This is a genomic window from Paraburkholderia phenoliruptrix, from assembly GCF_902859825.1.
GTDB lineage: Bacteria > Pseudomonadota > Gammaproteobacteria > Burkholderiales > Burkholderiaceae > Paraburkholderia > Paraburkholderia phenoliruptrix.
In genome coordinates, this window is the sequence record NZ_CADIKB010000015.1 from 1 (window position 1) to 115343 (window position 115343).

At 65.3% G+C, this 115343-nt stretch carries 92 protein-coding genes and 1 riboswitch (1 of these 93 running past the window's edge); of the genes, 60 read left to right on the top strand and 32 right to left on the bottom strand.

Annotation, left to right across the window (positions count from 1 at the left end; translation table 11 throughout):
- The first annotated feature begins 236 nt into the window (after positions 1 to 236).
- The 3 genes from uvrA (at position 237) to rfbC (ending at position 8523) form a co-directional block, all read left to right on the top strand.
- Positions 237 to 6152: an excinuclease ABC subunit UvrA gene (uvrA, locus tag HV711_RS16700; RefSeq protein WP_035478708.1), complete on the top strand. Its 5916-nt coding sequence runs from the start codon at positions 237 to 239 to the stop codon at positions 6150 to 6152.
- A 723-nt stretch (positions 6153 to 6875) separates the two neighbouring features.
- A complete protein-coding gene (locus HV711_RS16705; protein WP_035478710.1) occupies positions 6876 to 7871 on the top strand; it encodes a GlxA family transcriptional regulator in 996 nt (331 codons plus the stop codon).
- A 100-nt stretch (positions 7872 to 7971) separates the two neighbouring features.
- Complete coding sequence (gene rfbC / locus HV711_RS16710) at positions 7972 to 8523, top strand: dTDP-4-dehydrorhamnose 3,5-epimerase (protein WP_013587919.1); 552 nt, start codon at positions 7972 to 7974, stop codon at positions 8521 to 8523.
- A gap of 15 nt (positions 8524 to 8538) precedes the next feature.
- Here the strand turns inward: rfbC and HV711_RS16715 are convergent, their stop codons facing one another.
- Entirely contained in the window at positions 8539 to 9429 is an 891-nt protein-coding gene (locus tag HV711_RS16715) for an EamA family transporter (RefSeq protein ID WP_013587920.1), read from the bottom strand.
- 112 nt (positions 9430 to 9541) lie between these two features.
- Here HV711_RS16715 and HV711_RS16720 point away from each other — a divergent pair, with 112 nt between their 5' ends.
- Positions 9542 to 10456 carry a LysR substrate-binding domain-containing protein gene (locus HV711_RS16720; protein ID WP_035478649.1) on the top strand — a complete coding sequence of 305 codons (915 nt, stop codon included), beginning with the start codon at positions 9542 to 9544 and terminating at the stop codon, positions 10454 to 10456.
- A gap of 227 nt (positions 10457 to 10683) precedes the next feature.
- Here HV711_RS16720 and HV711_RS16725 read toward each other — a convergent pair whose 3' ends face one another.
- Entirely contained in the window at positions 10684 to 10845 is a 162-nt protein-coding gene (locus HV711_RS16725; RefSeq protein WP_013587922.1) for a DUF1328 domain-containing protein, read from the bottom strand.
- Between the two features lie 798 nt (positions 10846 to 11643).
- Between HV711_RS16725 and wecB the strand changes: the two genes are divergently transcribed.
- The 5 genes from wecB (at position 11644) to HV711_RS16750 (ending at position 21253) form a co-directional block, all read left to right on the top strand.
- Complete coding sequence (gene wecB, locus HV711_RS16730; protein WP_035478652.1) at positions 11644 to 12873, top strand: non-hydrolyzing UDP-N-acetylglucosamine 2-epimerase; 1230 nt, start codon at positions 11644 to 11646, stop codon at positions 12871 to 12873.
- Positions 12874 to 13154: 281 nt separating this feature from the next.
- A complete protein-coding gene (locus HV711_RS16735; RefSeq protein WP_035478655.1) occupies positions 13155 to 15389 on the top strand; it encodes a cellulose biosynthesis cyclic di-GMP-binding regulatory protein BcsB in 2235 nt (744 codons plus the stop codon).
- Positions 15386 to 17551: a glycosyl transferase family protein gene (locus HV711_RS16740; RefSeq protein ID WP_035478657.1), complete on the top strand. Its 2166-nt coding sequence runs from the start codon at positions 15386 to 15388 to the stop codon at positions 17549 to 17551. Before HV711_RS16735 ends, HV711_RS16740 begins: the two co-directional genes overlap by 4 nt.
- Positions 17548 to 20235 (top strand): NfrA family protein, encoded by a 2688-nt coding sequence (locus tag HV711_RS16745; RefSeq protein WP_035478659.1) that lies wholly within the window; start codon positions 17548 to 17550, stop codon positions 20233 to 20235. The genes HV711_RS16740 and HV711_RS16745 overlap by 4 nt, the downstream gene beginning before the upstream one ends.
- Positions 20236 to 20269: 34 nt before the next feature.
- The gene (locus tag HV711_RS16750) at positions 20270 to 21253 is read left to right on the top strand and encodes an alpha-amylase family protein (protein ID WP_035478660.1); all 984 of its coding nucleotides are present in this window, start codon (positions 20270 to 20272) and stop codon (positions 21251 to 21253) included.
- Between the two features lie 18 nt (positions 21254 to 21271).
- Here HV711_RS16750 and HV711_RS16755 read toward each other — a convergent pair whose 3' ends face one another.
- Positions 21272 to 21892: a LysE/ArgO family amino acid transporter gene (locus tag HV711_RS16755; protein WP_015002292.1), complete on the bottom strand. Its 621-nt coding sequence runs from the start codon at positions 21890 to 21892 to the stop codon at positions 21272 to 21274.
- 97 nt (positions 21893 to 21989) lie between these two features.
- Here HV711_RS16755 and HV711_RS16760 point away from each other — a divergent pair, with 97 nt between their 5' ends.
- Positions 21990 to 22883 (top strand): LysR family transcriptional regulator ArgP, encoded by an 894-nt coding sequence (locus HV711_RS16760; RefSeq protein WP_035478661.1) that lies wholly within the window; start codon positions 21990 to 21992, stop codon positions 22881 to 22883.
- A gap of 45 nt (positions 22884 to 22928) precedes the next feature.
- On the opposite strand, the gene HV711_RS16765 is transcribed toward HV711_RS16760, so the two are convergent.
- Positions 22929 to 23879, bottom strand: a complete 951-nt coding sequence (locus HV711_RS16765) for a LysR substrate-binding domain-containing protein (RefSeq protein WP_035478662.1) — start codon at positions 23877 to 23879, stop codon at positions 22929 to 22931.
- A 139-nt stretch (positions 23880 to 24018) separates the two neighbouring features.
- On the opposite strand from HV711_RS16765, the gene HV711_RS16770 reads away from it, so the two are divergent.
- Both HV711_RS16770 and HV711_RS16775 read left to right on the top strand, forming a co-directional pair.
- Complete coding sequence (locus HV711_RS16770; RefSeq protein ID WP_035478663.1) at positions 24019 to 25191, top strand: M20 aminoacylase family protein; 1173 nt, start codon at positions 24019 to 24021, stop codon at positions 25189 to 25191.
- Between the two features lie 75 nt (positions 25192 to 25266).
- A complete protein-coding gene (locus HV711_RS16775) occupies positions 25267 to 26634 on the top strand; it encodes an MFS transporter (RefSeq protein ID WP_035478664.1) in 1368 nt (455 codons plus the stop codon).
- Between the two features lie 198 nt (positions 26635 to 26832).
- On the opposite strand, the gene HV711_RS16780 is transcribed toward HV711_RS16775, so the two are convergent.
- Both HV711_RS16780 and HV711_RS16785 read right to left on the bottom strand, forming a co-directional pair.
- Positions 26833 to 28089, bottom strand: a complete 1257-nt coding sequence (locus HV711_RS16780; RefSeq protein ID WP_013587933.1) for an MFS transporter — start codon at positions 28087 to 28089, stop codon at positions 26833 to 26835.
- The gene (locus HV711_RS16785) at positions 28086 to 29069 is read right to left on the bottom strand and encodes a PRC-barrel domain-containing protein (protein ID WP_013587934.1); all 984 of its coding nucleotides are present in this window, start codon (positions 29067 to 29069) and stop codon (positions 28086 to 28088) included. Before HV711_RS16785 ends, HV711_RS16780 begins: the two co-directional genes overlap by 4 nt.
- Positions 29070 to 29555: 486 nt before the next feature.
- On the opposite strand from HV711_RS16785, the gene HV711_RS16790 reads away from it, so the two are divergent.
- The gene (locus HV711_RS16790; protein ID WP_035478665.1) at positions 29556 to 30938 is read left to right on the top strand and encodes an NCS2 family permease; all 1383 of its coding nucleotides are present in this window, start codon (positions 29556 to 29558) and stop codon (positions 30936 to 30938) included.
- Positions 30939 to 30996: 58 nt separating this feature from the next.
- Here HV711_RS16790 and HV711_RS16795 read toward each other — a convergent pair whose 3' ends face one another.
- Complete coding sequence (locus tag HV711_RS16795) at positions 30997 to 31179, bottom strand: hypothetical protein (RefSeq protein WP_006051135.1); 183 nt, start codon at positions 31177 to 31179, stop codon at positions 30997 to 30999.
- 136 nt (positions 31180 to 31315) lie between these two features.
- Positions 31316 to 32245: an NAD-dependent epimerase/dehydratase family protein gene (locus tag HV711_RS16800; protein ID WP_035478666.1), complete on the bottom strand. Its 930-nt coding sequence runs from the start codon at positions 32243 to 32245 to the stop codon at positions 31316 to 31318.
- A gap of 105 nt (positions 32246 to 32350) precedes the next feature.
- Here HV711_RS16800 and HV711_RS16805 point away from each other — a divergent pair, with 105 nt between their 5' ends.
- The 8 genes from HV711_RS16805 to hutG all read left to right on the top strand — a co-directional run bounded on the left by HV711_RS16805 (position 32351) and on the right by hutG (position 41961).
- Positions 32351 to 33295, top strand: a complete 945-nt coding sequence (locus tag HV711_RS16805) for a LysR family transcriptional regulator (RefSeq protein ID WP_035478667.1) — start codon at positions 32351 to 32353, stop codon at positions 33293 to 33295.
- A gap of 319 nt (positions 33296 to 33614) precedes the next feature.
- Positions 33615 to 35138 carry a histidine ammonia-lyase gene (hutH, locus tag HV711_RS16810; RefSeq protein ID WP_013587938.1) on the top strand — a complete coding sequence of 508 codons (1524 nt, stop codon included), beginning with the start codon at positions 33615 to 33617 and terminating at the stop codon, positions 35136 to 35138.
- A gap of 21 nt (positions 35139 to 35159) precedes the next feature.
- A complete protein-coding gene (gene hutC / locus HV711_RS16815) occupies positions 35160 to 35855 on the top strand; it encodes a histidine utilization transcriptional repressor HutC (RefSeq protein ID WP_028361026.1) in 696 nt (231 codons plus the stop codon).
- Between the two features lie 98 nt (positions 35856 to 35953).
- Positions 35954 to 37642: a urocanate hydratase gene (gene hutU, locus HV711_RS16820; protein ID WP_035478668.1), complete on the top strand. Its 1689-nt coding sequence runs from the start codon at positions 35954 to 35956 to the stop codon at positions 37640 to 37642.
- Positions 37643 to 37644: 2 nt separating this feature from the next.
- Complete coding sequence (locus HV711_RS16825; protein ID WP_035478669.1) at positions 37645 to 38349, top strand: HutD/Ves family protein; 705 nt, start codon at positions 37645 to 37647, stop codon at positions 38347 to 38349.
- Between the two features lie 70 nt (positions 38350 to 38419).
- Positions 38420 to 39649 (top strand): imidazolonepropionase, encoded by a 1230-nt coding sequence (gene hutI / locus HV711_RS16830; protein ID WP_035478670.1) that lies wholly within the window; start codon positions 38420 to 38422, stop codon positions 39647 to 39649.
- Between the two features lie 33 nt (positions 39650 to 39682).
- The gene (locus tag HV711_RS16835) at positions 39683 to 41080 is read left to right on the top strand and encodes a formimidoylglutamate deiminase (RefSeq protein ID WP_035478671.1); all 1398 of its coding nucleotides are present in this window, start codon (positions 39683 to 39685) and stop codon (positions 41078 to 41080) included.
- A 68-nt stretch (positions 41081 to 41148) separates the two neighbouring features.
- On the top strand, positions 41149 to 41961 hold the full coding sequence (gene hutG, locus HV711_RS16840; protein WP_035478672.1) for an N-formylglutamate deformylase: 813 nt from the start codon (positions 41149 to 41151) through the stop codon (positions 41959 to 41961).
- A 193-nt stretch (positions 41962 to 42154) separates the two neighbouring features.
- Here the strand turns inward: hutG and HV711_RS16845 are convergent, their stop codons facing one another.
- Complete coding sequence (locus HV711_RS16845) at positions 42155 to 42292, bottom strand: hypothetical protein (protein ID WP_013587945.1); 138 nt, start codon at positions 42290 to 42292, stop codon at positions 42155 to 42157.
- Positions 42293 to 42616: 324 nt separating this feature from the next.
- Between HV711_RS16845 and HV711_RS16850 the strand changes: the two genes are divergently transcribed.
- On the top strand, positions 42617 to 43282 hold the full coding sequence (locus HV711_RS16850; protein ID WP_028361032.1) for a hypothetical protein: 666 nt from the start codon (positions 42617 to 42619) through the stop codon (positions 43280 to 43282).
- A 52-nt stretch (positions 43283 to 43334) separates the two neighbouring features.
- Positions 43335 to 45254: a DUF3857 domain-containing transglutaminase family protein gene (locus tag HV711_RS16855; RefSeq protein ID WP_035478673.1), complete on the top strand. Its 1920-nt coding sequence runs from the start codon at positions 43335 to 43337 to the stop codon at positions 45252 to 45254.
- Between the two features lie 75 nt (positions 45255 to 45329).
- On the opposite strand, the gene HV711_RS16860 is transcribed toward HV711_RS16855, so the two are convergent.
- From HV711_RS16860 to glgC, 5 genes are all read right to left on the bottom strand, one after another.
- The gene (locus HV711_RS16860) at positions 45330 to 46481 is read right to left on the bottom strand and encodes a branched-chain amino acid ABC transporter substrate-binding protein (protein WP_013587948.1); all 1152 of its coding nucleotides are present in this window, start codon (positions 46479 to 46481) and stop codon (positions 45330 to 45332) included.
- 476 nt (positions 46482 to 46957) lie between these two features.
- Positions 46958 to 47419: a hypothetical protein gene (locus HV711_RS16865; RefSeq protein ID WP_013339733.1), complete on the bottom strand. Its 462-nt coding sequence runs from the start codon at positions 47417 to 47419 to the stop codon at positions 46958 to 46960.
- Positions 47420 to 47578: 159 nt separating this feature from the next.
- Positions 47579 to 48445: a pyridoxal kinase PdxY gene (pdxY, locus tag HV711_RS16870; protein ID WP_013587949.1), complete on the bottom strand. Its 867-nt coding sequence runs from the start codon at positions 48443 to 48445 to the stop codon at positions 47579 to 47581.
- 217 nt (positions 48446 to 48662) lie between these two features.
- A complete protein-coding gene (gene glgA / locus HV711_RS16875) occupies positions 48663 to 50123 on the bottom strand; it encodes a glycogen synthase GlgA (protein ID WP_035478674.1) in 1461 nt (486 codons plus the stop codon).
- Positions 50124 to 50183: 60 nt separating this feature from the next.
- Positions 50184 to 51449, bottom strand: coding sequence for a glucose-1-phosphate adenylyltransferase (gene glgC / locus HV711_RS16880; RefSeq protein WP_013587951.1), 1266 nt, complete (start codon positions 51447 to 51449; stop codon positions 50184 to 50186).
- Between the two features lie 688 nt (positions 51450 to 52137).
- Here glgC and HV711_RS16885 point away from each other — a divergent pair.
- The gene (locus HV711_RS16885) at positions 52138 to 53307 is read left to right on the top strand and encodes an alpha/beta fold hydrolase (protein WP_035478715.1); all 1170 of its coding nucleotides are present in this window, start codon (positions 52138 to 52140) and stop codon (positions 53305 to 53307) included.
- A gap of 93 nt (positions 53308 to 53400) precedes the next feature.
- On the opposite strand, the gene HV711_RS16890 is transcribed toward HV711_RS16885, so the two are convergent.
- Positions 53401 to 54396 (bottom strand): LLM class flavin-dependent oxidoreductase, encoded by a 996-nt coding sequence (locus HV711_RS16890; protein WP_028361037.1) that lies wholly within the window; start codon positions 54394 to 54396, stop codon positions 53401 to 53403.
- Positions 54397 to 54825: 429 nt separating this feature from the next.
- Here HV711_RS16890 and HV711_RS16895 point away from each other — a divergent pair, with 429 nt between their 5' ends.
- From HV711_RS16895 to HV711_RS16970, 16 genes are all read left to right on the top strand, one after another.
- Positions 54826 to 55185, top strand: coding sequence for a cysteine dioxygenase family protein (locus tag HV711_RS16895; protein WP_238558547.1), 360 nt, complete (start codon positions 54826 to 54828; stop codon positions 55183 to 55185).
- Complete coding sequence (locus HV711_RS16900; protein WP_035478676.1) at positions 55182 to 56783, top strand: rhodanese-related sulfurtransferase; 1602 nt, start codon at positions 55182 to 55184, stop codon at positions 56781 to 56783. Before HV711_RS16895 ends, HV711_RS16900 begins: the two co-directional genes overlap by 4 nt.
- A 652-nt stretch (positions 56784 to 57435) precedes the next feature.
- Entirely contained in the window at positions 57436 to 57987 is a 552-nt protein-coding gene (gene bamE / locus HV711_RS16905; RefSeq protein ID WP_035478677.1) for an outer membrane protein assembly factor BamE domain-containing protein, read from the top strand.
- Positions 57988 to 58018: 31 nt separating this feature from the next.
- On the top strand, positions 58019 to 58972 hold the full coding sequence (locus tag HV711_RS16910) for a patatin-like phospholipase family protein (protein WP_013587957.1): 954 nt from the start codon (positions 58019 to 58021) through the stop codon (positions 58970 to 58972).
- A 340-nt stretch (positions 58973 to 59312) separates the two neighbouring features.
- Positions 59313 to 60002, top strand: coding sequence for an ABC transporter permease (locus tag HV711_RS16915; RefSeq protein WP_028361041.1), 690 nt, complete (start codon positions 59313 to 59315; stop codon positions 60000 to 60002).
- Between the two features lie 4 nt (positions 60003 to 60006).
- Positions 60007 to 60720, top strand: coding sequence for an ABC transporter permease (locus tag HV711_RS16920; protein WP_013587959.1), 714 nt, complete (start codon positions 60007 to 60009; stop codon positions 60718 to 60720).
- Positions 60721 to 60798: 78 nt separating this feature from the next.
- Positions 60799 to 61590 (top strand): ABC transporter ATP-binding protein, encoded by a 792-nt coding sequence (locus HV711_RS16925; protein ID WP_013587960.1) that lies wholly within the window; start codon positions 60799 to 60801, stop codon positions 61588 to 61590.
- A gap of 30 nt (positions 61591 to 61620) precedes the next feature.
- Entirely contained in the window at positions 61621 to 62670 is a 1050-nt protein-coding gene (locus HV711_RS16930; protein ID WP_013587961.1) for a GlxA family transcriptional regulator, read from the top strand.
- 130 nt (positions 62671 to 62800) lie between these two features.
- On the top strand, positions 62801 to 64036 hold the full coding sequence (locus tag HV711_RS16935; RefSeq protein ID WP_035478678.1) for an aspartate aminotransferase family protein: 1236 nt from the start codon (positions 62801 to 62803) through the stop codon (positions 64034 to 64036).
- Between the two features lie 92 nt (positions 64037 to 64128).
- Positions 64129 to 65196 carry an arginine/ornithine succinyltransferase subunit alpha gene (aruF, locus tag HV711_RS16940; protein WP_013587966.1) on the top strand — a complete coding sequence of 356 codons (1068 nt, stop codon included), beginning with the start codon at positions 64129 to 64131 and terminating at the stop codon, positions 65194 to 65196.
- On the top strand, positions 65193 to 66230 hold the full coding sequence (astA, locus tag HV711_RS16945) for an arginine N-succinyltransferase (RefSeq protein ID WP_035478679.1): 1038 nt from the start codon (positions 65193 to 65195) through the stop codon (positions 66228 to 66230). Before aruF ends, astA begins: the two co-directional genes overlap by 4 nt.
- A gap of 2 nt (positions 66231 to 66232) precedes the next feature.
- A complete protein-coding gene (astD, locus tag HV711_RS16950; protein WP_035478717.1) occupies positions 66233 to 67696 on the top strand; it encodes a succinylglutamate-semialdehyde dehydrogenase in 1464 nt (487 codons plus the stop codon).
- Between the two features lie 9 nt (positions 67697 to 67705).
- Complete coding sequence (astB, locus tag HV711_RS16955) at positions 67706 to 69046, top strand: N-succinylarginine dihydrolase (RefSeq protein ID WP_035478680.1); 1341 nt, start codon at positions 67706 to 67708, stop codon at positions 69044 to 69046.
- Entirely contained in the window at positions 69030 to 70082 is a 1053-nt protein-coding gene (gene astE / locus HV711_RS16960; RefSeq protein ID WP_035478681.1) for a succinylglutamate desuccinylase, read from the top strand. The genes astB and astE overlap by 17 nt, the downstream gene beginning before the upstream one ends.
- A 292-nt stretch (positions 70083 to 70374) precedes the next feature.
- The gene (locus HV711_RS16965) at positions 70375 to 71169 is read left to right on the top strand and encodes an ABC transporter substrate-binding protein (RefSeq protein WP_013587971.1); all 795 of its coding nucleotides are present in this window, start codon (positions 70375 to 70377) and stop codon (positions 71167 to 71169) included.
- Positions 71170 to 71454: 285 nt separating this feature from the next.
- Positions 71455 to 72831 carry an EAL and HDOD domain-containing protein gene (locus HV711_RS16970; RefSeq protein ID WP_035478682.1) on the top strand — a complete coding sequence of 459 codons (1377 nt, stop codon included), beginning with the start codon at positions 71455 to 71457 and terminating at the stop codon, positions 72829 to 72831.
- 149 nt (positions 72832 to 72980) lie between these two features.
- Here the strand turns inward: HV711_RS16970 and HV711_RS16975 are convergent, their stop codons facing one another.
- Complete coding sequence (locus HV711_RS16975) at positions 72981 to 74438, bottom strand: HDOD domain-containing protein (protein WP_013587973.1); 1458 nt, start codon at positions 74436 to 74438, stop codon at positions 72981 to 72983.
- Positions 74439 to 74528: 90 nt separating this feature from the next.
- Positions 74529 to 76343, bottom strand: a complete 1815-nt coding sequence (locus HV711_RS16980) for a putative bifunctional diguanylate cyclase/phosphodiesterase (RefSeq protein WP_028361047.1) — start codon at positions 76341 to 76343, stop codon at positions 74529 to 74531.
- A gap of 317 nt (positions 76344 to 76660) precedes the next feature.
- Here HV711_RS16980 and HV711_RS16985 point away from each other — a divergent pair, with 317 nt between their 5' ends.
- The 3 genes from HV711_RS16985 (at position 76661) to HV711_RS16995 (ending at position 79299) form a co-directional block, all read left to right on the top strand.
- Positions 76661 to 77998 (top strand): EAL and HDOD domain-containing protein, encoded by a 1338-nt coding sequence (locus HV711_RS16985; protein ID WP_013587975.1) that lies wholly within the window; start codon positions 76661 to 76663, stop codon positions 77996 to 77998.
- Positions 77999 to 78251: 253 nt separating this feature from the next.
- Positions 78252 to 78812 (top strand): peroxiredoxin, encoded by a 561-nt coding sequence (locus HV711_RS16990; protein WP_013587976.1) that lies wholly within the window; start codon positions 78252 to 78254, stop codon positions 78810 to 78812.
- Between the two features lie 22 nt (positions 78813 to 78834).
- Complete coding sequence (locus tag HV711_RS16995) at positions 78835 to 79299, top strand: hypothetical protein (protein WP_035478683.1); 465 nt, start codon at positions 78835 to 78837, stop codon at positions 79297 to 79299.
- A gap of 135 nt (positions 79300 to 79434) precedes the next feature.
- On the opposite strand, the gene HV711_RS17000 is transcribed toward HV711_RS16995, so the two are convergent.
- The 4 genes from HV711_RS17000 to HV711_RS17015 all read right to left on the bottom strand — a co-directional run bounded on the left by HV711_RS17000 (position 79435) and on the right by HV711_RS17015 (position 88602).
- Complete coding sequence (locus HV711_RS17000) at positions 79435 to 82764, bottom strand: efflux RND transporter permease subunit (RefSeq protein ID WP_035478684.1); 3330 nt, start codon at positions 82762 to 82764, stop codon at positions 79435 to 79437.
- A 4-nt stretch (positions 82765 to 82768) separates the two neighbouring features.
- The gene (locus tag HV711_RS17005; RefSeq protein ID WP_035478685.1) at positions 82769 to 85891 is read right to left on the bottom strand and encodes an MdtB/MuxB family multidrug efflux RND transporter permease subunit; all 3123 of its coding nucleotides are present in this window, start codon (positions 85889 to 85891) and stop codon (positions 82769 to 82771) included.
- An 18-nt stretch (positions 85892 to 85909) separates the two neighbouring features.
- Complete coding sequence (locus HV711_RS17010; RefSeq protein WP_035478724.1) at positions 85910 to 87382, bottom strand: MdtA/MuxA family multidrug efflux RND transporter periplasmic adaptor subunit; 1473 nt, start codon at positions 87380 to 87382, stop codon at positions 85910 to 85912.
- 383 nt (positions 87383 to 87765) lie between these two features.
- Positions 87766 to 88602: an IclR family transcriptional regulator gene (locus HV711_RS17015; protein ID WP_013587981.1), complete on the bottom strand. Its 837-nt coding sequence runs from the start codon at positions 88600 to 88602 to the stop codon at positions 87766 to 87768.
- Positions 88603 to 89477: 875 nt separating this feature from the next.
- Between HV711_RS17015 and HV711_RS17020 the strand changes: the two genes are divergently transcribed.
- Together HV711_RS17020 and HV711_RS17025 are read left to right on the top strand one after the other, a co-directional pair.
- Positions 89478 to 89675, top strand: coding sequence for a hypothetical protein (locus HV711_RS17020; protein ID WP_175145162.1), 198 nt, complete (start codon positions 89478 to 89480; stop codon positions 89673 to 89675).
- 86 nt (positions 89676 to 89761) lie between these two features.
- Positions 89762 to 91066 (top strand): MFS transporter, encoded by a 1305-nt coding sequence (locus HV711_RS17025; protein ID WP_035478687.1) that lies wholly within the window; start codon positions 89762 to 89764, stop codon positions 91064 to 91066.
- A gap of 150 nt (positions 91067 to 91216) precedes the next feature.
- On the opposite strand, the gene catC is transcribed toward HV711_RS17025, so the two are convergent.
- The 3 genes from catC to HV711_RS17040 all read right to left on the bottom strand — a co-directional run bounded on the left by catC (position 91217) and on the right by HV711_RS17040 (position 93723).
- Entirely contained in the window at positions 91217 to 91495 is a 279-nt protein-coding gene (gene catC / locus HV711_RS17030) for a muconolactone Delta-isomerase (protein WP_035478688.1), read from the bottom strand.
- A 73-nt stretch (positions 91496 to 91568) separates the two neighbouring features.
- Positions 91569 to 92696, bottom strand: a complete 1128-nt coding sequence (locus tag HV711_RS17035; RefSeq protein WP_035478689.1) for a muconate/chloromuconate family cycloisomerase — start codon at positions 92694 to 92696, stop codon at positions 91569 to 91571.
- 103 nt (positions 92697 to 92799) lie between these two features.
- The gene (locus HV711_RS17040; protein ID WP_035478690.1) at positions 92800 to 93723 is read right to left on the bottom strand and encodes a LysR family transcriptional regulator; all 924 of its coding nucleotides are present in this window, start codon (positions 93721 to 93723) and stop codon (positions 92800 to 92802) included.
- A gap of 176 nt (positions 93724 to 93899) precedes the next feature.
- Between HV711_RS17040 and catA the strand changes: the two genes are divergently transcribed.
- The 5 genes from catA to benD all read left to right on the top strand — a co-directional run bounded on the left by catA (position 93900) and on the right by benD (position 98620).
- Positions 93900 to 94835, top strand: coding sequence for a catechol 1,2-dioxygenase (gene catA, locus HV711_RS17045; protein WP_028361058.1), 936 nt, complete (start codon positions 93900 to 93902; stop codon positions 94833 to 94835).
- A 107-nt stretch (positions 94836 to 94942) separates the two neighbouring features.
- Positions 94943 to 96301 carry a Rieske 2Fe-2S domain-containing protein gene (locus tag HV711_RS17050; protein WP_035478691.1) on the top strand — a complete coding sequence of 453 codons (1359 nt, stop codon included), beginning with the start codon at positions 94943 to 94945 and terminating at the stop codon, positions 96299 to 96301.
- Positions 96298 to 96786: a benzoate 1,2-dioxygenase small subunit gene (gene benB, locus HV711_RS17055; protein WP_028361060.1), complete on the top strand. Its 489-nt coding sequence runs from the start codon at positions 96298 to 96300 to the stop codon at positions 96784 to 96786. Before HV711_RS17050 ends, benB begins: the two co-directional genes overlap by 4 nt.
- A 38-nt stretch (positions 96787 to 96824) precedes the next feature.
- Complete coding sequence (gene benC / locus HV711_RS17060; protein ID WP_028361061.1) at positions 96825 to 97847, top strand: benzoate 1,2-dioxygenase electron transfer component BenC; 1023 nt, start codon at positions 96825 to 96827, stop codon at positions 97845 to 97847.
- Complete coding sequence (gene benD, locus HV711_RS17065; protein WP_035478692.1) at positions 97844 to 98620, top strand: benzoate diol dehydrogenase BenD; 777 nt, start codon at positions 97844 to 97846, stop codon at positions 98618 to 98620. The genes benC and benD overlap by 4 nt, the downstream gene beginning before the upstream one ends.
- Before the next feature lie 140 nt (positions 98621 to 98760).
- On the opposite strand, the gene HV711_RS17070 is transcribed toward benD, so the two are convergent.
- Positions 98761 to 99213, bottom strand: coding sequence for a DUF3597 domain-containing protein (locus HV711_RS17070; RefSeq protein WP_015002352.1), 453 nt, complete (start codon positions 99211 to 99213; stop codon positions 98761 to 98763).
- Between the two features lie 238 nt (positions 99214 to 99451).
- Between HV711_RS17070 and HV711_RS17075 the strand changes: the two genes are divergently transcribed.
- A complete protein-coding gene (locus HV711_RS17075; protein ID WP_035478693.1) occupies positions 99452 to 99730 on the top strand; it encodes an ElaB/YgaM/YqjD family protein in 279 nt (92 codons plus the stop codon).
- A 121-nt stretch (positions 99731 to 99851) separates the two neighbouring features.
- Here HV711_RS17075 and HV711_RS17080 read toward each other — a convergent pair whose 3' ends face one another.
- The 3 genes from HV711_RS17080 to HV711_RS17090 all read right to left on the bottom strand — a co-directional run bounded on the left by HV711_RS17080 (position 99852) and on the right by HV711_RS17090 (position 102232).
- The gene (locus HV711_RS17080; RefSeq protein WP_013588021.1) at positions 99852 to 100325 is read right to left on the bottom strand and encodes a PRC-barrel domain-containing protein; all 474 of its coding nucleotides are present in this window, start codon (positions 100323 to 100325) and stop codon (positions 99852 to 99854) included.
- Between the two features lie 69 nt (positions 100326 to 100394).
- Positions 100395 to 100775 carry a fluoride efflux transporter CrcB gene (gene crcB, locus HV711_RS17085; protein ID WP_035478694.1) on the bottom strand — a complete coding sequence of 127 codons (381 nt, stop codon included), beginning with the start codon at positions 100773 to 100775 and terminating at the stop codon, positions 100395 to 100397.
- A 74-nt stretch (positions 100776 to 100849) separates the two neighbouring features.
- Positions 100850 to 100953: riboswitch (Fluoride riboswitch) on the bottom strand.
- A 76-nt stretch (positions 100954 to 101029) separates the two neighbouring features.
- A complete protein-coding gene (locus HV711_RS17090; RefSeq protein WP_013588023.1) occupies positions 101030 to 102232 on the bottom strand; it encodes an ammonium transporter in 1203 nt (400 codons plus the stop codon).
- 424 nt (positions 102233 to 102656) lie between these two features.
- On the opposite strand from HV711_RS17090, the gene HV711_RS17095 reads away from it, so the two are divergent.
- Positions 102657 to 104384 carry a sensor histidine kinase gene (locus tag HV711_RS17095; protein WP_035478695.1) on the top strand — a complete coding sequence of 576 codons (1728 nt, stop codon included), beginning with the start codon at positions 102657 to 102659 and terminating at the stop codon, positions 104382 to 104384.
- Between the two features lie 155 nt (positions 104385 to 104539).
- Here HV711_RS17095 and HV711_RS17100 read toward each other — a convergent pair whose 3' ends face one another.
- Positions 104540 to 104866, bottom strand: a complete 327-nt coding sequence (locus HV711_RS17100; protein ID WP_035478696.1) for a hypothetical protein — start codon at positions 104864 to 104866, stop codon at positions 104540 to 104542.
- Positions 104867 to 104994: 128 nt separating this feature from the next.
- Entirely contained in the window at positions 104995 to 105576 is a 582-nt protein-coding gene (locus HV711_RS17105; protein WP_013588026.1) for a DJ-1/PfpI family protein, read from the bottom strand.
- A 229-nt stretch (positions 105577 to 105805) separates the two neighbouring features.
- Between HV711_RS17105 and HV711_RS17110 the strand changes: the two genes are divergently transcribed.
- The 4 genes from HV711_RS17110 (at position 105806) to HV711_RS17125 (ending at position 110449) form a co-directional block, all read left to right on the top strand.
- Positions 105806 to 106282 (top strand): BCAL1086 family glycoprotein, encoded by a 477-nt coding sequence (locus HV711_RS17110; RefSeq protein WP_035478727.1) that lies wholly within the window; start codon positions 105806 to 105808, stop codon positions 106280 to 106282.
- 117 nt (positions 106283 to 106399) lie between these two features.
- Positions 106400 to 106855 carry an Rrf2 family transcriptional regulator gene (locus HV711_RS17115; RefSeq protein WP_035478697.1) on the top strand — a complete coding sequence of 152 codons (456 nt, stop codon included), beginning with the start codon at positions 106400 to 106402 and terminating at the stop codon, positions 106853 to 106855.
- Positions 106856 to 107027: 172 nt separating this feature from the next.
- Complete coding sequence (locus HV711_RS17120; protein WP_013588029.1) at positions 107028 to 107675, top strand: NAD(P)-dependent oxidoreductase; 648 nt, start codon at positions 107028 to 107030, stop codon at positions 107673 to 107675.
- 122 nt (positions 107676 to 107797) lie between these two features.
- Positions 107798 to 110449 (top strand): mechanosensitive ion channel family protein, encoded by a 2652-nt coding sequence (locus HV711_RS17125; protein WP_028361067.1) that lies wholly within the window; start codon positions 107798 to 107800, stop codon positions 110447 to 110449.
- Between the two features lie 111 nt (positions 110450 to 110560).
- Here the strand turns inward: HV711_RS17125 and HV711_RS17130 are convergent, their stop codons facing one another.
- A complete protein-coding gene (locus HV711_RS17130; protein WP_175145164.1) occupies positions 110561 to 111229 on the bottom strand; it encodes a cysteine dioxygenase family protein in 669 nt (222 codons plus the stop codon).
- A 130-nt stretch (positions 111230 to 111359) separates the two neighbouring features.
- On the opposite strand from HV711_RS17130, the gene HV711_RS17135 reads away from it, so the two are divergent.
- The 4 genes from HV711_RS17135 (at position 111360) to HV711_RS17150 (ending at position 113776) form a co-directional block, all read left to right on the top strand.
- A complete protein-coding gene (locus tag HV711_RS17135) occupies positions 111360 to 111827 on the top strand; it encodes an Lrp/AsnC family transcriptional regulator (protein ID WP_013588032.1) in 468 nt (155 codons plus the stop codon).
- Positions 111828 to 111966: 139 nt separating this feature from the next.
- The gene (locus tag HV711_RS17140) at positions 111967 to 112611 is read left to right on the top strand and encodes a DUF1326 domain-containing protein (protein WP_035478698.1); all 645 of its coding nucleotides are present in this window, start codon (positions 111967 to 111969) and stop codon (positions 112609 to 112611) included.
- A gap of 5 nt (positions 112612 to 112616) precedes the next feature.
- Positions 112617 to 113414, top strand: a complete 798-nt coding sequence (locus HV711_RS17145; protein WP_035478732.1) for a DUF2182 domain-containing protein — start codon at positions 112617 to 112619, stop codon at positions 113412 to 113414.
- A gap of 134 nt (positions 113415 to 113548) precedes the next feature.
- Positions 113549 to 113776, top strand: coding sequence for a hypothetical protein (locus HV711_RS17150; protein WP_013588035.1), 228 nt, complete (start codon positions 113549 to 113551; stop codon positions 113774 to 113776).
- 126 nt (positions 113777 to 113902) lie between these two features.
- Here HV711_RS17150 and HV711_RS17155 read toward each other — a convergent pair whose 3' ends face one another.
- Positions 113903 to 115343 carry the 3' portion of an FUSC family membrane protein gene (locus HV711_RS17155; protein WP_035478699.1) on the bottom strand. 1157 nt of this gene lie beyond the right edge of the window, so 1441 of the gene's 2598 nt are visible here — the last part of the coding sequence; the start codon falls outside the window, past its right edge; it ends in the stop codon at positions 113903 to 113905.

The window sequence follows — 115343 nt, forward strand, 5'->3', positions numbered from 1 at the left end:
GCAGGCCGTAGTGGCCGAACCCGTCACGTATCGCCAGATCGCGCAACGTCCGCCAAAGGTCAAAGCTTCACCATAATGTGAAATTGTGGAGCTAAATGGATAGCCCTTATAGATATACAGTATAGTGTTCAACTGCACGCGGGCCGTGGCGTCCAAGCCGCCGCTCCGTTTCACCGAACTTGCGCGGTCGCGAGGCGTCCGTGAGAGGTGGCCCACTCATTCAGACGGTCGAAAAATTGTCAGCCAACGGCATTATCAAGATTCGCGGCGCTCGCCAGCACAACCTGAAGAACGTCGATCTCGACGTGAAAACCGGCGAAATGACGGTCGTGACCGGTCCGTCCGGTTCCGGCAAGTCGAGCCTTGTTTTCGACACGCTGTACGCAGAAGGGCAGCGGCGCTACGTCGAGACCTTTAGCGCGTACGCGCGGCAGTTTCTGGACCGCATGGACCGGCCGCAGGTCGACCGGGTGGACGGCGTGCCGCCCGCTATCGCGATCGACCAGACCAATCCGGTGCGCAGTTCGCGCTCCACCGTCGGCACCATGACGGAGCTCAACGATCACCTGAAGCTGCTCTACGCGCGCGCGGCCGAGCTGTTCGACCGCAAGACGGCGCGCCTCGTGCGGCACGACACGCCCGAGACGATCTACGCGGAGTTGCTCGAGCGCACCGCCGCGGGCGATCCGCGGCTCGTCGTCACGTTCCCGGTGGAGTTGCCCGAGTCCGCATCCGAACAGGAAGTCGAGCAATGGCTGTCGGCAAGCGGCTACACCCGTGTGCAGGCGCAGCGCGAGGTGGATTCGCCAACCGGCAAGCGCAAGCTGCTCGACGTGGTCGCCGACCGCTTCCGGGTGCGCCAGGCCGACAAGCAGCGGGTGATCGAGGCGGTCGAGGCGTCGCTCAAACGCGGCGGCGGGCGTGTCAACATCTACGTGCTGCCGGCTGCGGATGCACCGCTTGCGCCGCAAGCGCAGCAGCCGGAGCCGGAAATCTGGCGCTTCTCGACGGGGCTGCATAGCCCGGAGAGCGACTTGCGCTATGCCGATCCGCAGCCGGCGCTGTTCTCGTTCAACTCGGCCTACGGCGCGTGCGACGTGTGTCGCGGCTTCGGCCGCGTGATCGGCGTCGATCTCGGCCTCGTCATTCCGGACGCGCGCAAGACGCTGCGCGACGGCGCGATCAAACCGATGCAAACGCCCGCGTGGAAGGAGTGTCAGGACGATCTGATGCGTTACGCGGCAAAGGCCGACATCCGCCGCGGCACGCCGTGGGGCGAACTGACGGATGCGGAGCGCGACTGGGTGATCAACGGTTCGCCGGACTGGAACGGCAAGTGGCAAAGCCAGTGGTATGGCGTCAAGCGCTTCTTCGAGTATCTCGAATCGAAAGCGTACAAGATGCATATCCGCGTGCTGCTGTCCAAATACCGCAGCTACACGCCATGCGAAACCTGCGCGGGCGCGCGGCTGAAAACCGAATCGCTGCTGTGGCGGCTCGGCAGCAAGGCGAATGCGGACGAAGTCCTGCCGCCCGCCGCGCGCTTCATGCCGCGCGGCGTCGAATGGAACCGCGCGCAGCTCGAGGCGCTGCCGGGCCTGACCGTGCATGACCTGATGCTGATGCCGATCGAGCGCATTCGCCGCTTCTTCGACGACATCACGTTGCCGAGCGCGTTGCTCGACGACGCGCTGAAGCTGCTGCTCGCCGAAGTGCGCACGCGCCTCAAGTATTTGTGCGACGTCGGGCTCGGTTACCTGACGCTCGACCGCCAAAGCCGCACGCTGTCGGGCGGCGAAGTGCAGCGCATCAATCTGACCACCGCGCTCGGCACCTCGCTCACGAAAACGCTCTTCGTGCTGGACGAGCCGAGCATCGGCCTGCATCCGCGCGATCTGAACCGGATCGTCGAGGCCATGCATCGTCTGCGCGACGCGGGCAATACGCTCGTGGTGGTGGAGCACGACCCCTCCGTCATGCTGGCTGCGGACCGGCTCATCGACATGGGGCCGGGCCCGGGCGAGCGGGGCGGCTCGATCATCTTCGACGGTGCACCGGAGTCCATCCGCGCGTCGGGCACGCTGACCGGCGACTATCTGGGCGGCCGCCGCCATGTCGCGGATGCCGCGCACTGGTCGCGGCGCCTCGTGGATGCGAGCACGCCGCGCATCGTGCTGGAAGGCGCGACCGAGCACAATCTGCGCGACGTCACAGTGGAGATTCCGCTGGAGCGGCTCGTCTGTGTGACAGGTGTGTCGGGCTCGGGCAAGTCCACGCTGCTGCAAGACGTGCTGTACCCGGCCATGGCGCGGCATTTCGGCCTCGCCACCGAAGCGCCGGGCGCGTTCCGCAGTTTGACGGGCGCGGACCAGGTCACGGACGTGGTGTTCGTCGACCAGTCGCCGATCGGCAAGACCGCGCGGTCGAACCCGGCCAGCTACGTGGGTGCGTTCGACGAAATCCGCAAGCTCTTCGCGAAGGCGCCGCTCGCGCAACAACGCGGCTACGGGCCAGGCATGTTCAGCTTCAACTCGGGCGACGGCCGTTGTCCGACTTGCGGCGGCTCCGGGTTCGAACACATTGAAATGCAGTTTCTGAGCGACGTGTACCTGCGCTGTCCGGATTGCGACGGGCGCCGTTATCGCGCGGAACTGCTCGAAGTGAAGATCGAGCGCGGCGCGCCGGCGCGCGCGTTGAGCATCGCGGACGTGCTGGAGCTGACGGTCAGCGAGGCTGCCGCCTACTTTGCCAACGACGCTGACGTCTTGCGCGTGCTGCAGCCTATCGTCGACGTCGGGCTGGAATACGTGAAGCTCGGTCAGCCGGTGCCCACGCTTTCCGGCGGCGAAGCGCAGCGCCTCAAGCTCGCGGGCTTTCTCGCCGAATCGGCGCAGGCGCGCAGCGGGCGCGGCGCGAAGCAGGCTGTCGCCAAACGGCTCTTCATGTTCGACGAGCCCACCACCGGACTGCATTTCGACGACATCGCGAAGCTGATGCAGGCGTTCGGCAAGCTGCTGGCAAGCGGCCATTCGCTGATCGTGATCGAACACAACCTCGACGTGATCCGTGCGGCCGACTGGATCATCGACCTCGGGCCCGAAGGCGGCGACGGCGGCGGCCGCGTGCTGTGCGCCGGCACGCCGGAGGAGGTCAAGGCCTGTCCGGAATCGCACACCGGCGAGGCGCTGCTGCAGTACGACCGCGCAATGAACGCGGTGGCGGAACCGGCGAACGCGGCTTCGCCGGGCATCCCGCTGCAGAAGGCGCTGAGCGCGGCACGGGCGCGGCGTGCGATCGAGGGCGAGGACGTGGTGCGCATCGTCAATGCGCGCGAGCACAACCTGAAAGCGCTGGACGTCGATATTCCGCACGGCAAGTTCAACGTCATCACCGGCGTGTCGGGTTCGGGCAAGTCCACGCTCGCGTTCGACATTCTTTTCCACGAAGGGCAGCGCCGCTATCTCGAATCGCTGAATGCTTACGCACGCTCCATCGTGCAGCCGGTCGGGCGCCCGGAAGTCGACGCCGTGTACGGCATTCCGCCGACCGTCGCGATCGAGCAGCGGCTGTCGCGCGGCGGTCGCAAGAGTACCGTCGCGACTACTTCCGAGGTATGGCATTTCCTGCGCCTGCTCTATGTGAAGCTCGGTTTGCAGCATTGCATTCATGACGACACGCCGGTCACGTCGCAAAGCGTCGAGTCGATCGCGGCGCAGTTGCTGCGCGACCATAAGGGGCAGCACGTCGGTTTCCTCGCGCCGCTCGTCGTCAACCGCAAGGGCGTCTACACCGACCTTGCGAAGTGGGCGAAAGCGCGCGGCAATACGCATTTGCGGGTGGACGGCGAGTTTGTGCCGGTCGACCCGTGGCCGAAGCTCGACCGCTTCCGCGAGCACACCCTTGAATTACCGGTGGCCGACCTGATCGTCTCGGCGGACAACGAAGCGCAACTGCGCGAGGCGCTCGACCAGACGCTGGAAATCGGCAAGGGCGTGATGCATCTGCTTGCGCCGCTCGACGGTTTGCATGATGCGATGAACGGCGGCCTGCCCACCGCGAAGCTCGGCGCCGTGAAGGTGCTGTCCACGAAACGAGCGTGTCCGGTGTGCGGCACGAGCTATCCCGAGCTCGACCCGCGCATGTTCTCCTATAACAGCAAGCACGGCTGGTGCACCACCTGCGTCGGCACGGGGCTCGCGCTCACGCGGGAGCAGCGCGCCGCCTATGACGACACGATTGTCGTCGACGACAATCGCGGTCGCGAACAGAGCTTGCCTTCAGAGGAGCAGGAACCCGAAGGTCTGGTGGACGAACCGTGTCCGGATTGCTCGGGCACGCGTCTGAATCCGACCGCGCGAGCGGTCACGTTCGACGCGCAGGCCATTACCGACGTGGCGCAATGGACCGTGTCGGACACGCGTGCGTGGATCGACAGTTTGCACATGACCGGCCGCGACGCCGAAATTGCGCGCGACGTGGTCAGCGAAATCGGCAGCCGTTTGCAGTTCCTCGAAGAAGTCGGGCTCGGCTATCTGAGCCTCGACCGCGCGGCGCCCAGCCTGTCGGGCGGCGAGGCGCAGCGCATCCGGCTGGCCGCGCAATTGGGCAGCAACCTGCAAGGCGTCTGCTATGTGCTGGACGAGCCGACCATCGGCCTGCATCCGCGCGACAACCAGATCCTGCTGAACGCGCTGCGCAAGCTGGGCGACAAGGGCAACACGCTCGTGGTGGTCGAGCACGACGAAGACACGATCCGGCGGGCCGATCACATCATCGACATCGGGCCGGGTGCCGGCAAGCGCGGCGGCACGTTGATCGCGCAAGGCAGTGTGGCCGATCTGTCGGCGCAGCCGGAGTCGTTGACCGGGCAGTTTCTCGCCGCGCCGATCGTGCATCCGCTGCAGCCGCGCCGCAAGGTCGTCCCGCCGGGCAAGCGCACGGCGGCGGTGCCGGAGAACTGGCTGACCGTGCACGGCGGCAAGCTGCACAATCTGCGCAACGTGACGGTCGGCATTCCGCTGTCTCGGCTCGTCGCGGTGACGGGCGTCAGCGGCTCCGGCAAGTCCACGCTCGCGCGCGACGTGCTGATGGCGAATCTGCTCGACGCGGTGGGGCGCTCGGTGTTGTCGTCTCCGGCCACGCGGCGCGCACGCGCGGCGGCGGCCGAAGAAAAGCCGGCCGTGAACCGCCGTGCCAGTGTGCTCGCGCGCAGTGCGCCGCGTGCGCCGCTGAACGTCACGCATGTCTGGCAAGGCTGTGATTCGATCACGGGCTGGGAAAGCATCGACCGTGTGCTCGAAGTCGATCAAACACCGATCGGCAAGACGCCGCGCTCGTGTCCCGCAACGTACATCGGCGTATGGGACGCCATTCGCAAGCTCTTCGCCGGCACGCTGGAGGCGCGGGCGCGCGGCTACACCGCGTCGCGCTTTTCGTTCAATACGGGCGAAGGCCGGTGCCCGGCGTGTGAAGGGCAGGGCGTGCGCACTATCGGCATGAGCTTTTTGCCGGACGTGAAAGTGCCGTGCGACGTGTGCCATGGGCAGCGCTTCAATCCCGAGACGCTTGCGGTGACCTGGCGCGGCAAGAATATCGGCGACGTGTTGACCATGGAAATCGACGAGGCCGTCGAGTTCTTCGCGCCTATTTCCAACATCGCCCACCCGCTGCAGTTGATGAAAGACGTGGGGCTCGGCTACCTCACGCTCGGCCAGCCGTCGCCGACGCTGTCGGGCGGCGAGGCGCAGCGCATCAAGCTCGTCACCGAACTCAGCAAGGTCCGCGACGACATCACGCGGCGCGGTCAGAAAGCGCCGCACACGTTGTATGTACTGGATGAGCCGACGGTCGGCCTGCATATGGCGGACGTGGCGAGGTTGATTCGCGTGCTGCACCGTCTGACGGATGGGGGACACAGTGTCGTCGTGATCGAGCACGATCTCGATGTGATCGCCGAGGCCGACTGGATCATCGACCTGGGGCCGGAAGGCGGAGTGGGCGGGGGCACGATCGTCGCCGCCACGGACCCGGAGGGCATTGTCAGCGTCCCCGAAAGCCACACGGGCGTTGCCCTTAAACCGGTGCTCGCACGCACCGGGAAGGGCGAAGCCGGCCGCGTGCGTGACGAGCCGGGCGAAGGCACTCACGGTTAGCACCCCACTTTACGAGTGTAAAGGAAGGCAGGCCCGCATCCCGATCCGGGACGCGGGCCTGCAGCTGCTTGGGCTCACACGAACGCTTTGCGTCTCGCGGGAATCGTCAGACCCATCCCGAAAGCTCGCTGTAGGTTCAACCGGTTTCAAGTCGGACGAATGCCGTTTTGATGTTTCAGAACTGAAACATTTTCGATTCGCAAAACAAGTCGATATAAATTGATAATTCCGCCATTTGAATCTGTGAGGCCCCATTGGCAATAAGCATGCGGGCGATTCAGGATTCACGAATAACAAATTCAATTAAAAGGGACAACGTCGCGGGTCCGGTTGTTCAGCTTTGAAACATTTCTGAACATCTCCGAATCAGCAGCAGAAGTGCCGCAATGCATATCGCATTGTGAACCGCCCGCCCGCCGAGGAGGCGCGCAGCCGCCCCGGACTTGGGTCTCACGGCGCCGGTTCGGGGAAGCGGTATGTTTTTCCGCCGCATATCCACTCACCGCTATTTATTACTTGCATCAAATGAGAATACTTTTCGTCGTACCTTTAATCACATGCTATTTCGATTGTTTTCAAATTTACTAATGCGATTCATTCGGCTAACATCGCTGATAATCCATGAAGCGGCGTTTGCCGATGTCAAATTGCGATTATCAGTTCGCTGATATCGTCGGACAACGCGCGTCCTCGTCCAACCAAGTAGACATTTTGAGGAAGACCATGTCCCACATTCACGTCGACTCCGCGAGGGTTACCTGGTTACATGCGCCGAGTGTCAACGTCCGCACCGCGGCGCGCCGAATTGGTGTGCTGCTGTTCGACGGCTTCTGGCTGCTAGGCCCGGGCACGGTTGTCGAGATGTTCCAGACCGCCAACGAACTGGCCGGCAAACGGCCCGGCGAAGAACCGCCCTATGAGGTGCAGTTCCTGTCGCTCGACGGCGGCAGCGTGCCCAGTTCATCGGCTGCGCGCATCTGGACCGATCGCATCGACACGCGCTTCGGAACAGGCTTCGACGTTCTGTTTATCGCCGGCGGACACGGCGCGCACCAGGCGGCCCACGACCAGCGGCTGCTCGGCTGGCTGCGCTCGGTGCAGGCGCGTACGCGCGCAATCGAAACCATCGGCGAAGGGCGGCTCGTGCTGGAGGCCGCCAATCCCGGCGATCCCGAGGCGCTGCAGATCGGCCGCTATGGCCATGGCGCGGCGGACGCCATTCTGAGTGCGTCCAACGACCGCAACGACTGCGCGCGCAGCGCGCTGATGTTCATCAAGCGCGATCTCGGCGCCGAACTCGCGCGCAGCGTCGCGGAGCGCGTGATGCCGGGCATGGCCGCAACGTGGGTGCCGCTGCCCGCTGAGGGCGGGACGTTGAGCGTCGCCGAGAAGATTCGCGCGGCGGCGCGCTGGATGGAAGCGAACTGCGACCGGCCGGTCTCCGTTGCGGACGCGGCTCAGGTCGCCGCCATGAGCGAGCGCAATTTCCTGCGGCGCTTCAAGCATGAAATGCACGTCACGCCGTCCGACTATCTGCTGCAGGTGCGGCTGCGCATTGCGTGCAACTTCCTGACCGAGACCGAACTGCCGGTCGACAAGATCGCGCGGCGCAGCGGCACCGGCAACGGCGACCGTCTCGCGAAGATTTTCCGCAAGCGCATGGCCTTGTCGCCCACCGAGTACCGCGCCCGCAGCCGGCTTGCCTCGTCGGAGCTCTGACACGCACCCGCGCCTGCCAGGCAGGCGCGCGTCATGACCGCCACTCGCGCGCCGCGGTGGCATCGGTCTTTGTCGGGCAGCTTCTTACGGGCACAGTGGCATGGGCAACCAGGTGTTGGCAACGGCACTACCGGAAGTGAAACTCATCGAGCCCGAGGTGTTTGGCGACGAATCCGGTTTCTGTTACGAGAGCTTCAGCGCGGACGAGTTTGTGGACGACGTCGCACGCGGATTCGACTTCGTGCAGGACCGGCATCTGCGCGCGGTGCATGGCGTGCTGCGCGGCCTGCATTACCAGGTGCAGCGCCCGCAAGGCCGCCTCCTGCAGGTCGTGGTCGGCGAGATCTTCGACGTCGCCGTGGACGTGCGGCTCAATTCGCCGAACTTCGGCAAATGGTGCGGCGCTTATCTGAGCGCCGGCAATCATCGGCAGGTGTGGGTGCCGCCAGGCTTCGCGCATGGCTTCGTGGTGCTGTCCGACGTGGCCGAATGCCTGTGGAAGGCCACCGAATACTGGTTTCCGGAGCTCGAACGCTGCATCGTGTGGAACGATCCGGACATCGGCATTGAATGGCCGATTGACTTCCAGCCGATTGTCGGCGCGAAGGATGCCGCCGGGCGGCGGCTGTACGAAGCGGAGAACATGCCGTAGAGGGCTGGGGCCGGCCTAACGCGCCGCCACCACCGAGCCGACACTCGCGGCGACCACGAACAACGTGCCCGCGATCTGCAACATGCCCATCGGCTGATGCAGCACGATGAAGCCGGCCACTGCCCCAATGGCCGGCTCGACACTCATCAGGATACCGAACGATCCAGCCGGCATATGGCGCAGCGCCACCATTTCCAGCGCGTAGGGCAGGAGCGGAACCAGGATCGCGAGCCCCGCCGTGGCAGCGAGTTGGCCGGCCGCGACATGCAGTCCGCTTTCCGCGAGACCGAAGGGCGTGGCAACGAGCGCCGCCGCAATGAGCGAGACCGACAGACCCTCCAGACCGGCAAACAGCTTGCCGGTCTTTTTCATCAACACGATGTAGCTGCCCCAGCCGCAGGCCGCCGCGCATGCCAGCAAGACGCCGAGGGGCTCGCCGACCCAGCCGGCGTGATCGCGCGACAGCAGCACGACGCCGGCGATCGCGAGCGCCGGCCATAGCAGCGCACGGGCGCGGCGCACCGCAAGCGTGGCGACTGTCAGCGGACCGAGAAAGTCGATGGCCACCGCCAACCCGAGCGGAATGCGCTGCAGCGCCGCGAAAAAACATAACGTCATGCCGGCCATCGCGGCGCCCAGCGCACCCGCGGCCAGCCAGTGCGCACGCGAGTAGCTGCGAAAGCGCGGGCGCACCAGCACGGCGAGCACGAGCGCGGCCCAGCAAAGACGCAGCCATGTAGTGCTGAGCGAACCGTACACGGCCATTGTCGGTGCGGAAAGGGCGGCGCCGAACTGCACGCTCGACATGGACAACAGGCACAGCAACGCCGCGCCCGCGGCGGCGCTGGCCGGCTTCGCCACGGCATGAGTCGGGTCGGCTGCGCACTTGATCGTCGTGTCCTGCATGGTGCCTCGTTGTAGAGCGGTGAAATGCAGCGGTGAAAGCGTCCACCTATCTTATCGGCTCCCTCGCTACTAAGATAAGTTGATATTTCTTATGGCGACTTCAGGAATCGTGATGACCCGTGACCTCGACAGCAGTCTGCTTCGCACCTTCGTCACCGTGGCCGAGACGGGAGCGGTAGGCGTGGCCGCGAGTCGCCTTGCGCGCACCCAGGCGGCCGTGAGTATGCAGTTGCGCCGTCTCGAGGAGGATCTCGGCCAGCGCCTGCTCGACCGTTCGCCGCGCGGCGTGCAACTGACGGAAGCGGGTCATCTGCTGCTGCCGTATGCGCACGCGATCCTCGGTGCGGGCGCCGATGCACGCCGCGCGCTCTGCGCGGGGCAGGTGTCGGGCACGGTGCGGCTCGGCATGCTCGAGGACATCGCCGTGGGTCGTCTGCCGCGCGCGTTGCGGCGCTTCTCCATTGCCTATCCGCGTGTCGCGCTCGAAATCGTCGTGGACAGCAGCACGGCATTGTCGAAACGACTCGCGGACGGCGGTCTGGATGTGGCGGTCGCCGATCCCGCGCTCGTCGCCGGCACGCCGCTCTTTACATGGACACAGCCGCTCTTCTGGGTCGGCGCGCGCGGCTATGTGCGCGAAGCGGAGGCCGCATTACCCGTCGTTGCGTTCGGCGGACCGTGCCTGTGGCAGCAGCATGTGCTCACGGTGCTGCGCCGCGCGGGCATCGGCTGGCGGATCGTCTGTACGAGCACGAGCTTGCCGGCGGTGCAGTCGGCGGTGGAAGCGGGGTTGGGTGTATCGGTCTTGCTCGAAGGCAATATTCGTTCGGAGTCCATGAAGATTCTCGGCCGCGCCGAGGGCTTGCCCGATGCACCCGCCGCGGACTTCGGCCTCTTCATGCGCGAGGTCGCCGGCGCCCAGGCGGCTGCCGTGCAGACGTTACAAGGCTTTCTCTGCGAGGAACTGCATATTGGCTTGCCTTCGCACACGCACGGTAGCGAGGCGCGTGTGGAATCGGAGCAATGACGGCGAGGGGACGGGTGGACGGTGACAGCGTCGAGCGATGCCGAACAGCGCTGCGGTGTTGCGTTCGAGCATGACGGCACCAGGTCTGACGCGCCGCACATGCTGCGTTGCGGGAAGCCCGCCGCGCGAGCGGCAACTATTGCAATACACCGTGGCAGCTATTGCAACAGGTCGCTCGCACGCGCGCCGGGGCGGGTATTCCTCCGCTTATACGGTCGATGCGGTCGTCAACGCCGCATCACGCCCATCAGCAAGGTGACGAGGAAGATCACCACGAAGATGAAGAACAGCACCTTCGCGATCTCGGACGCGCCGGCGGCGATGCCGCCGAAGCCGAATACCGCGGCGATGATGGCGATGACGAAAAAGATTGCTGCGTATCGAAGCATGAGGCCTCCCACCGATGAATTGCTGGATTGACGTTAAACGGCGACTCGCGGGCGGCACCGCGTGGCTTTCCGCGAGCGATGTGCCGGCGAGCGAAGTCGAGCAATAGCTGTGCCCATGCGCGGCGCGGGCGGGCGGAGGTGTGACCGGCTAGCAGCGAACCGGGAGATCGCCTTGGACTGTCGTTTGACCGCAACAACGCGCCGCGCCGCGCGCCGCGCTTGCTGAGGCGCATCGCGCAGGCGGAACGCGTGTCGAGGAGCGCGGCGCCTCATCCACGACGCAATGAAAGCCAACGCCTTTTCACCGACGGCAACGTTTGCGCATGCCAATAAACGCGTGGATTAAAACATTTCGCGTGCAACCCAATAATCGCTGCGCTGCGACGACACGCCGGCTCCGCAATTAAACGGTTAATTAAGCTTTAACAGAATTTGACGAAGATTAAAGCATTTCGCATTTTTGAACAGCCAAAATCGCCGCTCGGCGTCAAAAGCGGTGTAAAAAAATCGGCGAGTGTGCTTGCCAAGTGCTTCCCAAAGGCGCCAGAATGCGCGCTAGACGGATGCTTCGAGTGCTTGGTCGTCGCAATGAAATTCAGGCGCAAACCGGGCAAAAATGCCGAATTGCGCGCAAATGATGTTTGCGATAGGCGCAATACGGGTGATGCGCGGGGCGAAAAAGACTATTCGTTTGAATCAACAATAAATAGAAGTATCAGGGTGCGCGCATTGCAATGTTTCGTCATGCCGCAACCTGCGGGGCGTCACGCATAAAATCAATACGGGCCGGGGGTGGCTATGTCAACGAAAGTATTGTCGATTTTCGGCACGCGGCCGGAAGCCATAAAAATGGCGCCGCTCATCAAGCAGATGGAGGCCGATGCGGGAATCGACTCCGTGGTGTGCGTCACGGGCCAGCATCAGCAGATGCTCGACCAGGTGCTCGAGCTTTTCGCCATCGAGCCGGATCATAATCTCGCGGTCATGACCGCGAACCAGACGCTGAACGGCCTCGCGTCGCGTCTGATTGCCTCGCTCGACGAGGTGCTCGCGAGCGTCCAACCCGATCGCGTGCTCGTGCACGGCGACACGACCACGGCATCCGCAGCGGCGCTCGCCGCGTTTCACCGCCGCATTCCGATCGGCCACGTCGAAGCAGGCCTGCGCACGCGCGATCTCGCGCAGCCGTGGCCGGAAGAAATGAGCCGCCGCATCGTCGACGTGATGAGCGATCTGCTGTTCGCGCCGACGCCGAGTTCGAAGGAACGGCTCGCGGAGGAGACGTTGCAGGGCCGCGTCGTCGTCACCGGCAATACCGTGATCGATGCGCTGAATCTGACGGCGGCGCGGATCGACAGCGACGCGGCCTTGCGCGCGTCGCTCGATGCACGTCTGCCGTTTATCGACGGCACGCGGCCCATGCTGCTCGTCACCGGCCACCGTCGCGAGAGTTTCGGCACGGGCTTCGCGAACATCTGCGCGGCGCTCGGCGATCTCGCCGACCTCGGCACCGTGCAGATCATCTATCCGGTTCATCTGAACCCCAACGTGCGCGGCCCGGTGCAGGCATCGCTCGGCGCGCGGCGCAACGTCCATCTGATCGATCCGCTCGACTATCTCGGCTTTGTGCGCCTGATGCAGCGTGCGTCGCTGATCCTTACCGATTCGGGCGGCGTGCAGGAAGAAGCGCCCGCACTCGGCAAGCCGGTGCTCGTCATGCGCGACGTGACCGAGCGTCCGGAAGCAGTCGCTGCGGGGACGGTGCGCCTCGTCGGCACGCAGCGCGAGGCGATTGTGCGCGCCGTCAGTGCACTCGTGGACGACCCGCGCGAGCGCGAACGTTTCGCACATCGTATGAATCCGTATGGTGACGGCGAGGCGTCCCGGCGCATCGTGGCCGCGCTGACCGGGCGCCCGTTCGACGAGTTCGCGCCCGCCGCGGCGGACGTTTCGCCTGCGAGCTCGACGGCCGGTGCGATGGCTGATGCGGCGGCCCAGCGCCTCCCCGCGACCGAGTACGCGAAGTAAAGAAGCGCGAGCGCGCAGGCGGTCTTTGCCAAGGAACGCAAACACGGCAGGCAAATGACGCACGCAAACACAGGTCGTGGTTTCAGAGAAGCCGCGCGCGTGCCGATATCACGGACAGGACGACTGACGAAACGGGGCACGCCCCGCGGCGGCCGTCGAAGTCCGGCAGATTGCGCCGCCCACGGCGGACCGCGGCAGCTTGCCGCCTTACCGCGCGCTCATTCAACCATGCCGGGCAACGCCCGCTTTGCCGCCCGCAGGCCCATCCAGATCAAGACAACATGATGCTCACTACGCTACGAATCCAGGCCCGCGAGGGCCGCCCAACCCGCCGCGCCGGCCTCCCGGGCTCGCGGTTGACCGCGTGCGCCGCGCTGCTATTCGCCTTCAGCGCCCACGCCCAGCAACCCGCCGACATCGCCGGCAGCTTTGCGCAGTTCGGCCATGGCCGTCTGGCAAGCCGCAGCATCTCGCTCGCCGAACTCGGCATGCGCGAGCCGCTCGTGCTGCACGCCCCGGATGCCCGCCAGGAACTGTATCTGCCGGTGCCGGCCGGCGTGCCGCTCACGGACGCCAGTTTGCAGATCGACGGCAGCTATCTGCGCGGCAACGGCGGGCGCACCACGATGCTCGTTTCGCTCGACGGCTCGCCCGTGCTCTCGCGCAGCCCGGCGCAGGAGCAGGGCGACGGCTCCGCGACGCTCGGCGTGGACGGCGCTCCACGGCCGAGCGGCTTCGTGCGCGTCGGTCTCGACTGGTCGTCGCTGATCAACGACAACATCTGCGCGGACCAGACCGCGATCGGCAACGTCTGGCGCATCGCGCCGACCTCGCGCCTCACCTATCGCTACGATCCCGAAGCGATTGTCGATCTGCGCGGCGCGTGGAGCGCCTTGCCGCACAAGCCGGTCGTGATGCTTAGCGCACGCAGCGTCGCCGCGCCCGCGTTCAACGCCGGCTGGCGCGTCGAGGCGCTGCTGCAGCGCGACGGCCGCACGCCCGCCACGCGCGCGTGGCCCGCCGCCGGCGACACGGTGGATCTGTCGAACGTCGACGTGCCGGCGCCGCTGCGCGCGATTCCCGCTTTCGCCGCGCTTGCCGCGGGCGGCTCGCACAAGCTCGCGAACCCCGCCGAAGCCGGCGCGCTAGTCGCGCTCGCGCCCGGCGCCGCCTTTGCACCCGACGTCATCGTCGCCGACGACGCGCTGCGCGCGAGCCTGAAGACCTCGCTCGACGCCTTGCGCGAACAGGTGGCCGGCGTCTCGCCCGCGGCGGCCGAGGCCTTCGACGCCTGGCGCGCGCGCGCCGTCGATCCGGTGGCGCAGCCGCTCGCCGCCGGCGAAGTGCGCGTCGCGCATGTGGGCGGGCAGACGGCCATCGTGGTCGGCGACAACGACGGCGTCGCGGTGCTCGCGCATACCTGGCGTCCCATCGACGTGGCGAGCCGCCTCGTCGTCCATCAGATCGACAATGCGCCGGATACGCGCGGCGACCAGATCGCGCTGTCGCTGCTCGGCGGCGAGCCGCGCACGCTCGACGTGCAGGTGCGCGCGAGCTGGGACGCGAGCTTCGACCTCGGCGCGGCCTCGGGCAACGGCAAACTGCCGGATGCCGTCGTGCTCGACGTGGCTGCGGCGCCCACGCTCGACAACTCCGGGCAGACCGCCTCGGTGTATTTCAACGATGTGCTGATCGGCTCGCAGCTGCTCAACGCGAACGGCAAGCTGCAGCGCATCACCGCGCACGTGCCGCGCTTCGCGCTTGCGCCGCGCAACCAGGTGCGCGTCGAATTCCAACGCCAGCCGGAAGGCGGCTGCCGCGCACGCGATCAGGGCCATCCGATCGCGGTTCTGCCGAGCAGTCATTTGCGTCTTGCCGACGCCTCCCTCGGCGACGATTTCACCGGCATGGTCGCGCGCTTTGCGTCGCAAGCGGAAGTCATCGTGCCCACCGCCTATCTCGGCAACGCGACCGAGGCGCTGCCGCGCATCGCGCGTCTCGCGAATGCGAGCGGCATTGCGCCGACGCGCGCGGGCTTCAGCGTCGCGCGTGACGGCGATGCGGTGAAGCCACAAGGCGCGTTTCTCGCCGCGGACGTCGCGCTCGCCGACGAAAAGAGCATTGCGCGTCTGGCGAAGGACCGCCTGTCGTTCACCGATCCGTCGGGCAAGATGCTCGCGGACCTGTCGGGCCTGAACCGCGTCGGCGTGATCGAGGTCGTGAGTTCGGGCGGCGTGCAGGGGGTCTCCTATCGCACGGTGGGCGACACGCCGGCGGTGTTGCCCGCTTCGCTGCAGCTCTCGCGCGGCGACGTCGCGATTGTCGACGGCAGCGGCACGCTGCGCCAGTTCGATACGCGTCACCCGGGGCAGGTGGTCGACGCGAGCGACATCGACGGGCCGTGGATCATGCAAAGCTGGGTGCGCTGGGGCGTGCCGGCCGCGCTGATCGGCCTGCTGCTCGTGCTGCTGCTGATCGCCAATATCGCGCGCCGCAGGAACCGGGACAAGTTGTGAGCATCGCGTTGATCAAATGGTATGCGGGCTACGCGTTAGCCCACTACTACCACGGGCTCGAATACGTCGCCGCGCTGGTCGCGTTCCTGATCGTGCTCTCGAGTATCGACGATCTGTTCATCGATCTCTGGTACTGGAGCCGCATGCTGTACCGCCGCCTGACGGTGGAGCGCACCTATAAGCCGCTGACCGCCGCGCAGCTCTACGAGCGCGAAGAGCAGCCGCTCGCGATCATGGTGCCGGCGTGGCACGAGTACGACGTGGTGGCGGCGATGATCGAAGATCTCGTGCGTGTGATGGATTACCGCAACTATGTGGTGTTCGTCGGCACCTACCAGAACGATCCGCAGACCATCGCCGAAGTGGAGCGCATGCGCCGCCGCTACAAGCAGCTGCGCCGCGTGGAAGTGCCGCACGACGGACCGACCTGCAAGGCCGATTGCCTGAACTGGGTGATTCAGGCGATCTTCGCTCACGAGCGGGAGGCGGGCATCGAGTTCGCGGGCGTGGTGCTGCACGACAGCGAGGACGTGCTGCACCCGGTCGAATTGCGCTTTTTCAATTACCTGCTGCCGCGCAAGGACATGATCCAGTTGCCGGTCGCGTCGCTCGAACGCAACTGGTTCGAGCTCGTGGCCGGCACTTACATGGACGAGTTCGCCGAGTGGCACGCCAAAGACCTCGTGGTGCGCGAGAGTCTGGTGGGCTCGGTGCCGTCGGCGGGCGTGGGCACGTGTTTCTCGCGGCGCGCGCTGCTGTCGCTGATCGCCGAGACCGACAATCAGCCGTTTAACACCGAGAGTCTCACCGAAGACTACGACGTGGGCGCGCGTCTCGCGAAAATGGGCATGCAGTCCATTTTCGCGCGCTTTCCCGTGCAGTTCGCGACCCGCCGCAAGGCCTGGTTCGGCTTCGGCGCCGAACGCGACATTACCGTGACGATGCCTTTGTGCGTGCGCGAATTTTTCCCCGATACGTTTCGCACGGCTTATCGTCAGCGCGCGCGCTGGACGCTCGGCATCGGCTTGCAAGGGTGGAAACAGACGGGCTGGACCGGTTCCCTCGCGAATCGCTATCTGCTGTTTCGCGACCGCAAGGGTGTCGTGACCGCGTTCGTCGGCATCATTGCGTATGCGCTCGTGGTGCAATTCCTGCTGTTCGCGGGCGCGAGTCTCCTCGGCCTCATGCCCGAACTGATCGCCTCGCCTTTCGCCGACTCGCCGTGGCTGCGTGCGCTCCTGTGGGCCAACGCAGTGGCGCTCGTATTGCGCGTCGTGCAGCGCATCTACTTCGTTACGCGTCTGTACGGGTGGGAGCACGGCGTGTTGTCCGTGCCGCGGATGGTGGTCGGCAACTTCATCAATTTCATGGCCGTCGCGCGCGCGTGGAAAATGTTCATCGTGCACCTCGCGACGGGCAAGCGTCTCGCGTGGGACAAGACCATGCACGACTTTCCGTCGGCGGAGGGGTTCAACAATCGTCGTCAGCGTCTCGGCGAACTGCTGCTGTCGTGGCAGGCCATCGATCCCGACAGGCTCGAAGCCGCGCTCGGCGAGAGTCATGCGCGCGAGGCGCCGCTTGGCCGCGTGCTGATGGCCAAGGGCTGGCTCGACGAGGAAACGCTCGCCGAAGCGATTGCGTTCCAGACCGATCTGCCGCGCGGCCGGCTCGACCTCGAGCGCCTTCGCGACGACGCCGCGTGTTTGCCGCTCGAGACGATCGTGCGGCACCGGGTGCTGCCGCAAATCGACGCCGCGCAGGGCCGCACGATTCTTCTGACGGCGAGTCCGCTTGCCGACGAGGTGATCGCCGAGCTGAGCGCGCTAATCGACGGGCCGGTGGCCGAGCAGATCGTGCGCGAGGGCGAAATTGCGGCGGGCTTGCGTGCGCTGCGCGGCGTGGATATTTCTGCGCCGGCGGAGGCGGGCGCGAGCGCTGGCTACGCGACCGCGCGCAGCGTGCCGCTGATCGGCGATCTGCTGATCGAACACGGGCATGTGCGCCGCGAGGACTTCGAAGCCGCGCTGCAGCACTATCGCCCGGACCGGCATGGCCGCATCGGCGACTATATGGTGGCGCGCGAGGTGATCTCGCTTGCCGCGCTCGACAACGTAATCCAGGAACAGCGCCGCCTGCAGGCCGCGTTGGCGGCGACAGAATGATCGACACGATTCTCAGGCGGCGCATCGACGCGCCGCGCACGGACGCGGCTCCGGTTTCGCCGCGTTTTCGGGGGCTTTTTGCAGCGACGCGCGATGTGGGCGACGCAACGCATGCGGAGCATGCGGACTATGCGGACGAATGCCGGCTTCGCAACGGTGCAACCCCATTCGTGCTGCGCGCGATTGCGGCAGTCGCGGTGGCGGGCGCGTTAGGCGTGGTGCCGACTGCCCACGCGCAGAGCGGGGCGACGTCCGCGCAGAACCCGCTGCCGCTGAGCGGCGCGGCTTACCGTGTCGCGCAGGAGGCGTACGCCGCGTACGCTCGGGGCGATTATGCGGGCGCCGTCGCGCGAACGCGCGAGGCCATTCGCCAGCGGCCCGACGTGGTGTCGCTGCGCGTGCTGCTCGCCAATTCGCTCGCCGCGCAGCGTCGTTATGGCGAGGCGAGCCATTCGCTCGGGGACGCCATCGCGCAACTCGGTCCGGACTCCGCGTTGACCTCGCGACGCAAGCAGATCGACGCGTTGAGCGCATCGACGCGCGCGGTGGCGCGCGGCGGCCGTCAGCAGGCGGGCGATCCGAATGCGTTGAGCGGCGCGGCGCTGATCGCCGCCCAGCAGGCCTACAAGGCGTATGCGGCGAAAGATTTCGCGGCGACCGTGAAGTATGCAAACGACGCGCTCGCGCTGCGCCCCGATCTGCTGCGCCTGCGTCTGCTGCTCATCGACGCGGCGAGCGCGTCCGGCGACGATGCCGGCGCGTGGGCCGCCGACCTCGACGCGGTGAAGCGTTTCGGCGATAACGACGAACTGCGCTTGCGGCGTGGTTTCATCGGCAGCCGGCTCGCGCCGAAGTCCGCAGCGGCCTCATATGAAGCGCGCCAGCAGGGCGACTTCGCGCGCGCCGCGGCGCTCGCGCGCGACGCGGTCTCCTATGCGCCGGAGCGCATCGGCTACCGGCTGCAATTGATCGACGCGCTCTTCGCCGCGAACGACCTGCCGGCCGTCCAGGCTGCTGCAAGCGCGGCCAGTGCCGCCAGTGTGGGCCGCGTCGCCGGCGTCGGTCACCCCGCCGATGACGCGTCGCTCATGCCGCTCACGTTGCGCGGCTATGCACTCGCCGCCCAGGGGCGCATGGCGGAGGCGGACGCGGACTTCGCCCGCGTGTTGCAGGCGAACCCCGCGAGCGAGCGGGACCAGCGCGTGGCGCGCACGATCATCGCCGACGTGCGGATCGCCGCCGGCGAGCCGCAGCGCGCGCTCGACGTGCTTGCCCCGTTATCCGCCAAAGGCGACGACACGGACGCCGCCATCGCGCTACGGCGCGCGCGGGCGCGGGCGGCGCTGACGCATCCGGTCGCGAGTTCGCTCGATCCGCTGCGCCGGCCGATCATCGAATGTCTGCTCGACGAATACGGCTCGAGCTGCTATGTGCATCCGGCGGACCCGGGGTTTGCCGCGGCGCGCGCTGCGCAGAAGGCATCGGCGGCGAAGGATCAGGCGGCCGCGCTGCGCGATGCGCGCGAAGCGGTGCAAGCCGCGCCGGACGATCCGCAGCATCGCGTGGAACTGATCAATACGCTGGTGGCCGCAGGCGACACGCGCGAGGCCGACGATCAGGCGCGCTACATGGTCGATGCGGGCATGCTCGACGCGCTGCCGGACATGCCGGCGGCCTACAGCGCGCAACGCGCGGGCAACGGCCGCGTGGCCTACGAGCGCTTCAGCATGGCCGACAAGGCCGGCGCATTGCCGCCAGGCGCGGCCGCGGATGCCGGTTATGCGGCGATGCATGCGCATCGCAACCGCGAGGCCGCGCAGTATTTCGAGCGGGCCATCGACGCGAGTGCGGCAACCGTGCCGGATAGCGAAAGCGTGGCCACGCCGACAGCGAGCGCCACGCCCACCCCGACGCCTGCCCAACTGAACGACCTGCGCAGCGCGCACGCCGACGTCACACGGAACTGGGGCTTTAACGCGTCGCTCAATTATCGCGGCGCGGGCATGCAGCCCGGCTATGCATCGTCGCCGACGCCAGGCACATCGAACAATTGGCAGGGCGGCGTGGAAGCCTACTGGCGGCCGTTCGGCAGCCTCGGCGAGCGGATGTTCGAGGTCTATGCGCGCGGCTACGAGAGCTTCGGCGTGAAGAACGGCGGCGCCACCGGCGTCGATACCTTAGAGGCGACCCTCGGCGCGCGCGCGAAACCGTTCACGCAGATCGACGCGATCGTCGCGTTCGAGCGCATCATTCCGATCGGCTCACGCGTGAATCCCGACTGGCTCGCTCGCCTCGCGTATTCCGGCGGCTTCGGCACCGAGCGTCGCGTGGACGTGCCGGCATGGTGGACCGCGCGCCTCTACGCGGAGACGGGCGCCTATCTGAACGCGGGCTCCGTGTATGCCACCACCAACCTGCAGCTGGGCCGCACCTTCCGCATGGACAGCTATAGTCCGAAATGGACGGTGTTCCCGTATCTGGTGGTGGGGGCGGACTACGATTCGAGCATCGACCACAGCATTCCGCTCGGTGCGGGCGTCGGCATCTCGACGCGCTACTGGTTCCGCGACAGTCAGTACGATGCGCCGCGCTCGTTTGTCGATCTGTCGGTACAGTACCGGCTGAAAATCACCGGCGACGATCGCGCTCGCGGCGTTTTCTTCGGCGCTGTGTTTGCGTATTGAGCCGGCGCGGCTATGTTTCGATGTACCGAGGGTCATGTCGAAGGCTGACGACAAAGCGATGTCCGATTCCCCGGATGACCGCGCGCAGGCGGCGCGGCCGGGCGCGCCGCGCTTTCTGCGCTCGGCGCGCCGTCGCACGCTGCTCGCCGCGGGCGCGTTGAGCGCACTGCTCGGCGGCTGTGCAACCCGCCCTGCCGGCGATGACGGCCTCGCGCAAGGCATCGTGTGGCAACCCGACGCCGGTCACCTCGACCCGCGCGGCGATTGGGAGCGCCTCGGCATTAGCGATCTGCTGGTGCAGTGGACAGCGGTGGACGGTACGGCTTATCTGCCGGGCGTGAATGCAGCGGCGCGTTCCGGCTCTTCGGCTCCCGCGGTGCCCGATGGCCTCGACACCGCGCGCCGTTTGCCCGACTGGACACGCATTGCCAACGAGCCGTGGGCGCGCAACGTGATCGTCGGTCTTGCCGGCCGTTTCGACGAGACGTCGGCGCGCGCCCAGGCGGCACAGCTGATCGCGCAATCGCAAAGGCTCGCCGCCGCACGGCCGCCGGTTCGCGTGGCGGGCTATTACTTTCCGGTCGAAGTCGATCCGACCTGGCAAGGCGCGGCGGCGCTCGGGCCTTTGCTCGACCGGCTGCCGCGGCCTTTGTGGATCAGCGTCTACGATAATTCGAATATCGGCGGGGAGGCGCTTGCCGCGTGGCTCGACGGCTGGCTGCCGCATGACGTGGGCGTGTTTTTCCAGGACGGCTGCGGCCTGTATACGCGTGGTCCGGCTGCCGCCCGCGCGTATGCCGACGCGCTGGCTGCGCGGCTCGGTGCGCGTCGCGTGAGAATCATCGCCGAAGCGTTTCGCCCTGCCGCGGGCGCCGCGTTTCGCCCGGCGAGCGCCGCGGAGCTTGCGCCGCAGTTGCAGGCGTACCGCGGCCATCGCGTCTATCTGTTCGACGGTCCGCACTATGTGTCCGCTCAGCTCGTGCAGGAATTGCTGACGCTTGCGCGGTCGCCGAGTTAGTGCCAAGGCGCAGGCGCTTCACCGCAACTGCGTCACCGCCAGCAACAACACCATGCTGCCGATCGCGCCGTCCAGCACGCGCCATGCGCCGGCGCGGCGAAACAGCGGCGCGAGCGCACGCGCGCCGTAGCCGAGGCCGATAAACCAGACACAGCTCACGGCCATCGCGCCGACGGCGAACGCGACGCGCGCGCCGTCCGGCTCGCGCGCTCCCGCCGTGCCGACCAGCAAAAACGTGTCCAGATACACATGCGGATTGAGCCACGTAAAGGCGAGCGTCATGAGAATGATCGGCATCGCGCGTTGGGCGGCTGGGGCCGCGGCGTTCGAGCCGGCGTCCATCACGGCGTGACCGGGCCGCACCGCCCGCCGCAGCGCGTTGATGCCGAACCACGCGAGGTAGGCGAGCCCGACATACAGCATCACGTGCACGAAGACCGGGTAGCGCTCCACCAGCACCGACGCGCCGCCCACGCCCGCGCTGATCAGAATGCAGTCCGACAGCGCGCACAACGCCACGATCTTGCCGACGTGCGAGCGCATGATGCCTTGCCGTAAAACGAAGGCGTTCTGTGCGCCGATGGTCACGATGAGCGACGCGCATAACGCCGCACCGTGAGAAAAAGCCAGCCAGTTCATAGTCGATCCAGTAGACGGGAGAAGCGAACCTCGCTAGTCTGCGGATCTCGGGTGTATAAGAGAAGCTAATTTATCTAACGCCGATTAAGGAACGCTAATGCTGGACTATGCGTTGCTCGACGCGCTCGCGGCCGTCGTGCGCCACGGTTCGTTCGACCGCGCGGCGAGCGAACTGAACGTCACGCCGTCGGCGGTCTCGCAGCGCGTCAAGCTGCTCGAGGAGCGGGTGGGCAGCGTGCTCGTCAAGCGCGGCCAGCCGTGTGTCGCGACCAACTCGGGCGCGTTGCTGTGCCGTCATACCGAACGCGTGAGACTGCTCGAAGCCGAGCTGACCGGCCGCGTGCCCGCCTTGCCGGGCGGTCTCGTGAAAGCGTGGCCGACACTGCGGGTGGCGGTCAACGACGACAGCGTGGGCACGTGGTTCATCGACGCCGTGGCGCCGTTTTGCGCGGAGCGTCAAATGCTGCTCGACCTTGTGATCGACGATCAGGACCACACCGCCGAGCGGATTCGCGACGGCAGCGTGCAGGGCGCGGTGACGACCCAGGCCGAGCCGGTGCAAGGCTGCCGCTCCACGCGGCTTGGACGCATGCGTTACCTCGCGGTCTGTTCGCCGGCGTTTCTCGCGCGTCATTTCGCGGACGGCGTCACGCGCGACAGTCTGCGCCGCGCGCCGTGCATGGACTTCAATCCGAAGGACCAGTTGCAAAAGCGCTTCATGCGCCGCATCACGCGGGCGGACGTGGACCCGCCGCTGCACTGGATTCCGCACGTCGCCGGATTCCTGCGTGCCTGCGTGACGGGGCTCGGCTGGGGCATGTGCCCCGAGCGCATGATCGTCTCGCACCTCGCGAGCGGCGAACTCGTGCCGATGGCGCCGGGCAAGCCTATCGACGTCGATCTGTACTGGCAGAGCTGGCGTCTGTCGATTGGCTGGCTCGACGATTTCGGCGCGGTGTTGCGCGAGCGCGCGGCTGAGTTTCTCGATTAGGTTCGCGCGTCCGGCCCGGAAATTGCGCGGGCTGATGACGCGCGGCTAGAGCAGCAGCTCGATGGAGTGAAAGAGGCGCCGCTGCTCCGGGTCCTGCGAGCGCGCGCCTTCGTCGATCACTTCGCGCAGGCAGTCCAGAAAACAGGTGGCGGCCGGACTCGCGGGCGCCCCGCGGCGCGCGGTGATGCTGACGATGGTTTCGTCGACCGTTTCGCGCAGCGGCAGCGCCCACAGGTTTTCTTTCGCGAGCGTCACCTCGACGAGCGGCCACGGAAAGATGCTCAGCATGTCGGTATGCGCGAGCAAGCCGAGCACGACTGCGAGCGAGTGCGCAAGATGAATGGTGTCCGGCACGCGCATGCCGCGCTTGCGAAACAGGTTGTCCGAGATCGACTCGCGGCTTGCCGGGTCCCAGTTCAGCACCCACTCGGCGTCTTCGAGTTCGAGCAGCGTGCGGCAACCGGCTTTCGGATGATCGCGCCGGGCGACCACCGCCGAGTGCGTCGAAAAAAGCGGCGTGTTGTGAAACTCTGAGGCCGGCGACGCGGGCGGCGGACGGCCGATCGAAAAATCGAGGCTGCCGTCGCGCAGGCGCGGCTGCACGACCGCGAGCAGGCCTTCGAAAAACTCCAGCTGCACTTCCGGCATGCGTCGGCGAAAGCGCTGCACGGCGGCCGGCAGGAACGTGAGCGCGACCCACGGCGTGACGCCGATCGACAGCTTGCCCGCCGCCGCGCCGCGCATCGCCTCGATTTCCGCCTCCGCGCGCTGCAGTTGTCCCAGCACGACGCGCGCGTGCACGACGAGCGTGCGGCCGAACTCCGTGAAAGCGGCGCCGCTCGCGCTGCGCACGACGAGCGGCGCGTGCAGATCCGCCTCCAGTTCGCGCATGGCCTTGGTGACGGCAGCGGGCGAAAGCCCGAGCGTGCGCGCGGCGGCCCGGATACTACCGGTATCCGCAATCGCCGCCAAGGTGCTGAGCTGATGGAGTTTCATTCGAGGGTTTTCACGTAAGGTGGCAACCAGCAGTTGCTGCCGTGACGATTCTACGCCTGCCTCTCAAAAAAACGCGTGGCTATGCTGGATCAATGCACTCATGTGCATTGATATGTGCATTGATAAAAGGAGACGGATTGTGAACACCATGGTCATTCCCGCAGGCATCGCCGAACTCGAAGACGAGATGATCGCGCTGCGGCGCCGCATCCACGCGCATCCGGAGCTCGCCTACGAGGAGCACGCCACCGGCGATCTGGTCGCCGAACGCCTGCAGGAGTGGGGCTACGGCGTGCATCGCGGGCTGGGCCAGACCGGCGTGGTCGGTCAGTTGAAAGTCGGCAGCGGCACGCGGCGCCTCGGCTTGCGCGCCGACATGGATGCGCTGCCGATCCACGAAACGACCGGGCTGCCGTACGCGAGCAAGGTGCCCGGCAAGATGCACGCCTGCGGTCACGACGGCCACACGGCCATGCTGCTCGCCGCCGCGCAGCACCTGGCGCGCGAGAAGTGCTTCGACGGCACGCTGAATCTCATTTTCCAGCCAGCCGAAGAGGGCCTCGCGGGCGCGCGCAAAATGCTCGAAGACGGGCTCTTCGAGCAATTCCCCTGCGACGCGGTGTTCGCAATGCACAACATGCCGGGCTTCCCGAGCGGCAAGTTCGGATTCCTGCCGGGTTCGTTCATGGCTTCGTCGGATACGGTGATCATTACCGTGACCGGGCGCGGCGGTCACGGCGCGGTGCCTCATAAGGCGGTCGACCCGGTCGTGGTCTGCGCGCAGATCGTGCTCGCCTTGCAATCCATCGTGTCGCGCAATATCGCGCCGCTCGACATGGCGATCATCACCGTCGGCGCCATTCATGCCGGCGACGCGCCGAACGTCATTCCCGAAACCGCCGAAATGCGCCTGTCGGTGCGCGCGCTCAGGCCCGAGGTCCGCGACCATCTGCAGGAACGCATCACGGCGGTCGCGTACGGACAGGCGGCCGTGTACGGCGCGCGGGCGAAGGTGGACTATCAGCGCCGCTATCCGGTGCTCGTCAACGACGTGGAGATGACCCATCTCGCGCGGCAGGTCGCGCTCGACTGGCTGGGCGAAGAGGGCGTCATCCGGGACATGCAGCCGCTCACCGGCAGCGAAGACTTCGCCTTCCTGCTCGAACGCTGCCCGGGCAGCTACCTGATCATCGGCAATGGTGACGGCGAGGGTGGCTGCATGGTCCACAACCCGGGCTACGACTTCAACGACGCGTGTCTCGCGACCGGCGCGGCGTACTGGGTGAGGCTCGCACAGACATTCCTTGTCTGACGCGACGGCTCGCAGCCCGCACAAGCCGCACAACGGACGGGCAGCACGGACACCAGAAAGACCATGGAGACACGGATGAACTATTCAGCCGCACCGCAACCCGCCGCGCACAACGCGTCGAGCGACGACGAGATCCGCCTCGCGCAGGCCGTGCGCCCTGCGCCACGCGCGGGCCACGCGAAGGCGATTGCCGCCATCACGCTCGGCAACGGCCTCGAGTTTTTCGACTTCACCATTTACAGCTTTTTCGCGACCATCATCGGCAAGCTGTATTTTCCCGTTGAAGGCCAACTCGCGCAGTTGATGCTGGCCGTCGGCACGTTCGGCGTGGGCTTCATCATGCGCCCGGTGGGCGGCGTCGTGCTGGGTGCATACGCCGACCGCGCCGGCCGCAAGGCGGCGATGAGCCTCACGCTGTGGCTCATGACGCTCGGCTCGGCGATCATCGCGATCGCGCCCACGTATGCCGCGATCGGCGTGGCGGCGCCGTTGCTCGTGATCGTCGCGCGCCTCATTCAGGGTTTCGCGTTGGGCGGAGAAGTCGGCGCGTCCACTTCGCTGCTGATGGAGTACGGCAGCGACAAGACGCGCGGCTTCTACGGCAGCTGGCAGTTCGTGAGCCAGGGCCTGAACACGGTGTGCGGTTCGCTGCTGGGCGTGGCGCTCGCCGCGGCGCTGTCGACCGCGGCGCTCGAAAGCTGGGGCTGGCGCGTGCCTTTCGTGATCGGCATGGCGATGGGGCCGATCGGCATCTATATCCGGCGTCATCTGAATGAGACGCTGCCCGGCGTCGAGGACGGCAGCACGCCCGCGAGCGCTCACGCCGAGACCACGCTGCCCGTGCGCAAGCTCTTTCGCGACCATGCGCGCGTGATCACCACCGGCGTCGTCACGACCATCGGCGGAACCGCGGCGAACTACATCGTGCTGTTCTATCTGTCCACCTACGCGATCCGCATTCTGCATCTGCCGATGTCGTCGGCGCTGTGGGCGGCATGGACCGCAGCCGCCGTGACGGTGGTGTGTTCGCCGTTCGCGGGGGCGCTGTCGGACCGCGTCGGGCGTAAGCGCGTGCTGTGGGTCTCGCGCGTGTTGCTGATCGCGGCCGTCTATCCGGCCTTCATGATGATCAACGCAGTGCCGACCGTGCCCGTGCTGCTCGCCGTGGTCGCCGGGCTCGCGGTGCTGGTCGCGTTCACGGCGGTGCCCAATATCGTCATGCTGCCGGAGCTCTTTCCGCGCCAGATTCGCGCGACGGGGATGTCGATTGTCTACTGCCTCGGCGTGTCGATTTTCGGCGGATTCGCGCAGTTTTTCGCGACCTGGCTGATCCGGATTTCCGGCAGCAACCTGGCGCCGGCGTGGTATCTGATCGGCTGCGGACTGGTGTCGTTGCTGCCGCTGCCGTTCATGCGGGAGACGGCAGGGCGCGCGATCGACTGAGGTGCTGTTGGTCAGCGCCGAGGCGGGCTGGGTCGGCCGGGGCGCCGGTGCGGCAGGCGCAAGGGTGTCATGCCTGGCTGCGCCGCAGTGCTTGCGCGGCGGTACTTCGGCGGCGATGCTTCGGCGGCGGTACTTCGGCGGCGGCAATTTTGCGGGGGTAATTCCGAGGCGGCCGTCGGCATGCCCCGACGCCAGTCCCTATCTCGCCGCCGGTTTCCCTTCACCCGCCACCGCTTCGCCGTTCTCTTCCGCGGCGGCGTCGCGCGTCTCGGGCATCGCCGCCCATACCAGCAGGACAGCCAGCGCGCCGGCGGCAGCAAGTCCGAAAAACGCCACGGCGTTGCCGAAGTGATCGGCGATGAAACCCGCCGCCGTCGTGCTCAAGGTCGCGCCAATGCCCGCCGCGAGCCCGAAGAGGCCGATGCACAGGTTGTAGCGTCCTTTGCCGCCCGCCACGTCGGCGGCGACGAGCGGCAGCATCACGCCGAACACGGCCGCGCTCAGGCCGTCGAGCACCTGCACGGGCACGAGCAGATAAGGGCTGCTGATGCCGGCAAAGAGCAGCGCGCGGACCGGCAGCGCGGAAAAGCCGAGCAGCAGGATCGGCCGGCGCCCCCACCGTTCGGCGGATCGCCCGACCCACGGCGACATCATCGCCACGATAGCCTGCGGCACGATGATGCACGCCGCGATCACGAGCTGCACGTTGTCGCCCATGCCGGCGGTCACTTCGCCCGCGGCGAGATTGAGCATCGCCGCATTCGACAGATGGAACAGCACGATGCACGCGGCGAACAGCAGCATGCGCCTGTCGCGCAGCAATTCGCGCAGGCTCTCGCGCCGCTCGGTCTGCTCCGGCGTCGGCGCGGCTTTCGGCAGCTGGATGGTGTCGGTGCGCTGGATCATCGAAAGCGCGATCAGCGCGGGCACCGCGAGCCCGGCGGTCAGCCAGAACACGGCGCGCGGCGAATAGTATTCGCCGAACACGCCCATGAGCCCGGCCGCGACCGCGCTGCCAATCGACGCCCAGCGCGCGTTGCGCCCGAGCCGGTCGCCGAGATTGGCGCGCCCGACAAGCGCGAACGAGATCGCCGCGAGCGCCGGTGTCAGCATGCAGCTGGCGAAGCCGTGGAACACCTCGGCCGCGATCACCGGCAGCACCGTTGGACTCGCGGCGAGCAGCACCGCGCTCAGAATGATCGCGAAGATCGCCCATGCGGCCGCGCCTTTCTTGTTGCGCAACGCATCCACGGCGGCGCCGCCCGGCACCTGGCTCACCATCGCGCTGATCGTGCCGACCGAGAGCGCCATGCCGATCTCGCCCTGGGTCCATTTGTGCGACGCCAGATACGACGCGATGAACGGACCGAAGCCCGTTTGCACGTTGGCCACGAAGAAGTTCAGCCAGTCGAGCGCGCGCAGGCTTCGCGCGGTAACGAGAGTGCGGCCCGTCATCGGACCGCCCGTGCGTTGGAACCCGCCGCGGATGTCGCCGCGGCCGCGGGCGCCGCAGAAGCGGCGGCGGAGGCAGGCGCCGGTGCAGCCGCCTGCGCGGGCGACACGGCGCGAATCGGCTTGTCGCTCGCGTAGGGCGGCGCCGCATTGATCTGCGCATCGCTCAGATCGATTTGCGGATGCAGTTCCTTGTCTTTCGCGACGAAGCGCAGCGCCGACCAGTTCGCGGCAATCGTGCGCCGCTCGGTGCTGACCATCCCGTTCACGTCGAGCACCACGGCCTGTGGCTGCGAGCTCGCGTCGATCAGCACGTCGATTACCCGGCCGACCTTCGCGCCGTTCGCACGCTCGACGGTCGCGTCGATCACCGGCAATTGCATCGCGGCATTCGACCTGGCGGGATTCACCGGCACCGCCGACGGGTTCAGCGTGATCGGCGCGGCCTTCGCCGCCGGCGTGAAGCGGAACGCGTTCCACGCGAAGTTGACCTTGCGGTCGCCGACACCCAGGAAGCCTTGCAGATTCACGACGACTTCGCGCGGCTTGCCGCTCGCGTCCGCGATCATGTCGACCGCCCGTCCGACGACCTTGCCGTCGGGCTTTTGCACCTGGCTGTCGAGCAGCGTATGGGCGTCGTTGCGCTCGATGGTGCGCACGAGGATCAGCGGCGGCGGAGGCGGCGGCGGAGGCGGCGGCGCCACGACGGGCGGCGGCGGCTCGACCTTGTGCGGCCTGACGACCGGCTTCTTCGGCTTCTTCGGCTGCTCCGGCTCGGCGGCTTCCGTCTCGACCGGCTCGGGCGCCGAAGCGGCCACCGGCGCGCTCGCGGCTTCGACCGGCATCACCGTGGCCTCGACGATCGGCGCCTGCTGCGTGCCCCAGAGCAGGCTGCTGCAGCCGGACAGCGCGACGAGCGCCAGCAGCGCGAACGCGGCGAGAAGGGTTTGACGCCAGGCAGGAAGCGAAAAGCCGCCACTCATCAGGGGAACTCCATGGACCGGGGCGGCCGGCAAAGGGCCGCGGTTGGACAGTACGGCCAAGAGTTTAACCCGCGACGCCGGACGGTCCCGTTTTGGGGGCCGTTTTGAACCGGCGCGGCAAGCACGCTTCGTGCCCCGCCGCGTGCGCGTTCGCGCTTCCCGAAGCTGCGGGCAAGCTCTCAAAACGCTTTCAGCCGGCGGTCGCGGTTCGCGCTCGACGCGTAGGTGTAAACGCGCGGATCGCGGACGCGCGTCGCCGTCGCTTAAACGATATAAGCGTCGGGACATGCCCGGCATGCCATTCATGCGATGGGAGATATATCTGGGTTGGCCTACATTTCGAGACACAAAAACGAGACAAAAAAACACAAAGCGGGTCAACCAGCGCGCCCCCACGCGCACCCCATTAAATCAACGCAACGAGACGAACCTGATGACGGCCACTCTGACGGCCGTTTCAGCATGCTGATAAAGGAGGCACTCATCATGATGGAACCCCACGCCCAGCCGCTTTCCGAAGCCGGCGCCGAATCATTCGACACCAAGGGCTTTCTGGACCGCTACTTCGAAATTTCCGCGCGGGGCAGTTCGCAGCGCCAGGAAATCGTCGCGGGCATTACGACTTTTCTTGCGATGGTCTATTCGGTGTTCGTTGTGCCCGGCATGTTCGGCAAGGCGGGCTTCGACACCAGCGCGGTGTTCGTCGCCGTGTGCCTCACGACCGCGTTCGGCTCGCTGCTGATGGGCGTGTGGGCGCGCCTGCCGATCGCCATCGGCTGCGCCATTTCGCTGACCGCGTTTACCGCATTCGGACTCGTGCTCGGCAAAGGCCTGCATCCGACGGTCGCGCTCGGCGCCGTGTTCCTGATGGGCGTCGTGTTCACCGCGATTTCGGTGACGGGCGTGCGCTCGTGGATTCTGCGCAATCTGCCGACGGGCATCGCGCACGGCACGGGCATCGGCATCGGTCTTTTCCTGCTGCTGATCGCCGCCAATGACGTCGGCCTCGTCGTCAAGAATCCGGGCGCCGGTTTGCCGGTCGCGCTCGGCCGTATCACCGCATTGCCGGCGCTGATGTCGGTGGCGGGGCTCGCGGCGATTTTCGGGCTGGTGCGCCGCCGCGTGCCGGGCTCGATCCTGATCGTGATCGTCGCGATTTCGGCCATCGCGCTGCTCGTCGATCCGGCCGTGTCGTTTCATGGCGTGTTCGCGGTGCCGTCGCTGAGTGCGCCGGGGCACGAGTCGCTGATCGGCGCGATGGACATCAAAGGCGCACTGTCGATGGCGGTGCTGCCGAGCGTGCTCGCGCTTGTCATGACGGCCGTGTTCGACGCTACCGGCACGATCCGCGCCGTGGCCGGCCAGGCGGGCCAGCTCGACGAAAACGGCCGCATCATCAATGGCGGCCGCGCGCTCACGGCGGATTCGGTCAGCTCGATTTTCTCGGGACTGCTCGGCGGCGCGCCGGCTGCGGCCTATATCGAATCGACGGTCGGCGTCGCGGCCGGCGCGAAGACCGGCATGGCGGCGGCGGTGGTCGGGCTGCTGTTTCTCGGCGTGATGTTTTTCTCGCCGCTCGCCGGCCTCGTGCCTTCGTACGCGACGGCGCCCGCGCTGATGTATGTGGGACTCCTGATGCTGTCCAACGTGAGCAAGCTCCATATGGACGACATAGTCGACGCGATGTCGGGCCTGATGTGCGCGGTCTTTATCGTACTGACGGCGAACATCGTGACCGGCATCATGCTCGGCTTCGCGACGCTCGTGATCGGCCGCGTGGTGAGCGGCGAATATCGCAAGCTCAATGTGGGCACGGTGGCGATTGCGATCGTGCTGGTCGGTTTCTATCTGGGCGGCTGGGCGATCTGATCAGCCAGGGACGCAGGGCGCGCGGACCGCGGGTCACGACGCGGCCCGCGCGCCGCACTTACAGCGCCATGTCGAAGGCGGGCTTCAGGAACAGTTCGATCGCCATCACGGCGAGGCTCATCAGCGCCGCCGACAGCGTCAAGGTGCCGTATTCGTCGTAGCGCGCATCGTAAAGGCACGCCACGACGAACAGAATCGCGAGCAGGTTGGTCAGCCAGTCGAAGTTCAGCGCCAAAGTCATCGATCAAATCCGGGCTCGTGAGCGGCTCGAATGTCGAACCGCGGGGCTCAGCGGGCCCGCGAAGACTGCGCGGAGCCGCTGAGCGCGATTCTATCGAGCCGAGCTTACGGATGAGCAACGCCGGCGCTTACACAGATTACGCCGCGGGCCCGGCCTGCGTGGCCTCGCCGGCCATCATGTCCTGCTCGATCCACTCGATCACCGACGTGCGCTTCGGCTGCCAGCCGAGCAGTGTGCGCGCGCGCTTGCCGCGCACGCGGCTGTTCGAGCCGAGGCCGTACGAGGCCATTTCGTAGCCCCATTCTTTTTTCGCTTCCTCGAGCGGCCAGTCTTGCGGCTCGCCGAGCTTCATGGCGCGCGCAATCGCAGCGCTCATGTCGCGGAACGACGCCTCGCCGCTCTCGACGAAGTAGAAGGTGCCCGCCGGGCTCTTGTCGAGCGCGAGCCGGTAGAGTTCGGCGACGTCGTCGATATGCACGTTCGACCACGTGTTGCTGCCGCTGCCGACATGGCGCACCACGCCGCTCTTTTGCGCCTGGCGCACGAGTCGCGGCAGCTGCACGCTTGCGCTGCCCGCCACCGCGCCGTGGCCGTAGATCAGCGTGTTGCACAGCACCGCCGAGCGGATACCGCGCTGCGCCGCCTCCAGCACCTGGCGGTCGATCGCGACGCGCGCGGCCTTGTCGGCGGTCGGCTCGGGCAACGCGTCTTCGTGGTAGATGCGCGCCTCGGCCGCTTCGCCGCCCGACGCATCGCCGACGATGCTCGAGCCGCTGGTATGCAGGAACGGTTTGCCGGAGCCCGCGAGTCCTTCGATCAAGGCGCTCACCGCGCCTTCGTGATCGCTGCTGGCGGCATTGATGACCGCGTCGGCGGCTTGCGCTTCGGCGATCAGCAGTGCCCGGTCGTCGAGCGTGCCGATCACCGGCTCGATGCCGAGCCGCTTCAGTTCTGCGCTGTGTTCGGGTTGGCGGATGAGACCGCGCACCTGATGACCCGCGCGCACGAGATGCGCCGCGACCGAGCCGCCGATAAACCCGCTTGCGCCTGTAATGAAAACCTTCAAGACGTTCTCCTCAATGGAAACACGATGACAGGCACGCAGTATCCGCCGCCGCGATTCTCGCAAAAAGCGTGTTAGTCTCAAATCAATCTTGACGTGCAATCAACAATGAAAACTTCCACCGACGAATTGCTGGTGTTCGTCAGCGTGATCGACAGCGGCTCGATCACGGCGGCGGCCGAGAAGCTCGGGCAGACCGTTTCCGGCGTGAGCCGGGCGCTTACGCGCCTCGAAAAGAAGCTGGACACCGCGCTCGTGCGGCGCACCACGCGCCGTTTGCAACTGACGGAGGAGGGCGAAGGCTTCCTGCAGCGGGCCCGCGCCATTCTCGACGCGATGGAAGAAGCCGAGGAATCCGTCGCACGCAAGCGCCGCCGGCCGTCGGGGCGGCTGCGCGTCGACGCGGCGTCGCCGTTCATGCTTCACTGCATCGCGCCGCATATGACGGCATTTTCCGAGCTGTATCCGGAGATTCGTCTCGAGCTGACGAGCAACGAGCGCATCGTCGATCTGCTCGAGCAGAAGGTGGATATCGCGATCCGGATTGGCGCGTTGCAGGACTCCACGCTGCATGCGCGCGCGCTCGGCAGCAGCCGGCTGCGCGTGGTCGCGAGCCCCGCGTATCTGGCCGCGCACGGCGAGCCGAAAGCCGTCGATGCACTGCGCGAGCATCGGCTGATCGGCTTTACCGCGCCCGAGCATCTGAACCGCTGGCCGCTGCGGGAGCGCGGCGCGCGCAGCAGCGCAAGCTCCGGCCGCCTGGGCCGCGACGGCCGTGACGGCGGCAAGCCCGAACCCTTGAAGATCGAGCCGTCGATCACCGCATCGAGCGGCGAGACCTTGCGCCAGCTGGCGCTCTCCGGCTGGGGTATCGCGTGTCTTGCCGATTTCATGATCGCCGCCGACATCCGCGACGGACGGCTCGTGCCGATCCTCGGCCATGCGCTTTTCGACGAGCGTCAGCCGGTCGCGGCGGTGTACTACCAGAGCGCGTCGCTCGCCGGGCGCGTGCAGTGTTTCCTGGACTTCATCGCGTCGCGCGTGCAGTTGTAGCGGCGCGTCGCACGCCGAAGGCGGATGGGAAGCCCGCGGCTCGGACGCGCTTGCGGGCTTCTTGCATGACGGACCGCATTTTTGTCCGCACAGCAGCGCGAATTTCGTAGGTGTATATACAAGTTTGGCTGCACCGAGCCCGCTGCCGCCGCATCGAGTCCTGGTACGACACGTTGCCGGCGCCGTATCGGATTCGCACGAAGGGCGCGCAATCAGGGCCTTAGTGGAAAGCCCTGGGGTCTGGACCATTAAAAACAAGTTGTATATACAACGCCGCGCCGCTAGACTTCATTGAAATTGTATAGACAGGACAACAACCATGATGACTCTGAAGCCCGGCCACCTGACCCTCCCGCAACTGCGCCAGATCGCGCGTGGCCATGTGCCGCTGCAACTCGATCCCGCGAGCCACGCCGCCATTGACGCCTGCGCGAAAGCCGTCGCGGACATCGCCGCGAAAGGCGAGCCGGCCTACGGCATCAACACGGGCTTCGGGCGTCTTGCCAGCACGCACATTCCGCACGATCAGCTCGAACTGCTGCAACGCAATCTGGTGTTGTCGCACGCAGTGGGCGTGGGCGAGCCGATGTCGCGCCCGGTCGTGCGTCTGTTGATCGCGCTCAAGCTGTCGAGTCTCGGCCGCGGCCATTCGGGTATTCGCCGCGAAGTCATGGAGGCGCTCATCACGCTGTATAACGCCGACGTGCTGCCGGTGATCCCCGTCAAGGGTTCGGTCGGCGCTTCCGGCGACCTCGCGCCGCTCGCGCATATGTCCGCGGTGCTGCTCGGTGTCGGCGAAGTGTTCGCGAAGGGCGAGCGCCTGCCGGCCACCGAAGGCCTCGCGCTCGTCGGCCTGAAGCCGCTCACGCTGCAGGCGAAGGAGGGCCTCGCGCTGCTCAACGGCACGCAGGCGTCCACGGCGCTCGCGCTCTACAACATGTTCGCGATCGAAGACCTGTACCGCACGGCGCTCGTGGCGGGCGCATTGTCGGTGGATGCGGCGGCCGGTTCGGTCAAGCCGTTCGACGCGCGCATTCACGAACTGCGCGGCCATCAAGGCCAGATCGACGCCGCGGCGGCTTATCGTTCGCTGCTGCAAGGCTCGGGCATCAACGTGTCGCATGCCGATTGCGACAAGGTGCAGGACCCGTACAGCCTGCGCTGCCAGCCGCAAGTCATGGGCGCGTGTCTCGACCAGATGCGTCAAGCCGCGCAGCTGCTGCTCGTCGAAGCCAACGCCGTTTCCGACAATCCGCTGATTTTCCCGGACACCGGCGAAGTGCTGTCGGGCGGCAATTTCCACGCGGAGCCGGTGGCGTTCGCCGCGGACAATCTCGCGCTCGCGGCCGCGGAAATCGGCGCGCTGGCCGAGCGCCGCATTGCGTTGCTGATCGACGCCACGCTGTCGGGCTTGCCGCCGTTCCTCGTGCGCGACGGCGGCGTGAACTCCGGCTTCATGATCGCTCACGTGACCGCTGCCGCGCTCGCGTCCGAAAACAAGACGCTCGCCCATCCGGCTTCGGTCGATTCGCTGCCTACCTCGGCCAACCAGGAAGACCATGTTTCGATGGCCACGTTTGCCGCGCGCAAGCTCGGCGACATCGCGGAGAACACGGCGAATATCCTCTCCATCGAACTGCTCGCGGCTGCGCAGGGCGTCGATCTGCGCGCGCCGCACAAGACGAGCCCGAGCTTGCAGAAAGTGATGGACGTGGTGCGCCGCGACGTCGCGCATTACGAGCTCGATCATTACTTCGCGCCGGACATCGCGGCGGTGACGCGTCTCGTGCAGGACGGCACGATCGCGAAGCTGAGCCCGTTCTCCTTCGTGTCCGAACAGTAAGCGCACAGCGAGCGGCAGCCCATGAACGCACCGGCCTACCAGGGCATCAAGGACTTCATTCTCGCGCGCATTCATGCAGGCGAATGGGCGGAGGGCGACCAGGTGCCGTCCGAAAACGAGCTTGCACGCGAATTCAACGTCGCGCGCATGACGGTCAACCGCGCGCTGCGCGAGTTGACCTCGGAGCAGGTGCTCACGCGGGTGCAAGGCTCGGGCACGTTCGTCGCGCGTCCCAAGTACGAGTCCACGCTGGTGGCGATCCGCAGTATTTCCGACGAGATCGTCGCGCGCGGTCATCGCTATCAGGCGAAGGTGCTGCACATCGGCGCGAGTATCGCGGACGCGGCTCTCGCCGAGGAAATGCAGGTGAGCGCGGGCAGCCCGGTGTTCCATTCGCGCGTGCTGCATTTCGAAAACGACGAGCCTGTGCAGCTCGAAGAACGCTGGGTCAATCCGGCTGTCGCGCCCGAGTATGCGTTGCAGGACTTCACGAACACCACGCCGAATCAGTACCTCGTGCGCGTGGCGCCGTTGCAGCGCGTCGAGTACCGCATCGAGGCATTGGCGGCGGACGGCGACACCCGCGAGCTGCTGACCATGGATGAACGGGAGCCCTGTCTCGTGCTGCACCGGCGCACGTGGTCGCAAAGCCAGGTCGCGTCGATCGCGAATCTGTGGCATCCGGGCAGCCGCTACCGTTTCACTGGACACTTCTGATTCCGCTCCTGATTCAGCAATTTAGCCAACCGTTTTCGCCAACGTTTTTTCGTCAATCTCCGACTATTCCGATCATCTCAGGCATTCCGAGGGCCACCATGAACAACCCGAAACACATCGACCCGCGTCTCGATCCCACTCGCACCATCCGCGCGCCGCGCGGCGCAGAGAAGACCTGCAAGACCTGGATCGCGGAGGCCGCTTACCGGATGATCCAGAATAATCTGGACCCCGAAGTAGCCGAGCATCCGCATGCGCTGGTGGTGTATGGCGGTATCGGCCGCGCGGCGCGCAACTGGGACTGCTTCGATCAGATCCTCGCGTCGCTGAAAGACCTCAACGAAGACGAAACGCTGCTGATCCAGTCGGGCAAGCCGGTCGGCGTGTTCCGCACGCATGCTGATGCGCCGCGCGTGCTGCTTGCGAATTCGAACCTGGTGCCGCATTGGGCGACGTGGGAGCATTTCCACGAACTCGACCGCAAGGGCCTGATGATGTACGGGCAGATGACAGCGGGCAGCTGGATCTACATCGGTAGCCAGGGCATTGTGCAGGGCACGTACGAAACCTTCTTCTCCGTCGCGAATCAGCATTTCAACGGCGATCCCAACGGCCGCTGGATCCTGACGGGCGGCCTCGGCGGCATGGGCGGCGCGCAGCCGCTCGCGGCCACCATGGCCGGCTTCTCGATGATCGCGGTGGAATGCGACGAGACGCGCATCGACTTCCGCCTGAAAACGCGCTACGTCGACAAAAAGGCGAAGACGCTCGACGAGGCGCTCGCCATGCTCGACGAAGCGAAGCAGGCGGGCAAGGCGATGTCGGTCGGTCTGCTCGGCAATGCGGCCGACGTGTTCGCCGAATGCGTGGCGCGCGGCATCACGCCGGACTGCGTGACCGATCAGACGAGCGCGCACGATCCGATCCACGGTTACTTGCCGCAGGGCTGGACACTCGAAGACTGGCGCGAGCGTCAGAAAACGGCGCCGGAGTCGATCGTCGTACCGGCCAAGCAGTCCATGGCGAAGCAGGTGCAGGCCATGTTGACGCTGCAGCAGCGCGGCGCGGCCACGCTCGACTACGGCAACAACATTCGTCAGATGGCGCTGGAAATGGGCGTCGAGAACGCCTTCGACTTCCCGGGCTTCGTGCCCGCGTATATCCGTCCGCTGTTCTGCGAGGGCAAGGGGCCGTTCCGCTGGGTCGCGCTGTCGGGCGATCCTGAGGACATCTACAAGACGGACGCGAAGGTCAAGGAACTGATTCCCGACGATCCGCATCTGCACAACTGGCTCGACATGGCGCGCGAGCGTATCGCGTTCCAGGGCTTGCCTGCGCGCATCTGCTGGGTCGGCGTGAAGGATCGCTACCGCCTCGGCCAGGCGTTTAACGACATGGTGAAGAACGGCGAGCTGAAGGCACCCATCGTGATCGGCCGCGATCACCTCGACACCGGCTCGGTCGCGAGCCCGAATCGCGAAACGGAATCGATGAAGGACGGCTCGGACGCGGTGAGCGACTGGCCGCTGCTCAATGCACTGCTGAATACGGCGGGCGGCGCGTCGTGGGTGTCGCTGCATCACGGCGGCGGCGTCGGCATGGGCTTCAGCCAGCATTCGGGCGTCGTGATCGTCGCCGACGGCACCGATGCCGCGAAGGAACGCCTCGGCCGCGTGTTGTTCAACGATCCGGCAACCGGCGTGATGCGTCACGCGGATGCAGGCTACGAACTCGCGCAGCAAACCGCGCGCGAAGCGGGCCTCAAGCTGCCGATGCTGGGCCGTTGAGCATGACGCTGGCGAGCGGCATGGTGGCCGGCGCGAGCGCCTGTGCGAGCAGCGTCACGTTGATTCGGGCGGCCGAACTGGTGGCGTCGCCGTGGAAGAACGGCGGCGGCGTCACGCGCGAAGTCGCGGCGCATCCCGCGCACGCGGGGCTCGATGCGTTCGTCTGGCGCGTGAGCGTGGCGGACGTGGCGCAAGCAGGACCGTTTTCCCGCTTTGCAGGAATCGATCGCACGCTTGTGCTGCTGTCCGGCGCGGGCATGCTGCTCGACGAAGCACAGGGCGACAATGCAGTGAAGACGCATGCACTGACGCGCCCGCTCGACATTGCGCGCTTTGCCGGCGAGGCGTGCATCGACGCGCGGCTCGTCGACGGTCCGACGCGCGACTTCAATCTGATGGTGCGCCGCGGGGCGGCGCGAGGCGAGCTCGAAGTATGGCGCCAAACGCAGCAGGTGCAGCAAGCGCGGCAGAGCACGCAACCGCAACGTGGGCGCACGCTCAGCGCCGACGTCGCGCTGCTGTATTGCGCGAGCGGCGCGCTGACCGTCACATTGGGCGACGCACGAGCGAACGCACAGGCCGACGCACAGCGGCATCATCTGCTAACAGGCGACACGCTGCGCATCGACGCGCCGAACGCGCTGTCGTGCACGATCGAGGGCGAGGGCGCCTTGCTGGCCATTCGCCTGCGCTACACGCCGGAATGACGGCGAGGCGCACGCGCGCAGGAACATCCACAGTACGCAACGCGCAGCGAGAAGCTGCAAAGAGCAAGCGATGAAGCAAACTGTCTGGCATCACCTGAAGCTGTGCCCGAAGGGCGATCCCGACCATACGTTGCCCGACGCCGCGATCGCGGTCGAAGACGGCAAGATCGCGTGGCTCGGCGCAGCCGCCGAACTGCCTGCCCGTTTTGCCGCGTGGCCGCGCGAAGATTTGCACGGCGCGTGGGTCACGCCGGGCCTGGTGGATTGCCATACGCATCTGGTGTACGGCGGGCAGCGCGCCGATGAATTCGCGCAGCGCCTCGCGGGCGTGAGCTATGAAGAGATTGCGCGCCAAGGCGGCGGCATCGTCTCGACAGTGCGCGCGACGCGTGCCGCAAGCGAAGAAGCCTTGTTCAGCCAATCGGCCGCGCGCCTCGCGCCGGTGCTCGCGGAAGGCGTCACTGCCGTCGAAATCAAGTCGGGCTACGGCCTCGACCTCGACAGCGAGCGCAAGATGCTGCGCGTCGCGCGTCAGTTGGGCGAGCGCTGTCCGGTGACGGTCTATACGACGTTTCTCGGCGCGCACGCGTTGCCGCCCGAATTCGCGGGCCGCGCCGACGCCTATATCGACGAAGTCTGCAATACCATGCTGCCTGCCCTCGTGGATGAGGGGCTCGTCGACGCCGTGGACGTATTCTGCGAGCGCATCGGCTTTTCGCTCGAACAGAGCGAGCGCGTGTTCAACGCCGCCGCGCGCTACAAGCTGCCCGTCAAGATGCACGCGGAGCAGTTGTCCAACGGCGGCGGCACCGCGCTTGCCGCGCGGCATCGCGCGCTGTCGGCGGATCACCTCGAGTTTCTCGACGAAGCCGGCGTCGCCGCGATGAAAGAAGCCGGCACGGTCGCCGTGTTGCTGCCCGGCGCTTACTACTTCATTCGCGAGACGCAACTGCCGCCGCTGGAGCTGCTGCGTCGTTACGAGGTGCCGATCGCCATCTCGACCGACAGCAATCCGGGCACGTCGCCCGCCACCTCGCTGCTCTTGATGATGAACATGGCGACCACGCTGTTTCGCATGACCGTGCCGGAAGTGCTGCAGGGCGTGACGTCGCACGCGGCGCGCGCACTCGGCCAGGCAAACCGGCACGGTGTGCTCGAAGTGGGCCGCGCTGCCGACTTCGCGGTGTGGTCGGTCGACTCGCTCGCCGAACTCGCTTACTGGATGGGGCGTCCGTTGTGCACGCGGGTGGTACGCGCGGGCGAGACGGTCGGGGGCTGCAACGTCAACGTCGCCCATTGATACGCACAGCGAACTGAAGCCAGGACCTGAGAGATGACTCAACAAAAACAGTCGCTATTCGCCGACCACGCGTATCTGCCGGACGGCTGGCGCCGCAATGTGCTGCTGGAGTGGGGCGCCGACGGCACATTGACGACCGTCACCCCCGATACGCATGAAGCGCCGCGAGGCGCGCAAAAGGCCGCAGGTCCGATATTGCCTGGCATGCCGAATCTTCATTCGCACGCGTTCCAGCGCGCGATGGCGGGCTTGACCGAATACCGGGCGGCTTCCAGTACGGGCGCCACGGACAACTTCTGGAGCTGGCGCGATCTGATGTATCGCTTTGCCGCGTGCATCACGCCTGAAGGATTGGCGAGCGTCGCGCAATGGCTGTACATCGAGATGCTGAAAGCGGGCTATACGTCCGTGTGCGAATTCCACTACGTGCATCACGCGCCTGACGGCAATCGCTACGCGAACCAGGCGGAACTCGCGCAACGCGTGGTGGATGCGGCGTCGGCGGCCGGCATCGGCATGACGATACTGCCCGTGCTGTATCAGTACAGCGGGTTCGGCGCGCGTGCGCCGCGCGAGGACCAGCGCCGCTTTATCAACACGCCGGAAGGCCTGCTCGAACTGCTCGCCACGTTGCGCGCGGCGCGGCCGGAAAACGCGGCTTTGCGCTATGGCGTCGCGCCGCATTCGCTGCGCGCGGTGTCGGAGGATTCGCTGCGCGCATTGCTCGGCGGCCTCGATGGCAGCGCGCCGGTTCACATCCATATCGCCGAGCAGACCGCCGAAGTCGATGCGTGTATCGAGACCGAGGGGGCGCGTCCGGTGCAATGGCTGCTGGATCGTTTCGACGTCGACGGAAGATGGTGTCTCGTGCATGCCACGCATGTCGATGCGAACGAGACGCTTGCGCTCGCGAAGACCGGGGCGGTTGCGGGCCTCTGCCTGACCACGGAGGCCAACCTGGGCGATGGCATTTTCCCTGCGCATGACTACCTGAATGCCCATGGGCGCATCGGCGTGGGCTCGGATAGCCATATCGGCGTCGACTGGCGCGCCGAGTTGCGCCTGCTCGAATATGGGCAACGTCTGACGCGCCGGCAGCGCAACGTGCTGGCGTCCGCACAGACGCCTTACGTGGCCGATCGTCTGTACGAAGCGGCGCTCGACGGCGGCGCTCGGGCAACCGGTCGCCCGGCCGGCGCGTTGCAGGCCGGCCATCGCGCGGACTGGTTGGTGCTCGACGCCGATCACACGAGCATTGCTGGGCACGCGCCGCATGCATGGCTTTCCGGCGTCGTATTCTGCGAGCATGGTGAGACGCCGATTCGCGACGTGTATGCAGGCGGCGAGAAGGTGGTGGAGAATCGCCGGCATCGCGACGAGGAGGGCGCTTACGCGCGTTATCGCGCAGCGCTCGCCGAACTGCTCAAATGACATGAAGCTTGCGCGTCGCGTAGCCGCGTGCCCGCGTCGCTGCAAGCTTCTTTCGATCCAGGACTGACATGACTGCTCCGACTATACCGCCGGTTTTCACGCTGCATCGCGGAAGCCTGCCGATGCTGATCTCGATCCCGCATCTCGGTACGCGGATTCCCGCGGATATCGCTGCGACCATGACACCGGTTGCGCAGCGCACTGACGACTGCGACTGGCACCTCGACCGGCTCTACGCATTTGCGAAGCGCATGGGCGCGTCGATTCTCGCGCCGGCTTATGCGCGCTACGTGATCGATCTGAACCGTCCGCCCGACGGTGCCAATCTCTATCCAGGTCAGGACACCACGGGCTTGCTGCCGGTCGATACGTTCGACAAGGAACCCTTGTACCGCGAAGGTTATTTGCCCGACGACGCCGAAGTGGCCCGCCGCCGCGCCGCTTACTGGACGCCGTATCACGACGCGCTCGCGAGCGAGATCGCCGCGCTCAAAGCGAAGCACGGCAAGGTGCTGCTGTGGGAAGCGCATTCCATCCGCTCGCGCGTGCCGCGTTTTTTCGAAGGGCGCTTGCCCGACTTCAACTTCGGCACGTCGAACGGCGCGAGCGCGGTGGCGGGTTTGGCCGAGGAATTGGCGGCGGTGGTCGAGCGGCACGGCGGCTATTCGGCTGTGGCCAACGGGCGTTTCAAGGGCGGCTACATCACACGGCACTATGGTGAGCCCTCGCAACGCGTGCATGCGGTGCAACTGGAGTTGTCGCAGATCACGTATATGCAGGAACAGTTGCCCTATGCCTACGATGAAGCGCTAGCCGCGAAAATCGAGCCTTTGCTCAAGCAACTCGTCGCCACCGCGTTGGAGCGCGTCAAGGCTTCGTGAGTGCCGCGCTAACGGATAAGCGCGCCCTCACAAGGAGGGCGGTCGCCGCGCGTTCGCATTGTGCGTAGGCCGCTATAACGGCAAGCCCGCAACGAAAAAGCCTCGCTAGAAGCGAGGCTTTTTTATGCGCGCGAGGCTTTGCGCCAGCGTCGGCCGCCGATACGCAGTGCGTCGACTTGACGAACAGCGTCGATCAACGGCAGTGACGTTCCCAGTGATGATGCACGCGCACCTTCTTGCACACCGGATGATGGTGATGAGCGGCTTGCGCGGGAGCGATTGCGCTGAAAGCAGCGGCGGCAGCGGCAATGGCCAGGACGATCTTCTTCATTACAAAACCCTTAATCAGTGTTGTGGAACTCCAGGTGCAGCACGACGTATGCCGCACGGCACGCAAGCATGCCACATCGACGCGCAGCGCGGAGGAACGCCGCTGCCGCGCCAATGTCCATTGCGTGGGCGCGTCGCGCGCAAACGCCGTGTGGACCGGGCTGCGGCCACGCGTGCCAATATAGAGGCAGCGATGCCGCGCGCCGCGCGCCGCGCCGCTTGCAAGCGAGGCCGTGCAGCGGCTACCCTTTCAGAACGATGACGCTCGCCGCCGCGTCGTCTGTATATCGGGCACGGTGGAAGACTCAGGATGGAAGATCCGGCGATGGAAGATTCCGACGAATTGCTGCTCCCTGTCTGGCGCGCGAACCTGGTGCTGCTCACGCGCGAGGTGGGCGCGGCGACTCGCCTCGCACGCATGATGACGTTCTCGGCGAGCTATCTGAAGCTGATGTTGTCCGGCCAGCGCGAATTCAGCGAGGAATTCGTGCGCGGCATCGAAGCGGTGACCGGTCTGCCGAATGGCTGGATGAACACGCCCCATACCGAAGACGAGATTCCGGCCAACGCGCGCGTCGCGATCGACAACGAAGAGCCGCTCGCGCGCTTTCGCGGCACCGCGCATCCGGTGAGAAAAAAGACCGTGCTGCGGCCGCCCGAGCCGATCTTTGGTCAGAGCTCGCCCGCGAGGCGGCCGGAAGACGAAATGCTCGACGCCGAAGCGCATCGGCGCCAGGCGTATTTTCGCAAGGTACGCGAGCTTGCGGTCCAGGAAGTGCGGCGATTCGAGCGGCATCTCGCGCATGCGCCGGTCGAACTCGCGTCGTTGCGCGCGAAAGTGGAGGACGTCATCGCGGCGGCCGATCTCGACGATCCGATAGGCGCCGATCTGGCCGGGCGGCTCGAGCAGATCGAAAAGCATCGTCACTTGCTGCTGCGGCATGTGGAGCGCCTGCAGGCCTTGCTTGCGCAACTCGGCGAGAGCGAGTGATGAGCGGCCCCGTCGGCGGTGTATTCGCGGGACCACGCCGGAAGGCGTGTTCATGACGCGTTGCATGAAGTACGTGCGAATCGCGGCCGCGCTCGTTCTGGGCGCGGCAACGGCTGGCGCCTCAGCGGACGATGCGGCCTCGGGCTCATCCGCTGACGACCGCGCGCCATACGCCACCGAGCGCGACGTTCATCTCTTCACGATCCAGAAAGACGGTTCCGTGGAGGAGCACGACGACAGCGTGCTGCGTGCGAACACGACGAGCGGCGTCGACGACATCGCGCAACGGTACGTGTGGTTCAACAAGGATATCGAGCACGTGCAGCTGGTCGCCGCGGAAACGATCGACCCCGACGGCGCGACGCACCGCGTCGGTCCCGAAGCGATCCGCGACATTCAGGAGCCGCGCTCGGCGGGCGCGCCGAGCTTTCAGGACGGCGTGTTGCGCACGGTGATCTTTCCGGGCGTCGAGCCGGGGTCGCGCGTGCATCTGGCGTTTCGGAAAACGCGCGCCAATCCCCTGCAGGCGGGCACTTTCGCTTACCTCGTGGAGCCAACTCGCGAGCCCGTCGACGATCAACGCCTGATCTTCGATCTTCCCGCCGACGTGCCGCTTTATGCCGACGCGCGCGGCTATGCGGCACTGCCGCCGGTCACGGCGAATGGCCGCACGCGTTACGAATTCCGCTACACGCACGGGCCGTATGCGCGGCTCGAAGCGGGCGCCGTCGGCTACGCGAACTGGGGCGATCGTCTGATGGTGTCGACCGTGCCCGACTTCGCGACTTTCGCCGCGCGTTATCGCGGGCCCGCGACCGACGCTACCTTCGGCGATCCGGCGATCGTGCGGCTCGCGCAGTCGCTCACCGCGCGCGCCGCCGATCCGCGTGACAAGGCGCGCATTCTGTATGACTGGATGCGCATGAATATCCGCTATGTGGCGCTGTTCCTCGGCGAGACCGCGGCGATTCCGCACAAGGCGGCCGACATCCTGCGCAATCGTTATGGCGACTGCAAGGATCACGTCGCACTGTACAGCGCGTTGCTCGCGGCCGTGGGCATTCGCAGCGAGGCCGTGCTGCTTAACCTCGGTCCCTACTACAGCCTGCCCGATGTGCCCGGCTACGGCGCGAGCGCAATCAATCACGCAATTGTCTGGATTCCTGATTTATCGCTCTATGCGGACACGACCGCGGGCGGCGTCGGCTTCGGCTATCTGCCGGCCGCCGTGATGGACCGGCCGGTGCTGCTGGTCGGCGCAGGCGTGCTGTCGCGCACGCCTGCCACGCAAATGCGCGAACGGACGGCGCGCGTGCAGATCGACGTCGATGAAAACGGCATGGCGAACTATGCCTATCGCGTGGAAGACGCGGGTTTTACCGCCGAGATCGAGCGCAATATCTTTCGACGCGCGTCGCGCCAGCGCACGCAGCAGATCGCCGGCAATCGTCTGTTGCAAACGGGCCTGCATGGGAGCGCGCAATTGCAGACCGGCGACGTCGCGGCAACCGACGGACCGTTCGCGACATCGATGCAGGGCAAGGTGGAACACTTCATCTGGACGGACGGCACGAGCGCCGTGCCGACGCTGACGAGCTTCTCTGGCGGCATGGGCTCGCAGGTGCAGGCGTGGCTCGCGGAACCGGTGCGGACGCAGCCGTGGGCGTGCATCGGCGGGAACTTCGACGAGACGCTGGAAATCACGCTGCCGCGTTTTGCGCGGATCACCGACATCCCCGCCGATACCGACGTGCAGAACCGCTTCGTCACGTTCTCGTCGCGCTATGTATTCGACCCGGCGGCGCGTGTGCTCCAGATCCGGCGCCGGCTTCGTGCCGCCTTCGGCCACCAGATGTGCTCCGCAGAGGAGTTCGCGGCGATGAAGGACAGCCTTGTGCGGATCGAGCGAGACCTGGACGCGCCAATCGTCGTCAAGGCCGCGCGGCCGCACGAGGCCGCAGGCGCGAATTAGCCGCGCTCAGCTGTGATGCCCCGTGGCCACCTGAGTGGCCCTTCAGTGCCCCATCAAACCACAATCAGGCCACGCTCAGGTCCCGCTCTTCGTCACGACGGGCACCCACGCACCGTTCTTCACCTGATAAAGCGTCGATGCGCCGCTTTTCAGCGCGCCGGTGCTGTCGAACGAAATCTTGCCGGTCACGCCTTCGAAGTCGATCGATTTGAGCACGGGGCGGTAGTCGTTGGGCGAGGTCGATTTGGCTTGCTGCATGGCCTTGATCGCGGCCCATGCGCCGTCGTAACCGAACGGCGCATACGACAGGATCTCGCCGCCGAAGCGCTTCTTGAACTTCGCCGAGAAGTCCTTGCCGCCCGGCAGTTGCGCGAGCGGACGGCCGTATTCCCAGGCCATCACGCCTTCGGCTGCGTCGCCGGCCAGCTTGATGAACTCGGGATCTTCGACGCCGCCGCCGCCCACCAGTTGCGCCGTCACGCCGAGCTGCTTCATGCGCCGCGCGAAGCCGGCCGCCTGCGTGTCGAGCCCGCCGAAGAAGATCAGGTCTGCGTTCGCCGCCTTGATCCGGGTGATCTGCGTGCTGAAGTCGACCGCGTGGTTGTCGGTGTACTCGCGCGCGACGATCGTGCCGCCGTGCGCTTTCACGGCCTTCTCGAATTCGTCGGCCTCGCCCTGGCCGAAGGCGGTGCGGTCGTCGATGATCGCGATGCGCTTTGCCTTCGTCACCTGCACCGCGTAGACGCCCGCGTTGCCGGCGTTTTGCGCGTCGGTGGAAATCACCATGAAGGTGTTGGCGAAGCCGCGGCCGGTGATGATCGGGTTGGTCGCCGCGGGGTCGATCACGGGAATGCCGGCCTGCTCGTAGACCTGCGAGGCAGGAATCGTCGTGCCCGAGTTGAAATGGCCGACCACTACGGAGACGCCCGAGTCCACCAGTTTCTGCGCGACCTGGACGCCGACGCGCGGGTCCGCCTGATCGTCCTGCGAGACGATCTGGAATTGCGCGAGCTTGTCGCCGATTCTGATCTTCTGCGCGTTGGCTTCCTCGATGGCAAGCCGCACGCCGTTTTCCAGGTCCTTGCCGTAGCCGGCGTTGGCGCCTGTCATCGGCGCGGCGAAGCCGATCCTGACCGGCAGGTCGTCGGCGAAACTGGAGAGCGGCGCGACGGCGAACGCGGCGCCAACGAACAGAGCAAGCGGTTTGAGCGTGTTGCGGTGACTCATGGTCTCTCCTTACTTCGACAGTTCAAATGATGAAAGCAGCAAGGTGATGACGCGGTCGGGCGCTCGACAGGCAAGCGCGTTCGCGCGGGCACGAAGGCTCGCAATCGACGCTGCCGGAGCGACTGCCCTGTGATGCGCACGCCGGTCATGTGGCGCGAATATAGGAAGCCAATATCGGGTCGTCTTGGCAGTTCGCGGCGCCTCTCGTGAGCATTTCGGCATAGGCGCCGCGCGGGGGTGCAGGCGTTGTGCCGTTTCCTCGCGGGCGAATGCGGATCGGCGCACATGCGCTTCACAGGCGGCTAAGCTAGGCGTTGCAAAGAGGGGGCTGGAGCCGGTGCGGGAGACACGGCGAGGAGAGAGGCGCGGACACGATGCCCGCGTATTTCGGGAGTCTTCGGCGCCTTAGCAAGGAACGCGAAACCACGCGCGAGGCCATGCCTGCGCGCGGAGCCAGCCAACGAGGCAGAGAGGTTTTAGCGCTCGCCTTGTTGACGCAGCACTTCTTCGCGCAGACGCAGCAGCGGCGCCTTCGTTTCCTCGTCGGCCCAGGTGTCGAGATCGTCGATCGCGCGCTGGCAGCCGTCGAGCACGAGATCGAGGTCCACCGGCACGCCGTTGTTCAGCGCGAATTCGATGGTTTCGGCAAACTGCTGGCACTCGTCCTCGCCGTACGAAATGTCGAGGTTGTCCGCGATCACTTCGGCGATGTTGCTGCGTGCCTTGTCGTCGGGCGTCACCATGTCGATGATGCCGCGCGCGACCGCCGGCGAGTAGTACAACGCGATATCGAGCCATTGCGCGGGATCGAAGTCCGGCTGGTCGAACTGGTTCTCGAAGAACTCGATGGCTTCCTGTTCGTGCACTTCGTCGGCGTCGACGCTCATGCACAACTGCTCAAAATACTCTTCCCGCTCGCTGCGGATATAACCGTCCATCGATGCCTCGTCTGCTGAATGCCGGATGCCTGGGAAAGTGGCCGCGCGAGGCGCCTGCCTTGCGCGCGGCACGCATTATAGGACGGCCGCGCGGCCCGCGAGGTTCCGGGCGGCGCAACGGCGGCGACGGACCGCGTCGGATCGTGCCGGATCGTGCCGCTAGGCCGTCTCGGCCACCCACGCGTCGAACCATTCGCGCGGTTGGGCGATTTCGTTTTGCGCGGCCACCAGTTCCAGTTCGTAGCGCCCGGCTTGCCAGGTCGTCTTGACGACCGCGTTGACGGCGGCGAGCGTGTGCTCGAAGGCGGCGCGGATCGTATCGCCGAGCAGCGTGCGCGCGACGAACACCGCGCTCGTCAGATCGCCCACGCCGACCGGCTGGCGCGCGAACGGATAGAGCGGGCGCTGCCCCATCCACGCCTCGCGTTCGGTCACGACCAGCATGTTGAAGCGGTCCGCGGGACTGTTGCGATCCAGCAGATGTTTGACCAGCACGAGCTTCGGTCCGCGCGCGATGATCTCGCGGCAGGCGGTGACCGCTTCCTCCAGCGTCTCGATTTCGCGGCCCACGAGCCGCTGCAACTCGGTGTGATTCGGCGCCATCGCGTCGGCCATTTCCGGCATGGTGTTGACGAGAAACTCCTGGATGCCGGGTTCCGGCTTGCAACTGCTCGCGGCGCCCATCACCGGATCGCAGAAATACCAGGCGCGCGGGTTGGCGGCCTTCACGGCCTTGACGATTTCGAGCACCGACTGTGCGTGCTCCGGCGTGCCGAGGTAGCCGGACAGCACGGCGTCGCAGCGGGGCAGCATGCCGATTGCGCCGATGCCTTCGGCGAGCTCTTCCATCTGCGCGGCGTCGATCGCCGTGCCGGTCCAGTGGCCGTACTGCGTGTGATTCGAGAACTGCACCGTGTTCAACGGCCACACGTTCACGCCAAGCCGACGCATCGGGAACACCGCCGCGCTATTGCCCGCGTGCCCGAAAACGACATGTGACTGAATGCTCAGAACGTTCTTCGTCATGGTATGGCTCGCGCAGGCGGACGTGCGCGACAGGTGAAAACGGGAGGGATGCGCGGCGAGGGCGCCTCGGCATGAGCCGGCCACCTCGCGCGCAAGGCTGCTTCACACGTTGCAAGAACAATGCACGGTCTGCATCGTCAGGAAACAATACATGAGTTTGCCGCAAGGCAGGTGATCCGTCCCCGCGCTGTTGCGCCGAACCATCACCTGCGAGGGCTCAGACGAGCTCGCGATAGAGCGCCAGATAGCGCTCCGCCGACGCGCCCCAGCCGAAGTCCTGGCGCATCGCGCGCCGTTGCGCCGCTTTCCATTCGGTGCGCCGGTCCTGCAGCGCGAAGGCGCGGCGGATGGCGGCCGTCAGGCTGCGCGGCGTGAAATCGTCGAACACGAATCCGGTGGCGAGATCCTCGGCGAGATTTTCAAGCGATGCATCCACCACGGTGTCCGCGAGTCCGCCCACGCAATGCACGAGCGGGAGCGACCCGTAGGCAAGCGCGTACAGCTGCGTGAGGCCGCACGGCTCGAAGCGGGAAGGCACGGCCACCACGTCGCTGCCCGCGATGATGGTATGCGCGAGCTGTTCGTCGAAGCCGAGTTCCACCGCCACCGACTCCGGATGCGTCTGCGCGACCCGCTTCAGGCCGTTTTCCAGCGCCGGGTCGCCGGTGCCGAACACGACGAGCTGGCCACCGCGTTTGACGATCTCCGGCACCGTTTCGAGCAGCAGGTCGAGGCCTTTCTGCTCGGTCAGGCGGCTCACCACGCCGAACAGCAGCGCATCGCTTTTCTGCGCGAGACCAAAGCGTTTTTGCAAGGCCTCCTTGCACGCGAGCTTGCCGGCGAGGCGCGTCGCGGTGTAGCGATGCTCGAGGAGCGCGTCGTTCGCGGGGCTCCAGACCGTGTAGTCGACGCCATTCAGAATGCCGCTCAGGTCGTGGGCGCGGCTGCGCAACAGCCCGTCCAGGCCGCCGCCTTGCGCAAGCGTCTGGATTTCGCGGGCGTAAGTCGGGCTCACGGTCGTGATGCGGTCGCTGTAGTAGAGCCCCGCCTTCAGGAACGACAGTTGTCCGTAGAATTCGACGCCCTGCATGCTGAAGAAATCGTCCGGCAGGCCGAGCTGGCCGAACTGCTGCGCGGGAAACACACCCTGATATGCGAGGTTGTGCACCGTAAAGACGCTGCGCGCGGGCGCGCGGCCCTGCTGCCGTTCGGCCGCCTTCAGATAGGCGGCGGCGAGCCCGGCGTGCCAGTCGTGCGCGTGGACGATCTGCGGCGACCATGCCGGATCGAGCTGCTGCGCGAGTTGCGCGGCGACCCAGCCGAGCAGCGCGAAGCGCTGCGCATTGTCGCCATAGGGCACGAGTTCGTCGTTCAGATACGGGTTGCCCGGCCGGTCGTATAGCGTGGCCGCGCGAATCGTGTAGACGACGAGTCCGTTCGACGGCAGCGTGCCCTGTTCCAGCGTGACGCCCGGCGCATCGAAGCGGCGGCCCAGCTGCGCGACGGGGCGCACGTCGTGCAAACCGGCGGCGACGGCCGGAAAGCCTGGCAACAGCACGCGAACGTCGGCGCCGCGCTCGACGAGCGCGGCCGGCAGCGCGCCCGCGACGTCGGCGAGACCGCCCGTTTTCAGGAGGGGATACAGCTCGCTGGCGACGTGGAGGGCGCGAATCGTCATAGGCTCGGTCTCGTTCCTTGAATGCTGTCGACGGTGCAGGCTCGCGGGCGGCGCGCGCGATTACTTCACGTCCTGCCGCAGCGACTCGGGCGTGACGAGCACGACGCCGTCGTCGGTGCGGTAAAAACGCTCGGCGTCGCGCACCGGATCTTCGCCGATCACCGTTCCGTCGGGAATCGCACAACCCCGGTCCACGACCACTTTCTGCAGGCGGCAACTCGCGCCGACGGTGACCTGCGGCAGCAAGACTGCCTCATTGATGTTACAGAACGAACTCACCTTGACGTTCGACGACAACACCGAGCGCGAAATCTGCGAGCCCGAGATCACGCAGCCGCCGCATACGATCAGATTGTTGCCGGAGCCTTGCAGGCCCTTCATGTCGCGCACGAACTTGGCGGGCGGCAACTGCTCCTGGTAAGTCCAGATGGGCCAGCTGCGGTCGTACAGGTCGAGCGTCGGAATGGTCGAGGCGAGGTCGAGATTGGCGGCCCAATAGGCGTCGATGGTGCCGACGTCGCGCCAGTACGGCTCGACGTTCGGATCCGACGACACGCACGACATGCTGAACGGATGCGCGATCGCCGTGCCTTGCGTCACGACGCGCGGCAGGATGTCCTTGCCGAAGTCGTGGTCGGTATCCACGCTGGAGATGTTTTCCTCGAGCAGCGAATACAGGTAGTCGGCGTTGAATACGTAAATGCCCATGCTCGCGAGGGCGGTGTCCGGGCGGCCCGGGATCGACGGCGGGTCGGCCGGCTTTTCGACGAAGCCGGTAACGCGGCGGTTTTCGTCCACGGCCATCACGCCGAACGCGACCGCGTCCATGCGCGGCACCTCGATGCAGCCGACCGTGCAATCCGCGCCGTTCTCGGCGTGGTCCGCGATCATGCGCGTGTAATCCATCTTGTAGATGTGATCGCCCGCCAGCACGACCACGTATTTCGGCCGGATCGAACGGATGATGTCGAGGTTCTGGAACACCGCGTCGGCCGTGCCGCGATACCAGTGCGCGCCTTCCACGCGCTGCTGTGCGGGCCACAGGTCGATGAATTCGCCGAACTCGCCGCGCAGGAACCCCCAGCCGCGCTGCAGATGGCGCAGCAGCGAGTGCGCCTTGTATTGGGTCACGACGGCAATGCGGCGGATGCCCGAGTTCAGACAATTGGACAGCGCGAAGTCGATGATCCGGAATTTGCCGCCGAAATGGACCGCCGGTTTGACGCGCTTGTTGGTGAGCGGCCCGAGCCGCGTGCCGCGGCCGCCGGCGAGCACGATGGCGAGGGTGGTGCGTTGCAGATCGTTCAGCCGTGCCGGAGTATGCATGTTCGTCTCCTGTCGACCGCCGTTAGCGCTTCAGCGCTTACGGCGGTCCCATACAGTTTTATCGTGGTCGGCCGGCGTCGGCGTTTTCGTGGCGCCTGCGCCGGTTACATGTACCTTGTCCGTGGTGCCTGCAATGGATGCTGCTTTACTTTCCCCGATGCTGCCGGTCGCCAGCTTCTGCATTGATTGAACCTGCGGGCCCGCTGCGCTGGCGAGCCCGTCCCGTAGTTCTAGCACTGAATCGGTTCGCGCGGGCGACGTTTGTTGGCCACAAGCCGTCTGTGCACTCAACTGCGAACGATCGGCCCTCTCGCGCCGGCCCTCCGTGCGCCACGACACAGAGCGGGCGAGCTTCGGCGCGCAATATGCGTGCCACCGGGCGCGCGTGCGGGTGAGTGGCCATACGGCGCGTGGCCGTGGTGGTGCCTTCTTTGGCGCGCCGCGTGCATCGCACGGCGCACGGCGGCCGTTTTGGCGTCTGGTTGGGGCGCTGCTTTCGCGGCTGCTTTCGACACCTTCGCCGCCGCTGTGGTCGCTTTCGCGGCTTTGCACGCGTCGCTGCGTGCTCGCGGCGGGCGTCGTAGAATCGGTTGCGACCTGGCGGCGGGCCGACACCCGCGTGCGGCGGGTTTTCGATGTGCGCATGCCGCTGCCCATCCGCATCCTTTCCCCGACTCTTTTGCAGACAATGCCCATCAGCTTTCGCCGTCTTTCATCGCTAGTCACGCTTAGTGTGGCCGCGTTGTTTACGCTGCCCAACGCGCTTGCCGCTTCGCCCGAAGCGCCGGAAGCGGGCTCGGGCTCGCCGGCTCAACCGGCGGTCGCCGTGTCAAGCGCGGCCGCCAGCGGCACAGCCGAGGCCGCCGCGCCGGCCGCCACCAACGCCAACGCCAACGCCAACGCCAACGCCGGCCCGGCCTACGGCGCAGAATTGCAGGGCTTCACCTATCCCGCGCCGGTTGGCCAATACCCGTTCACATCGCAAGGCGTTGCGCTGCACATGGCCTATATGGACATCAAACCGGCGCACCCGAACGGCCGTACGGCAGTGCTTCTGCACGGCAAGAATTTTTGCGCGGCGACGTGGCAGGGGACCATCCAGCGGCTCAGCGAAGCGGGGTATCGCGTGATCGCGCCGGACCAGATCGGCTTTTGCAAGTCGAGCAAGCCCGAGCACTATCAGTACAGTTTTCAGCAACTGGCGCGTAATACGCATGCGCTGCTCGAGTCGCTCGGCGTGAAGGAGGCGACCATCATCGGCCATTCGACCGGCGGCATGCTCGCCGTGCGTTACGCGCTGATGTATCCGCGCGACACGCAGCAGCTGGTGCTCGTCAATCCGATCGGGCTCGAGGACTGGAAGGCGAAGGGCGTGCCGTCGCTGTCGGTGGACGACTGGTATCGGCGCGAATTGAAGACGAGCGCCGACGGCATTCGCCGCTACGAGCAGTCGACCTATTACGCCGGCCAATGGCGCGCGGACTACGAACCGTGGGTGCAGATGCTCGCGGGCCTGTACCGGGGGCCGGGCAAGCAGATCGTCGCGTGGAATTCCGCGCTGCTTTACGACATGATCTATACGCAGCCGGTCGTCTATGAGTTCGGCCAGCTGAGCATGCCCACGCTGCTCCTGATCGGCCAGAAGGACACCACCGCAATCGGCAAGGATGCCGCCTCACCGGAGGTGCGCGCGAAGATCGGCCACTATCCGGAGCTGGGCAGGGCCGCGGCGAAAGCGATCCCGCATGCGACGCTCGTCGAATTCGCCGATCTCGGTCATGCACCGCAAATGCAGGACCCCGAAGCGTTTCACAAGGCGCTGCTCGACGGACTGGCGGCCGTGGGGGCAAATCGCTGAGTTCGCCAAACGTGAAGGGAAGGGGCTCACGCAGCCCCCATCCGATGGGCGGAAGAAGGGCGACGGCATGCGCTGCTTTTTGCGAGCGGTGCTTTACTGCGCGCCCGCGAGTTCCTCGCGAATTTCCGCCCCGATTTCAAACGAGCGCAGCCGCGCCTCGTGGTCGTAGATTTGTGCGGTCAGCATCAACTCGTCGGCGCCCGTCTGCGCGATGATCGACTTCAAGCCCTCGCGTACCGCATCGCGATCGCCGATCGCCGTGCAAGCGAGCGAATGCGCGACCGAATTCAGCTCCGCTTCTGAAGCGGCCAACTGCTCCACCGGCGGCTGCAACTGCCCGGGTGTGCCGCGTCGCAAGTTGATGAACTGCTGCTGAAGCGATGTGAAAAGGCGTCGCGCCTCCTCGTTGGTTTCGGCTGCGAAGAGGTTCACGCCGACCATCGCATAGGGCTTATCGAGCGTCTCCGAAGGACGGAATTGCGAGCGATATACCTGCAACGCCGTCAACAGGTAGTCCGGCGCGAAATGCGATGCGAACGCAAACGGCAAGCCGAGCGCCGCCGCAAGCTGCGCGCTGAAGAGCGACGAACCGAGCAGCCAGAGCGGCACATGGAGGCCCGCGCCGGGCACGGCACGAATGCGCTGGCCCGCGACCGGAGCGGCGAAATAACGCTGCAATTCGACGACGTCGTCGGGGAACGAGTCCGCGCTGTTCTGCAGATCGCGGCGCAGCGCGCGAGCCGTGGTTTGATCCGTGCCCGGCGCGCGTCCGAGCCCCAGGTCGATACGGCCGGGATAAAGCGATTCGAGCGTGCCGAACTGTTCGGCGATCACGAGCGGCGCATGATTGGGCAGCATGACGCCGCCGGAACCGACGCGGATCGTCTTCGTGCCGCCCGCCACATAGCCGATCACGACCGAGGTCGCCGCGCTCGCAATGCCCGTCATGTTGTGATGCTCGGCGAGCCAGAAGCGCCGGTAATTCCAGCGTTCCGCGTGCTGCGCGAGATCGAGCGTGTTCCTGAAGGCATCCGCTGGCGTGGCGCCCGCGATGACGGGCGAGAGGTCGAGGACCGAAAAGGGGATCATTGCTGTTCGCTTGCTGTTTCTGGCGCTTTCACGCGATGGGGCATTCTCGCAAAGCTCCCGGCTTTCTGCTGGCGACGCCGACATGTCCACGTTTGCGGCAAGGTTTATGCGGGATTGGCGTGCAGGATGGACAGCGGGAGCCACACCGTTCCATGCAAGTTCGATATAGATATGGCTGATCGATATTTAACAGGCGCATGTTGCACTGCTACCGTGAGCGCCTCTGCCGCACGGTGCCTCTCGCGGAGCCGGCACTTGAGCACCCTTTCCGAGGCTGCACCGTTGTGGACCGCTGTGGCGTAAGCACGCCCGCTGACAGTGCACGAGGCGTCGCGCGCGCCGATTTTTCGAAAGTACCTGTCGCACGCGGACTCGCGGCAGCGCTTTCCGATTGTGAGCCTCGTATGGGGACGAGATCCGGCGACGCCGGTGCACGACCACCTGGTGTGGGCCTTGATCGGCGTGCCACGTGGCGCGGAAATTGCGCAGCGTTACCGTGTCGCGGCCGGTGGCGAAGTCGTCGAAGCGGGCGCTCGGAAGCGCCTCGTCGCCGGTGCCGTGGATGCCGTGTCGCCGCGCGTCGGCGATATTCATCGCGCGGGCAATGCCGCGGGCAATGCATTTGGTGACCGTACGTCGATCAGCATTCACGTGTACGGTGGAAGTATCGGCGCGCCCGGCCGTTCGGTGTATCCGGGCAGCGCCGGCCGCAAACAGTTTGTGTCCGGCTGCCCGAACGACGTGCTGCCGAACATCTGGAATGTGTCGAAGGAGTCCCCGATCTCATGACTTTCGTGAAAGATTTTCGTACCCGGTCTTATGCAGACGTGCGCCGCGCACTGCTCGAACGCGAGGAAATCGCGTTCGTCGATGTTCGCGAGGAAGACCCGCACGCGCGCAGTCATCCGCTTTTTGCCGCGAATCTGCCGCTTTCGCGGCTCGAACTGGACGCGCCGGTGCGCCTGCCGCGCCGCGACGTGCCGATCGTCGTGCTCGACGACGGCGAGGGGCTCGCGCAGCGCGCCGCCGAGCGCTTCGAGAGCCTCGGCTATACCGACGTCGCCTTGCTCGAAGGCGGCTTGCAAGGCTGGCGCAAGGCCGGCGGCGAGTTGTTCCAGGACGTCAATGTGCCGAGCAAGGCGTTCGGCGAACTGGTGGAAAGCGTGCGCCATACGCCGTCGCTGCCGGCGCAGCAGGTGCAGGCGCTGCTCGATCGCGAAGAGAACGTGGTCGTGCTCGACGCGCGCCGTTTCGACGAATATCAGACCATGAACATTCCCGGCAGCATCAGCGTGCCGGGCGCGGAACTGGTGCTGCGCGCGCGTGAGCTCGCGCCCGACCCGGCGACGCGGATCATTGTCAATTGCGCGGGACGCACGCGCAGCATCATCGGCGCGCAGTCGCTGATCAATGCAGGCGTGCCGAACCCGGTTGCCGCGCTGCGCAACGGCACCATCGGCTGGACGCTCGCGGGGCAGCCGCTCGCGCACGGCAGCTCGCGCCGGCCGGACCCGGTTGTCGACGACGCGCTGCGTCTTGTCGCCGCCGACGGCGCGCGCTCCGTCGCCGACCGTGCCAAAGTGGGCCGCACATCGCGCGACGAAGCGCGCCGCTGGGCCGACGAAGCGGTGCGCACCGTCTATCGCTTCGACGTGCGCACGCCGGAGGAATACGAAGCGGGCCACGTGCCGGGCTTTCGCTCCGCGCCCGGCGGTCAGCTCGTGCAGGAAACGGAGATGTTCGCGCCGGTGCGCGGCGCGCGCGTGATCCTCGCGGACAGCGACGGCGTGCGCGCGAACATGACGGCGTCGTGGCTCGCGCAAATGAACATCGAGGTGTACGTGGTGGACGGCTTGACTGCCGCCGACTTCGCGGAAAAAGGCGCGGCGCCCGCGGCGCGCTTTGCGCCGCAGCCACCCGACGCGGATGAAATCTCGTCGGCCGAGCTGGCCGCGCTGCTTCAATCGCCGGGCACGGTGGTACTCGATTTCACGAGCAGCGCGAACTATGTGAAGCGCCACATTCCCGGCGCGTGGTTCGCGATCCGCAGCCAGTTAGAGACGGCGTTGCATAAGCTGCCTGACGCGCGACGCTATGTGCTCACGTGCGGCAGCAGCCTGCTCGCGCGCTTTGCCGCGCCCGAAGTGGCGGTGCTCACAGGCAAGCCCGTGCAGGTGCTGACAGGCGGCACGGCGGCGTGGGTCGAAGCGGGGCTGCCGGTGGAAAGCGGCGAGACGCGGCTGGCGTCGCCGCGCATCGACCGGTACCACCGTCCTTATGAAGGCACGGACAACGCGCGCGAGGCGATGAACGCGTACCTCGAGTGGGAATACGGACTGGTTGCGCAGCTCGCTCGCGACGGCACGCATGGATTCCATGTAATCTGACGGCGGTTGCCGTTGGAGTTGCAGGCCGCGACACATTCCCGCTGAAGTTGCACGGACTCGCGCTGATTTTCACTGCACTGCACGGCGCGCGGCGAAATCCTCTGCCAATTCGGTGTAAACGCGCTCTCGTCTAAAGCCGCCGATCCCGTTAGATTAACGTCACTTGGAAGGCTTAATGAGGGGACCAGGGCGACCGGACAAGCAGCGGTTCGTCATTTCCAGCGATGGCATGAGGTGAGCGGCCAAGGTCGTTCATCGCCGCGCCGGAACGGGACCGCTGCGCGTCGTCCCGCCTGCAGGCCGCCCGGCCTGTCAAACTTCTTCCGGCGTACTGACCGTACCTGCCGTTAGCGCGGCTTGAATGCCGCCTCGCATGGCGACGCTTTGCACAGCGTCGCCTTTTTGCTTTCTGTTGCGTCTGTTGCTGTTTGCAATAAATCCGGCGCAGAGCGCGTCAGCCTCGAAAAAACCCTTTATATGCGGCTTTTTCTGCCCGCACGGCCCGTATCACCGCGATGTGTCAGGCGGCGCTTGCGCTCGCGGTTTTCGCCTCGCGCGGTTATCCTGTAGCGCGCCCCCAGGCAAGTTCTGTGGGGAATCACTACACAACCGATGCAGGCATTCGCGCCCGCATCGCTACAGGAAATTCGCTGTGAGCCTGAGACTGCCTATTGTCGCCATGCTGGTCGCGTGCATCGCGCTCACCGCGTGCGACGACCAACAGAGCGAGCGCGCCGTGCAAAAAATCAAGGACCTGTTCAACGCCGTGAAGCCCGACGCACTGCTGCTCAAGAACATGACGCCCGGCGTCACGACCGAAGCGCAGATCCGCGAGCAGATGGGCAAGCCCGAAACCGAACGTACCTATACCGACGGTTCCAAACGCTTCGAATATCCACGTGGTCCGCAAGGTTTGAATACGTACATGGTAAATATTGACCGTGACGGTAAACTGCAATCCATCACGCAGGTGTTGACCGCAGCGAATTTCGGCAAGATCCGCATCGGCATGACGGAAGACGAGGTGCGGCGGCTGCTCGGCAAACCGGGCGAGGTCGCGGTCTTTCCGCTCAAGCCGGAGACGGTGTGGAGCTGGAAGTGGCGCGAAGGCGGTGTGACGGAAGAAGGCATTTTCAACGTGCACTTCGACCAGAATCACCAGGTGTACACAACGTCGCGTTCGGATGTCGTGCGCGGGCGCTAGAAGCAACGAAAAACAGAAAGACGGGGGCATCATGATACGTCGACGTCGATACAGCCGTATCGGGCTGGTGTTGGGAGGCGGCGCGGCACGTGGCTGGGCGCATATCGGCGCGATTCGCGCGCTGCACGACGCGGGCATCAAGCCCGACGTGGTCTGCGGGACCTCGATCGGCGCGCTGGTCGGCGCCGTCTATGCGAACGGCGATCTCGACTGGCTGGAAGAGTGGGTGTCGCGGCTCACGTGGCAGACAGTCGTGCGCCTGCTCGATCTGCGCCTGTCGGGCGGCTTGCTCGGCGGGCGCAAGGTGATCCAGCTGTTCGCCGACAAATTCAACGGCCGGTCCATCGCGCAGCTGAACATGCCGTTCGCGGCGGTGGCCACCGAACTCGACACGGGCCGCGAAAGCTGGCTGCAGGACGGCAGCGTCGTCGACGCCGTGCGCGCGTCGATTGCGATTCCCGGCATTTTCACGCCGGTGTGGCACAACGGCGTATGGCTCGTCGACGGCGGCCTGAGCAATCCGGTGCCGGTGTCGGTCGCGCGCGGCATGCGGGCGGACTGCGTGATCGCGGTGGATCTGAACAACGACATTCTTAACGGACGCGATTTCGGCGGCGCGGTGGTGGACACGCCCGCCCTCGATCCGAGCGCGCCGACGCCCGTTTCGCTGCGCCGTAACGGCAAGCCGTGGCCGCGCTGGCTCGCGCCGGCCGAGGAGCGCGTCACTGACGACGTACGCGTGCCGCCCGCGCCCAGCGCCCGCGTGCCCTCCATGTTGAGTTCGATCGCGCAAAGCATCGACATCATGCAGGTGCGGATCACGCGTAGCCGCCTTGCGGGCGAGCCCGCGGACATCCTGATCCAGCCGCGCCTTGGCGGCATGGGCATTTTCGACTTTCATCGCGCGGCGCCGGCCATCGAGGAAGGGCGCGCCGCGGTCGAACACATGCTGCCCGCCATTCGCGCGCGGCTCGGCATGGAGTAGCCGCAACGGCGCGCCGGGCCTCGGTCCGGCTGCGCTTCTCGCGCGCCGCTTCACGTTGCGCGAAGCGCGCGCCGTCTATCGAAAAAGCGACCTCAAACTTGCGAAATCGCTGCCGGGCATGCCCGGCGCGCCTGGTATGGCTTGGCGGGAGGCCCCGCAACATCAGGCGCTGCAGGCTGGACCGCGCCTCACGAGTCGCTTGTTGCAACGCAGCAAACTTCGCGCCCGCCTTTGAGAATTTAATTTTCGCTTGCGAGACTCCGCGCCATGCCTGATGAGCCGGGGTGGCATGAGCCGGCTGCATCCGGGCACCCTCAAACGAACCTGGATGGAGACACGCGTGGTGCTATACGGCTTTGGTCCGGTGTTGCTGGCCGGCACGATCCAGACCGTCGAGCTGTCGGTCCTGTCGCTCGCGGCCGCCGTGCTGCTCGGGCTGGCGGGCGCGGCGGCGAAACTGTCCCTTAACCGGCCGTTGCGCGCGCTCGCCACCGGCTACACGACCTTGATCCGCTCGGTGCCTGACCTCGTGCTGATGCTGCTGCTGTTCTACAGCATCCAGATCGCGGTCAATAATCTGACCGACGCGCTCGATCTGCCGCAGTTCGACATCGACCCGTTCGTGGCCGGCGTGCTGACGCTCGGCTTCATTTACGGCGCCTATTTCACCGAGACGTTCCGCGGCGCATTCCTCGCCGTGCCGCGCGGCCAGCTCGAAGCGGGCAGCGCCTACGGCATGAGCGGCGCGCGCGTGTTCGCGCGCATTCTGTTTCCGCAGATGATGCGTTTCGCGCTGCCCGGCATCGGCAACAACTGGCAGGTGCTCGTGAAAGCGACGGCGCTCGTGTCGATCATCGGTCTCGCGGATGTCGTCAAGGCCGCGCAGGACGCGGGCAAAAGCACCTTCAACATGTTCTTCTTCATCCTGATCGCGGCGCTCATTTATCTCGCGCTGACGACCGTTTCGAATCTTGCGCTGATCTGGCTGGAACGCCGCTATTCGATCGGCGTGCGGCACGCGGAGCTTTAAGACCATGATCGAGATTCTCAACGAATTCTGGCGCGCGTTTCTCTACTGGGACGGCCAACGCATGTCCGGACTCGCGGTGACGCTGTGGCTGCTGGTCGCCTCCGTCGGCATCGGTTTCTGTCTTGCGATTCCGCTCGCGGTGGCGCGCGTGTCGAAAAAGCGCTGGCTCTCGACGCCGGTGCGTCTTTATACGTATGTGTTTCGCGGCACGCCGCTGTACGTGCAACTGCTGCTGATCTATACCGGCATGTACAGCCTCGAATTCGTGCGCTCGCACCAACTGCTGGACGCGTTTTTCCGCAGCGGCTTTCACTGCGCGATTCTCGCGTTCGCGCTGAACACCTGCGCGTACACCACCGAGATCTTCGCGGGCGCCATCCGCTCCACGTCGCATGGGGAAGTGGAAGCGGCGCGTGCCTACGGCATGAGCTGGTTCACGATGTACCGCCGCATTGTGATACCGTCCGCGCTGCGCCGCGCGTTGCCGTTGTACAGTAACGAAGTGATCCTGATGCTGCATGCCACCACGGTCGCGTTCACGGCCACGGTGCCGGATATCCTGAAGGTGGCGCGCGACGCGAATTCGGCCACCTATCAGTCGTTCGACGCATTCGGCCTCGCGGCGCTGATTTACCTTGTGGTGTCGTTTGCACTCGTCGCGCTGTTCCGCCGCGCAGAGCGTCACTGGCTTGGTTATCTGGCGGTGCGCACGCACTGAGCGCGCCCGTGTTCGCAGCAGGCGGCGCACAAACGCGCGCCGTCGCACGTTGATCCGTATTTTGAAAGGGAGAGCATCTTGCTCCATACCACGCAAACCCAGGCTTGCAAGCTCGCCGTGCAGGACATCCACAAGCGCTATGGCGATAACGAAGTGCTCAAGGGCGTGTCGCTGAATGCGAACAAGGGCGACGTGATCAGCATCATCGGCGCGAGCGGCTCGGGCAAGAGCACCTTCCTGCGCTGCATCAATTTTCTGGAGCGGCCGAACGCGGGGCAGATCGTCGTCGACGGCGAAGCGGTCAAGACGAAGACGGACCGCGGCGGCAATCTCGAAGTCGCCGATCACAAGCAGTTGCAGCGCATTCGCACGAAGCTCGCGATGGTGTTTCAGCACTTCAATTTGTGGGCGCATATGAATGTGCTCGAGAACGTCGTCGAGGCGCCGATTCACGTGCTCGGTGTGCCGCGCCGCGAAGCGGAAGACCGGGCGCGCGAATATCTGGAGAAGGTGGGCCTCGCGCCGCGCGTCGAAAAGCAGTATCCGTCGCATCTGTCGGGCGGGCAGCAGCAGCGTGTGGCGATTGCCCGCGCCCTCGCGATGAACCCGGATGTGATGCTGTTCGACGAACCGACTTCCGCGCTCGACCCGGAACTCGTCGGCGAAGTGCTGAAAGTCATGCAGAAGCTCGCGGAAGAAGGGCGCACCATGATCGTCGTCACGCATGAAATGGGTTTTGCGCGCAACGTGTCGAACCATGTGATGTTCCTGCATCAGGGCCGCACGGAAGAAGAGGGCCTGCCCGCGGAGGTATTGAGCGCACCGCGCAGCGAGCGGCTCAAGCAGTTCCTCTCCGGCAGCCTCAAATAACGCGCCGCGCGCAGCGTCCTACGTCAACCGATGGCCCGCACGTCCAGTCCCGCCCGCACCACGCAGGTCGCAATCGTCGCATTGCCGCCTGTGTCGATGTCGGGCGTCGGGCCGATTGTCGACGCGCTGAATCTGGCCAATGAAATCGACGGCCGCGCGCTGTACCGCGTGCAGGTCTGCTCGTGGGACGGCCGAGCGGTGCCGCTCGCGGGCGGCGCGCAATGGCCTGCCGATGCCGCGTTCGGTGACGCGATTGCATGCGACTGGCTGATTGTCGTCACCGAACGGTTTCAGCAATTTGCCGACTACCGGCTCTTTCTCGCGAGCCTCGCGCGGGTCGGGCAACGCACGCCGCTCGTCACCGGCATCCACCACGGCGTGTGGTGGCTTGCGATGGCGGGGCAATTGTCCGGCTATCGCGTGAGCGTCAACTGGGAGACGTATCAGCAGTTCGCCGAGCAGTTCGAGCGCTCCATCGTCACCCAGCAGATTTTCGAAATCGACCGCGATCGCGCGACCTGCGCGGGCGGTCAGGCCACCGTCGACTTCATGCTCGCGATGATCGGCCGCGAGCACGGCCCGGAACTCGCGGACCGTATCGCGGACACGCTCGGCGTGGGCGTATTGCGCGCCGGCGAGGAGCGTCAACGCATTCCGTTCGTGACCGCGCCGGGCGAGCGCCATCCGCGGCTGAACGATGCATTGCTGCTGATGGAAGCGAATATCGAAGACCCGCTCACGACGGACGAAATCGCGGGTCTCGTCGGCGTCTCGCGGCGGCAACTGGAGCGCCTGTTTCGCCAGTATCTCGGCTCCATGCCGTCCAAATACTATCTGGGCCTGCGGCTTTCCAAAGCGCGCACGCAATTGCAGCGCACGAGCAAGTCGGTCGTGCAGATCAGCCTCGCTTGCGGGTTTTCGTCGGCAGCGCATTTCTCGAATGCCTACCGCGAGCGCTTCGGGGTGACGCCGCGCGAGGATCGCCGCAACTGGATCGACCGCCAGACCGGCGCAAGCGGCGCGGCGGCGAGCGAGCCGCGCGCGGGCGCGTTGATCGAACGGCCGGATTTCGCGGATTGAATTGCGCGACACGTCGCCGTTGTGCGCGTGACGATGGAACCCCACAGAAAACGTCGCCTATGCGCAAGACGCCGCGCGCACGGTTTCCTACACTACGTGTATTACCTCTCACCTGTAACGAGGATTTGCCATGAACGACCTGACAGTGACACGCAAAACCTTCGACGAAGTCATGGTGCCGGTGTTCGCGCCCGCCGCCTTCGTGCCGGACCGCGGTCTCGGCTCACGCGTCTGGGATACGCAAGGCCGCGACTATATCGACTTCGCCGGCGGCATCGCCGTCACCGCGCTCGGTCATGCGCATCCCGAACTGCTGAAAGTTTTGCACGAGCAGGGCGGCAAACTGTGGCACATCGGCAATGGCTACACGAACGAGCCGGTGCTGCGTCTGGCCAAACGCCTGGAAGATCTCACGTTCGCCGACCGCGCGTTCTTTGCGAACTCCGGTGCCGAAGCGAACGAAGCCGCGCTCAAACTCGCGCGCCGCGTCGCGTTCGATCGCCATGGCGCCGACAAATTCGAAATCGTCTCCTTCACGCAGTCGTTTCATGGCCGCACGTTCTTCACCGTCAGCGTGGGCGGCCAGTCGAAGTATTCGGAAGGCTTCGGGCCGGTGCCGCAAGGCATCGTTCATTTGCCGTACAACGACATCGAGGCCGCGAAACAGGCCATCGGCGCGAAAACCTGCGCGGTCATCGTCGAGCCGATCCAGGGCGAGGGCGGTGTGATTCCGGCCGATCCGGCGTTCCTCAAGGCGCTGCGCGAAGCGTGCGACCAGCACGACGCGCTGCTCATTTTCGACGAAGTCCAAACAGGCGTGGGCCGTAGCGGCTACTTCTACGCGTACCAGGACACCGGCGTCACGCCCGACATTCTCACCACCGCCAAGGCGCTCGGCAACGGCTTCCCGATCGGCGCCATGTTGACCACGAACGAACTGGCCGCGCATTTCAAGGTCGGTGTGCACGGCACGACCTACGGCGGCAATCCGCTCGGCTCGGCCATCGCGGAGAAGGTGGTCGAACTCGTCAGCGATCCGAAGCTTCTGGAAGGCGTGCGCACCCGCAGCGACGTGCTGAAAGGCCACCTGGCGAAGCTCAATGAACGCTTCGGCCTCTTCAAGGAAGTGCGCGGCAAGGGCTTGCTGATCGGCGCCGAACTGACGGACGCTTACAAGGGGCGCGTAAAAGATTTCGTCACGGCCGCGGGTCAGCACGGCGTGATCATGCTGATGGCGGGACCGGACGTGCTGCGCTTCGTGCCGTCGCTGATCATGCCGCTCGACGACATGAACGAGGGCTTCGAGCGGCTCGCCAAAGCCATCGCCGAAGTGATCGGCGCAAAGGCCGAAGCGACGTCGAAATAAGGGGCCCCCGAAACCGGCGGTGCGCGCAAGGCACATCACCGCACCGCACCGACTCTGGGTCCACCCATGCGTCACATTCAACAGGAACGATGATGCTCTTCGTACGCCCCGGCCGCCTCGCCGATCTCGATGCGCTCGAACATATGGCGCGCACCGCCCAGCCGGTGCTGCATTCACTACCGCACGACCGGCGCGCGCTCGAAGCACGCGTCGCGCTGTCGGAAGACTCGTTTCGCGCGGACGTCGATTTTCCGGGCGAGGAGTTCTATCTGTTCGTGCTTGAAGACAGCGAGACCGGCAAGCTGATGGGCACGGCGAGCATCGTCGCGGCGGCGGGCTACTCGGATCCGTTCTACGCGTTTCGCAACGACGCGCTGATTCATGCGTCGCGCGAACTGCACGTGAACCGCAAGATTCACGCGCTCACCATGTCGCACGAACTGACCGGCAAGAGCCGGCTCGCGGGCTACTACATCGACCCGTCGCTGCGCGGCGACGCCGCCGCGCACCTGCTGTCGCGCGCGCGGATGATGTACATCGCCGCGAATCGCAAGCGCTTTACGCCAGAGGTGTTTTCGCTGCTGCTCGGCGTGACCGACGACAAGGGCGTGTCGCCATTCTGGGAAGCGGTGGGGCGCAAGTTCTTCGGGCGCGATTTCGCCGACATCGAAATCGAGTCGGGCGGGCGCAGCAGAACGTTCATCGCCGAAGTCATGCCCACCTATCCGATCTATGTGCCCTTGCTGCCCGAGGCGGCGCAGCGCGTGCTCGGCGAGCCGGATGCGAACGCGTTGCTCGCGTATGAGATCCATCTCGAAGAAGGCTTCGAGACCGACCGCTTCATCGACATTTTCGACGCCGGCCCAGTGCTCACCGCGCAGGTGGACCGCAGTGCCTGCGTGACGCGCAACGAAACGCGCGTCGTGCGCGAGAGTGCGGCGCCCGCGAGCGGCTCGGCTTTTCTGATCGCGCACAACGGCGCGGACGGTGAGTTCCGCTGCGTGCTCGGCGATCTGCCGGCCGGTAAGAACGAAGGCGCGCCGCTCGCGCAGGCGGCACGTGCCGCGCTCGGCGTGCAGGACGGCGACGCGGTGCGTTGCGTGCCGCTGCATGAGCCGCAAGGCGACGCGCAGAACCAACAAACGGGAGACGCGCAATGATCGTCGTTCGCGTTGTGCAACGAGGCGATGTCGACGCTTTGATGCGGCTCGCGCAGGAAACCGGCCCCGGGCTCACCACCTTCAAGCCGGATCGCGAGGCACTCGCCGCGCGCGTCGAGCGGGCGCGCCGCACGATGGAAGACAAAGCCGCGCCGCATGAGGCAGGCTACTTCTTCGTGATGGAAGACACGCAAACGGGCGATGTCGCGGGCGTCTGCGGAATCGAAACGGCGGTCGGCCTGCAGCAGCCGTTCTACAACTATCGCGTGAGCACGGTGGTGCACGCGAGCCAGGACCTCGGCATCTGGACGCGCATGCGTGCGCTCAACATCTCGCACGACCTGACGGGTTACGCCGAGGTCTGCTCGCTGTTCCTGAGCCCGCGTTATCGCACGAGCGGCGTGGGCGGCTTGCTGTCGCGCTCGCGCTTCATGTTTCTCGCGCAGTTCCGCGAGCGCTTTCCGCAGCGTTTATGCGCGGAATTGCGCGGCCATTTCGACGAGCAGGGCACGTCGCCGTTCTGGCGTGCGGTTGGTTCGCACTTCTATCAGATCGACTTCAACGCCGCGGACTACCTGAGCTCCCATGGGCGCAAGGCGTTTCTCGCGGAGCTGATGCCGCGTTATCCGGTATATGTCGAGTTGTTGCCGGAAGAGGCGCAGCAATGCGTCGGCCTCACGCACAGCGACACGATTCCGGCGCGCCGCATGCTCGAAGCGGAAGGGCTGCGCTACGAGAATCACGTCGATATTTTCGACGCCGGTCCGGTGCTCGAATGCCATATCGCCGACTTGCGCACGGTACGCGAAAGCGTGGTCGTGCCGGTGCAGATCGCCGAGGTGCCGGCGGGCGCGCCGCAGGATGCGCCGCGTTCCATGGTGTCGAATACGTCGCTCGGCGATTTTCGCGTGGGCGTGGCCGCAGGCGTGCCGCAAGACGGCGTGTTCCACATGAATGCGCGGGAGGCGTCGGCGCTCGGCGTCAAGTCAGGCGACCCGGTCCGGGTACTGCCGCTGAAACACAAACAGGGATGATCATGAGCGAGCTTTTTATCGACGGCGAATGGGCCGCCGGCACGGGACCCGCATTCGCGTCGCGCAACCCGGGTACGGGCGCGACGGTTTGGGAAGGCAATAGCGCGTCCGCCGGGGACGTGGAGCGCGCCGTGCGCAGCGCGCGCCGTGCATTTGCCGCCTGGTCGGCGCTCGGTCTCGACGACCGCTGCGCGGTGGTGCGCCGCTTCGCGGCACTCGTCACCGAGCGCAAGGAAGCGCTTGCCGAAGCGATCGGCCGGGAGACCGGCAAGCCGCTGTGGGAAGCGCGGACCGAGGCGGCGTCGATGGCCGCGAAAGTCGAGATCTCGATTCAGGCCTACAACGAGCGCACCGGCGAAAAGCGTTCGGCAATGGCGGACGGCACCGCGGTCTTGCGGCATCGTCCGCATGGCGTGGTGGCCGTGTTCGGGCCGTATAACTTTCCCGGACACCTGCCCAACGGGCACATCGTGCCGGCGCTGATCGCAGGCAATGCGGTGGTGTTCAAGCCCTCGGAACTGGCGCCCGGCGTTGCCGCGCTGACCGTGCGGATCTGGCGCGACGCGGGTTTGCCTGCGGGCGTGCTGAATCTCGTGCAAGGCGAGAAGGACACGGGCATTGCACTGGCGAATCACCGGCAGATCGACGGACTCTTTTTCACTGGTAGTTCGGACACCGGAACATTGCTGCATAAGCAGTTTGGCGGACGCCCCGAAATCGTGCTCGCGCTCGAAATGGGCGGCAACAATCCGCTCGTGATCGGCCCGGTCGCGGACATTGACGCCGCCGTGCATCACACGATCCAGTCGGCGTTTCTGTCGGCAGGGCAGCGCTGCACCTGCGCGCGCCGTATCTTCGTGTCGAACGACGCGGCCGGCGAGCGCTTTCTCGCGCGCTTCGTGGAGGTCGCGTCGCGCATCCGCGTCGGCGAATACAACGCCGAACCGCAGCCTTTCATGGGCGCGGTGATTTCGGCGCGCGCCGCGTCGCGGCTTGTCGAGGCGCAGGAGCGGCTGCTTGCCGGCGGCGCGCGGGCGTTGCTGAAAATGGAGCAACGCGATCCGAAGCTCGGTTTCGTCACGCCGGCCATTCTCGATGTGACCGCCGTTGCGGATCTGCCCGACGAGGAGCACTTCGGACCGCTCGCGCAGATCATCCGCTACGGCAGCTTCAACGAGGCGCTCGAACAGGCCAACGACACGCAGTTCGGTCTCTCCGCGGGCCTTCTCGCCGACGACGAAGCGCTGTGGACGCATTTCCAGCGCACCATCCGCGCGGGCATCGTCAACTGGAACCGGCCGACCAACGGCGCCTCGTCCGGCGCGCCGTTCGGCGGCCCGGGCCGTTCGGGCAATCACCGGCCGAGCGCCTATTACGCAGCCGATTACTGCGCGTATCCGATGGCGTCTGTCGAAAGCGCGCAACTGCAAATGCCCGCGAGCGTCTCGCCGGGCCTTCAATTCTAAGGATCGACGATGCAAGCCACTGAAGCCAATTTCGACGGCCTGGTCGGCCCGACGCACAACTACGCGGGGCTGTCGTTCGGCAATGTCGCGTCGCAGAACAACGAGAAGTCCGTTGCGAACCCGAAGGCGGCCGCGAAGCAAGGCCTGCGCAAGATGAAGCAGCTGGCCGATCTCGGCTTTCACCAGGGCGTGCTGCCGCCGCAGGAGCGTCCGTCGATGCGTCTGTTGCGCGAGCTCGGTTTTTCGGGCGACGACGCGACGGTGATCGCGCGCGTCTCGAAGAACGCGCCCGAGCTGCTGGCGGCGGCGAGTTCGGCCTCCGCCATGTGGACCGCCAATGCGGCAACCGTGAGTCCGTCAGCCGACACGCAGGACGGCCGCGTGCACTTCACGCCGGCTAATCTGTGCAGCAAGCTGCATCGCGCGATCGAACACGAATCGACACGCCGCACGTTGCGCGCCATTTTCAGCGACGCCGACCGCTTCGCGGTGCACGAAGCCTTGCCCGGCACGCCCGCGCTCGGCGACGAAGGCGCGGCGAATCACACGCGTTTTTGCTCCGAATACGGTGCCCGCGGTGTCGAATTTTTCGTCTATGGCCGCAGCGAATATCGCCGCGGGCCGGAGCCGAAACGCTTCCCGGCGCGGCAAACGTTCGAGGCGAGCCGGGCGGTTGCGCATCGTCACGGTCTGCTCGAAGAGGCGACGGTGTATGCGCAGCAGAGCCCCGAAGTCATCGACGCGGGTGTTTTTCATAACGACGTGATCGCGGTCGGCAATCGCAATACGCTCTTCTGCCACGAGCTCGCGTTCGTCGAACAGAGCGCCGTGTACGACGAATTGCGTGCGAAGCTCGCGGGCCTGAATGCCGAATTCAACGTGATCCAGGTGCCGGACGCGCAGGTGAGCGTCGCGGACGCCGTCTCGTCGTATCTGTTCAACAGCCAGTTGCTGACGCGTCCCGACGGCAAGCAGGTGCTGGTCGTGCCGCAGGAGTGCCGCGAAAACCCGCGCGTGGCGGCGTACCTCGACGACCTCACGTCGCATACGGGTCCCATCGACGAGGTGCTCGTGTTCAATTTGCGCGAGAGCATGAAAAACGGCGGCGGTCCGGCGTGCCTGCGTCTGCGCGTGGTGTTGAACGACGCCGAGCGCGCGGCGGTCACGCGAGGCGTGTGGATCGACGACACGCTGTTCGGCCGGCTCGATACGTGGATCGAAAAGCATTATCGCGACCGTCTCGCGCCGGCCGATCTGACCGATCCGCAATTGCTCGCCGAGTCGCGCACCGCGCTCGACGAACTCACGCAGATTCTCGGACTCGGATCGCTCTATGACTTCCAGCGCTGAGCGCGGCGAGGCGAGCGCGATGCTCGCGGATTTCCTCGGCTACACGCTCGCGGGCACGCGGCCGGCCGCGAGCGCGATGCAAGGCACGTGCACCGGCGGTGTGCGCTGGTCGTGGCAGGGCGACGGCGTGCTGCTGATGCAGCCCGCCACGCTCGCTGCGAACGCGCCGAGCGTGCTTGCGTCGGCCGGCGTGCATGGCGACGAAACCGCGCCCATCGAACTGCTTTCGTATCTGGTACGCGACATCGCGCGCGGCGCGGCCGACTTGAGCTGCCGTCTGCTGGTGATTCTCGGCAACGTCGAGGCGATGCGCGACGGCTGCCGTTATCGCGACGATGATCTGAACCGCCTCTTCAGCGGCCGGCATCTGCAGTTGGCGGCGAGTCACGAGGCGCCGCGCGCCGCTGCGCTGGAGCAGGCGGCCGTGCAGTTTTTCGCTGCGGCTTCAGAAGAGCCCAGCGCGCGCTGGCATATCGACATGCACACGGCGATCCGCGCGTCCGCGTTCGAGCGCTTCGCGCTGCTGCCGCATACCGGCAGACCGTTTTGCCGTGCGATGTTCGAGTGGCTCGGGCAAGCGCAAATCAGTGCGGTACTGCTGCACACCACGAAGGGCAACACCTATTCGCATTTCACCGCGCAGACGTGCGGCGCGAACGCGTGCACGCTGGAACTCGGCAAGGTGCGCCCGTTCGGCCAGAACGATCTCACGCGCTTTGCGGGCGCGGACGCGGCGCTGCGTCAACTGATCGCCGGAACGAATGGGCGCGAAGACGGCCCCTTGCCGCGCGCTTTCACCGTGATCGACCAGATCACGAAGCAAAGCGATGCGTTCGAACTGCTGGTCGCGCCCGACGTCGCGAACTTCACGCCCTTCACGAAAAACACCTTGCTCGCACGCGATGGCGACTATCGCTACGTCGTCCGGCACGACGAGGAGCGCCTCGTGTTTCCGAACGCCACGGTCAAGCCCGGCTTGCGCGCCGGCCTGATGGTGATCGAGACGACGCAAGACACGCTGGCCGCGCTGGTTTGACGGCGCTGGTTTGACCGCGCCGAGGTAGAGGAATCCCGGCGCCTGCACCTGCCGTGTTTGCGCCAGCGCGACATCAAGTTGCAGCTTTGCACGCCGCGCGTGCCGTGCGCCGCGACGTGCGAGCCGTCCGAGCACCCCGCAGACGCGGCACCCGAGCCTGTACAATCCCCGCCTCGCGGCTGCTGCGCTGCACCACAGCGGCCGCACGAGTTTGAATCGCATTTTTGGCGCGGCAATCATGCCAGTCCGGATTCGGCTCCGTCTTATTCAATACCGTAGAGGAACACCCGTAATGAAGATGAATTGGCGAAACACGGCTGCGCTCGCGCTCTTCGCGACGGCAACGGTCGCGGCAGGCTCGGCCATGGCGGCGGACATCAAGGAAGTGCGGTTCGGCGTGGAGGCGTCCTATGCGCCGTTCGAATCGAAGTCGCCGTCGGGCGAACTGCAGGGTTTCGACATCGACGTCGGCAACGCCGTGTGCGCGAAGCTGAAGGCGAAGTGCGTGTGGGTCGAGAATTCGTTCGACGGCCTGATTCCCGCCTTGCAGGCGCGCAAGTTCAACGCGATCAACTCGGATATGACGATCACCGACCAGCGTCGTCAGGCGATCGATTTCACGGATCCGATCTACACGATCCCGAATCAGATGATCGCGAAGAAGGGCAGCGGCCTGCAGCCGACGCCGGCGTCGCTGAAGGGCAAGCATGTCGGCGTGCTGCAGGGCACGATTCAGGAGACGTACGCGAAGGCGCGCTGGGCGCCGGCGGGCGTCGACGTCGTGCCGTATCAGACGCAGGACCAGATCTACGCGGACCTCGCGTCGGGTCGTCTCGATGCGTCGTTCCAGGACGCCGAAGCAGCGTCGAAAGGCTTTCTGAAGAAGCCGCAAGGCGCCGGATTCGAGTTCGCGGGTCCCGCTGTCAGCGACGAAAAGCTGCTGGGCGCGGGCGTCGGCTTCGGCATCCGGCGCGGCGACAAGGCGCTGAAGGATGCGCTGAACCAGGCGCTGAAGGAATTGAAGGCCGACGGCACGATCGACCGCTTCGCGGCCAAGTACTTCGACGTCAAGGTGGTGCTCAAGTAACGCCCCACGCATCGACGCATGAAAACACCGAACGGCCGCTCGATGCGGCCGTTTTGCATGGTGCGCGTGTCGGCTTCCCATCGCGATCATGTCATTTGCCCCGCGCCAAATATTTCCAGATATTGTTTTGTGGACATGTGCGCGCAAGACAGGCTGCGCTAAAATCGCCGGGCGCGCTGCGTCACGCTGCGCGCCGTCGCAAACGATAAACACAGGGCACGCGTAGCGTGCTGCAATAACCACAAGACAGCAGTAAGCGCCGGGGGCGCCTCGCGGGGGACCAGAATGAGCACCATTGCAGTCGAGAATCCGGGCCGTACGGGGGCCGCGGACGATGCGCAGTTGAACGCCAGCTTCGCGCGGCAGCCCATCCTGAATCGGGACGGCATGCTGTGTGGCTACGAGCTCAAGATTCGCGCGCCGGAATTGCCGCCCGAGGCGCCCGACGACCTCGACGCCGATCTCGACGCCGACCCCACCGACGAACCCGGCGCGCGAGCCGGTCGCGCGCCCACACCAGCAGAGCGCTCGGCGCGCGCCGTCATCCGCGGGCTGGTCGAGGGCAACGTGCGCAGCGCATTGACCGGGCACCCGGCGTATATCGACACGAGCCGCGATCTGCTGTTCGACAACGCCATCGAGCGGCTGCCCGCCGAGCGCTTTCTGTTCGAGCTGCCGCATGACATGCACATCGACGAAGAACTGATCGCCCGGATCGTGCAACTGCATGGCCGGCGCTATCGTTTCGTGCTGGACGACGTGACGCAGCCCAACGAGACCTTCGCGAAGCTCCTGCCTTACGCGGAAGCCATCAAGATCGACATCACGCGCGCGCCTGCGGCGCTTCTGCCCAAGTTGACGAGCGTGCTGAAGTCGGCGGGCAAGCTGCTGATCGCCTCGGGGCTCGACGCGCAAGCCGACTTCGAAACGGCGCACGGTTTAGGCTTCGACCGTTTCCAGGGCTATTTCTTCGCGCGTCCGCAAACCTCGCTGACGCGCCGTGTCAGCGCGCCGCGCCATGCGCTGCTGAACCTGTTGCAACTGCTCGCGGGCGACCCCACGGTCGCGCAGCTCGAAGCGGAGCTCAAGCTCAATCCGGTGCTGGTCATGCATCTGATGAAGCTTGCCAATTCGAGCGGCTTCGCGGTCGGCCACAAAGTGACGACGCTGCGCGAGGCGATCAATGCAACCGGCACCGACCGCATCGCGCGCTGGACGCAGCTGCTGTTGTATGCCGACGGCCGCAAGGTCGCACTCGAAGACGATCCGCTGCTGCAACTCGCCGCCACGCGCGCACGTTTCATGGAACTGGCGATCGAACGCCTGCCCGACGCCGGCCGCGACGAAGCGGACGCGGCGTTCCTGACCGGCGTGTTTTCATTCGTCGACGCGGTGTTCGGCGGCTCGCTCGAAAGCACGCTGAACGTGCTGACGCTGTCGCGCCCGATTCAGGCGGCGATTCTGCAACGCGAAGGCGTGCTCGGCCAGTTGCTCGCCGCCGTCGAGGCGCTCGAAAACGGCACGTGGGACAGGCTCGCCGCATTGTGCGCGACGCTTGCGCCGTTGACGGTGGAGGAGGTTGCGCAAATGGGGCTCGCGGCCGGTGCGTGGGCGGGGGTCGCGGACCGCAGCGCGGAAGGTCTGGAAAGAATCGAGGACTGAGGCCGCTGTCCGCATCGAAGCCGAATCAGACGGAAAAAAGCCGGCATGCACTCCATGCCGGCTTCAAAAACCACCTGCTGAACAATCTGGCGTCGGGCAAACACAGAATCGGGAGACTTGCTGTCGCGATCAACGATCACGCCACGTCTTTACATCGTCTCCATTTCCCGCATCTGCCCCAGGCCGAAAAAACGGCCTAACTCCTTGGCCAGTTCGTTCAGCACGCTCATCTCCTTCTGTGAGATGCGGCGTGGCTCCTGCGTATGAGACCAGTCGCCGTAGAGCAGAGCGACGGTCTGCTCCGTTTCGTCCACCACCGGCAATAGCACGAAGGCGCGGGCGTCGTCGAATGAACGGCGGAACCACTCGGGCAGCCGCGCGACCATTTTCGGATCGCGCGCATTTTCGATGAAAATGCCCACCGAATTCGCGATGGCCAGATGGAACACGTCGGGCTCGAAGGCCGAGCCGAAGGCGAGCTTGGGCAGCGCCGCGTCGATTTTCGGGCCGAGGCCGAGACGCGCCCGGAAAGTACCGTTGCTGTGCTTGACGAACACCACCGTGCGCGCGAAGCCGAGTGCGGCGAGCACCGTTTCCGAGGCCATGCCGAGCGCCGGCGCGAGCGAGCTGTTATCGGGCAGATTGCGCAGGTCTTCGACGCCTGCGGCGATGCGCGCCTCCGGGTTGAGCGCCTCGCGCGCAATCGCGTCGGCGTTCGCACGCAGCTCGACGATTTCGCGCATCACGCCGTCGCCGCCTTCTTCGCGGGCGAGCGCGACGCTCATCTCGAGGAGCACTTCCGGATCGGTGTTGAGCGCGCGGCTATATTCCTGCGCCAGTTCGGCAATGCGCTCCTCGCGCTCGAAGTCGGGCACGTTCTGCTGCGTGAGGACGTCCGCGACCGCCGTCGAGTAATTGGTGATGGCGCGCAGCCACTGCACCTGGCGCGGCTGCTCGGTGTCCTGCGGATCGAACTCGCCCATGCCCGAGCGGATCATGTCGGGCAGGCGCCAGCGCACGGCGGCTTCCTCGCCGATCTCGTCGAAGGTCACGCCGAGCACGAGCACGCACGCATCGTTTTCGAGCGTGCCGCTTTCGATGTGACGGCGGATCTGATCCCATTCCGCGTCGAGGTAGAACACCACCAGCAGTTTGCCGATCTGCCGCATCAGCGTGCAGACCACCGCTTCCTCGCCGGCGCGCAGATCGCCGCGCTCGGTCAGCTTGCGCGCGACGCAGCCCGAGAGCAGCGTGCGGTTCAGTTCGAGCTTCGCGTCGATACGCCGCGGCGCGCTGTGATGAAAGTGATCGACGATCTTCAGGCCGACGACGAGATGTCCGACGGCGTCCATGCCGAGCACCATCAGCGCACGCGACACCGTCGTGATATTGCCGCCGAATGCCATATACATCGCCGAGTTCGCGAGCCGCAGCACTTTTTGCGTCAATGCGAAGTCCGACAGCACCACCTGCACGAGGCCGGTGAAGTCGAGGTCGTCGTTGTTCATTGCCGCCATGGTGGTGCGCAACGACTGCGACAGCATGGGGAAATCGCCGCGCTCGCTCATTCGCGTCCAGAGCCGGTCGAGCACCGCCGCCTTTACCATGTGAGTCCCGCAAAAGCCATACGTGTTCCAATGAATGCCATGCCGGCGCGAAGCCGGCTGATGCCGCTCTTTGAGCGCCTGATCTGCACGCTAGGCAGTGTGCAGATAAAGGGAGCGCGCTTCGAAACGTTGCGCCAGTTCGTCGGATGGCAACGCCTGACAGACGAGCCATCCCTGTATGTGGTCACATCCCATCTCGGTGAGCAGGCTGCGCTGCGCTTCGGTTTCGACGCCCTCGGCGACCAGTTCGAGGTCGAGCGTCTGGGCGAGGCCGACCACCGCGCTGACGATCGCCTGGTCGTTTCGGGAGGTTAGCAGATTCTCGACAAAACTCCTGTCGATCTTCAGTTTTGCAAGGGGAAACCGTTGCAGGTAAGCCAGGCTCGAATAGCCGGTACCGAAATCGTCGACGGCAAAGCGGATGCCCATGGCCGTCAGGTCCTCCAGCAGCACCTTGGCGTGCGCGGGGTCGTGCATCAGCAGACTCTCGGTGATCTCGAACACGAGGCGCCGCGGGTCGATGCCTGTCAGGTTGATCGCCTCGCGCACGGCGTCCTTGAAGCGCGGATCCCGGAACTGCTGCGGCGACACGTTGACCGCGACATATTGCAGCGAGATGCCCTTTGCATCCCACTGGATCAGCTGCATGCAGGCAACCTTGAGCACCCAGTTGCCGAGAAAGTTGATGAGCCCGACCGATTCCGCGAGCGGAATGAACATGGACGGCGGCACGAGGCCGTGCACCGGATGCATCCAGCGGATCAAGGCCTCCACGCCGACCACGCCGTGCGTGCGGCTGCTCGTGATCGGCTGGAAGTGCAGCGAGAATTCGCCGTTGCGTACGCCGTCGTAGAGGTCCGCCTCCAGTTTCAGGCGTTCGGCGTCGGCGGGATTGTCGTCCGGCACGTAGAAGGCGAGCGTGTTGCCGCCCGCCGCCTTCGCCTGCAGCAACGCGTGGTCGGCCCAGCGCAGCAGGTGCGTGTCGTGCGCGGCGGTGTCGTTCGCGTGACGCACGTCCGGATAAAGCGCAATGCCGATGCTCGCCGACAGATGCACCTGCTGGCCGTTAAATACATACGGCTGCTGGATCGCGGTCAAGAGGCGCCGCGCCAGCGCTTCCGCTGCCGCGGCGGCGTCGGTGCGGTTGGCGGCGGGCTTGACGAGAATCGCGAACTCGTCGCTGGCGATGCGGGCCACCGTCTCGTTCGGGCTCGTCATGTTCAGAATGCGCCGCGCCGTGTCGCGCAGCATTTCGTCGCCGGCGTCGTAGCCGAGCGCGCGGTTCACCCGCTGATAATCGTCGATGTCGAGCAGCAGCAGCGCGGCGGGCGTGCCGTGCGCGTCGGCCCGCTGTTGCGCTTCGAGCAGCGCGGGAATCAGCGCGGACTGGTTGGCGAGATTGGTCAGCCGATCGAGATGGAGCGCCTGGATGAGGCGCTCCTCGCTCGCGCGCCAGGCCGACACGTCGAAGCCGGCGATCGCGAAGCCTTCCATGCCGTGGTGGCTGCTGCGCACCACGCGCAACTCGACGGTGATCGGATAGGTCAGCGACTTGATGAGCCCGAGCGTCGCCTTTTCGACATTGCCGGTGGTGGAGGCGCGCGCGAGCAGCGCGTCAAGGCGCGCCGTGTCGGTCTGAGCCACCAGTTCGTGCAGCGTGATGGTCTCCAGATACTCGCGGTGATAGCCGATAAAGCGCAGGCTCGCGTCGGACACGTAGATGAAGCGCAGCTCGTTGTCCACGTGCGCGAGCAGATCCACGGCGCCGACCACCTGTTCGAGTTGCGGCAGGGCGGGCGGCTCGGCTTGCGGTGTGTCCTCGACGCGCCGGCCACGGCCCAGAAGCCGGTCGACGACCGTGCGCAAGGAGCCCCGGCGGGGCGCGGTGATCCTGTTCGCTTCCATGTTTGTCGCTGGCAACCTGTGTTCGTCTGCGGGCGGGGCGGCTGGCCGTTCGCCTCGTCGGGGCGGCAAAACGGTATCAGGCCACCCCATCAGGACAAGATAACGACCCGCCGCCCGAAATCTTTAGTGGCTGCGCGAGAAAAACATCCCGTAAGGGAAATCGGCGCGCGACGGCCGCCGGAAATGGCCGATTCAGGGTTGATCCGGCGCGGATTCGGTTAAAGTGCGGTTGCCCCACGTCCGTTAATACGGCAAACCCCTGTGCGTTGGCGGCGCGCCGCTGCCGCTCAGGCCTTCGAAAGCTGCACCGATGATCCATGTCTGAACTTCATTTGGTCCGGGCCTCCGCCCGGCGCATCGAGGTGCGCGACGCGACCGGCGACGATCCCGACGCGGCTACGGCCGCGCAGTTCGTCTATCTCGGCCGGCAACCGATCCTCGATCGCGCGGGCGCCCTTAATGCGTACGAACTGCTGTTCCGGGCCGGCGCCCAGAACTATGCGCAGGTCACCAACGACGCGCAGGCGACCGCGCAGGTGGTGGCGCGCGCGCTCGGCGGCATCGGCGTGCCCGCTGTGCTCGGACGGCATCGCGGCTTCGTGAATATCGACCGCGAGCTGCTGTTCGACGACATCGTCCATGTCATGCCGCCGGAGCGGTTTGTGCTCGAAATCCTCGAAACGGTCAAGTTCGACGCGCAACTCGCGCGCCGGCTCGGCGAGCTGCGGCGCGGCGGTTTCCAGGTCGCGCTCGACGACGTGACGCAGCTCTCCGACGAACTGCTCGCGATGCTGCCGCATGCGGACATCGTCAAGATCGACTTCCTGCAGACGGCGCGCGCGCATCTGCCGGAACTCGCGGCGGCCATGCGCGGCCGAGGCAAGACGCTGATCGCCGAAAAAGTCGAGACGCGCGAAGACTTCGCGCTCGCCCGCGATCTCGGCTTCGACCTCTTCCAGGGCTACTTCTTCGCGCGGCCGCAAGTGCTGGCCGCGCCGCGCAACCGCTCGCCGCGTCCGGGCCTGTTGCGCCTGCTCGCGCTGCTGTCGCGCGACGCGGGCATCGTCGAGCTGGAAGCCGAGCTGAAGCTGAATCCGAGCGTCGTCGTGCAGTTGCTGCGCCTCGTCAATTCGAGCGCCTTCGGTCTTGGACGCAATATCGCGTCGCTGCGCGAGGCGATCATTGCGACCGGCACGCGGCAGATCGCCCGCTGGGCGCAGCTGCTGCTTTACGCGGACAGCGGCGAGCTGCCGTGGCGAGCCGATCCGCTCGTCCAGCTGGCGGGCACCCGCTCGCGCTTCATGGAGCTGGCCGCGGGCTGGCTGCGTCCCGCCGACGACGAATTCGCCGACGCCGCGTTCATGACCGGCATCTTTTCGCTCGTGCATGTGCTGCTCGGCAGCACGCCGAAAGCGGTGCTCGAAAAGCTCGGCCTCGCGCCGCAGATTCGCGAGGCGATCGTCGAGAAAAGCGGACCGCTCGGCACGCTCCTGCGTATCGCCCAGGCGGCCGGCGAGGGCGGCGACGCGGCGTCGATCGCGCGCAGCGCCGATGCGCCGCCGGAATTCGCCGCGCTCACGCCCGAGATACTGGCCGAGCTGAATCTCTCCGCGGCGGCGTGGTTCGGCGCGCATATCGAGGAGGCGGCGGCCTGATCGCCCGTCTGCCGATTCGCGACGACGTCGGCATCGGCATGCATGCCGTTTGCTGCATGCCGCATGCCGTTTGCGGCTTCTCGCACTTATTTTTCGCGTACGTGGTCCAATAGAGCGCAAGGCTGGCCGTTCATGCTTCGGTGCGGCGCGTTAGACGCTTGCATGCTGCTCGACCATCGGTCACTGCCGCTGAACGGCACAGCCGTGAATTCCTGCCGGAATCCGGTATGCATCGACGCACAAAGGATCGCAGATGAAGAGAAAGCTCATGCCGGCGGTGCTGGCCGCCGCAGTGTCGGTGGCGTGCGCCGCTTATTCGTTGGCCGCGCACGCGACGCTCAAGCCGGGCGACACGGCGCCGCCATTCACCGCAGAGGCGTCGCTCGGCGGCAAGACCTACACCTATTCGCTTGCCGACGAGCTGAAAAAGGGCCCCGTGGTGCTGTACTTCTACCCGGCCGCTTTCACCAAGGGCTGCACGATCGAGGCGCATGAATTCGCCGAGGCCGTCGACGAATACAAGAAATATGGCGCGACGGTGATCGGCGTGTCGCACGACAACATCGACACGTTGACGAAGTTCTCGGTGAGCGAGTGCCGCAGCAAATTCCCGGTGGCCGCGGACGCGCAGTCGAAAGTGATCGGCGCCTACGACGCCGGCATGCCGATGCATAGCTCGATGGCCAACCGCGTGTCGTATGTGATCGCGCCGGACGGCAAGATCATCTACGAGTACACGAGCCTTTGGCCGGAGAAGCATGTGGAGAACACGCTCAAGGCCGTGAAGGATTGGGCCGCGACGCACAAGCCGTAACGCTTCCGCTCGAAGGTTCGCGATGCCGATTCTGGTTGGATTATTCGCGCTGATCGCGCTCGGGTACGGCGCGGTGCGCGCGTTCGACGCGTTGCAGGCGGCTTTCGGCACGGCGGTGGCCGTCGGCGTCGCGGTGCTGGCCGCGTTGCTGCTGATCGCCGCCGTGGCTTACTGGCTGCGTCGCCGCAAGGAGGTTGCGCCGAATGTTCGCGACGGCAACTGGACACACCGGCTGGACGGCACGTGGGGCTCGGTGCGGCTCGCCGCGGGCCAGCGCTTTTGCGAGGTCCGGCTTGGCGGGGAAGAGGGCGCCTATATCTTTGCCGATCTGCTCGCCGCCGAGGTGGCGCGTCAGGAAACGCAATGGCAGCTCGCGCTGAAGGTCAAGGACGCCGCGCGCGGCGTCTGGCTGCTGCCGATGCAGAGCGAGCGGCAGGCAAGGCAATGGCAACGCATTTTTCTGCTCGCGATGGAGCAGAAGCTCTAACGCCGATTGCGCCGGCGGCATGAAGTCGAGCGGACGAGCTTTGCTTGTCGGCTTGCTTAAAGCTCGCCGCGCCCTGGCGCTTGCATCAGCTTACGTCAGCTCGTGCGGCATCGCGTGCCGTCGCATCCCATGGCATCAGGGCGACGGCGCGATACCGCGTCTGCGCGCCTTGCGCGACTCCCAGCGCACGCGGATCCGGTCCATGTACAGATAGACGACCGGCGTGGTGTAAAGCGTCAGCATCTGGCTCATGATCAGCCCGCCGACAATCGCAATGCCGAGCGGCGCGCGCAACTCCGCACCTTCGCCGCGTCCGAACGCGAGCGGCAGCGCACCGAGCATCGCGGCGAAGGTGGTCATCATGATCGGACGGAAGCGCAGGAGGCACGCCTCGTGAATCGCGTCGCGCGACGAGCGGCCGTGGCGCGACGCCTCGATCGCGAAATCCACCATCATGATCGCGTTCTTCTTCACGATGCCGATGAGCAGAATCACGCCGATCAACGCGATGATGCTGAACTCGGTCTGAAAGAGGAGCAGCGCGAGCAACGCGCCGACGCCGGCCGACGGCAGCGTCGACAGAATGGTGAGCGGGTGGATATAGCTCTCGTACAGAATGCCGAGCACGATATAGACGGCGGCAAGCGCGGCCAGAATCAGGATGGGCTGATCCGACATCGACTGCTGGAACGCCTGCGCGGTGCCCTGGAAGCTGCCGTGGATGGTGGCCGGCATGCCGATCTCGGCCATGGTCTGGTAGATCGCCTGCGTTGCGGTGGACAGCGACACGCCCGGCGGCAAGTTGAACGAGATTGTCGAAGCGACGAACTGGCTCTGGTGATTTACCGAAAGCGGCGTATTGCCCGGGCCGAAGCTCGCGATGGCGGAGAGCGGCACCATCGTTTCCTTCGACGTCGACACCGCCGCGCCCGACGACGCGCTCGACTTGCCGCTCGACGCAATCGAATTGATCGCCTGGTTGCGCGCCGAATCGGCGGCAATCGCCGCGGCGCTCGACGCTGTCGTGCCGCCCGTGCCGCCCGACGACGCGCTGGTGGACGATTTCGTCGCCGACGTGGTTGCCGTGCTTGCGGTGACCGTGCCCGCAGGTGCATTGGTGGTCTGCGCGCCGCTAGCGCTGCCGCCCGACGTGCTGATGTACACCTGCTTGAGCATGTCCGGGCTTTGCCAGTATTTCGGCGCCACTTCCATCACGACGTGATACTGGTTGAGCGGGTTGTAGATCGTCGACACCTGACGCTGGCCAAACGCGTCGTAGAGCGTGTTGTCGATCTGCGCAGGCTTGATGCCTAGCCGCGCCGCGCTCGCGCGGTCGATCGTGACCATGGCTTCCAGGCCGCCTTGCTGCTGGTCGGAATTCACGTCCGCGAGTTCCTTGCGCGCCTGCAGCGCCTCCGTGAGCTTCGGCCCCCACAGGTACAGGTCGGGTGTCGAATCGGCGAGCAGCGTGAACTGATATTGCGCGTTCGACTGCCGCCCGCCCACGCGTATGTCCTGCACCGCCTGCAGGAACGTGCGGGCGCCCGCGACGTCGGCAAGCGGCGCACGCAATTGCTGGATCACCTGATCGGCGGAAATCTTGCGCTCGCTCTTCGGTTTCAGCGAGACGAACATGAAGCCCGAATTGGTCTGCCGGCCGCCTGTGAAGCCGACCACGCTGTCGACGGCCGGGTTCTTGCCGACGATTTCCATCATCTGCGAGAACTTGCCTTTCATGGCCTGAAACGACGTGCTCTGGTCCGCCTGAATGCCGCCGATGAGCCGCCCCGTGTCCTGCTGCGGGAAAAATCCCTTCGGCACGACGATGTAGAGCCAGATATTCAGGCCGATGGTGGCGAGCAGCACGAACAGAATGAGCCGCGGATGCAGCAGCGCCCAGCCGAGCGTGCGTTCGTAGCCGCGCTGCATGCGGGCAAAGCCGCGCTCCAGCCAGCGGCCGAACCGGCCTTCCTCGCGCTGTTCGTGCGGCTCGCGCAAAAGGCGCGAGCACATCATCGGCGTGAGCGTGAGGGAGACGATGAGCGACACGCCGATGGCAAGCGACAGCGTCAGCGCGAACTCGCGGAACAGCCGCCCGACGATGCCGCCCATCAGCAGGATCGGCAGGAACACGGCGACGAGCGAGATGCTGATCGACATGACCGTGAAGCCGACTTCGCGCGCGCCGAGGAACGCGGCCTTCATGCGCGGCACGCCGTTCTCGATGTGGCGCGAGATGTTTTCGAGCACGACGATGGCGTCGTCCACCACGAAGCCGGTCGCGATGGTCAGGGCCATGAGCGAGAGGTTGTCGATCGAGAAACCGAGCAGATACATCGCGCCGAACGTGCCGATAATCGAAATCGGCACCGCGACGCTCGGAATGAGCGTGGCGCGCCAGTTGCGCAGGAACAGGAACACCACCATCACGACGAGCGCCACCGCGATCATCAGCGTGTGCTCGGTGTCTTTCAGCGACGCGCGGATGGTGGTCGAGCGGTCGGCGGTCGGTGTGATGTCCACGTCCGCGGGCAGCGACGCGTGCAGTTGCGGCAGCATCGCCGTGACGCGGTCGATGGTTTCGATGATGTTCGCGCCGGGCTGCCGGTACAGAATCACGAGCACCGAGCGCTTGCCGTTGAAGAGGCCGAGGTTGCGCAGGTCCTCCACCGAATCCACGACTTCGGCCACGTCCGACAGTTTGACCGCCGAGCCGTTGCGATACGCGATCACGAGGTCGCGGTACTGCGCCGCCTTGCTCGCCTGGTCGTTCGTATAGATCTGCACGCGGTTCTGGCCGAACTCAATGGAACCCTTCGGACTGTTGGCGTTGGCCGCGGCGAGCGCCGCGCGCACGTCTTCGAGGCCGATGCCGTAGTGAAACAGCGCCTGCGGTTCCAGTTCGACGCGCACGGCCGGGTTGGCCGAGCCGCTCACGTCCACTTCGCCGACCCCCTCCACTTGCGAGAGCGACTGCTGCAGCACGGTGGCCGCGGAGTCGTACAACTGCCCGGCGGTGAGCGTTTTCGACGTGAGCGCGAGAATCATGATGGGCGCGTCGGCCGGATTGACCTTGTGATAGGTCGGATTGCTGCGCAGGCTGGCCGGCAGATCGGCGCGCGCGGCGTTGATGGCCGCCTGGACGTCGCGCGCGGCGCCGTCGATGTTGCGGTTCAGGCCGAACTGCATCGTGATGCGCGTGGAGCCGACGGAGCTCATCGACGTCATTTCGGTGACGTCGGCGATCGAACCGAGGTGCCGTTCGAGCGGACTCGCCACGCTGGTCGCCACCGTGTCCGGGCTTGCCCCCGGCAACGACGCCTGGACCGAAATGGTCGGGAAGTCCACTTGCGGCAGCGGCGCGACCGGCAGCTTCATGAACGCGAAAATGCCTGACAGCGCGATGCCGATGGCGAGCAGCGTGGTGGCGACGGGGCGCGAGATAAACGGACGCGACAGGTTCATCGCATCAGTTCCCTGCGTCCGTCGCGCCGGCCGCCGGGCCGCCGCGGTTGAAGCGTTCGCGCGCACGGCGTGCCAGCGAGTCGAACGCGAGGTAGATCACCGGCGTGGTGAAGAGCGTCAGCAACTGGCTCACGATCAGACCGCCCGCAATCGCGATGCCGAGCGGCCGGCGCAATTCGGAGCCCGCGCCCGTGCCGAGCATGAGCGGCAGCGCGCCGAGCAGCGCCGCGAGCGTGGTCATCAGAATGGGCCTGAAGCGCAGCAGGCACGCCTGGTAAATGGCTTCGCGCGGCGCCTTGCCTTCCTCGCGCTCGGCGTAGAGTGCGAAGTCGATCATCATGATCGCGTTCTTCTTCACGATGCCGATCAGCAGCACGATGCCGATGATGCCGATGATGTCGAGATCGTGGCCGGTAATCAGCAGCGCGAGCAATGCGCCGACACCCGCGGACGGCAGTGTGGACAGAATCGTGATCGGGTGAATGAAGCTCTCGTACAGCACGCCGAGCACGATATACATGGTGACGATGGCCGCGAGAATCAGGAACAGTTCGTTCGAGAGCGACGCCTGGAAGGCGAGCGCCGCGCCCTGATAACGCGTCTGGAACGACGCCGGCAAGCCGATGTCCTTCTCCGCCTGCTCGATGGCCTTCACCGCCGCGCCGAGCGACGAACCGGGCGCGAGATTGAACGACACCGTGGTCGCGGGAAACTGGCTCAGGTGCGTGACGAGGAGCGGCGCCGGCTTTTCGACGAACCGCGCAATGGCCGAAAGCGGCACTTGCCCGCCGGACGACGTGGAAGAGGGCAGATAGATCGAATTCAGCGACTCGGTGTAATGCTGCATGGAAGGCTGCGCTTCCAGAATCACGCGGTACTGGTTCGACTGCGTAAAGATGGTCGACACGATGCGCTGGCCGAACGCGTCGTACAGCGCGCTGTCCACGGTGGCGGGCGTGATGCCGTAACGCGACGCCGTGGCGCGGTCGATCTCCACATAGACCGACTGGCCGTTGTCCTGCAGGTCGGTTGCGACGTCGGCGAGTTCGGGCGACTGTTTCAGGCGCTCGACGAGCTTCGGCACCCACGTCGTGAATTCGCCGATGTTGGGATCCGTCAGCATGAACTGATACTGCGTGGGGCTGACCGTCGAATCGATGGTCAGATCCTGCACCGGCTGCATGTACAGCGACGCGCCGGCGATGTGCGCGACGTCCTGCTGCAACTGGCGGATCACTTCGCTCGCGGTGTGGCTGCGGTCGTCGCGCGGCTTCAGGTTGATGAGCATGCGGCCGCTGTTCAGCGTGATATTGCTGCCGTCCACGCCGATAAACGACGTGAGGCTCTCCACGTCCGGATTCTTCAGAATCTGCGCGGCGAGTTCCTGCTGACGCTCGGCCATCGACGCATACGAGACCGACTGCGGCGCCTGCGTGATCGCCTGGATGACGCCCGTGTCCTGAACCGGGAAGAAACCCTTCGGAATGAACACATACAGGAGCGCGGTCAGCGCGAGCGTCAGCAGGGCGACGACGAGCGTGGCGCGCTGCCGGTCCAGCACCCACGTGAGCGCGACGGCGTAACGGGCGATCACCCAGTCGATCGCACGGTGCGCGCGCGCTTCGAAGCGGTGGCTCTCGTGCGGCGGCGTGTGCCGCAAGAGCTTCGCGCACATCATGGGCACGAGCGTGAGCGACACGACCGCCGAGATCACGATGGTGACGGCCAGCGTGATTGCGAACTCGTGGAACAGCCGGCCCACCACGTCGCCCATGAAGAGGAGCGGAATCAGCACGGCGATCAGCGAGACGGTCAGCGAAATGATCGTGAAGCCGATCTGCTTCGAGCCCTTCAATGCGGCTTCGAGGGGCGATTCCCCTTCTTCCACGTAGCGTGCGATGTTCTCGATCATCACGATCGCGTCGTCGACGACGAACCCGGTCGCGATGGTCAGCGCCATCAGCGAGAGGTTGTCGAGCGAAAAGCCGCACAGGTACATCACGGCGAGCGTGCCGATCAGCGAAAGCGGCACGGAGAGACTCGGAATGATGGTCGCGTAGACGTTGGCGAGAAAGAGGTACATGACCAGCACGACGAGCACGACCGACATCGCGAGTTCGAACTGCACGTCGCGCACCGACGCGCGGATCGTGGTGGTGCGGTCGGTGACGACCTGCACGTCGAGCGCAGCGGGCAGCGCCTGCTGCAACTGCGGCAGCAGCTTCTTGATGTTGTCCACCACCTGAATGACGTTCGCGCCCGGCTGGCGCTGCACGTTCAGGATGATGGCCGGCGTGCCGTCCACCCACGCGCCGAGCTTGGTGTTCTCGGCGCCTTGCACGATGGTCGCGACGTCGGTGAGCATCACCGGGCGGCCGCCCTTGTAGGCGACTACCGCGCTCTTGTAGCCGTTCGCGTCCGTCAACTGGTCGTTCGCGTTGATCGTGTAGTTGCGCGTGGGGCCGTCGAAGTTGCCCTTCGGCGTATTGACGTTCAGGTTCGAGATGGTAGTGCGCAGGTCGTCGAGATTCAGACCGTACGCGGCGAGCGCGCGCGGGTTCGCCTGAATCCGCACGGCCGGCCGCTGGCCGCCCGACAGGCTGACAAGACCCACACCGGCGACCTGCGAGATTTTCTGCGCGAGACGCGTGTCGGCCAGATCCTGGACTTGCGTGAGCGGCAGCGTTTTCGACGTGATCGCGAGCGTGATGATCGGCGCGTCGGCCGGATTGACCTTGGCGTAGATCGGCGGCGCGGGCAGGTCGGACGGCAGCAGGTTGCCCGCCGCGTTGATTGCGGCCTGGACTTCCTGCTCGGCGATGTCGAGCGGCAGATCGAGGCTGAACTGCAGCGTGATGATCGAGGAACCGGCCGAGCTTTGCGACGACATCTGATTGAGCGACGGCATCTGGCCGAACTGCCGCTCGAGCGGCGCGGTGACCGACGAGGTCATCACGTCGGGGCTCGCGCCCGGGTAGAACGTCTGCACCTGGATGGTCGGGTAGTCGACTTCGGGCAGCGCGGAGAGCGGCAGAAAGCGCAGTGCGACGAGGCCGACGAGCATGATTGCCGCCATCAGCAGCGCGGTGCCGACGGGGCGCAGAATAAAGGCGCGGGAGGGATTCATGCGGTAAGTGCCGTGCCTTTATTGCGAAGCTTGCGCCGCGTGCTTGCCGTGGTGGGCGCGCGCGCCCGATGCGCCCGCCGCACCTGATGCGGCATACGCTGCCGCGCCGCTCGCGCCCGAAGCAGCGCCGGCGGCCCGGGCGCCCCGCGTGCCTGAAGCGCCCCGCGGCTTGTCGGCCGGAATGGTGATCTTCGCACCTTCCTTCAGCCGGTCCGAACCGTCGATCACGACGCGCTCGCCGACTTGCAGGCCCGACTTGATGCTGGTGCGTTCGCCGTCGAGGGGACCGACCTTCACGGGCCGCACGGTCACCGTATTGTCCGGCTTCACGACGTAGACGAACTGGCCCATGGAGCCGTTGAGCACGGCCGAGGTCGGGACGATCACCGCGTCCTTGATGGTATTGACGAGAAGGCGCGTGTTGACGAACTGATTCGGGAACAGCAGGTTCTTGCTGTTCTGGAAGATCGCGCGCAGTTTGACGGTGCCGGTGGTGGTGTCGATCTGATTGTCGAGCGTCTCCAGCGTGCCGCCCTCGAGCGACGTGGTATTGCTGCGGTCGTAGGCGGTCACGGAAAGCTTCGCGCCGGTTTGCGTCTGTTCGAGAATCTGCTGCAGGTTGTCTTCCGACGTGGTGAAAATCACGCTGATCGGCTGCAACTGCGTTATCACGACGATGCCGTTGGTGAGGCTCGGCGTCACGTAGTTGCCGGGATCGACCTGGCGCAGGCCGACGCGCCCGGACACCGGCGCGGTGATGCGCGCGTACACGAGGTCGAGCTTGTAAGTGTCGACGTTGGCCTTGTCGGCCTTCACGGTGCCTTCATACTGACGCACGAGCGATGCCTGCGTATCGACTTGCTGGCTCGCAATCGAATCTTGCGACAGCAGCGTCTGATAGCGCTTCAGGTCGAGGCGTGCGGTTTGCAGCAGCGCTTCGTCGCGAGCGAGCGTGCCTTGCGCATTGTCGAGCGAGATCTGGTAGGGACGCGGGTCGATCTGGGCGAGCACGTCGCCCTTCCTGACCATCTGGCCTTCCTTGAAATACACGTCCTGCAACGTGCCGCTCAACTGCGGCAGGACCGTCACGTTGGCGAGCGGCGTGACGGTGCCGAGCGCGGTCAGCACGACCGGCATCTCGCCTTGCGCGGCGGTGGCCACATGCACCGGCTGCGGCATGTTGGCCATGGCGCCAGGGCCGCCGCGGCCCGGCCGGCCGCTATGTGCGCCGCTTGCGCCGGGTGCGCTGCCGCCGGGCGACCCCCACGGATGCCAGCGCCACAGGACGAAGCCGAGGATCAGCAGCGCGAGGACGATGAGCGCCGCATTGCGGCCGCGGTGGCTTCTGAGGCCTCCGGGCGGCGCATCGTGCCGCTGCGGCTGATGCGGGCCGGAGGGGCGCGACGGACGGTCTGGCGCGTCGTCGAGCGATCTGGGAGAAGCCGGATCGGCGTGGCGTGAAGTTTCCGAATGCTGTTGTTGTTCGTCCATCGGTTCGATCAGTGACTGGCTTGGAAGTGAGGCGTACGCGCGATTGTGCCGCATCGACGCAAGGCGCTTGCCCATGCGGACGGCACGACAGGCGGTTTCGACAGCCGGCGGGCGGCGCGTGTTCAGCGCGATGCTACCCGAGACGCGGACAAGGATGCCCGCGCGGCGCCGCTCAAGGCCCGCCACGCGGGCTCGGGCAGGGCATGCCGGACGGCCTCGCGCCAGATCGCGCGGGCGCCTCCGCCACAGGAATGCATGATCCTACGTCCCGTGGTCTGTAACAGTCCACCCGCGTATTTTTCCTTTGATTACGCCGGTTACAGGATGCGGGACGTTTCCTTTGCGCAGGGCGGGGCAGGGAAGCCGGGCGGGTGCCGCGCCCGTCAGTTGTCCAGGCGGCGCGCCGGTGTGCCGCCGATTTCGAGCACGATGCGCGCGACGCAGTCGAGCAGATCGGGCCCGGCGCGGCTGATGAGCCAGTCGCGCGGGCACTGGTCGGCCGAGCCGCCGCAATTGACGGCGTAGCGTTCCCCGGAAGGGCCGGTGAAGCCGAGCGCGATTGCGTTCAGGCCGTCGTACCACTCGCCGGTGGCGATGGCGAAACCGCGCTCGATGGTTTCCTGCAGCGCCGCTTCCAGGCGGCCGCCGACGTGGCCCCAGTCGTCGCCCTCGGCGGCCTGGAGGCCGGTCAGCAGCCTGGCGCGATCTGCTTCGTCGAGCGCGGCGAGATAGGCGCGGCCAATCGCGGTGCGGCAGAGGCTCATGCGCGCGCCGACTTCGAGACGCGACACCAGCACGGCCGAGCGCGGCCGGATCACGTCGATCACCACCATGTCGAGGCGGTCGCGCACCGCGAGATGCACCGAGAGCCGCGTACGCTCGGCGAGCTCGATCAGGAATGGCCGGGCGCGCGCGCGGATGTCGAAGTTGCGCAAGAAGCCGTTGCTGAGTTCCAGCACCGACGACGTCAGCACGAAGCGTTCGCTGTCGGGCAGCCGGAACAGAAAGCCGGTGCCGACGAGCGTCGCGGTGATGCGCGAGACCGTGGGTTTCGGAATGCCCGTGATTTCGGTAAGTTCGCGGTTGCTGAGCGGCGCGTCTGCCGCGGCAATGGAGCGGAGCACCGTCAGGCCACGTGCCAGCGCGGTGACCTCGTCGCCGGAGCCGTCTTTTTCTTTGACGGGGTCGGCGGCGGTGCGGATTCGCGTTCGTGGGTTCATGGATTTTTGGAACGATATTTCAGATTACTCCCGTCGGCGCGGGGGCCCCGGCGTCTTTTCATGCATGCGCGGCGGCCTTGCAGCCGCGGCGCAGCGCCGGATTTCCTCCTATTATTCATTGTATCGGAATAATTTTCCGCGGCGGCCCGAAGCTGTTCAGATTTTGCTTGACTTAGTCAGGATAACCATAAAAAATGGAACCTCATTTCGAAACAAAGTATCAGGGTTCGCACGTTTGTGCCGGCGCCCCGGCCTTTGTGCGACGGGGCGGAAGTTCGGTGAGTGTTGTCCCGGTCCGCGGCGGCAGTCGGTGCCTTGCACCGCATAGTACGTGTAGTCGCCCGCCTGTTTTCGAAATACCCTCTCTCAGGTTCTAGCACGGCCCTCGGAATGGCTAGAACTTTTCAAGGCGTCACGGAAACGTGACGCCTTTTTTTTGCGCTTATTGGGACACAACAAAGTCCGCAGCAACGGGAATAACCGAGTTCAGAGACAACAAAGTCTGCAGCAACGGGAAAAGTCGTTGTGCGCCGCGCCATTTCATCGGCAATTTTGAGCGGTCTCGAGATACTTGGTTTGACAGCAGATTTGTCGGGTGCGCGAGCTTTTGATCACCCCAATGCCAAGGCTCCCTCGCGTCACGCCGCCTGTCGCAATCTGAATCCGAGCCTCCTTGCTGACGAGCGCGGCCCCTATTCTTATTCCAGTCGTCGTGCCGGTACTGGACCGTGCCCGGGCTCGCGGGCGCCGGTTCGCTCTCGATGCAAACAAGAGTTCCGACAATCTCGGGTTGCTGGAAGCACGCGCTTATGCAGAGCGTACCGCTTTGTCATTGCGCTTTCCGAATCCTTCCAAACGCAGGAATTCAATTGTTCATGCGCAACGCCTCCTCGAATAAAGACGCCAATACGCCTGACGAAAACGCAAAGCCGGGCATTCATGCGCCGACTATCGCGCGGTACATGGGCGCGCCCGTGGAACTGACTAATCTGTATAGCGTGAATCCGCTCGATTCCGCCGTGCGCAGCACGACGGGCGCAGCGCTTCATCGCGCTGCTCGGCATGCTCGATAGGTTCAGCGGCCATTTCAGCGTCGTCGAGCCCTGAGCAGGCGCTCCCGGTTGCGCCCATTACCTACTTGCACATAAGGCAATCAACAATGGTCAATTCAGCCTATCGACCCGGTCGGGCGTGGAGTATTGCTGCTCTGCTGACTGGCCTCGCGCTGGTCAACTTGCTCGACAAGATCGTTCTCGGCATGGTGGCCGTCCCCCTGATGGCCGAGCTCAAGCTGTCCCCGGCGGAGTTCGGCGTGTTAGCCGGGAGCTTCTTCTGGTTGTTTTCACTATCCGGCGCGGTCCTGAGCTTTCTGGCGGATCGCTACCCCGCACGCTGGATTCTCCTCGTGCTTGCGCTCAGTTGGTCTGTACTGCAAATACCACTCGTTTTCGCGCATGATGTGATGAGTTTTCTGGTTTGCCGCGTGGTGCTCGGCGCTGCCGAGGGGCCGACCATTGCAGTCTCAATGCATGCGCTTTTCAAATGGTTTCCGAACGAGAAGCGAAACCTTCCGATGGCGGTCTTCAATCAAGGGGCGGCGGTCGGACTGGTTCTCGCGGGCTTGCTGATTCCGCTCGTCTCAAAGCACTGGGGATGGCGGTTGAACTTTGTACTTCTTGCGGTCGTCGGCGCGCTCTGGTGCCTCCTGTGGTTGTGCTTCGGGCGCGAAGGCAGTCTCGCCGCGGTGCCCGGCGCTTCGCCCGCAGCCCGCGATCAGGCAGTCTCCGATACCGCGATGGCCCGGCTGCCATACCGTCGCATTGTAACCATGCCATCCATGCTGATCCTGCTACTGCTCGGGTTTTCGGCGTATTGGTCCGGTGCGCTGATTCTCACGTGGCTGCCCGCGTATCTGCAAATGGGACTTGGCTTCGGCGCCGTCACTTCCGGCCGGCTATTTGCGGGCGTGCTGCTTCTCACGGCGCCTTACACCATTGCTCTGGGTTGGATCTCCGACCGCATGCTGGCGCGCGGCGCGTCAAGCAGGAAGGCGCGTGTCAATATTGTTAACGCGGCATTTCTGCTGGGCGGCGTGCTACTCATCGGACTGACCATGATCGACGTGCCACCGCTTGCCAAGGTGGCGGTCCTTGGCGTCGCGACATGCCTTCCGACAATCTGCTTTGCCTTTGTGCCCGCGATTCTCGCGGAACTGGTGCCGGTGGGCCAGCGTAGCTCGGTGATGGGGATATACCTTGCCGTGGCGACCACCGCAGGAGCGATCTCACCGGTGGTGGTGGGGCGGCTGGTGGAACAGGATCGCGGCATGGGCGCACACGGCTATCAACTCGGTTTCGCCATCGGCGGGAGCCTGCTGATCGTCGCGGCGCTGCTTAGCGCCCGCTATCTGCATCCCGAACAGGCGCATCGTCGGTCGACGATTGCATCGCGAGGCGTCGCGTGACGCGATCGAGCACTTTCCTCAGATCGAATCGCGCAGATGTCGATGCTGCCGCGCAGCTTCTCCGACCTGGCGATCGAATGGGCATCGTACGGCCGCGTCCGATTCAGGGCCGTGCGGTGCGCACGCGTATCGTGGAGGCAGTCGTTATCGTCAGCAAATCGACGAGGGGTGGCGCGCAAGCGCCGTCACTTGCATGGTCATATACGGGAATAAGGGCAACGCTGAAAGAATGGTGTGCAATTCGTCGTGCGAGTCGACATCGAATACGCTGTAGTTCGCGTACTCACCGACGACGCGATGCAGTTGCTGCCATTTTCCTTCGTGTTGCAATTTTTGCGAGTAGGCCTTCTCGCGAGCCTTGATTTCCTCGGCTTGCGCTTGCGGCATGTCGTGCGGCAGGTGTACGTCCATTCTGACCAGATACAGCATGTTTGCTCCTGAAGAAGGCGCTCCCTCGCACATTGGAAGGAGCATCGTGACGATAGTGAATGACGACGGGCGCTCACGCGCTCCTGTCGCGCCGGTAGAAAGCGAGCTTGTCTTCATCGATCTGCAGTCCGAGCCCTGGGCCTTCCGGGATGTGGAGATCGAAGTCGCGGTACTGAGGGCGAGCGGTCACAATGTCATCCTTGAGCAACAGCGGGCCGAAAAGCTCGGTGCCCCACGACAGTTGCGCAAGAGTGCAAAAGCCGTGGGCTGAAGCGATGGAACCGATGCTGCCCTCGAGCATCGTGCCTCCATACAGCGACACGCCAGCGGCGTCGGCCACTGCCGCTGTGCGCATCATCCCGTAGATGCCGCCCGACTTGGCAATCTTCAATGCGAATACGTCGGCGCACGCGCCCCGCACGAGTTCCAGAGCGTCTTCGGGGCCCGCCACGCCTTCATCGGCCATGATCGGCACGACGAAGCGCGCAGCGAGCCGCGCGAGCGCTCCGCGCTGCTCCCGCGGCGTGGGCTGTTCGATGAGATCGATGCCGGCCTGCTCGAGCGCTTCGATACCTCGTGCGGCATCTGCTTCGTTCCACGCCTGATTCACGTCGACCGTGACCTTCGCGCGCTCGCCCAGGGCTGCCTTGATTTTCGACACGTGAGTCACGTCGTCCCGCACGCTGCGGCGACCGATCTTAAGCTTGAAGGTGTGGTGGCGGCGCTCGGCGAGAAGCATTTCGGCTTCCTCAATATCGCGCTGGGTGTCGCCGCTCGCCAGTGTCCAAAGCACCGGGAGCGTCTTGCGTACGGCGCCACCAAGAAGCGCCGAGACCGGCACGCCGAGGCGTTTGCCCTGGGCGTCCAGCAGCGCGGTTTCGATGCCGGACTTGGCGAACCGGTTGCCACGTGCGACTTTGTCGAGCCTTGCCATCGCTGCGTTGATGCTGGTCGCGTCCTGGCCGACTAGCGCGGGCGCGAGATAGGTGTCGATGGTCAGCTTGATGCCTTCGGGACTCTCTTCTCCATAAGACAAACCGCCAATGGTGGTGGCTTCACCAATGCCTTCGATGCCATCGCTCGAGCGCAGACGGATGATGACCATGGTTTGCTGCTGCATCGTGGCCATCGACAACTGATGCGCGCGAATGGTCGGCAGGTCGACCAGAACCGCTTCGACGGAGGTAATGTGGGCGTTCATACCGGGGGAAAGAAGTGAATGGTTGAGCGGAGTATGGCGCGGTCAACATTCGCCTGTCCAAGACCATCGACGTCTAGTGCGATACCCCAGGGGTATGACAAACCTACGGTGCCGCGTCGGTACGCGGTGTATGGGGTATGCGCTCCTCTTCGTAGAGCCGATAGATGAGTGCGAGCATTTCCTTGATGTCCCTCGACTCGTCGAGCGCGCGCATGCTCATGATGAGGGGCGACACCAAAGTGGGATCGTCCAACTCCTTGTAACTCACATCGTCGCGCTTCAGGCCGTACACACTGCTCGGAACAATAGAGATCCCTTCGCCCGCCGCAACCAGACCCAGCGCAATCTGCAATTCCCGGACTTCGTAGATGCGGCGAGGGGTGAGCGCACGGTCCTGGAAAGCCGCGAGGACCTGATCGGCATAGCTCGGCCTCGGCGCCTTCGGGAAAATGATCAGCGTTTCCTGGATGACGTCTCGAAGCGCGAGCACAGGCTTCGCAATCGAAAGGGGATGCCCAACGGGAAGCGCGACAATCATCTTCTCCTCGCGCAGAATCACGCGCCGAATGTTGGCGTCCTCATGGCGGATCCGACCGAAACCGACGTCGATGCGGCCGTCCTTGAGCGCGCGAATCTGATCCATCGTCGACATTTCGTGCAGGCTGAGTTCGACGGTCTTGTTCTCATCACGGAAGCGCCGAATGATTTTCGGCAACATTCCGTAGAGCGTCGAGCCGACGAAGCCCACCGAGAGGCTGCGCTCGATATTGCCGACGCGCCTCGTCATGGACTCGAGGTCGTGAGTCTGCGCGAGCAACTGCACGGCATGCGAGTAGAAGAACTTGCCGGTCTCGGTCAGTTTCAACGGGCGCGAGTTGCGCTCGAACAGTTGTACGCCGAGTGATTCTTCGAGTTGCTGAATTTGCCGGCTCAACGGAGGCTGCGCGATATGAAGCCTTTGCGCTGCGCGGGTGAAGTTACGCTCCTCGGCCACCGCCACGAAATAGCGAAGATGTCGCAACTCCATCTCTATACCTCCTTGATATGGCGCAATACTAAATCAGTCTTGGACCGCGCCGTTCAACGCCACTATTCTGCGTTTCATGCTCTGTTTCCCCATCGATTATACCTTCTGAGCATACCCCCAAGGGCGTGGGAAACAAGGGTAAACCCCGCACAATACAGAGAGAGTCAGGAGCAGACATGAGCGTCAAAGTGTTCGAAACGAGAGAAGTCCAGAACCTGTTGAAGGCTGCCGCGAATCTTCACGGCGCAAACGGCAATGCGCGTATCACGCAGATCACCCATCGCCTGCTGAGCGACCTCTTCAAGGCAATCGACGATCTCGACATGACGCCGGACGAGATCTGGGCGGGCGTCACCTACTTCAACAAACTCGGACAGGACGGCGAAGCGGCACTGCTGGCGGCAGGACTTGGCCTCGAAAAATACCTCGACATCCGCATGGACGCCGAGGATCGCGAAGCGGACATTCACGGCGGCACGCCGCGCACCATTGAAGGGCCGTTGTACGTTGCCGGTGCGCCGGTGCGCGAGCGCGTGTCGAAGATCGACGTCGACGTTGATGAAGACGCCGCTCCGCTCGTTATTCGCGGCATGGTGAGCGGCCCTGACGGCAAACCGCTCGCGGGTGCGGTGGTCGAATGCTGGCATGCCAATTCCAAAGGGTTCTACTCGCATTTCGATCCGACGGGCGCCCAGAGCGCGTTCAATCTCCGCGGCGCAGTGAAGACCGGGTCCGACGGCGAATACGAGTTCCGCACGCTCATGCCGGTGGGGTACGGCTGCCCGCCCAACGGCGCGACGCAACAGTTGCTCAATTCGCTCGGCCGACACGGCAATCGACCGGCGCACGTGCATTTCTTTGTGACGAGCGACAGGATGCGCAAGTTGACGACGCAGATCAACATCGAAGGCGACCCGCTGATCTGGGACGACTTTGCATACGCGACTCGCGAGGAACTGGTGCCGCACGTGGTGGAGAAGACGGGTGGCACGGCGTTGGGTCTGAAAGACGACGCGTATAAGGAAATCGAGTTCAACATCGCTCTGACGCCGCTCGTGCAGGGTAAGGACAACCAGGTTGTCAACCGGCCGCGCGCATCAGTGACGGCCTGATCGTTCAGAACGGCGGCTTGCTCGACGCATAGCTGCCGACTCTTCCGGATTAACCCATTGAACCGGTGCAGGCGCTCCTTCGAGGAGCCCGCATGGGGGGACTAGACATGTCTGCAAGTTTCGACAAGGCACGGCAACTCGAAGAGCTGCTGAGCAACGCGGTGCAGGAAGACAGGGAGAACGGCGTCTTCCGCTGCCGCCGCGACATCTTCACCAATAGCGACCTTTTCGAACTCGAAATAAAGCACATTTTTGAGCGAAACTGGGTCTACCTCGCGCACGAAAGCCAGATTCCCAACAACAACGACTACTACACCACCTGGATCGGGCGGCAGCCCGTGGTGATTACGCGGGACAAAACGGGTGAGTTGAACGCGGTCATCAATGCGTGTGCGCACAAAGGCGCGATGCTATGCCGCCGCAAACACGGCAATAAGGGCAGCTTCACGTGCCCATTTCACGGCTGGACTTTCTCGAACACGGGCAAGCTGCTGAAGGTCAAGGACGAAAAGACTACCGAGTACCCGGTGCAGTTCAACCAGCACGGCTCGCACGACCTGAGGAAGGTGGCGCGCTTTCAGAACTATCGCGGCTTCCTGTTCGGCAGCCTGAATGCCGATGTCATGCCGCTCGAAGACTACCTCGGCGAAGCAAAAGTCATCATCGACCAGATCGTGTCCCAGGCCCCCGATGGTATCGAGGTGCTGCGCGGAAACTCGTCATATATCTACGACGGCAACTGGAAGATGCAGATGGAAAACGGCTGCGACGGCTATCACGTGAGCACCGTGCACTGGAACTACGCAGCCACCATGGGGCGGCGCAAGGTCGAGGGCACGAAAGCAGTCGATGCGAATAGCTGGAGCAAGTCGGTGGCCGGTGTATACGGATTTGAGCACGGTCACATTCTGCTGTGGACGAGGACGGTGAACCCGGAAGTCCGGCCGGTATATCGGCATCGCGAGGAAATCAGGGCGCGTGTCGGCGACGTGAAGGCGGAGTTTATCGTCAATCAGACTCGCAATCTCTGCCTCTATCCGAACGTCTTCCTGATGGATCAGTTCAGCACGCAAATTCGCGTGATTCGCCCGATCAGCGTGGACAAGACCGAGGTCAACATTTTCTGCTTCGCCCCCAAGGGCGAAAGCGCCGAAGACCGTGCGACCCGAATTCGCCAATACGAAGACTTCTTTAACGTTTCCGGGATGGGTACCAGCGACGACCTGGAAGAATTCCGCGCATGCCAGACCGGCTATGCAGGATCGGCAATCATGTGGAACGACCTGTCGCGCGGTGCACCGCTATGGATCGACGGACCGGATGAGAATGCCCGGAACATGGGCCTGAATCCTGTGATTTCCGGCGAACGCAGCGAAGATGAGGGCCTTTTTGTTGCCCAGCACGAATACTGGGTGCGCGCCATGCGCGAAGCGCTCAGGAACGAGCAGGCGAAGGTGGCGGCATGAGCATCGACTATCACGCAATCTGCAAGGCGCTGTATCAGGAAGCCCGTTTTCTGGACGACCGCCAGTGGGACGAATGGCTCGCTTGCTACACGGACGATGTCACCTACTGGATGCCCGCCTGGGACGACGACGACCGGATCACCGAAGATCCCCACAGCCAGATCTCGTTGATGTACTACCCGGATAGGGGCGGCCTGGAAGACCGCGTGTTTCGTATCAAAACCGAGCGAAGCGGCGCTTCAATGCCCGAGCCTCGCACGAGCCACAACATCACGAACGTGGAAGTGCTGGCCGCGCGCGAAAACGAAGTGGACGTTCGCTATAACTTCAACACGCTGAGTCACCGGTACAAGGTGACGGACCAGTTTTTTGGCGCCTGCACTGTGACCTTGCGCAGGGTCGATGACCGGCTGCTGATCTCCAGCAAGAAGATCGTGCTGAAGAACGACTATATCCGCCAGGTGCTCGACGTCTACCACGTTTGAAGCCAGTTGCAGGAAGACACCAGGAAGTAGGAGGCAAGATGTCCAGCTACAACATCGCACTGAACTTTGAAGACGGCGTGACCCGCTTTGTCGAGTGCAGAGACGGCGAGAAGGTCCTCGATGCGGCCTTTCGCGCAAGAATCAACCTGCCGATGGATTGCTCCGACGGCGTTTGCGGTACCTGCAAGTGCCGCGCGGAGAGCGGCGACTATGATCTCGGGGACGACTACATCGAGGACGCCCTGAGCGACGACGAAAAGGAGCGTGGACTCGTGCTGACCTGCCAGATGGTGCCGCACAGCGACTGTGTTATTTCGGTGCCGGCGTCGTCGACGGCGTGCAAGACAGGGCAAAACGCGTTTGCAGCGACCGTTTCGAAAGTGGAGCAGCACAACGATGCCGCCGTGGTCCTCGAGCTGGATATAGAAAGCGTGCCTCCCGTTTTCCTCGCTGGCCAGTACGTCAACATCCACGTTCCAGGCAGCGCTGCGCACCGATCCTATTCGTTCTCGTCCGCGCCTGGGGAATCAAAAATACGCTTCCTGATTAAAAGGATTCCCGGCGGCGTGATGAGCACGTGGCTCCAGTCGGCACAGCCGGGCAACAAGGTGGAAATGACCGGGCCGCTGGGAAGCTTCTATCTGCGTGCCGTGGAACGACCGCTGTTGTTTCTTGCAGGCGGCACGGGACTCGCTCCTTTCCTGTCGATGCTGGAGGTATTGGTCCGAGCGAAATCGCAGCACAAAGTTCACCTTATCTATGGCGTCACGCGTGAGCTCGATCTGGTTTGCGTCGATGCGATCGAGGCGTATGCGGGGCAGTTGCCGAACTTTACGTTCAGCACGGTCGTCGCGGAAGACGCGTCGACGCATCCTCGCAAAGGGTGGGTGACGCAGCACATTGCGCCTGAGTGTCTGAACGACGGCGACGTGGATGTCTACCTATGCGGTCCTCCGCCAATGGTCGACGCTGTGCGCAAATATTTCGACGACAACGGCGTCGAGCCTCACAGCTTCCATTACGAGAAATTCACGCCCAACGCAGCCGCGGTGACAGCATGAGCGCGCAGCGATTCCAGCATAAGGTCATGGTTGTCACGGGCGCTGCACAGGGTATCGGCCGCGGCGTCGCGTTGCGTGCAGCGGCCGAGGGCGCGAAAGTTCTGTTTGTCGATCGCGCCGACTTCGTGTCCGAGGTAGCGGCCGAGGCGACGGGGGCGGACACGGCCGGCTTCATTGCCGATCTGGAGACCTACGAAGGCGCCGCTTCGACCATGGCATTTGCCGTGCGGAAGTTTGGCCGCATCGATATTCTCGTTAATGGCGTGGGCGGCGCAATCCGCATGCGGCCGTATGCGGAGTTCGAGCCGGCTCAGATCGATGCCGAAATTCGCCGCTCGCTCATGCCGACGTTATACGCCTGTCACGCGGTCCTGCCTCACATGCTCGCGCAAGGTCGCGGGACCATCGTCAATGTATCGTCGAATGCAACACGCGGCATTCGCCGTGTTCCGTACTCGGCCGCGAAGGGCGGCGTCAACGCAATGACGCAGTCGCTCGCGATGGAGTATGGCGCGCACAACATCCGCGTGGTGGCCACTGCGCCCGGTGGAACCGAGGCACCTGCGCGGCGTGTGCCACGCAACGCCACCGGCGATACTGATCAGGAAAAGATGTGGATGAGCGAGGCGGTGAACCAGGTCACGCAGTCCACTTTCTTCAAGCGTTACGGCACGCTCGACGAGCAGGTCGCGCCGATTCTTTTTCTTGCGTCGGACGAAGCGGGGTATGTGACCGGCGCTGTTTTGCCCGTGGCCGGTGGTGACAACGGCTAGGCTCGCATGTCAGTTGCCAATCGTATCGCTTTCACGGCCCGCGATACGCCAAGCCGCCGCAGGTCCATTTGCAGCGGCTTGAACAAGTGCACACCGGTGAAGCCGCGTTCGCCGCGAGTGCCGCCATCGGCCCGCGCGCATCAACTCTTCAGGTCGTCCGGTACCTTGCCCCCGTTCTCCGCCAGCTTCTGCATGACCTCTTTATGCAGCCACATGTTCATTGCCGCGGAGTCTTCCGTATTGCCGGTGTAGTGCAGCTCGGACGCGAGCTCCTTCCGCGCCGCGAGGCTGCTGTCGAGACCCAGCAGTTTCAGCAGATCGACAATGGACGTGCGCCAGTTCAACTTTTCGCCGCTGCTGTCCTGCATTTTCGTCAGCACCGCTTCGACGTCGACGGTGGGCATGGGCGTGACGGGCGGCTGCGAATTGCCGGCTGCCGTCGTGGAGGGCGTGGCGGGCGTGCCCGCGGGCGCACTCGCGCTGCCGGGCGCGGCGGTGGGCCCAGCGGCCGCGCCGGCCGTCGCGCCCGAGGCTGTATTGGCGGGATGGTCGTGAGGGAAAATCTTGTTGAGAATGCTTGAAAAAATGCTCATGTGTCGCTCCTCGTTCGTGCCGGCCAATGCGGCCGGCGTTGGGGAAAACGCAATGCCCGTGCCTGTGGGGCGAGTCTCGCGCTATGCGCCATTGCGTGCTGTCACGGGTAATGGTCAGATGTTTTACTCGCGCATGCGCGTGAGAAAAAATCGGTATCCTAACTAACTGGCGCGCCTCTTCGCGCGGCACGGTGTTTGCTCGACCTTGTCCACTCAACGGAAAGAGAGGGAGGTTGAAATGGTGGAGTCTTATCAAAGCACGAGCTCCGGTTCCGCCGATGTCGCGGGCAATGACAGCCTCGCGGGAAGGCCGAATGGCAGCGAAGAACTGCGCGCTCGCAGCGCGATGACGTTGTCGGAACTGAAGGACAGGCTTGCCGGCGCGCAAGACGTGGTCAAGACGAAATATCGCGTCGTGTCCGAATCGACCGACGACTTCGTTCATGACAGTCCGTGGAAGGCGGTGACGATGGCGCTGATCGGCGGGCTCATCATCGGTATGCTGGCTGCGCGGTAGTGCGGGTTTCGTCAACACGCAGGTACTGCTTCCGCGCCATGCGATCCGTGTCCATGCCGCCGCATTGAACGCGGCGGCATGGACAGTCAAACGCCTGTTAGGGCGTGAGCGTCACCTTGCTTCAGTGTTCGCTCGGCCGGATAGCCGGATCGTCCTCGACGACTTCGCGCGTCGCGGACCAATACGGCTGGCGGTTGTAGTAGTTGTAAGTCGATTCGCCCCAGACCGGATCGGCCATGGACGGCCAGTGGTCCTTGTCGAAGCCGGGGTCGTCTTTCAGGCGCTGCGCCGTGATGTCGACGAAGAAGCACTTCTGATCCGTATCGAGAGTCAGCGCACTCCACGGAATGGCGTGCAGGTTGGCTCCCATCCCAAGGAAACCGCCCTCCGAGAGCACCGCGTAGGCGATGCGTCCGTTGCGGACGTCGAGCATGATGTCGGAAATCTTGCCGACATGTTCACCGTCCGAAGACATCACCTTGGTTCCGTCGAGCGTGGCCGCGGCCATGACGTCCGGCCCTGGACCTTCGCCGACACCGCCGCCCACAATCTTCGCTCCGCCTCGAGTGGCGCCTTGCGGGTTGATTGAGCCCATCTTTCACCTCCTTGAACGAAAAGGGTGCGTTTCAAGGTGCGCAAACGGCGTGCCCGGGCGAGCCGCGCTTTAGCGTGAAAGAAGAGCGACCGTGGCGATGCCGAGAATCGTCATGAGAAGCGAGGCGCCGACGTGAATGGCGACTTCGCCGGCCGCCCAGCCGAGGCGTCCGTCCTGCAGATGTTGCACGACTTCGGCGGAAAAGGTGGAAAAGGTGGACAGTCCGCCCATCATGCCGGTGATGACGAAGAGCCGCCATTCCGGCGCGATGTGCGGCGCGCGGGCGAAGCCTGCAACGGCGACGCCGATCACGTAGCCCGCAATTACGTTGGAGGCGAAAGTGCCGAGGGGCAACGACGGAAAGAGCGCGTTCAGGCGAAGCCCGAGAAACCAGCGAAACAGCGAGCCGAGCCCGCCGCCAATAGCGACCGCGAAGAGGGACCAATACATGAACGGGGCCTGACGAAACCGGAGTCAACGAGCCGGGCTGAGCGGGAGACGCGGTGCCGCCTCCGCGCGGGTCCGGGGAAGCAGGCATTATCAGCACGAGGCGGTTAGTGAGCATTCGCCGAAACCACACACCGCGTGGCCGGGATGCTCAATGGAGAATGCCATCTCCAGCGCGCAAGTCTAACATCCGCGACTCCATGGGGACAGGTCGCGCACGGCCGTGCGCATGCCTTGCGCGCCTGCCACGGCCGCGTTCAGCCAAGGCTTTCGCGCTCCGGCGTCGCGGAAATCCGGTGGATCGACAGGTCCGCGCCGTTGTACTCGTCTTCCTGGTCGAGCCGCAAGCCCACCGTCAGGCGGATGGCGCCGTACACGAGCGTGCCGCCGAGCGTCGCCACGACAATGCCGCCGAGCGTGCCCAGCACCTGCGCGCCGAACGACACGCCGCCCATGCCGCCGAGCGCCCGCAAGCCGAAGATGCCCGCCGCGATGCCGCCCCACGCGCCGCACAAGCCGTGCAGCGGCCAGACGCCGAGCACGTCGTCGATCCGCCAGCGGTTCTGCACGCACGTGAACATATAGACGAACAGCACGCCCGCGATGCCGCCTGTCACGAGGGCGCCGAGCGGGTGCATCAGGTCCGAACCGGCGCAGACGGCGACGAGGCCGGCAAGCGGCCCGTTGTAGGTGAAGCCCGGGTCGTTGCGCCCCGCGAGCCACGCGGTCAGCGTGCCGCCGACCATCGCCATTAGGGAATTGACGGCGACGAGGCCGCTGATTTTGTCGACGGTCTGCGCGCTCATCACGTTAAAGCCGAACCAGCCGACTGCCAGCACCCACGCGCCGAGCGCCAGAAACGGAATATTCGACGGCGGATGCGCGGCGATCCCGCCGTCGCGGTGATAGCGCCCGTGGCGGGCGCCGAGCAGCAGCACGGCGGGCAAGGCAACCCAGCCGCCGAACGCGTGCACGACGACCGAGCCCGCGAAGTCGTGGAAGGGCGCCCCGAACGTCTGGCTGATCCACGCCTGCACGCCGAAGCGCTCGTTCCACGCCATGCCCTCGAAGAACGGATAAATGAATCCCACCAGCACGAAGGTCGCGAAAAGCTGCGGATTAAATTTGGAGCGTTCCGCTATACCGCCCGAGACGATCGCCGGAATCGCGGCCGCGAAGGTGAGCAGGAAGAAGAAGCGCACGAGCGCATAGCCGTTGTGCGCCGCGAGCAGCTCGGCGCTGCCGAAGAACTGCACGCCGTACGCGATCGTGTAACCGATAAAGAAATACGCGATCGTGGAGACCGAGAAGTCCACCAGAATCTTGACCAGTGCGTTCACCTGGTTCTTCTTGCGCACGGTGCCCAGTTCCAGAAACGCAAACCCCGCGTGCATGGCGAGCACCATCGCGGCCCCGAGCAGAAGAAAGAGCGTATCGGTGCCGGTTTTCAAGCTTTCCATCGATTATTTCCGCTTATGCCAAAAAACCGGGCATCGAATGCAAGAAGTGGGCCAAAACGGTGCTTGAGGCGCGCTAGCGGTGCGGAGCCGCACAGGCTTGGGATTTCGAGACAAAGGGATGCAGCTCGCGCGGGCGGTATGCACCTGCGTCGGTATGAAAAAGCACAAAAAACGTGCGTGAATATCCCCTTTTTGGTTCTTATGATCCATTGCGGGTCGGAACTTTTCGTGCAGCTTACGCCCGGGGCATGGTTCCTGCGTCCCGCTCGCGTCAGGACGTCGCGGGGCACGGGCCTTTCAGCTACGGGCGGCCGCCCTGGCGGACAGAGTCTGGGTTATGGCGTGCCCCTATGTTTCGCAGCCAAACGCCGACATAATGTCCCGTCCTGGCTCACGACCGTCGGCCACCTTTGAATGCGCACGCATGCGACTTACCACTAAAGGCCTGCTGCTGATCGCGATTCCGGCGATCTTCGAGCTGGCGCTTCTGTCCGGACTGGTCAAGGCACAGTCCGACGCTGCCGAGGCCCAGCGCTGGGCTGTCCATGGCCAGGAGGTGCTGCGCCAGACCACCTCGATTCTCGATCCGGTGCTCGGCGAGTCCGTTGCGCTGCGCGGCGCGGTGCTCGCCGACGACAACCGCTTCGTCACGCCGCTGTCGGTCTGGGTCGACGTCGACCGGCGGATCGATCAGCTCGCGGAACTGGTGTCGGACAGTCCGCCGCAGGTCGAGCGCGTCGTTCAGGTGCGTCAGGCGGTGCAGGCCTATCGCCAATGGTCCGATCGCATCCAGGACCTGCTGCGCTCGGGGCGCCGCAATGACATCGTCACGCGCTTCGGCGAACTCGGCCAGACCGACGTGCTCGACCGGTTTCGCCAGCAGGTGGCCGCCTTTCAGGCCGAGGAGCGGCGCCTGGAAGGCGAGCGTGTCAATGCCGCCGACGCCGCCCGCGAGCGGCAGCAGATGCTCGTCGTCGCCGCAGTGGTCGGTTCGCTGTTGTTCGTCGCGCTCGCGGTGTGGCTGTTCACGCGCGGCTTGCGCGGCCGCCTCGCCCTGCTGTCGGACAATGCCGGGCGCCTCGCGGGCAACGAGCCGCTCGCGCCCATCGGACCCGGTCATGATGAAATCGCGCGGCTCGACATGACCTTGCATGAGACGAGCCGGCGCCTGCTCGAAAGCGAGCGCATCCAGGCGCGTTTCCAGGCGGACCTCGCGCGCCGCGCGGACGAGCTGTCGCGCATCAACGAGACGCTGCGGCAGCAGACGCAGGAAAACGAGATGTTCATCTACAGCGTGTCGCACGATCTGCGCGTGCCGCTCGTCAATCTGCAAGGCTTTTCGAAGGAACTCATCCGTGCGTGCGAGGAACTGCGCGCCGCTGTCGGCGATTCGTCGATCGACGCGGAGACGCGGCAACGCATCGAGCGCGTCGTCAACGAGGACATTGGCGAAGCGCTGCATTACCTGCAGACCGCGGTGCTGCGCGCGTCGCACATCATCGACGCGTTGCTGCGGCTCTCGCGCATTGGCCGCGTCGAATACCGGCATCAGAAGGTCGAGGTGCGCGATATCGTGCCGCGTGTGGTCGACGCGATGCAGGGCTCGATTCGCGCGCGGCGGGCGCAGGTCGAGATCGGCGAACTGCCGGCCGTGTGGGGCGATCCGACTGCACTCGAGCAGGTGTTTGCGAATCTGATCGGCAATGCGGTGAATTATCTCGATCCCTCGCGGGAAGGCCGGATCGAGATCGGCACGACGCCGGCGCCGCCAGGCGTGCAGACGCTGCGCATTTTTTATGTGCGCGACAACGGCCTGGGCATTCCGGCCATCGCGTTGCCGCGGCTCTTCAATGCGTTTCAACGACTGCACGGCACGGCGGTCGCGGGCGAGGGCATCGGGCTTGCGCTCGTGCGGCGCGTTGTGGAGCGGCACGGCGGCCGGGTGTGGGCGGAGTCGGCGGAAGGCGTGGGGACGACGTTCTATTTGTCGCTGCCGGAGGCCGGCGCGCGCGTCGCGGCGGCGGGCGGGGCGCGAGAAGCGCCCGGCGCGGCGGCGTCGGCAGCAGGGGGCGCAGGGGCAGCAGGCGCGGCTCCCGTGGCGGCCAACGACCACGCAATGAATAAGCGGCCGAACCTGCGGATGGGGCCGTGAAAGGACCTGCGACGTCCACGCCCAAGTCCACGCTGTGAGGCGACGCAATGGTTGGGGCTGAACTGCAGCGCAATCGGCCTGCATCAGCGAGCCGTGAATGACGCCGTCGGCGTCGATCGCCATCGAGCGGGGTCGACCTGATCAGACAAGGCCGGTCAGCAGGAGACGAACAGGCGGCGCGATTTCAGCAGCTGCCGGCCGCGAACCGACCAGTAGCACCCGCACGCGAGCAGGATGGCGACCACGATCAGCACTTCGTAAAGCGTCGGGCGCAAGCCGAGCAGGCCGTCGAGCGCGAACACGCAGCGCGCCACGATCAGCGACGCCGCCCATACCGAGCACGCCGCCTGCGCGAGCAGCCGCGTGCCGGCGAGGCGCCGCGCGCGATTTTCGCGGGACCAGCCGGCCGGCGTGCGCGCGCAGCGAAATGCGATCGCCATCAACGTGACGGCGAGAATGACGATCCAGTCGGTCAGTTCCATCGAAATGCGTTCCCCAAGTCAGCCTGTGACTATAGGAACGCCCTCCGGCGCGAACCATAGGACGACTCTCAAATGCCGCGCACACCTCGCATGGCCGTGCGCGGCGTTTGAAGCAGCTCAAAACCGTCTTACAGCTCGATGCGCGTGCCGAGTAGAACGAGGAACTGACGCAGCCATTCGGGATGGGCGGGCCACGCGGGCGCCGTCACGAAGTTGCCGTCCGTGATGGCGGCGTCGACGGGAATGTCGGCATAGTCGCCGCCCGCGAGCTTCACTTCGGGCGCGCAGGCCGGGTAGGCGGAAATGCGCTTGCCGCGGATCACGTCGGCGGCGGCCAGCAGTTGCGCGGCGTGACAGATCGCGGCGACAGGCTTGCCGGCTTCGGCGAACTGCCGCACGATGTCGATCACCTTCGGATTGAGCCGCAGATACTCGGGCGCCCGCCCGCCGGCAATGGCGAGCGCATCGTACTGGCGCGGATCGGCGTCGTCGAAAGACGCGTTCAGCGCAAACAGATGGCCCGGCTTTTCGGTGTAGGTCTGATCGCCCTCGAAATCATGAATCGCCGTCTTGATCCGCTCGCCGGCTTTGCGGTCGGGGCACACCGCGTCGACCACGTGCCCGACTGCCTGCAGCGCCTGAAACGGCACCATCGTTTCGTAATCCTCGGCGAAATCGCCGGTGAGAAACAGAATCTTTTTTGCCGCCATCGTATGCCTCCGGGTTGATCAAGGGAACACAGAACGCTGGATTGCGCGCGGCCAGTCTACCGCACAACTTTTGACGGAATCGCGACCTGGCGCTCACAGCGGCCGTGCCGATCCATGCTGCATGAAAGCGTTGCGCGGCAAAGAGCGGCAACCAGCTGGAGCAAGCCGCAACAGCGTATGATGAGCGCGTTTTCGTCAGTCAGGCCGCGTGGCGGTCCAAACACACATGATGACTTTATCCATCCGTTCGCCGTTGCTGCGCCGTGCCGCCGTGGTGCTGTTCGTCTTCGGCGGTCTTGCGGCGTGCCAGAAGAACGACGCGTCGGCTGGGCAGGTTGCCGGCAAGCTCAACGACGCGGCGCAGGCTGCGTCCCAGAAGCTCGATCAGGCCGCGAGCTACGTGGGCCAGAAGGTCGACGAGACCCAATCCGCCGCCCAGCAGAACCTCGAATCGGCCTCGGCGCCGTCGGTCACGATCGACCCGAATGCGCTCGCTTCCAGCGCGCAGGCCAATCTGCAGAACGCCGCCAGCGCGGCGCAGGCACAGCTCGGCAAAGCCGCGTCGCTCACTGGCCAGAGCCTTGAAAACGCGGGGCGCAAGCTCCAGCAATGGTCGGCGCAAAACACGGCTTCGTCGACGAGCGCGGCTGCTTCGTCGTCCGGCTCGAGCTACGGCGGCGATGCGCAAAAGCAGATGGACAAATGAGATGGGTATGAATCCTCTGCCGCGCTGCGTTGCGTCGGTCAGTGCACGCCTCCCGTTTGACAGCCGGATTAAATGTAATTACCATGGTTACACATTGTCGTTGCAGGACAGGTTGTCGTGAACACGAGTAGCCGGTTTGCATTTGCGGTGCACGTGCTCGCGCTGCTGTCGTTGCAAGAGGGCACGCCGCTCTCGTCGGACATGATTGCGGGCAGCGTGAATACGAATCCCGCGTTGATCCGGCGGCTTCTGATCATGCTGGCCGAAGCGGGCCTCACCACCTCGCAACTCGGCGCGGGCGGCGGCGCGCTGCTGGCCCGCGCGCCGGAGCAGATTTCGCTGCTGGACGTGTACCGCGCCGTGGACGACGCGCAGCTCTTCGCGCTTCATCGCGAGGAGCCGAATCCGGCGTGCATGGTCGGGCGCAATATCCAGGTCGTTTTGCGCGGCATCATCGACGAAGCGCAGCAGGCCATGGAGGCGTCGCTCGCTCGGCGCACGCTGGCCGACGCCACTGCGGATCTCGAGCGCGCGGAGCGCGCGAGGGAGCGCAAGCGGCGGTCGCACGCGTGAGGCGGGTGCTTTGAAACGAAGACGTGGGCGTCGGCTTTGCACGGCTTTGCACGGCGTAGCGGCAGGCAACATCGGCGAATAGATGATATTGACGCACGGGGCTTCGGCCCCTCTTTTTTCCCTAAATATGTAATCGAAATGGTTACATATAAACGATGACAGGAGCATGGAAATGAGCAAACAGTTGAAGATCGCCTTGTTCGGCGCCACCGGCATGATCGGCTCGCGGATCGCGGCGGAAGCGGCCCGTCGTGGACACCAGGTCACGGCGCTCGCGCGCAACCCGGAGCGCGTGCCGGCCGGCGTGCCGAACCTGAAGGCGGCGCAAGCCGATGTGCTCGACGCGGCAAGCGTCGGCGCGGCGGTGCGCGGTCACGACGTGGCCGCGAGCGCATATGCGCCGCCGCACGGCGACGTGGGTGCGCTCGCAAAGGCCACGCACGCGCTGGTGGAGGGCGTGCGGGCGGCGGGCCTGAAGCGGCTGGTGGTGGTCGGCGGCGCGGGTTCGCTCGAAGTTGCGCCGGGCAAACAGCTCGTCGATAGCGACGGCTTTCCGGACGCCTACAAGGCGGTTGCGCTCGCGCACCGCGACGCGCTCGGTGACTACCGTGGCGTGGCCGATCTCGACTGGACGTTCTTTTCGCCGGCCGCGCTCATCGCGCCGGGCGAGCGCACCGGCAAGTTCCGCACCGGCACGAATTCGCTGATCGCCGACGCAGAGGGCAACAGCCGCATTTCCGCGGAAGATTACGCAATCGCATTCGTCGACGAACTGGAGCAGGGCCGATTCATCCGGCAAATTGCGACGGTTGCTTATTGAAGCGGGAGCGGGCGCCGCGGGCATGAAATCATGCAAGCGCCCTAACAATCGGTTACGCATGTCCGGTTGCCGGCGCGCAAACTGAGGCTACACTGGCGTCTCCCGTTTTCTCACGGATCGCCATGCAGTCATGCCCGTCGCGGCGTGAATCCGAGGCTGCGCCGTCAAACGGCGGGTTCGCTTCGATTCACGCTGCATTTCTTCGTTTTCTGGCAAACCTCAGAGCGCTGCTCTGTCGCGGCGCCGGCGCGCGTGCGCGTCGCACGCGCGGTTCCAGCGCCTCGCCGGTCGCCCTCTGCATTGCCCTTGTCGTCTGTGCCGCCTGGCTGCCCCTCGGCGCGCACGCCGCCGGCACTGGCGCGAGCGCGCCCACCAGCACGCCAGTCATTCCGGCGTTGCAGAGCCTCATCAACAGCGCGACAGTCGCGCCCGCTTCGGACGCCTCCGGCGCGTCCGCTGCGGAGGCGGCGTCCGCGCCGTCGCCGGCAAGTCAGGCTGAAATTGCGCGTTCGCTCGACAGCGTGATCGCCACGCTCGACAACGACCGCCAGCGCACCGCGCTCGTCGCCCAACTGAAAAAGCTGCGCGACGTGTCGCGAACCGTCGGCCCGCTCGCACCTCCGCCCGCGCAGCCGAGCCCCGGCTTGCTGGGCGCGATCGCCTCCGGCATCGCGTCGTTCGAATCCGACGTGCACGAGGGCCGCACGCCCGTGCGCTACTGGGGCGGCCGCTTCAACGCGGCGGGCAACGAGCTGTATACGATCATTTCGGGCCAGGGCCACGAGAGCCTCGGCCGCATTCTTCTTTCGATGTTCGCGATGCTGGCCGGCTGGGGCGCATGCGCCGCCGCGCTGATCTACGTGCAGCACCGGCTCTACCGGCGCCTCGGCATCGTGATGGGGCTGAATCCGAACCCGACCACACGCGAGCTGCTGGTGTTCGCGCTGCGGCGCGTGGGACCGTGGATCATCGCCTTCGTTGCCGCCCTCCTGTTCGTGCGCGCGATGCCGGATGCGCTCGGCCGCACGCTCGGCATGGTGGTCGCGTATGCGATCGTCGCGGGCGCGGTGTTTTCGGCGATCTGCCTCATCATGTTTTCGCTGTTCGGCTCGGGGCACCGGCGTATCGCGGTGCGTCTGCTGATCGATCACGCGCGGCGCCTCCTGTTCGCGGTCGGCGTATTCGGCGCGCTCGGCGATGCCGCCGTCAATTACGACGTGGCGCATCAACTCGGCACCAACCTGGCCGCGCTGATTTCGACGGCGGCCAACATGACGGCCGCCGTGCTCGCCGGCTACTTCGCGCTTGCGTTCCGCCGGCCGGTCGCGCATCTGATCCGCAACCGGCCCTACGAGCAGCGCAACGACCACAAGGCCGCGACCGATGCCTTCGACGTGCTCGCCGCGCTCTGGCACGTGCCGGTTCTGGTGCTGGCGACGGCGTCGGTGGTCGCGACGCTCGGCGGCTCCGGGTCGAGCGAAAACGTGCTGCAGATCTCGGTGGTGACCGCGCTGCTGCTCGTGCTCGCGTTTTTCCTGTCGGCCATTGTCCTGCGCATGACGCGCCCGCGCAGTCCGCGCGCGCGGCGCCGCTCGCCGTATCTCACGCGCCTGTTGCGCTTTTGCGGCACGCTGCTGACGCTGTTCATCTGGCTGTTTTTCTTCGAACTGGCGGCGCGCTTGTGGGGCGTGTCGCTTGCCGCGGTCGTGGAGGAAAACGTCGCGGCGCGCGGTATCGCCCATGCCGTGACGGCGATCGTCGCGACCGTGTTCATTGCGTGGCTGCTCTGGATCCTCGTCGACACGGCGATCACCGAGGCGCTCAATCCCGGCAGCGCGCGCAACAAGTCGCGCAACCCGAGCACGCGGGCGCGCACCATGTTGCCGCTCGTGCGCAACGTGCTGCTCGTCAGCATCATGACGATCGCGGGCATCGTCACGGCGGCGAATCTCGGCATCAACGTGACGCCGCTACTGGCGGGCGCGGGCGTAATCGGTCTGGCGATCGGTTTCGGCGCGCAGTCGCTCGTGACCGACCTGATCACAGGGCTTTTCATCATCATCGAAGACACCATTTCGGTCGGCGACTGGATCGACGTGGACGGCGGCCATGCCGGCACGGTTGAGCATCTGTCCATTCGTACCGTGCGGCTGCGCGACGGTCAGGGCGCGATCCACGCCATTCCGTTCTCGCAGATCAAGATCGTGAAGAACCTGTCGCGCGACTTTGCCTACGCCGTGTTCGAAGTACGCATGTCGTTTTCAACCGACGTCGACCAGATCACGCAGATGATCCGCGAAGTCGGCGCCGAGCTGATGGCCGACTTCCGCTACCGGCGCGAGATGCTCGGGCCGATCGAGGTGTGGGGCCTCGACCGGTTCGATCCGAACTGGATGGTCGTGAAGGGGCAGATCAAGACGCGGCCGCTGCAGCAATGGAGCGTGGCGCGCGCGTTCAACCTGCGGCTCAAGCGCAAGATGGACGAAGCCGGCGTCGAGATTCCGGTGCCGCAAATGCGCCTGTACACGTCGTCGAAAGATAGCGAGGGGCAGCCCTGGCAGGACGACATGGCCGAGATGGCGGCACACGAGCATGGCCACGAGCACGGGCATGCGCGCCCGCATGCGGAGAAAGCCGTGCCGATGCGGGGTTCGCATGCGCCTGTCGCGATGGCGCGCGACGTGTCGCATGAACCGCGTCCGGCGCCGCCGCCGACCGCGCAGACCGCGCCTATTCCGCCGCAGGTTCCGACGGCAGGCGAGGGCAAAAGTTGAGGATTGGGGTGAAGGCGGTCGGCAAAGGGCGCCGTTGAAGGCAGTCCGCGAGGACAGGCTCTCGGGCGGTGACGTTACTCTCGGGCCCGCGCTCCTGGCGCTGAGCCGCGCTCAGGCGAACGCCTGGGCGACCGGCACCACGTCGTTCACATGGCTGCCGATCTGCGGGCCAGGCACCCCGTAGACGTGCAACGAAACAGCGGGTGCATCGCTGGCATTCCCCAGCCGATGAATGCTGCCGCGGCCGCTTCGCACGAACGACACCGCGCCGCGCTCGCGCGCTTGCGTGCGCGCGGCGCTCGCGCATTGCTCCGGGTCGTTCCACTCGAAAACCGTTTCGCTCAACGTGCCGTCGAGCACTGCGTAGCCGCACCACGTGTGATGAGCATGCACGGGGCTCGCCTGGCCCGGCAGCCAGACCAGCGCGGCGATTGCATAGCGGCCCTGGCGGTCGGCGGCGAGTAGATGACGCCGGTAGGTTTGCAGCGATCCTTCGCGTTGCGCGGGCGTGAGCAGCGCGGCGTGGGCGGCGGCTTCCTGGAGCGCGACTCGCATGCTGCGGGCGAAGACGCCCGAATGCGAAGGCTCGGGCAAATGGCCGCAGGCTTCGAACATCGCGTCGAGTGCATTGCACAGCCGGACTAGAGGCGCGTGCTGCACGGCCCGCGGCACCACGTCGCGTTTGTCGCCGGGCTGGCCGGCAGCTTGGGCGCGAGGTTGGCTCAGGTCGGCCAGGTTCGGGTTCAGGAGGCGGGCGGAGGAATCGGCGTTGTGGTCCACGGTCTTTGAACGGCAGGCAGTGCCGCGTTTTTTCGGTCTGGGATTTATACCGTTTTGTCCGGAGAAAGAGTTTCCATATAATTCCCTCATCAATCTGAAAAGTAGAAAAATTTGCTAAAGGGGTGAGACGATGGGAATGGATATCATCGACCGTAAGTTGCTCGAGCTGTTGCAGGAAGACGCGACCATGCCGATTGCCGAACTGGCGCAGCGCGTGAATCTGTCGCAAACGCCATGCTGGAAGCGGCTGCAGCGGCTCAAGGAAGCCGGCGTGATCCGCGCGCAGGTGGCGCTGTGCGATGCGCGCAAGCTGGGGGTGGGTACCACCGTGTTCGTTGCCGTGCGGACGAACCAGCATACGCAGGCGTGGGCGCAAACCTTCACGCAGGCGGTGCAGGACATTCCCGAGGTGGTCGAGGTCTACCGGATGAGCGGCGAGACGGATTATCTGCTGCGCGTGGTGGTCTCCGACATCGACGACTATGACCGCGTGTACAAACTGTTGATCGCCGCGGTGCCGTTGTACGACGTGAGTTCGAGCTTCGCAATGGAGCAGATCAAGTATTCGACGGCGCTGCCGGTGCGCTATAGCGTGTGAGCGCGGATCGGCGCAGGTGCTGTCCGGGGGCAGCGTTCGAAGCCGCTCAGCGTCTTCCCCACGTGCATTGACTTCCCTCGGCCCTCGCATAGACTCAATTCGAAGCGCCTGCTCGTCGCGGCGCAGAAGGAGGACAGCTATGACTCCCTGGGAAATCCAAGGCACGGAACTCATCACCTGCAATTGCTCATACGGATGCCCGTGTCAGTTCAGCGCGCCGCCCACCCACGGCTTTTGCGAAGCGATGGGTGCGATCTCGATCAGCAACGGATATTACGGCGATGTGCGGCTCGACGGTCTGAACCTCGCGGTGGTGTTCCAATGGCCCGGGCAGATTCACGAGGGCAAGGGCAAGTGCCAGCCGATCGTCGACGAACGCGCCGGTGCGCAGCAACGCGAAGGTCTCCTGAAGGTCATGACGGGGCAGGACACCGAACCGTTCGCCACCATGTTTGCCGTGTTCGCTTCCACGATCGAGCTTGCGTTCGAGCCGATTTTCACGAGGATCGACTTCGACGCGGATGTCGATGCAAGACGCGGCCGCATTCATGTCGAGGGCGTGTTCGATGTCGTCGGCGAACCGCTTCGCAATGCGGTGACCGGCGAGGAGCACCGCGTGCGGATCGATTTGCCGAACGGCTTCGAATACGAACTCGCGGAGGTCGGCTCCGGCACGGCTCGCTCGCAAGGCAACATCGCGCTGGATCTCAAGGGCACGTACGCACAATTTGCGCGGCTGCACATGAATAACAAAGGACTGATCCGCCATCGCGCTGCCGCGTGAGCAACATGCGCGGCATCCCGATCGAGAAGGTCCTCGGAAACGAGCGCGTCGTCACCGCGCTCGGTCTCGTCGCGGTCGTCGGCTGGTCATGGCTGTATCTATGGACGGGCGCAGGCACCGGCATGTCCGCACTGGATATGACGGCGCTCACGCTGTTCCCGCATCGCCTGAAGGATGGTGCCGGCGGTATGGAGACGACGATGTCCGCGGCGATCCTCATGTGGTGGACCATGATGATCGCGATGATGACGCCGGGCGCGGCGCCGCTCATTCTGCTATATCGACGCGTGTTGCGGCATCACGAGCCGGCCGCAACCCATTCTGCGATTCCATCGCTCTTTCTCTTCGCCGGCTATCTGACGGCATGGCTGGCATTCTCGATTCTCGCGGCCATCTTGCAGCAGGTGCTGCAACCCACCGGTCTTGTTTCCGACATGATGCTGTGGTCGAAGAGTGCACCGTTGTCCGCCTGCTTTCTCGCCGTGGCCGGTTTCTACCAGTTTTCGCCGCTCAAGCGCGCCTGCCTCAGGCAATGCCGCGCACCCGTCGCCTTTCTTACCGCGTATTGGCGGCCGGGCCTCGCGGGCAGCTTTCTGCTCGGCGTGCGTCATGGGTTCTACTGCGTCGGCTGCTGCTGGCTGCTGATGACGCTGTTGTTTGTCGGCGGCGTCATGAATCTCGCCTGGATCGCCGCGCTGTCCGTCGTCGTGCTGGTGGAAAAACTCGCGCCGCGGGGCGAGCAAGCGGGCCGCTTGCTGGGCGTCGTGCTGATCGCCTGGGCAGTCGCCACGCTGCTCGTGTGACCGCGCGGCCTTTTGCGCCGTTTCACTCGAGGTAGTGTGGCGCTGCCGACTGCAAGGCGAGTGCAAGGCGTCCCGGCGTAGAATGCCGCCTTCTCCGCTATCTTCCGCGATTGCCTCGCGATCCGAGCCGTCTCATGAACAAACCGCCGCGCAAGAAAAACCCGACCTTCGGCATTGCCGTATTTATCGTCGTCGCGGTACTGCTGGTTATTGCCACGCTGCTGTACAACGCGATTAAGGAAAAGCGCGAATTCGACAGCGAGAACGCGCAGACGACGTCCCTCTCGTCGGGCGCGGCTGCGGTCACGGCGACGAGCGCCGCTGCTACCGCTGCGAAACCCGCAAGCGGCAGCGCGCAGTGAACTGGTAGCCGTCGCGTTGTATGAGTGCCTGCGATGTGGGTGACACCTGCTGCGCGACCAGGTGCGGGGACATGGCAGGGACCTCGCGGGACCTGCGGAGGGCCGGGCCCATGCGCCGCCACCGCGTCATTCATCAGGCAGGCGAATCACACTCGCGTCTTTGCGAATCAGCGCCGCAGCCGCCAGCATCTGCTTGCATTGATGCGCGAGCAACTTCATGTCGTGCACCGCATCCGCCGAATAGTCTTGCGACTTCTCGGCCTCGACCACCATCGTATCGAGTTCGCGCGTGAGCTGTTTGATCTGCTCCGGCTGGTCGGCGGGCGGCGCAGTGCCCGCCTCGGCCTCGGTGAGGTTATCGCGCACGAGGCTCAATGCGCGTTGCAGCGGCTGCAGCGACACGCTGTCCGGCTGTTGGGCGGACGTGCGCAGGAGCGGCGCGGCCGCCGTGATCTGCGACGCGAGCACATGGCTGCGCACGAGCAAGCCGTTCAGCTCGGGCACGAACTTCTGCGCTGATTTCGGTTCGAGCATCATCCGCTGGAAGGCCTGGCCCAGATTCGCGAACGCGACGTGCACATTTTTGCGCGCGAGGCGGTAGCGATAATCGCGATCGAGCGCGGTCGCGGCGGCCGCGGCAGCGGGGGAGGCGCCGGCGACGGGCTTCGTCGTCGCGTTACCGTTCGTGGTGAGGGGCGCCACCGGCGCGGCGCTTGTTGCTCGATTTGTTGCTCCGCTTGTTGCTACGCTTTTTGCCGGGCTCGTTGCCGCGCTTTTTGCCGCATTCACTGCTGTATGCGCGGCGGGCTCAACGTCGGCACCCAGGCTGATGGCGAAAAGCGCGTTGGCTTGCGAGATGGCTTGATCGCCCGTCGCAGCGCCGGCGGCCACAGGCGCGCGCGACGCAGCCGGCGCCGGCTTCGCGAAGTCGATTGCCGGATCGGCCATGGCTGCGACCGGCGCCCGCGCGCCTGCTTCCGTCACTGTGGCGACCACGGCTGCGGCCGGTTTGCCGCTCCACCACCAGCTCGCTTCCAGAAACTGCCGCGTTGCGCTGATCACGTTGTTGACCAGCTTGCCCATCAGACGATATTCCCAGTAAGGGAAGAGGTGGCTTGCGGCGATCGCGATCGCGCAACCCACCACGGTATCGATCGCGCGTTCGCCGATGATGCGCATGCTGCCCGGCGCGAGCAGATGGAACATCAGCAGCACATAGGACGAAGTGAACACCACGCTTGCCGTGTAGTTGAACAGCAGCAGGCTGTAGCTCATCACCATGGACGCGAACATCACCACCAGCAGGATGTGCGGCTCCTTCACGAAGACCATGAGCGCGATGCTGGCCGCGCAGCCGATCAACGTGCCGATTATCCGCTGCCCGTTGCGCTGCTTGGTGAGCGAGTAGCCGGGCTTCAGAATGATGACCGTGGTCATCACGATCCAGTACGCGTTGGTGAGCGGCAGCAGGCGGCCGAGCCAGAACCCGACCGCCACCGCGATCGTCACGCGCAGCGCGTGACGAAAGCTCGGCGACGCCATGGTCAGGTTCGAGAAAATCTGGCCG

Excerpts from the sequence above, each read along its gene's own strand:
- HV711_RS16705 (WP_035478710.1), top strand. The coding sequence starts at position 6,876 with ATGTCCCACATTCACGTCGACTCCGCGAGGGTTACCTGGTTACATGCG.
- rfbC (WP_013587919.1), top strand. The coding sequence starts at position 7,972 with ATGGGCAACCAGGTGTTGGCAACGGCACTACCGGAAGTGAAACTCATC.
- HV711_RS16715 (WP_013587920.1), bottom strand. The coding sequence starts at position 9,429 with ATGCAGGACACGACGATCAAGTGCGCAGCCGACCCGACTCATGCCGTG.
- HV711_RS16720 (WP_035478649.1), top strand. The coding sequence starts at position 9,542 with ATGACCCGTGACCTCGACAGCAGTCTGCTTCGCACCTTCGTCACCGTG.
- HV711_RS16725 (WP_013587922.1), bottom strand. The coding sequence starts at position 10,845 with ATGCTTCGATACGCAGCAATCTTTTTCGTCATCGCCATCATCGCCGCG.
- wecB (WP_035478652.1), top strand. The coding sequence starts at position 11,644 with ATGTCAACGAAAGTATTGTCGATTTTCGGCACGCGGCCGGAAGCCATA.
- HV711_RS16735 (WP_035478655.1), top strand. The coding sequence starts at position 13,155 with ATGATGCTCACTACGCTACGAATCCAGGCCCGCGAGGGCCGCCCAACC.
- HV711_RS16745 (WP_035478659.1), top strand. The coding sequence starts at position 17,548 with ATGATCGACACGATTCTCAGGCGGCGCATCGACGCGCCGCGCACGGAC.
- HV711_RS16750 (WP_035478660.1), top strand. The coding sequence starts at position 20,270 with ATGTCGAAGGCTGACGACAAAGCGATGTCCGATTCCCCGGATGACCGC.
- HV711_RS16755 (WP_015002292.1), bottom strand. The coding sequence starts at position 21,892 with ATGAACTGGCTGGCTTTTTCTCACGGTGCGGCGTTATGCGCGTCGCTC.
- HV711_RS16760 (WP_035478661.1), top strand. The coding sequence starts at position 21,990 with ATGCTGGACTATGCGTTGCTCGACGCGCTCGCGGCCGTCGTGCGCCAC.
- HV711_RS16765 (WP_035478662.1), bottom strand. The coding sequence starts at position 23,879 with ATGAAACTCCATCAGCTCAGCACCTTGGCGGCGATTGCGGATACCGGT.
- HV711_RS16775 (WP_035478664.1), top strand. The coding sequence starts at position 25,267 with ATGAACTATTCAGCCGCACCGCAACCCGCCGCGCACAACGCGTCGAGC.
- HV711_RS16780 (WP_013587933.1), bottom strand. The coding sequence starts at position 28,089 with ATGACGGGCCGCACTCTCGTTACCGCGCGAAGCCTGCGCGCGCTCGAC.
- HV711_RS16785 (WP_013587934.1), bottom strand. The coding sequence starts at position 29,069 with ATGAGTGGCGGCTTTTCGCTTCCTGCCTGGCGTCAAACCCTTCTCGCC.
- HV711_RS16790 (WP_035478665.1), top strand. The coding sequence starts at position 29,556 with ATGATGGAACCCCACGCCCAGCCGCTTTCCGAAGCCGGCGCCGAATCA.
- HV711_RS16795 (WP_006051135.1), bottom strand. The coding sequence starts at position 31,179 with ATGACTTTGGCGCTGAACTTCGACTGGCTGACCAACCTGCTCGCGATT.
- HV711_RS16805 (WP_035478667.1), top strand. The coding sequence starts at position 32,351 with ATGAAAACTTCCACCGACGAATTGCTGGTGTTCGTCAGCGTGATCGAC.
- hutH (WP_013587938.1), top strand. The coding sequence starts at position 33,615 with ATGATGACTCTGAAGCCCGGCCACCTGACCCTCCCGCAACTGCGCCAG.
- hutC (WP_028361026.1), top strand. The coding sequence starts at position 35,160 with ATGAACGCACCGGCCTACCAGGGCATCAAGGACTTCATTCTCGCGCGC.
- hutU (WP_035478668.1), top strand. The coding sequence starts at position 35,954 with ATGAACAACCCGAAACACATCGACCCGCGTCTCGATCCCACTCGCACC.
- HV711_RS16825 (WP_035478669.1), top strand. The coding sequence starts at position 37,645 with ATGACGCTGGCGAGCGGCATGGTGGCCGGCGCGAGCGCCTGTGCGAGC.
- hutI (WP_035478670.1), top strand. The coding sequence starts at position 38,420 with ATGAAGCAAACTGTCTGGCATCACCTGAAGCTGTGCCCGAAGGGCGAT.
- HV711_RS16835 (WP_035478671.1), top strand. The coding sequence starts at position 39,683 with ATGACTCAACAAAAACAGTCGCTATTCGCCGACCACGCGTATCTGCCG.
- hutG (WP_035478672.1), top strand. The coding sequence starts at position 41,149 with ATGACTGCTCCGACTATACCGCCGGTTTTCACGCTGCATCGCGGAAGC.
- HV711_RS16845 (WP_013587945.1), bottom strand. The coding sequence starts at position 42,292 with ATGAAGAAGATCGTCCTGGCCATTGCCGCTGCCGCCGCTGCTTTCAGC.
- HV711_RS16850 (WP_028361032.1), top strand. The coding sequence starts at position 42,617 with ATGGAAGATTCCGACGAATTGCTGCTCCCTGTCTGGCGCGCGAACCTG.
- HV711_RS16855 (WP_035478673.1), top strand. The coding sequence starts at position 43,335 with ATGACGCGTTGCATGAAGTACGTGCGAATCGCGGCCGCGCTCGTTCTG.
- HV711_RS16860 (WP_013587948.1), bottom strand. The coding sequence starts at position 46,481 with ATGAGTCACCGCAACACGCTCAAACCGCTTGCTCTGTTCGTTGGCGCC.
- HV711_RS16865 (WP_013339733.1), bottom strand. The coding sequence starts at position 47,419 with ATGGACGGTTATATCCGCAGCGAGCGGGAAGAGTATTTTGAGCAGTTG.
- pdxY (WP_013587949.1), bottom strand. The coding sequence starts at position 48,445 with ATGACGAAGAACGTTCTGAGCATTCAGTCACATGTCGTTTTCGGGCAC.
- glgA (WP_035478674.1), bottom strand. The coding sequence starts at position 50,123 with ATGACGATTCGCGCCCTCCACGTCGCCAGCGAGCTGTATCCCCTCCTG.
- glgC (WP_013587951.1), bottom strand. The coding sequence starts at position 51,449 with ATGCATACTCCGGCACGGCTGAACGATCTGCAACGCACCACCCTCGCC.
- HV711_RS16885 (WP_035478715.1), top strand. The coding sequence starts at position 52,138 with ATGCCCATCAGCTTTCGCCGTCTTTCATCGCTAGTCACGCTTAGTGTG.
- HV711_RS16890 (WP_028361037.1), bottom strand. The coding sequence starts at position 54,396 with ATGATCCCCTTTTCGGTCCTCGACCTCTCGCCCGTCATCGCGGGCGCC.
- HV711_RS16900 (WP_035478676.1), top strand. The coding sequence starts at position 55,182 with ATGACTTTCGTGAAAGATTTTCGTACCCGGTCTTATGCAGACGTGCGC.
- HV711_RS16910 (WP_013587957.1), top strand. The coding sequence starts at position 58,019 with ATGATACGTCGACGTCGATACAGCCGTATCGGGCTGGTGTTGGGAGGC.
- HV711_RS16920 (WP_013587959.1), top strand. The coding sequence starts at position 60,007 with ATGATCGAGATTCTCAACGAATTCTGGCGCGCGTTTCTCTACTGGGAC.
- HV711_RS16930 (WP_013587961.1), top strand. The coding sequence starts at position 61,621 with ATGGCCCGCACGTCCAGTCCCGCCCGCACCACGCAGGTCGCAATCGTC.
- HV711_RS16935 (WP_035478678.1), top strand. The coding sequence starts at position 62,801 with ATGAACGACCTGACAGTGACACGCAAAACCTTCGACGAAGTCATGGTG.
- aruF (WP_013587966.1), top strand. The coding sequence starts at position 64,129 with ATGCTCTTCGTACGCCCCGGCCGCCTCGCCGATCTCGATGCGCTCGAA.
- astA (WP_035478679.1), top strand. The coding sequence starts at position 65,193 with ATGATCGTCGTTCGCGTTGTGCAACGAGGCGATGTCGACGCTTTGATG.
- astD (WP_035478717.1), top strand. The coding sequence starts at position 66,233 with ATGAGCGAGCTTTTTATCGACGGCGAATGGGCCGCCGGCACGGGACCC.
- astB (WP_035478680.1), top strand. The coding sequence starts at position 67,706 with ATGCAAGCCACTGAAGCCAATTTCGACGGCCTGGTCGGCCCGACGCAC.
- astE (WP_035478681.1), top strand. The coding sequence starts at position 69,030 with ATGACTTCCAGCGCTGAGCGCGGCGAGGCGAGCGCGATGCTCGCGGAT.
- HV711_RS16965 (WP_013587971.1), top strand. The coding sequence starts at position 70,375 with ATGAAGATGAATTGGCGAAACACGGCTGCGCTCGCGCTCTTCGCGACG.
- HV711_RS16970 (WP_035478682.1), top strand. The coding sequence starts at position 71,455 with ATGAGCACCATTGCAGTCGAGAATCCGGGCCGTACGGGGGCCGCGGAC.
- HV711_RS16975 (WP_013587973.1), bottom strand. The coding sequence starts at position 74,438 with ATGGTAAAGGCGGCGGTGCTCGACCGGCTCTGGACGCGAATGAGCGAG.
- HV711_RS16980 (WP_028361047.1), bottom strand. The coding sequence starts at position 76,343 with ATGGAAGCGAACAGGATCACCGCGCCCCGCCGGGGCTCCTTGCGCACG.
- HV711_RS16985 (WP_013587975.1), top strand. The coding sequence starts at position 76,661 with ATGTCTGAACTTCATTTGGTCCGGGCCTCCGCCCGGCGCATCGAGGTG.
- HV711_RS16990 (WP_013587976.1), top strand. The coding sequence starts at position 78,252 with ATGAAGAGAAAGCTCATGCCGGCGGTGCTGGCCGCCGCAGTGTCGGTG.
- HV711_RS16995 (WP_035478683.1), top strand. The coding sequence starts at position 78,835 with ATGCCGATTCTGGTTGGATTATTCGCGCTGATCGCGCTCGGGTACGGC.
- HV711_RS17000 (WP_035478684.1), bottom strand. The coding sequence starts at position 82,764 with ATGAACCTGTCGCGTCCGTTTATCTCGCGCCCCGTCGCCACCACGCTG.
- HV711_RS17005 (WP_035478685.1), bottom strand. The coding sequence starts at position 85,891 with ATGAATCCCTCCCGCGCCTTTATTCTGCGCCCCGTCGGCACCGCGCTG.
- HV711_RS17010 (WP_035478724.1), bottom strand. The coding sequence starts at position 87,382 with ATGGACGAACAACAACAGCATTCGGAAACTTCACGCCACGCCGATCCG.
- HV711_RS17015 (WP_013587981.1), bottom strand. The coding sequence starts at position 88,602 with ATGAACCCACGAACGCGAATCCGCACCGCCGCCGACCCCGTCAAAGAA.
- HV711_RS17020 (WP_175145162.1), top strand. The coding sequence starts at position 89,478 with ATGCGCAACGCCTCCTCGAATAAAGACGCCAATACGCCTGACGAAAAC.
- HV711_RS17025 (WP_035478687.1), top strand. The coding sequence starts at position 89,762 with ATGGTCAATTCAGCCTATCGACCCGGTCGGGCGTGGAGTATTGCTGCT.
- catC (WP_035478688.1), bottom strand. The coding sequence starts at position 91,495 with ATGCTGTATCTGGTCAGAATGGACGTACACCTGCCGCACGACATGCCG.
- HV711_RS17035 (WP_035478689.1), bottom strand. The coding sequence starts at position 92,696 with ATGAACGCCCACATTACCTCCGTCGAAGCGGTTCTGGTCGACCTGCCG.
- HV711_RS17040 (WP_035478690.1), bottom strand. The coding sequence starts at position 93,723 with ATGGAGTTGCGACATCTTCGCTATTTCGTGGCGGTGGCCGAGGAGCGT.
- catA (WP_028361058.1), top strand. The coding sequence starts at position 93,900 with ATGAGCGTCAAAGTGTTCGAAACGAGAGAAGTCCAGAACCTGTTGAAG.
- HV711_RS17050 (WP_035478691.1), top strand. The coding sequence starts at position 94,943 with ATGTCTGCAAGTTTCGACAAGGCACGGCAACTCGAAGAGCTGCTGAGC.
- benB (WP_028361060.1), top strand. The coding sequence starts at position 96,298 with ATGAGCATCGACTATCACGCAATCTGCAAGGCGCTGTATCAGGAAGCC.
- benC (WP_028361061.1), top strand. The coding sequence starts at position 96,825 with ATGTCCAGCTACAACATCGCACTGAACTTTGAAGACGGCGTGACCCGC.
- benD (WP_035478692.1), top strand. The coding sequence starts at position 97,844 with ATGAGCGCGCAGCGATTCCAGCATAAGGTCATGGTTGTCACGGGCGCT.
- HV711_RS17070 (WP_015002352.1), bottom strand. The coding sequence starts at position 99,213 with ATGAGCATTTTTTCAAGCATTCTCAACAAGATTTTCCCTCACGACCAT.
- HV711_RS17075 (WP_035478693.1), top strand. The coding sequence starts at position 99,452 with ATGGTGGAGTCTTATCAAAGCACGAGCTCCGGTTCCGCCGATGTCGCG.
- HV711_RS17080 (WP_013588021.1), bottom strand. The coding sequence starts at position 100,325 with ATGGGCTCAATCAACCCGCAAGGCGCCACTCGAGGCGGAGCGAAGATT.
- crcB (WP_035478694.1), bottom strand. The coding sequence starts at position 100,775 with ATGTATTGGTCCCTCTTCGCGGTCGCTATTGGCGGCGGGCTCGGCTCG.
- HV711_RS17090 (WP_013588023.1), bottom strand. The coding sequence starts at position 102,232 with ATGGAAAGCTTGAAAACCGGCACCGATACGCTCTTTCTTCTGCTCGGG.
- HV711_RS17095 (WP_035478695.1), top strand. The coding sequence starts at position 102,657 with ATGCGACTTACCACTAAAGGCCTGCTGCTGATCGCGATTCCGGCGATC.
- HV711_RS17100 (WP_035478696.1), bottom strand. The coding sequence starts at position 104,866 with ATGGAACTGACCGACTGGATCGTCATTCTCGCCGTCACGTTGATGGCG.
- HV711_RS17105 (WP_013588026.1), bottom strand. The coding sequence starts at position 105,576 with ATGGCGGCAAAAAAGATTCTGTTTCTCACCGGCGATTTCGCCGAGGAT.
- HV711_RS17110 (WP_035478727.1), top strand. The coding sequence starts at position 105,806 with ATGACTTTATCCATCCGTTCGCCGTTGCTGCGCCGTGCCGCCGTGGTG.
- HV711_RS17120 (WP_013588029.1), top strand. The coding sequence starts at position 107,028 with ATGAGCAAACAGTTGAAGATCGCCTTGTTCGGCGCCACCGGCATGATC.
- HV711_RS17125 (WP_028361067.1), top strand. The coding sequence starts at position 107,798 with ATGCAGTCATGCCCGTCGCGGCGTGAATCCGAGGCTGCGCCGTCAAAC.
- HV711_RS17135 (WP_013588032.1), top strand. The coding sequence starts at position 111,360 with ATGGGAATGGATATCATCGACCGTAAGTTGCTCGAGCTGTTGCAGGAA.
- HV711_RS17140 (WP_035478698.1), top strand. The coding sequence starts at position 111,967 with ATGACTCCCTGGGAAATCCAAGGCACGGAACTCATCACCTGCAATTGC.
- HV711_RS17145 (WP_035478732.1), top strand. The coding sequence starts at position 112,617 with ATGCGCGGCATCCCGATCGAGAAGGTCCTCGGAAACGAGCGCGTCGTC.
- HV711_RS17150 (WP_013588035.1), top strand. The coding sequence starts at position 113,549 with ATGAACAAACCGCCGCGCAAGAAAAACCCGACCTTCGGCATTGCCGTA.